The sequence below is a fragment of the Barnesiella sp. WM24 genome, from assembly GCF_004570975.1.
In the GTDB taxonomy this organism is placed as follows: Bacteria; Bacteroidota; Bacteroidia; order Bacteroidales; family Muribaculaceae; genus Muribaculum.
Map to the genome: position 1 here is coordinate 1 of NZ_SPPC01000007.1, position 115,343 is coordinate 115,343.

Annotated in this window: 97 protein-coding genes, 2 tRNA genes and 1 pseudogene (1 of these 100 running past the window's edge); 65 read left to right on the forward strand and 35 right to left on the reverse strand. The window is 51.1% G+C overall.

Annotated elements, in window-relative coordinates:
* The first annotated feature begins 169 nt into the window (after positions 1-169).
* On the forward strand, positions 170-541 hold the full coding sequence (gene crcB / locus E4T81_RS08550; protein ID WP_135043484.1) for a fluoride efflux transporter CrcB: 372 nt from the start codon (positions 170-172) through the stop codon (positions 539-541).
* Here the strand turns inward: crcB and ribF are convergent.
* Together ribF and E4T81_RS08560 are read right to left on the reverse strand one after the other, a co-directional pair.
* On the reverse strand, positions 531-1,454 hold the full coding sequence (gene ribF, locus E4T81_RS08555; protein ID WP_135043487.1) for a riboflavin biosynthesis protein RibF: 924 nt from the start codon (positions 1,452-1,454) through the stop codon (positions 531-533). The genes crcB and ribF overlap by 11 nt on opposite strands.
* Before the next feature lie 180 nt (positions 1,455-1,634).
* Positions 1,635-4,166 carry a glycosyl hydrolase 115 family protein gene (locus E4T81_RS08560; RefSeq protein WP_135043490.1) on the reverse strand — a complete coding sequence of 844 codons (2,532 nt, stop codon included), beginning with the start codon at positions 4,164-4,166 and terminating at the stop codon, positions 1,635-1,637.
* A gap of 219 nt (positions 4,167-4,385) precedes the next feature.
* On the opposite strand from E4T81_RS08560, the gene nhaD reads away from it, so the two are divergent.
* From nhaD to E4T81_RS08575, 3 genes are all read left to right on the forward strand, one after another.
* Complete coding sequence (nhaD, locus tag E4T81_RS08565; RefSeq protein WP_135043493.1) at positions 4,386-5,777, forward strand: sodium:proton antiporter NhaD; 1,392 nt, start codon at positions 4,386-4,388, stop codon at positions 5,775-5,777.
* A 45-nt stretch (positions 5,778-5,822) separates the two neighbouring features.
* Positions 5,823-7,091 (forward strand): peptidase U32 family protein, encoded by a 1,269-nt coding sequence (locus E4T81_RS08570; RefSeq protein ID WP_135043496.1) that lies wholly within the window; start codon positions 5,823-5,825, stop codon positions 7,089-7,091.
* A 110-nt stretch (positions 7,092-7,201) separates the two neighbouring features.
* Positions 7,202-7,789 (forward strand): C40 family peptidase, encoded by a 588-nt coding sequence (locus E4T81_RS08575; protein ID WP_135043499.1) that lies wholly within the window; start codon positions 7,202-7,204, stop codon positions 7,787-7,789.
* On the opposite strand, the gene E4T81_RS08580 is transcribed toward E4T81_RS08575, so the two are convergent.
* On the reverse strand, positions 7,719-8,861 hold the full coding sequence (locus E4T81_RS08580) for a PepSY domain-containing protein (protein ID WP_135043501.1): 1,143 nt from the start codon (positions 8,859-8,861) through the stop codon (positions 7,719-7,721). The two genes, E4T81_RS08575 and E4T81_RS08580, sit on opposite strands and share 71 nt — an antisense overlap.
* Before the next feature lie 349 nt (positions 8,862-9,210).
* Here E4T81_RS08580 and E4T81_RS08585 point away from each other — a divergent pair, with 349 nt between their 5' ends.
* The 18 genes from E4T81_RS08585 (at position 9,211) to E4T81_RS08670 (ending at position 25,182) form a co-directional block, all read left to right on the forward strand.
* Positions 9,211-10,299 carry a hypothetical protein gene (locus E4T81_RS08585; RefSeq protein WP_135043504.1) on the forward strand — a complete coding sequence of 363 codons (1,089 nt, stop codon included), beginning with the start codon at positions 9,211-9,213 and terminating at the stop codon, positions 10,297-10,299.
* A 178-nt stretch (positions 10,300-10,477) separates the two neighbouring features.
* Positions 10,478-10,999, forward strand: a complete 522-nt coding sequence (locus tag E4T81_RS08590; protein WP_135043507.1) for an arginine repressor — start codon at positions 10,478-10,480, stop codon at positions 10,997-10,999.
* Between the two features lie 29 nt (positions 11,000-11,028).
* On the forward strand, positions 11,029-11,595 hold the full coding sequence (locus tag E4T81_RS08595; protein WP_135043510.1) for a GNAT family N-acetyltransferase: 567 nt from the start codon (positions 11,029-11,031) through the stop codon (positions 11,593-11,595).
* A gap of 23 nt (positions 11,596-11,618) precedes the next feature.
* Positions 11,619-12,839, forward strand: a complete 1,221-nt coding sequence (locus E4T81_RS08600) for an argininosuccinate synthase (RefSeq protein WP_135043512.1) — start codon at positions 11,619-11,621, stop codon at positions 12,837-12,839.
* Entirely contained in the window at positions 12,836-13,807 is a 972-nt protein-coding gene (gene argC, locus E4T81_RS08605; protein WP_135043515.1) for an N-acetyl-gamma-glutamyl-phosphate reductase, read from the forward strand. Before E4T81_RS08600 ends, argC begins: the two co-directional genes overlap by 4 nt.
* 17 nt (positions 13,808-13,824) lie before the next feature.
* On the forward strand, positions 13,825-14,952 hold the full coding sequence (locus E4T81_RS08610; RefSeq protein ID WP_135043518.1) for an aspartate aminotransferase family protein: 1,128 nt from the start codon (positions 13,825-13,827) through the stop codon (positions 14,950-14,952).
* Positions 14,953-14,967: 15 nt separating this feature from the next.
* Entirely contained in the window at positions 14,968-15,759 is a 792-nt protein-coding gene (gene proC, locus E4T81_RS08615) for a pyrroline-5-carboxylate reductase (RefSeq protein WP_135043521.1), read from the forward strand.
* Between the two features lie 32 nt (positions 15,760-15,791).
* Positions 15,792-16,148, forward strand: coding sequence for a single-stranded DNA-binding protein (gene ssb, locus E4T81_RS08620; protein WP_135043524.1), 357 nt, complete (start codon positions 15,792-15,794; stop codon positions 16,146-16,148).
* A 56-nt stretch (positions 16,149-16,204) separates the two neighbouring features.
* Positions 16,205-17,335, forward strand: a complete 1,131-nt coding sequence (gene lpxB, locus E4T81_RS08625) for a lipid-A-disaccharide synthase (RefSeq protein ID WP_135043527.1) — start codon at positions 16,205-16,207, stop codon at positions 17,333-17,335.
* 168 nt (positions 17,336-17,503) lie between these two features.
* Positions 17,504-18,424, forward strand: coding sequence for a DNA adenine methylase (locus tag E4T81_RS08630; RefSeq protein ID WP_135043530.1), 921 nt, complete (start codon positions 17,504-17,506; stop codon positions 18,422-18,424).
* A 10-nt stretch (positions 18,425-18,434) separates the two neighbouring features.
* Entirely contained in the window at positions 18,435-19,262 is an 828-nt protein-coding gene (locus E4T81_RS08635) for a type II restriction endonuclease (RefSeq protein ID WP_135043533.1), read from the forward strand.
* Entirely contained in the window at positions 19,255-19,956 is a 702-nt protein-coding gene (locus E4T81_RS08640) for a MutH/Sau3AI family endonuclease (protein ID WP_135043536.1), read from the forward strand. The genes E4T81_RS08635 and E4T81_RS08640 overlap by 8 nt, the downstream gene beginning before the upstream one ends.
* Positions 19,956-20,831, forward strand: a complete 876-nt coding sequence (locus E4T81_RS08645; RefSeq protein ID WP_209308169.1) for a site-specific DNA-methyltransferase — start codon at positions 19,956-19,958, stop codon at positions 20,829-20,831. Before E4T81_RS08640 ends, E4T81_RS08645 begins: the two co-directional genes overlap by 1 nt.
* 118 nt (positions 20,832-20,949) lie before the next feature.
* A complete protein-coding gene (locus E4T81_RS08650) occupies positions 20,950-21,480 on the forward strand; it encodes a low molecular weight protein-tyrosine-phosphatase (RefSeq protein WP_135043539.1) in 531 nt (176 codons plus the stop codon).
* Between the two features lie 2 nt (positions 21,481-21,482).
* The gene (locus E4T81_RS08655; protein WP_135043542.1) at positions 21,483-22,868 is read left to right on the forward strand and encodes an MATE family efflux transporter; all 1,386 of its coding nucleotides are present in this window, start codon (positions 21,483-21,485) and stop codon (positions 22,866-22,868) included.
* A gap of 34 nt (positions 22,869-22,902) precedes the next feature.
* On the forward strand, positions 22,903-24,108 hold the full coding sequence (porV, locus tag E4T81_RS08660; protein ID WP_135043545.1) for a type IX secretion system outer membrane channel protein PorV: 1,206 nt from the start codon (positions 22,903-22,905) through the stop codon (positions 24,106-24,108).
* Positions 24,109-24,124: 16 nt separating this feature from the next.
* Entirely contained in the window at positions 24,125-24,610 is a 486-nt protein-coding gene (ispF, locus tag E4T81_RS08665) for a 2-C-methyl-D-erythritol 2,4-cyclodiphosphate synthase (RefSeq protein ID WP_209308170.1), read from the forward strand.
* 17 nt (positions 24,611-24,627) lie between these two features.
* Complete coding sequence (locus tag E4T81_RS08670; protein WP_135043548.1) at positions 24,628-25,182, forward strand: NUDIX hydrolase; 555 nt, start codon at positions 24,628-24,630, stop codon at positions 25,180-25,182.
* 56 nt (positions 25,183-25,238) lie between these two features.
* On the opposite strand, the gene E4T81_RS08675 is transcribed toward E4T81_RS08670, so the two are convergent.
* Positions 25,239-26,348: a carboxypeptidase regulatory-like domain-containing protein gene (locus E4T81_RS08675; protein WP_135043551.1), complete on the reverse strand. Its 1,110-nt coding sequence runs from the start codon at positions 26,346-26,348 to the stop codon at positions 25,239-25,241.
* Positions 26,349-26,749: 401 nt separating this feature from the next.
* Here E4T81_RS08675 and E4T81_RS08680 point away from each other — a divergent pair, with 401 nt between their 5' ends.
* From E4T81_RS08680 to E4T81_RS08690, 3 genes are read left to right on the forward strand one after another with little or no spacing between them, the layout of a single operon-like run.
* Positions 26,750-27,292, forward strand: coding sequence for a shikimate kinase (locus E4T81_RS08680; protein ID WP_135043554.1), 543 nt, complete (start codon positions 26,750-26,752; stop codon positions 27,290-27,292).
* The gene (locus tag E4T81_RS08685; RefSeq protein ID WP_135043557.1) at positions 27,289-28,464 is read left to right on the forward strand and encodes a hypothetical protein; all 1,176 of its coding nucleotides are present in this window, start codon (positions 27,289-27,291) and stop codon (positions 28,462-28,464) included. Before E4T81_RS08680 ends, E4T81_RS08685 begins: the two co-directional genes overlap by 4 nt.
* Positions 28,465-28,467: 3 nt before the next feature.
* Positions 28,468-29,106, forward strand: a complete 639-nt coding sequence (locus E4T81_RS08690) for a viroplasmin family protein (protein ID WP_135043560.1) — start codon at positions 28,468-28,470, stop codon at positions 29,104-29,106.
* Between the two features lie 755 nt (positions 29,107-29,861).
* Here E4T81_RS08690 and E4T81_RS08695 read toward each other — a convergent pair.
* Positions 29,862-31,907 (reverse strand): M13 family metallopeptidase, encoded by a 2,046-nt coding sequence (locus E4T81_RS08695; RefSeq protein ID WP_135043563.1) that lies wholly within the window; start codon positions 31,905-31,907, stop codon positions 29,862-29,864.
* Positions 31,908-32,115: 208 nt separating this feature from the next.
* On the opposite strand from E4T81_RS08695, the gene E4T81_RS08700 reads away from it, so the two are divergent.
* Positions 32,116-32,499: a DUF488 domain-containing protein gene (locus tag E4T81_RS08700; protein ID WP_135043566.1), complete on the forward strand. Its 384-nt coding sequence runs from the start codon at positions 32,116-32,118 to the stop codon at positions 32,497-32,499.
* Positions 32,500-33,898: 1,399 nt separating this feature from the next.
* Here E4T81_RS08700 and E4T81_RS08705 read toward each other — a convergent pair.
* From E4T81_RS08705 to E4T81_RS08715, 3 genes are all read right to left on the reverse strand, one after another.
* Positions 33,899-34,111 (reverse strand): hypothetical protein, encoded by a 213-nt coding sequence (locus tag E4T81_RS08705; protein WP_135043569.1) that lies wholly within the window; start codon positions 34,109-34,111, stop codon positions 33,899-33,901.
* A 511-nt stretch (positions 34,112-34,622) separates the two neighbouring features.
* Positions 34,623-34,934: a hypothetical protein gene (locus E4T81_RS08710; RefSeq protein ID WP_135043574.1), complete on the reverse strand. Its 312-nt coding sequence runs from the start codon at positions 34,932-34,934 to the stop codon at positions 34,623-34,625.
* Positions 34,935-35,069: 135 nt separating this feature from the next.
* Positions 35,070-35,420, reverse strand: a complete 351-nt coding sequence (locus E4T81_RS08715) for a hypothetical protein (RefSeq protein ID WP_135043577.1) — start codon at positions 35,418-35,420, stop codon at positions 35,070-35,072.
* A 1,102-nt stretch (positions 35,421-36,522) separates the two neighbouring features.
* On the opposite strand from E4T81_RS08715, the gene E4T81_RS08720 reads away from it, so the two are divergent.
* Positions 36,523-37,491 carry a LapA family protein gene (locus tag E4T81_RS08720; protein ID WP_209308171.1) on the forward strand — a complete coding sequence of 323 codons (969 nt, stop codon included), beginning with the start codon at positions 36,523-36,525 and terminating at the stop codon, positions 37,489-37,491.
* 1,422 nt (positions 37,492-38,913) lie between these two features.
* Here E4T81_RS08720 and panB read toward each other — a convergent pair.
* Both panB and galA read right to left on the reverse strand, forming a co-directional pair.
* A complete protein-coding gene (gene panB, locus E4T81_RS08725) occupies positions 38,914-39,732 on the reverse strand; it encodes a 3-methyl-2-oxobutanoate hydroxymethyltransferase (RefSeq protein ID WP_135043583.1) in 819 nt (272 codons plus the stop codon).
* An 81-nt stretch (positions 39,733-39,813) separates the two neighbouring features.
* A complete protein-coding gene (gene galA, locus E4T81_RS08730; RefSeq protein ID WP_371683041.1) occupies positions 39,814-42,228 on the reverse strand; it encodes a beta-galactosidase GalA in 2,415 nt (804 codons plus the stop codon).
* A 410-nt stretch (positions 42,229-42,638) separates the two neighbouring features.
* On the opposite strand from galA, the gene hisG reads away from it, so the two are divergent.
* From hisG to hisB (E4T81_RS08750), 4 genes are read left to right on the forward strand one after another with little or no spacing between them, the layout of a single operon-like run.
* Positions 42,639-43,505 (forward strand): ATP phosphoribosyltransferase, encoded by an 867-nt coding sequence (hisG, locus tag E4T81_RS08735; RefSeq protein WP_135043589.1) that lies wholly within the window; start codon positions 42,639-42,641, stop codon positions 43,503-43,505.
* 4 nt (positions 43,506-43,509) lie between these two features.
* A complete protein-coding gene (hisD, locus tag E4T81_RS08740) occupies positions 43,510-44,799 on the forward strand; it encodes a histidinol dehydrogenase (RefSeq protein ID WP_135043592.1) in 1,290 nt (429 codons plus the stop codon).
* A 10-nt stretch (positions 44,800-44,809) separates the two neighbouring features.
* Positions 44,810-45,850 (forward strand): histidinol-phosphate transaminase, encoded by a 1,041-nt coding sequence (gene hisC, locus E4T81_RS08745; RefSeq protein ID WP_135043595.1) that lies wholly within the window; start codon positions 44,810-44,812, stop codon positions 45,848-45,850.
* The gene (hisB, locus tag E4T81_RS08750; protein ID WP_135043597.1) at positions 45,840-46,982 is read left to right on the forward strand and encodes a bifunctional histidinol-phosphatase/imidazoleglycerol-phosphate dehydratase HisB; all 1,143 of its coding nucleotides are present in this window, start codon (positions 45,840-45,842) and stop codon (positions 46,980-46,982) included. Before hisC ends, hisB (E4T81_RS08750) begins: the two co-directional genes overlap by 11 nt.
* 693 nt (positions 46,983-47,675) lie before the next feature.
* Here the strand turns inward: hisB (E4T81_RS08750) and E4T81_RS08755 are convergent.
* Positions 47,676-48,527: a helix-turn-helix domain-containing protein gene (locus E4T81_RS08755; protein ID WP_135043599.1), complete on the reverse strand. Its 852-nt coding sequence runs from the start codon at positions 48,525-48,527 to the stop codon at positions 47,676-47,678.
* An 87-nt stretch (positions 48,528-48,614) separates the two neighbouring features.
* Between E4T81_RS08755 and E4T81_RS08760 the strand changes: the two genes are divergently transcribed.
* From E4T81_RS08760 to hisB (E4T81_RS08770), 3 genes and pseudogenes are all read left to right on the forward strand, one after another.
* Positions 48,615-50,033, forward strand: a complete 1,419-nt coding sequence (locus E4T81_RS08760; protein ID WP_135043602.1) for a nucleoside hydrolase-like domain-containing protein — start codon at positions 48,615-48,617, stop codon at positions 50,031-50,033.
* A 108-nt stretch (positions 50,034-50,141) separates the two neighbouring features.
* Positions 50,142-50,534, forward strand: a complete 393-nt coding sequence (locus tag E4T81_RS15900) for a nucleoside hydrolase-like domain-containing protein (RefSeq protein WP_371683042.1) — start codon at positions 50,142-50,144, stop codon at positions 50,532-50,534.
* Positions 50,491-51,066: pseudogene (gene hisB / locus E4T81_RS08770) on the forward strand (imidazoleglycerol-phosphate dehydratase HisB); the annotation flags it as partial. The gene E4T81_RS15900 and the pseudogene hisB (E4T81_RS08770), both read left to right, overlap by 44 nt.
* Positions 51,067-51,549: 483 nt before the next feature.
* Here hisB (E4T81_RS08770) and E4T81_RS08775 read toward each other — a convergent pair.
* From E4T81_RS08775 to E4T81_RS08800, 7 genes are all read right to left on the reverse strand, one after another.
* Positions 51,550-52,734, reverse strand: a complete 1,185-nt coding sequence (locus tag E4T81_RS08775) for an ABC transporter permease (protein ID WP_135043611.1) — start codon at positions 52,732-52,734, stop codon at positions 51,550-51,552.
* Between the two features lie 22 nt (positions 52,735-52,756).
* Positions 52,757-53,425, reverse strand: coding sequence for an ATP-binding cassette domain-containing protein (locus tag E4T81_RS08780; RefSeq protein WP_135043614.1), 669 nt, complete (start codon positions 53,423-53,425; stop codon positions 52,757-52,759).
* On the reverse strand, positions 53,422-54,909 hold the full coding sequence (locus E4T81_RS08785) for a hypothetical protein (protein ID WP_135043617.1): 1,488 nt from the start codon (positions 54,907-54,909) through the stop codon (positions 53,422-53,424). Before E4T81_RS08785 ends, E4T81_RS08780 begins: the two co-directional genes overlap by 4 nt.
* Before the next feature lie 196 nt (positions 54,910-55,105).
* Complete coding sequence (locus E4T81_RS15620; RefSeq protein ID WP_167761806.1) at positions 55,106-55,261, reverse strand: hypothetical protein; 156 nt, start codon at positions 55,259-55,261, stop codon at positions 55,106-55,108.
* 135 nt (positions 55,262-55,396) lie between these two features.
* Positions 55,397-55,471 (reverse strand) — tRNA-Glu (locus E4T81_RS08790).
* A 45-nt stretch (positions 55,472-55,516) separates the two neighbouring features.
* Complete coding sequence (gene rpsT, locus E4T81_RS08795) at positions 55,517-55,777, reverse strand: 30S ribosomal protein S20 (protein ID WP_135043620.1); 261 nt, start codon at positions 55,775-55,777, stop codon at positions 55,517-55,519.
* A gap of 41 nt (positions 55,778-55,818) precedes the next feature.
* A tRNA-Glu gene (locus tag E4T81_RS08800) sits at positions 55,819-55,890 on the reverse strand.
* A gap of 214 nt (positions 55,891-56,104) precedes the next feature.
* Between E4T81_RS08800 and E4T81_RS08805 the strand changes: the two genes are divergently transcribed.
* Positions 56,105-56,830 (forward strand): DNA repair protein RecO, encoded by a 726-nt coding sequence (locus tag E4T81_RS08805; protein ID WP_167761808.1) that lies wholly within the window; start codon positions 56,105-56,107, stop codon positions 56,828-56,830.
* Between the two features lie 18 nt (positions 56,831-56,848).
* On the opposite strand, the gene E4T81_RS08810 is transcribed toward E4T81_RS08805, so the two are convergent.
* The 4 genes from E4T81_RS08810 to E4T81_RS08825 all read right to left on the reverse strand — a co-directional run bounded on the left by E4T81_RS08810 (position 56,849) and on the right by E4T81_RS08825 (position 62,797).
* The gene (locus E4T81_RS08810) at positions 56,849-57,721 is read right to left on the reverse strand and encodes a neutral zinc metallopeptidase (RefSeq protein WP_135043626.1); all 873 of its coding nucleotides are present in this window, start codon (positions 57,719-57,721) and stop codon (positions 56,849-56,851) included.
* A 178-nt stretch (positions 57,722-57,899) separates the two neighbouring features.
* Entirely contained in the window at positions 57,900-60,191 is a 2,292-nt protein-coding gene (locus E4T81_RS08815; protein ID WP_135043629.1) for an NADP-dependent malic enzyme, read from the reverse strand.
* Positions 60,192-60,289: 98 nt separating this feature from the next.
* Positions 60,290-61,009 carry a phosphatase PAP2 family protein gene (locus tag E4T81_RS08820; protein ID WP_135043632.1) on the reverse strand — a complete coding sequence of 240 codons (720 nt, stop codon included), beginning with the start codon at positions 61,007-61,009 and terminating at the stop codon, positions 60,290-60,292.
* A 15-nt stretch (positions 61,010-61,024) separates the two neighbouring features.
* Positions 61,025-62,797 carry an LTA synthase family protein gene (locus E4T81_RS08825; protein WP_135043635.1) on the reverse strand — a complete coding sequence of 591 codons (1,773 nt, stop codon included), beginning with the start codon at positions 62,795-62,797 and terminating at the stop codon, positions 61,025-61,027.
* Between the two features lie 595 nt (positions 62,798-63,392).
* On the opposite strand from E4T81_RS08825, the gene ilvD reads away from it, so the two are divergent.
* From ilvD to E4T81_RS08875, 10 genes are all read left to right on the forward strand, one after another.
* A complete protein-coding gene (gene ilvD, locus E4T81_RS08830; protein ID WP_135043638.1) occupies positions 63,393-65,222 on the forward strand; it encodes a dihydroxy-acid dehydratase in 1,830 nt (609 codons plus the stop codon).
* A gap of 33 nt (positions 65,223-65,255) precedes the next feature.
* Complete coding sequence (gene ilvB / locus E4T81_RS08835; protein WP_135043641.1) at positions 65,256-66,971, forward strand: biosynthetic-type acetolactate synthase large subunit; 1,716 nt, start codon at positions 65,256-65,258, stop codon at positions 66,969-66,971.
* Positions 66,972-67,000: 29 nt separating this feature from the next.
* Positions 67,001-67,549: an acetolactate synthase small subunit gene (gene ilvN, locus E4T81_RS08840; RefSeq protein WP_209308172.1), complete on the forward strand. Its 549-nt coding sequence runs from the start codon at positions 67,001-67,003 to the stop codon at positions 67,547-67,549.
* Complete coding sequence (locus E4T81_RS08845; RefSeq protein ID WP_135043647.1) at positions 67,546-68,310, forward strand: acyl-[acyl-carrier-protein] thioesterase; 765 nt, start codon at positions 67,546-67,548, stop codon at positions 68,308-68,310. The genes ilvN and E4T81_RS08845 overlap by 4 nt, the downstream gene beginning before the upstream one ends.
* 34 nt (positions 68,311-68,344) lie before the next feature.
* A complete protein-coding gene (gene ilvC, locus E4T81_RS08850; protein WP_135043650.1) occupies positions 68,345-69,388 on the forward strand; it encodes a ketol-acid reductoisomerase in 1,044 nt (347 codons plus the stop codon).
* Positions 69,389-69,585: 197 nt separating this feature from the next.
* Entirely contained in the window at positions 69,586-70,704 is a 1,119-nt protein-coding gene (locus E4T81_RS08855; protein ID WP_135043653.1) for an MraY family glycosyltransferase, read from the forward strand.
* 43 nt (positions 70,705-70,747) lie between these two features.
* On the forward strand, positions 70,748-73,171 hold the full coding sequence (locus tag E4T81_RS08860) for an SLBB domain-containing protein (RefSeq protein WP_167761810.1): 2,424 nt from the start codon (positions 70,748-70,750) through the stop codon (positions 73,169-73,171).
* A gap of 16 nt (positions 73,172-73,187) precedes the next feature.
* Positions 73,188-74,297, forward strand: a complete 1,110-nt coding sequence (locus E4T81_RS08865; RefSeq protein ID WP_371683038.1) for a Wzz/FepE/Etk N-terminal domain-containing protein — start codon at positions 73,188-73,190, stop codon at positions 74,295-74,297.
* A gap of 26 nt (positions 74,298-74,323) precedes the next feature.
* The gene (locus E4T81_RS08870) at positions 74,324-76,318 is read left to right on the forward strand and encodes an OmpA family protein (protein WP_135043656.1); all 1,995 of its coding nucleotides are present in this window, start codon (positions 74,324-74,326) and stop codon (positions 76,316-76,318) included.
* Positions 76,319-76,320: 2 nt separating this feature from the next.
* Positions 76,321-77,283, forward strand: a complete 963-nt coding sequence (locus E4T81_RS08875; RefSeq protein WP_135043659.1) for a GSCFA domain-containing protein — start codon at positions 76,321-76,323, stop codon at positions 77,281-77,283.
* 8 nt (positions 77,284-77,291) lie between these two features.
* Here the strand turns inward: E4T81_RS08875 and E4T81_RS08880 are convergent, their stop codons facing one another.
* The gene (locus E4T81_RS08880; protein ID WP_135043662.1) at positions 77,292-78,476 is read right to left on the reverse strand and encodes a MalY/PatB family protein; all 1,185 of its coding nucleotides are present in this window, start codon (positions 78,474-78,476) and stop codon (positions 77,292-77,294) included.
* 133 nt (positions 78,477-78,609) lie between these two features.
* Here E4T81_RS08880 and E4T81_RS08885 point away from each other — a divergent pair, with 133 nt between their 5' ends.
* Genes E4T81_RS08885 through E4T81_RS08900 form a run of 4 tightly spaced genes read left to right on the forward strand, consistent with a single transcriptional unit; the run spans position 78,610 to position 84,214 of the window.
* A complete protein-coding gene (locus tag E4T81_RS08885; protein ID WP_135043665.1) occupies positions 78,610-80,838 on the forward strand; it encodes a bifunctional (p)ppGpp synthetase/guanosine-3',5'-bis(diphosphate) 3'-pyrophosphohydrolase in 2,229 nt (742 codons plus the stop codon).
* 9 nt (positions 80,839-80,847) lie between these two features.
* A complete protein-coding gene (locus tag E4T81_RS08890) occupies positions 80,848-82,917 on the forward strand; it encodes an HD family phosphohydrolase (protein WP_135043668.1) in 2,070 nt (689 codons plus the stop codon).
* A gap of 48 nt (positions 82,918-82,965) precedes the next feature.
* Positions 82,966-83,481, forward strand: coding sequence for a DUF456 domain-containing protein (locus E4T81_RS08895; RefSeq protein WP_135043670.1), 516 nt, complete (start codon positions 82,966-82,968; stop codon positions 83,479-83,481).
* A gap of 13 nt (positions 83,482-83,494) precedes the next feature.
* Positions 83,495-84,214: a DUF4919 domain-containing protein gene (locus E4T81_RS08900; protein ID WP_135043673.1), complete on the forward strand. Its 720-nt coding sequence runs from the start codon at positions 83,495-83,497 to the stop codon at positions 84,212-84,214.
* 136 nt (positions 84,215-84,350) lie between these two features.
* Here the strand turns inward: E4T81_RS08900 and E4T81_RS08905 are convergent, their stop codons facing one another.
* The 4 genes from E4T81_RS08905 to E4T81_RS08920 form a co-directional block, all read right to left on the reverse strand.
* On the reverse strand, positions 84,351-85,808 hold the full coding sequence (locus tag E4T81_RS08905; protein WP_135043676.1) for a leucine-rich repeat protein: 1,458 nt from the start codon (positions 85,806-85,808) through the stop codon (positions 84,351-84,353).
* A gap of 278 nt (positions 85,809-86,086) precedes the next feature.
* Complete coding sequence (locus tag E4T81_RS08910) at positions 86,087-87,721, reverse strand: hypothetical protein (protein ID WP_135043679.1); 1,635 nt, start codon at positions 87,719-87,721, stop codon at positions 86,087-86,089.
* 256 nt (positions 87,722-87,977) lie between these two features.
* On the reverse strand, positions 87,978-89,441 hold the full coding sequence (locus E4T81_RS08915) for a DUF5723 family protein (RefSeq protein WP_135043682.1): 1,464 nt from the start codon (positions 89,439-89,441) through the stop codon (positions 87,978-87,980).
* 39 nt (positions 89,442-89,480) lie between these two features.
* Positions 89,481-91,331, reverse strand: coding sequence for a hypothetical protein (locus E4T81_RS08920; protein ID WP_135043685.1), 1,851 nt, complete (start codon positions 91,329-91,331; stop codon positions 89,481-89,483).
* A gap of 242 nt (positions 91,332-91,573) precedes the next feature.
* On the opposite strand from E4T81_RS08920, the gene E4T81_RS08925 reads away from it, so the two are divergent.
* Positions 91,574-92,578, forward strand: a complete 1,005-nt coding sequence (locus E4T81_RS08925; protein WP_135043688.1) for an FAD:protein FMN transferase — start codon at positions 91,574-91,576, stop codon at positions 92,576-92,578.
* 3 nt (positions 92,579-92,581) lie between these two features.
* On the opposite strand, the gene msrB is transcribed toward E4T81_RS08925, so the two are convergent.
* Positions 92,582-93,502, reverse strand: a complete 921-nt coding sequence (gene msrB / locus E4T81_RS08930; protein ID WP_135043691.1) for a peptide-methionine (R)-S-oxide reductase MsrB — start codon at positions 93,500-93,502, stop codon at positions 92,582-92,584.
* Positions 93,503-93,606: 104 nt separating this feature from the next.
* On the opposite strand from msrB, the gene E4T81_RS08935 reads away from it, so the two are divergent.
* The 3 genes from E4T81_RS08935 to E4T81_RS08945 all read left to right on the forward strand — a co-directional run bounded on the left by E4T81_RS08935 (position 93,607) and on the right by E4T81_RS08945 (position 96,738).
* A complete protein-coding gene (locus E4T81_RS08935; RefSeq protein ID WP_135043694.1) occupies positions 93,607-94,251 on the forward strand; it encodes a CatA-like O-acetyltransferase in 645 nt (214 codons plus the stop codon).
* Between the two features lie 130 nt (positions 94,252-94,381).
* On the forward strand, positions 94,382-95,344 hold the full coding sequence (locus tag E4T81_RS08940) for a glycosyltransferase family 8 protein (protein ID WP_135043697.1): 963 nt from the start codon (positions 94,382-94,384) through the stop codon (positions 95,342-95,344).
* 53 nt (positions 95,345-95,397) lie between these two features.
* The gene (locus E4T81_RS08945; RefSeq protein ID WP_135043700.1) at positions 95,398-96,738 is read left to right on the forward strand and encodes an MATE family efflux transporter; all 1,341 of its coding nucleotides are present in this window, start codon (positions 95,398-95,400) and stop codon (positions 96,736-96,738) included.
* Between the two features lie 30 nt (positions 96,739-96,768).
* Here E4T81_RS08945 and E4T81_RS08950 read toward each other — a convergent pair whose 3' ends face one another.
* Both E4T81_RS08950 and E4T81_RS08955 read right to left on the reverse strand, forming a co-directional pair.
* Positions 96,769-97,032 (reverse strand): helix-turn-helix transcriptional regulator, encoded by a 264-nt coding sequence (locus E4T81_RS08950; protein ID WP_135043703.1) that lies wholly within the window; start codon positions 97,030-97,032, stop codon positions 96,769-96,771.
* A complete protein-coding gene (locus tag E4T81_RS08955) occupies positions 97,029-97,499 on the reverse strand; it encodes a hypothetical protein (protein WP_135043706.1) in 471 nt (156 codons plus the stop codon). The genes E4T81_RS08950 and E4T81_RS08955 overlap by 4 nt, the downstream gene beginning before the upstream one ends.
* Positions 97,500-97,695: 196 nt before the next feature.
* On the opposite strand from E4T81_RS08955, the gene E4T81_RS08960 reads away from it, so the two are divergent.
* The 10 genes from E4T81_RS08960 to E4T81_RS09005 all read left to right on the forward strand — a co-directional run bounded on the left by E4T81_RS08960 (position 97,696) and on the right by E4T81_RS09005 (position 109,307).
* On the forward strand, positions 97,696-98,304 hold the full coding sequence (locus E4T81_RS08960; protein WP_135043709.1) for a DUF4254 domain-containing protein: 609 nt from the start codon (positions 97,696-97,698) through the stop codon (positions 98,302-98,304).
* Entirely contained in the window at positions 98,288-99,358 is a 1,071-nt protein-coding gene (locus E4T81_RS08965) for a glycosyltransferase family 9 protein (RefSeq protein WP_135043712.1), read from the forward strand. The genes E4T81_RS08960 and E4T81_RS08965 overlap by 17 nt, the downstream gene beginning before the upstream one ends.
* A gap of 2 nt (positions 99,359-99,360) precedes the next feature.
* Positions 99,361-100,389: a Holliday junction branch migration DNA helicase RuvB gene (ruvB, locus tag E4T81_RS08970; protein WP_135043714.1), complete on the forward strand. Its 1,029-nt coding sequence runs from the start codon at positions 99,361-99,363 to the stop codon at positions 100,387-100,389.
* Positions 100,390-100,406: 17 nt separating this feature from the next.
* Positions 100,407-101,894 carry a lipopolysaccharide biosynthesis protein gene (locus E4T81_RS08975; RefSeq protein ID WP_135043717.1) on the forward strand — a complete coding sequence of 496 codons (1,488 nt, stop codon included), beginning with the start codon at positions 100,407-100,409 and terminating at the stop codon, positions 101,892-101,894.
* Positions 101,891-103,285 (forward strand): DUF389 domain-containing protein, encoded by a 1,395-nt coding sequence (locus tag E4T81_RS08980; RefSeq protein WP_135043720.1) that lies wholly within the window; start codon positions 101,891-101,893, stop codon positions 103,283-103,285. The genes E4T81_RS08975 and E4T81_RS08980 overlap by 4 nt, the downstream gene beginning before the upstream one ends.
* Entirely contained in the window at positions 103,282-104,376 is a 1,095-nt protein-coding gene (locus E4T81_RS08985) for a glycosyltransferase family 1 protein (protein ID WP_135043723.1), read from the forward strand. The genes E4T81_RS08980 and E4T81_RS08985 overlap by 4 nt, the downstream gene beginning before the upstream one ends.
* A 39-nt stretch (positions 104,377-104,415) precedes the next feature.
* On the forward strand, positions 104,416-105,192 hold the full coding sequence (locus E4T81_RS08990; protein ID WP_135043727.1) for a radical SAM protein: 777 nt from the start codon (positions 104,416-104,418) through the stop codon (positions 105,190-105,192).
* Positions 105,192-106,109: an LD-carboxypeptidase gene (locus tag E4T81_RS08995; protein WP_245207045.1), complete on the forward strand. Its 918-nt coding sequence runs from the start codon at positions 105,192-105,194 to the stop codon at positions 106,107-106,109. The genes E4T81_RS08990 and E4T81_RS08995 overlap by 1 nt, the downstream gene beginning before the upstream one ends.
* A gap of 11 nt (positions 106,110-106,120) precedes the next feature.
* Positions 106,121-106,741, forward strand: a complete 621-nt coding sequence (locus E4T81_RS09000; RefSeq protein WP_135043730.1) for a flavodoxin family protein — start codon at positions 106,121-106,123, stop codon at positions 106,739-106,741.
* A 493-nt stretch (positions 106,742-107,234) separates the two neighbouring features.
* Positions 107,235-109,307, forward strand: coding sequence for a SurA N-terminal domain-containing protein (locus tag E4T81_RS09005; protein ID WP_135043733.1), 2,073 nt, complete (start codon positions 107,235-107,237; stop codon positions 109,305-109,307).
* Between the two features lie 88 nt (positions 109,308-109,395).
* Here the strand turns inward: E4T81_RS09005 and E4T81_RS09010 are convergent, their stop codons facing one another.
* Positions 109,396-110,454 carry a YhcG family protein gene (locus tag E4T81_RS09010; RefSeq protein ID WP_135043736.1) on the reverse strand — a complete coding sequence of 353 codons (1,059 nt, stop codon included), beginning with the start codon at positions 110,452-110,454 and terminating at the stop codon, positions 109,396-109,398.
* A 181-nt stretch (positions 110,455-110,635) separates the two neighbouring features.
* Complete coding sequence (locus tag E4T81_RS09015) at positions 110,636-111,802, reverse strand: DUF418 domain-containing protein (protein ID WP_209308178.1); 1,167 nt, start codon at positions 111,800-111,802, stop codon at positions 110,636-110,638.
* A gap of 114 nt (positions 111,803-111,916) precedes the next feature.
* On the opposite strand from E4T81_RS09015, the gene E4T81_RS09020 reads away from it, so the two are divergent.
* A complete protein-coding gene (locus E4T81_RS09020; protein ID WP_135043743.1) occupies positions 111,917-112,519 on the forward strand; it encodes an HAD family phosphatase in 603 nt (200 codons plus the stop codon).
* Between the two features lie 15 nt (positions 112,520-112,534).
* Positions 112,535-113,188 (forward strand): uracil phosphoribosyltransferase, encoded by a 654-nt coding sequence (gene upp, locus E4T81_RS09025; RefSeq protein ID WP_135043746.1) that lies wholly within the window; start codon positions 112,535-112,537, stop codon positions 113,186-113,188.
* A 27-nt stretch (positions 113,189-113,215) separates the two neighbouring features.
* On the opposite strand, the gene E4T81_RS09030 is transcribed toward upp, so the two are convergent.
* The 3 genes in view from E4T81_RS09030 to gldE are tightly spaced (at most 14 nt apart) and all read right to left on the reverse strand, a layout consistent with a single transcriptional unit that may run on beyond the window.
* The gene (locus E4T81_RS09030) at positions 113,216-113,752 is read right to left on the reverse strand and encodes a 4'-phosphopantetheinyl transferase superfamily protein (protein ID WP_135043749.1); all 537 of its coding nucleotides are present in this window, start codon (positions 113,750-113,752) and stop codon (positions 113,216-113,218) included.
* Positions 113,749-114,330, reverse strand: a complete 582-nt coding sequence (locus tag E4T81_RS09035; RefSeq protein WP_135043752.1) for a hypothetical protein — start codon at positions 114,328-114,330, stop codon at positions 113,749-113,751. The genes E4T81_RS09030 and E4T81_RS09035 overlap by 4 nt, the downstream gene beginning before the upstream one ends.
* Before the next feature lie 14 nt (positions 114,331-114,344).
* Positions 114,345-115,343, reverse strand: partial view of a gliding motility-associated protein GldE gene (gene gldE, locus E4T81_RS09040; protein ID WP_135043755.1) — the 3' portion only. The gene runs 321 nt beyond the window's last position; 999 of the gene's 1,320 nt are visible here — the last part of the coding sequence; the start codon falls outside the window, past its right edge; its stop codon occupies positions 114,345-114,347.

Consider the following 115,343-nt stretch of genomic DNA (forward strand, 5'->3'; position numbering starts at 1 on the left):
ATAATTGGACACTATAAATTTACGAATTTTTCGCGATAATACCAAGAAAATCAGCCACTTAGTTTTATACTAAATGGCTGATTGTTTTATTGTTGGACAGCAGAATTATTATATCGAACTCACGTTAGGTTAATAATAAGAATTTATTTTTAACCAAAATTTTATTGTTGTGATTAAAGCGATGTTGTTGGCAGGTTGCGGCGGATTTGTCGGTACCTGCGGCCGATACCTTGTCGGTAAATGGTGTTCCGGAATGTGGCACGGTTCGTTTCCAATGGGCACATTCCTTGTAAACATTATCGGATGTTTTATCATCGGTCTGTTTTTCGGACTCCTTGAGAAAGCCCATGTGATGACACCCGGTGAAAATGTGCTTCTTATAACCGGTTTCTGCGGTGGTTTCACGACATTCTCATCATTTGCCGACGATATGTGGGTGCTCGGTTCTAAAGGTGACTGGGCTACATTTGCTGCATATCTTGTATTGAGCGTGGTGCTTGGAGTACTGCTCGTATGGGGCGGTCGCGCACTTATCCGTTAATCAGGCGACGTGCTTCATCACGGTCATCGGAAAGCTGACGTTTCAGCTCTTCGAGCGACTGAAAAGCTTGCTCGTGGCGCATGAAGGCTATAAAGTCTACCGCCACGGGCTTGTTGTATAAATCAGCGTCGTAGTCAAAGATATTGACTTCTATCGAGGGCGGGGCATAGGGGCTGTCGACCGTAGGGCGGTGTCCTATGTTGAGCATCCCCGGTCGGGTCGAGCCGTCGGGAAGATGCACGATGACGGCATAGACACCGTTGCCGGGTATCACGCTGTCATTGTCGCAGGGCTCGATATTTGCCGTCGGGAAACCTATCGTGCGCCCGAGTTCCTTCCCGTGGGCTACAGTGCCTGAAAGACGGTAGGGATGTCCAAGCAGTGCCGCCGCTTTCTTTACGTCACAGTCGGCAAGCAGTTGCCTCACCGTAGATGAGCTTACTGCCGGAGCCGCCTCGCTGTGATATTCATCGGCTGTGTACAGCTTTATGCCGAGGCTGCCGGCTATGTCCCGGTAGGCGTCGGCGCCTTCCGGACGGTCATGTCCGAAGCGGTTGTTAAATCCCATTACTATGGCGTCGACATTATAGTCGTCATGGAGCATTTTCATGAAGTCGCGGGCCGACATCATGCGTGTGTGCTCGTCAAAGTCAAGCAGGATTATATCCTTGACTCCATATTCCGAAAGTTTCTCGACGCGGTCGGCTACCGACATGAGCATGGCAACGCGGCTGCACGGCTTCACGATGTGGCGCGGATGACTTCGGAAAGTCACTGCCGCGGGGGTGAGCCGGAGGGCGGCGGCATGGTCACAGAGATTGCGCAGCAAGGCACGGTGTCCTTCATGAACACCGTCAAACATTCCCACCGACACTATGCGGCGTGTACTTCTGTCAGGCTTTGTCAACAACATTTCGCTGCAAATTTACGCAAAAAATGTGAGGGCGCGGCAAAACTTCACGTTTAAACCGCGCCCCATATCCGCAATATCAGCTAGGCGATGGCTTGCAGGATGTTACCACCAAAATCCACACTCGCCCGATAAATTGCCTGTATCTGGTGCTGTTGTCGCTTAATTGCCTGATGCCGGCGGTTATCGCGACTTTGGCGATTCGACACCGTGCAGGTAGGCAGGGCTGTAGCCTCCGAAGTCTACAACGATTTTCTCAAACACCACACCCGGGTCAAGCGGCGACAGGGTGAGGGTCGACATTCCGTCGCTGTCGCGGGTCACGTCAAGGCTTATCGTGCTTTCCACGACACGGCGTGCCACGGTCGGGTAAAATACCGTGTAGACATTTTCCGGGTCTTCGTTGAGGTTATGGTTGAAATTGACGGTCTCCGCTGCCGCACCTTCAAATCCGGCAGTGTAGCGGTGTCCGTCGCGGTTCTTGAACGCGAGTGTCGACTTTACCACTACCGTCACCTCGGCTTTCTTCACCGAGTCGGGGAGTGCCATCCTGTAAGAGAGCGATGCCCCTGCCGGGTCGGCTGTATAAGGCATTGCCGCTATTCCGCTCAATGTTCTGCCGAGGTCGGGTATCACGGTCCATCGCGTTCCGGCGGCATCGGTCGAGCGGTTGAAATGTTCCGCCTCGATTGCCACATATCCCTTGCCGTCGTCGGTAAAGGTGTATCCTCCCGTCTTGTCGCTGTCGGCGATGCGTTTTACCTCAGGGAGCATGTCGGCGGGGAAATTATCGTTCCATGATGTGTATCCGATATGTTTCTGGGTCATCATGCCACGCCATTTTCCTCCGGCTATATCTTCGTTATACTGACGGCATAGTTCGGCGTCGCGAGCAAAGCAGCGCTCCACATTGTCGGCATAGCGGTCGGCTTCCGGATCGTCCTGCGCGTAGAGATAGTGGTTCATCGCCTGTGAGTAATACATCTCGTAGAGATTGGACATAGCCTGAACGGGAAACAGCACCAGCTCGCGGTAAGCGTCACGGTGTTCCAGCTCCATTTCGATATACAGGCGCAGCGCCTCAGCCTCGAGTCGCGCGTAGTCGTCGGCAACCTGCTTCCATTCGCCCGTGGCGAGATTGTAGGTGGAGGCGTCGAGCATCTCCGGAGTCACCCTGCCGTTATACTTGCTGTAAAGATTGATGATGCGTGCCGCTTCATCGGCGTGACGTTCGCCGAATATGCTGCGGCAGAAATCGCGCGTGTGCTCCTTTATATTGTCGACGGTAAATGCCTCCGGGTTCCACGCCATGTCAAGAAACAGTGTAATCGGATATTCCATCGGCTTGAGGTCGCCGACATTGAGTATCCACAGGCGGTCTACGCCATAGTCGTAGGTGAGCCTGAGCTGTTCCCACATGTTCTGTACCGGCGTTACGTTGATCCATTTTGTGTTGCGGGGCGCTCCCACATAGTCTACGTGGTAATACATTCCCCAGCCGCCGGGGTGTTTTCTCTCCTTCTCGTCGGGCAGACGGCGCACATTGCCCCAGTTGTCGTCACAGAGAAGCATCGTCACGTCGTCGGGCACCCTCATGCCCTTGTCGTAATAGTCAAGCACCTCTTTGTACAGCGCCCACACCTGCGGGCGTTCATTCGCCTTTTTGCCGGTCTCGCGGGCTATGATTTTACGCTGGTTGGCAACGATACGCTCCATCAGCTGGATGTCGGTGGCATCTCCCATCGCTTCGTCGCCGTCGCCACGCATGCCTATGGTCACTATATCCTCGGTGTCTTTCAGACGTTTCACGCCCTCGGCAAAGAAGCTGTCAAGGTTGTCGCTGTTGGTGTTATAGTTCCATGCGCCATATTTCCCACGGTTGCGGGCATACTCCTGGTGGTTTCTGCCCATAGGTTCATGATGTGACGTGCCCATGATTATGCCCATGCGGTCGGCGGTCGCCGAATTTTCCGGGTCGTCGGCATAGAATGCCCATGACCACATGGCAGGCCACATGAAATTTGCTTTCAGTCGGAGCAGCAGCTCAAACACGTCGGCATAGAAGCGATGGTCGCCGTAAGAGGTCCCGTAATGGTTCTTCACCCAGCTTGTCAGACACGGCGCCTCGTCGTTGAGGAATATTCCGCGGTATCTTACAGCCGGCTCCCCGTCGCTGTACACTCCGGGCATGACATATACATTGTCGCGTGGAGTGACAGCCACATCGGCCCACCAATACCAGGGCGATACGCCCATCTGGCGCGACAGCTCGTAAATGCCGTAGACGGCGCCTCGGCGGTCACTGCCCGCAATCACTACTGCGCGGTCCACTCCCTCGGCGGGATTGTCGACCACCCGTAGGAGATATTTCTCGCGCTTTCCTTTAAGCTCTTTGCCGTCAATCACCTTCTCTTTGATAAGACGGTCAATGACAGGAGTGCCGATGGTCCCCACGATTATACACTCTTTCTGGGGAGTGGCGGCAATCTCGGCATCGGTGCCGGTAACCCTGCCGAAATCTGACGCAAGCGATTTTGCCGCTATTGCCACGGCTTCATCGGCGCCGCGGTCGACATACAAGGGTACAGGCTTGCCGCCCGACACGATTGAAAACGCCTCTCCGGAGTCACCGGGAAGAAATGTGATAAATTGTTCCGCCCCTACCGCCACAAGCGAGCAGATGGCAATAATGATTGATAAAAAATAAAACCTCATTGCAAACATTAGATTGATTACTCCTCCAAATTTAACACTTTTCCTGTAGTTTGCCAAATCAATCGCTTCAGTAGCTGTGTCGGATATATTCGGATATATTTAATGAAGTCGTGCTGATTTTTTTGGTTAATTAATCTCACTTAGCGGAATTCTGCTTAACTTTGCAGCGCAAAAACTATACCTTATTTTTTACTTACCATTAAAAATCACTAAGCTGCAATGATTACAACTTTGCTAATCATCTTCGTGGTCGGATATATAGCTATCGCTCTCGAGCATCCGCTGAAGATTGACAAGACCGCCTCTGCGCTTCTGCTGGGCATGATTCTATGGATTATTTATGCTATCGGTGCCGAATCGATTGTCCCCGAGGTGGCGGGAGAGCATTTCCGTCGTTTTGTAGAGGACCATCCCGCGCTTGCCGGTGAATCTACAGCCCATCAGGCACTCCAGTATGTGCTCAACGTCAATATTATCGAGCATCTCGGCGACATCTGCCAGACACTGCTCTTCCTTATCGGTGCCATGACTATCGTCGAACTTATCGACGTTCACGGAGGATTCCGCGTCATCACCGACCGCATCACCACCCGCGACAAGCGTCGGCTGCTCTGGATTATCGGTTTCTGCACATTCTTCATGTCGGCAATCCTTGACAATCTCACTACCTCCATTGTCATGCTGATGCTTCTCCGCAAGCTTGTCAGCGACCCCAAGGAGCGCTGGCTCTTCGCCGCCTCCATCGTGATTGCCGCCAACAGCGGTGGCGCATGGTCGCCTATCGGCGATGTGACCACCATCATGCTCTGGGTCAAGGGCAATGTCACCTCCGCGGCACTTATCAAGTATATACTCCTGCCGAGCCTCGTGTCCATGATATTGCCGCTTGCCATTGTGGCGTCGCGACTGAAAGGCGAGCTTAAGCCTGTGACAGCCTCCGCTACGGTAAACACCAATATCACTCCCCGCGAGCAGCTCACCATATTCTGTCTTGGTGTAGGCGGTCTTATATTTGTCCCTGTGTTCAAGTCGATAACCCATCTGCCCCCGTTTATCGGAATCCTCTTCGTGCTTGGATTCCTCTGGGTGTTTACCGAGATATTCTACAACGCCAAGATGCTTGAAAAGGCTGAGGAACACCGTATCCCCAAGGTTATAGCGCGTGTCGACATGCCTTCTATCCTCTTCTTCCTCGGCATTCTCATGGCTGTCGCCGTGTTGCAGTCGACCGGCATCCTGTCATGGATTGCCGTTGTGCTTGACGAAAAGATTCACAACATCTACATCATAGACGTGCTGCTTGGCATTCTGTCATCTATTGTCGACAATGTGCCGCTTGTAGCCGGTGTGATGGGCATGTATCCTGTCGCCGACCCGTCGTCAGTGGGCTATGCCGCCAATTTTGTCATCGACGGCACTTTCTGGGAGCTTCTCTCTTACTGTGCCGGAGTGGGCGGCAGCATGCTTATTATCGGTTCGGCTGCCGGTGTCATTGCCATGGGCATCGAGAAAATCAGCTTCGGATGGTATCTGAAAAACTTCACCTGGCTCGCTTTTATCGGCTACATAGCCGGTGTAGGTGTCTACCTGCTTGAAAAGCTGATATTCTGAATCCCTTGATTCCGCGCGTCGGGATTATTTTGTAACTTTGCCGCCATGAAAAGATCAGAGTTTGAGATAATGGCTCCCGTCGGGAGCTACGAGTCGCTTCACGCGGCGATTGAGGCGGGTGCCGATGCCGTCTATTTCGGCATCGAGGGGCTTAACATGAGGTCACGCTCATCCAATAATTTCACCCTCGACGACCTCCACTCGATAGCGGCTACATGCCGTGAACGCGGCGTGAAGACCTATCTTACCGTAAACACGGTGATCTACGATGACGACATAGAGAAGTGTCATGCGATAATCGACGCAGCACGCGAGGCGTCGATTACCGCTATTATAGCGAGCGATGTAGCTGCGATAATGTATGCCCGTCAAGTGGGCGTGGAGGTCCACATATCCACCCAGGTCAACGTCACCAACATAGAGGCAGTAAGGTTTTATGCACAGTATGCCGATGTCGTGGTGCTTGCCCGCGAGGTCGACCTGGAGCGCGTCGCTCTTATCCACCGTCAGATTGAGGAGCAGCAGATACGCGGGCCTCACGGTGAGCTTGTGCGCATCGAGATGTTCTGCCACGGGGCGCTCTGCATGGCGGTGTCGGGAAAGTGCTATCTCAGTCTGCATGAGCTTAACTCAAGCGCCAACCGTGGTGCCTGCACACAGATATGCCGCCGCGGATACACTGTGCGTGACCGCGAGACGGGAGAGGAGCTTGATGTGGAAAATCAATATATAATGTCGCCCAAGGACCTGAAGACCATTCATTTCCTAAACAAGATGATTGATGCCGGAGTGAGGGTGTTCAAGATTGAAGGCAGGGCTCGCGGTCCAGAGTATGTCAAGATTGCCGTGGAATGTTACAACGAGGCTATCAACTCGGTGATCGACGGCACTTACTCGGAAGAGAAGATTGCCGCCTGGGACGAGCGCCTTGACCGAATATTCAACCGTGGATTCTGGAACGGATATTATCTCGGTCAGCGGCTCGGCGAGTGGACTTCAAAATATGGCTCTTCCGCGACACGCACAAAGGTCTATGCGGCAAAGGGTGTCAGATATTTCAGCAATATAGGTGTCGCCGAGTTCCTTATGGAGAGCGGTGAGCTGAATGTGGGCGACGAGATTGTGATTACCGGGCCTACTACCGGAGCGATAATAATGACGCTCGACGAGATTCGCGTCGACCTCAAGCCGGTGGAGCGCACTGTCAAAGGCGAGCGTTTTTCAATAAAAGTTCCTGCCAAGATACGCCCGAGCGACAAATTGTACCGCTGGGAGTCGACCGAAGAGCTGAAGAAACGAAAAACATCGAAATAAATGTGAAATTTATTGAAATGACGTGTGTGCCATTATGAATTGACTTCATAATTTGGTATCTTTGTGAAGGTAGATTACATAACCTTAACCACAAGACACATCATTTATTAATGAAACATCTGATTACCCGCCTGTTGACGGGGGTGATTATGCTGAGTGCCTTTGCTATGCCTCTTAATGCTGTTTCACCGCTTGAGTCAACACAACATATAGCTTCTGTCGACGTGACCTCAGTCAATCGATGGACTCCCGAGCTTCCTGCTGAATTTCGTCTGAAGACAGTGGAGGAAGATGCCTCGCCTGCATTTGTCGAGGATCTTCTTGATTATGCCCGCAGCTTCAAGGGGCTGCGCTATCGCAGGGGTGGAAAGACTCCCAAGGGATTTGACTGTTCAGGTTTTACGGGCTATGTGTTCCGTCAGTTCGGACTGTCGCTCGGCGCCTCTTCACGCGACCAGTACCGTCAAGGCGAGTCGATAGAGCGCGAATCTCTTCAGCCCGGTGACCTTGTCTTTTTCAGCGGACGCCGCGGCGGCACAAAAAGTGTCGGTCATGTAGGCATCGTGACACGCGTGGGCGACGACGGGAAATCGTTTCATTTCATTCACTCCGCGTGCAGCTCCGGCATTACCGAGAGTCACTCTTCCGAGCCTTACTACAGCCGTCGTTACGTCGGTGCGCGTCGTGTCGCCGACTGATGCGCCTCCACCACATTATGTAGCCCCCTGCGGGAAGCAGTGCACCGGTAAGTGCGGCAAGCGCCCAGATTATCCTGGTTGTTATTCCACCAAACGAGCCGGTGTGTATCGACCTTATCCATCCGCGCAGTTTAGTGTCTTTTGCCGCGTCGCGGTAATATTGTGCAGTCTTTATTTCCCCGTTGTTTTCAAATGTGTAGAAGTCATAGGCTCTTGTGTTGCCCTTTGACTTGTAATAGCCGTAAGCCTTGTTGGGAGCTATCGCCACAAGGTCATAGCCGTTTTGGGCGGCTTCGAGATGGTGAAATGCGTTATCCCAGCCTTTTAGCAGCTCTTCGTCAAGGCGTGGGTTGCCGGGGTCTATGTCAAGGCGCGTAGGGCTTTTCTGAACCGGAGCTTCTGCGCCAAACAGATTGTAAAACGCTATCCTGTACCACTCAAATGACCATGTGAGACCTGTGAGCGACATGACCAGCAGAAAGAGGCTTGCCCCGGTTCCTGCAACTCCGTGGAGTGACATGTTCAATTGCGCGATACTCTGCCTGCGCCATCCGCGCAGCGACAGCCGGTGACGGTGTCTGATGCTGATGACGAGTCCGCTTGCCACGATTATCGCCAAAGCCGCCGCCGTCAGTCCGGTGATATATTTCCCGTGAATCCATATCCCCTCTGCAGGGCGCGAGTCGAGCAGGGTGCGGTGAAGGCGTTTCACCGTAGCAAAAAATTTTGTCTCGCCCTTTGTGCCGAGTATTTCACCTGTGTATTGATTGACAAATACTGTCGAGTGGCTGTCATCGGAGGTCTTCACCCCGTAGCTCCTGTCGGGGTCGGCGCTTATCTCCACGCCGGTCACCTTTACCTCGTCGGGCAGCGACATCATCACCTTCCCTACAATCGAGTCGATGCTGCAAGGCTTGTCGCCACGCTTTTCCACATAGTAGTAATCGAGGTTAAGAAACTCGATGATGTCGTCTTGGAGCGCAAGCATCGCTCCTGTCGCGCAGATTATCGTGACCAGCACCCCAAACGGGATGGAAAGATACAGGTGGATTTTGTGGCTTCTCGATTGCATAAGATGATTTAACTATTGATTGATAAACAATAATGGCTGTCATTTCGTTTTATTGGCAAAGACAGGAGACAGGTGACAGGAATCTTAATTCCACTCCACTGCGGATGAAATCGCCGCAATCACCTCTCCGAGATGACAACAATATTTGAGGTGGTGGCGCCAATGGCTATGGCGGTCACCACCTCTTTTTATCGATTCAGGTCCCGCAGTCGACCTCGCGGCTACCCGGCATGTCGGTAGCCGTAATGATTACTATAGGTCATTTGCCTGTTACGAAAATTAAACTTTTTCGTATTTTTGCATCTTATTATATAGATACACTTATTCATAAACTAAATAATGACGGAATATGAATGGATTTATTAAAAAAATAGCGGTGGCTCTGATGAGCCTCGCCCTGATGACTCCTATGGTGGATGCACAAAACCACCGTACATCGGGAAACCGTGGCGGCAATCACGCCACATCTTCTTCGCAGCGTCCGGGCAACAACTCCGGCAATCGTCCGGCTTCATCGCGTCCGTCATCACGCCCTGCGACCGGTAATTCGAGCAGTCACAATAATTCAGGCAGTCATGGCAATTACCGTCCGGGCGGCAACAATAATAACAGCGGTAACAACAACCACCGTCCCGGCAACAGCGGCAACGACAGCCACCGCCCCGGCAACAGTGGCAACGACAATCACCGCCCGGGTAACAGCGGCAACAACAATCACCGTCCCGGCAACAGCGGCAACGACAATCACCGCCCCGGCAACAGTGGCAACAACAATCACCGCCCCGGCAACAGCGGCAACAACAATCACCGTCCCGGTAACAGCGGCAACAACAACCACCGCCCGGGTAACGAATGGCATTTCGGACGTCCGAATGGCGGCAATCACGGACACGTGACTCCTCCGCGTCCCGGACATAACCGTCCGCCAATGATTGCGCCTCCCATGCGCCCTCATCGCCCGGTGGCTCACCGTTGGTCACGTCCTGTGCCTCCTCCTGCATGGCGTCCGCGTCCTCATGCTCCCTCCATCTCGGCGATACTCGGTATCACTTTCGGCACAGCGTTCAATATCTCGCTCGATTATCTTTTCGGCAAGGGATATATAGTTGACGGATATGGCGACAACCGCGTATATCTGCGTGATGTCAATCAGTTCAACTACTATTGGCCTGACGCCACATTATACTACGGCAACAGCGGACTTACGCGCTCGGAGTTTCTGTACTCGACATCTTATCCCGACATGATGCGCTATAACTCGCTCTATAATTCGCTGACAGGCACCTACGGACCTCCTGTCGACTATGTGACAAGCGGAGCGTCGGTTACCGCGACATGGTTTGCCCCAAACCGGGGATATGTGACACTCCAGTATGCCCCGCAATATTCAATCGGTGGCGCGCTGCGTTACTTCACCACTATCTCTTTCGGCTTGTAGACAGCATTTTAAGAATGTACTTCTGATGAGGCAGATGCACGGTGAATTAACCGTTGCTCTGCCTCTGTCGTAAGTTGTTTTGCAAAAATATTGTATAAAAATTCATAATTATTGCGCGAATATGATATTTTGTTAGTAAATTTGCCATCTCAAATAAAATTTTCCAAAAGAAAAAGTTATGAGCAGAAGGCAAACGCGCTTATTGGCGATTGTTGAAATACTCTCAAACAACCGCATAGGTAGTCAGGACGAGCTGTCGCGACTCCTTGCCGCACGCGGTTTCAAAGTGACACAAGCCACTCTGTCACGCGACCTTAAAGCGTTGAAAACAACGAAGGTCGCTGCCGACTGGGGTGGCTACCGCTATATCGTCACACGTCCGGGGGATGTCCCTGAAGACGAGATATACGAGTCTATTCCGTCAACCGCCCAGTCCGACACCCATCCCGCCGTGCAGTCGCTCGACTTCTCCGGAACAATGCTTGTGATCCGCACGCTTGAGGGATATGCAAGCGGACTCGCTTACGACCTTGACCGTCTCGACACCCCATATATACTCGGCACAATCGCCGGCGCCGACACGGTGATCGTGGTGCTTGCCGAAAATGTGTCACACGGGGAGATTCTTGCTTATTTCCAAAACTTTTTCCCGCAGAAAGTAATCGCCGCGGCGCTCGCGGCTTACTGCCCGGAATCGTAAACAATATATTATATTACTAAGAAACAGAAATGATTGATCCGTCAAAAATTGAAGTGGTTGTTGCCTCGGAAGAGCATGTAGGCTATGTCGATGAGATTCTCGACACGATAAACCGTGCGGCGAAGGTTCGCGGCACAGGTATTGCCAAGCGTTCTCCCGACTATGTAAAGCAGAAGATGCTTGAACACAAGGCGGTTGTAGCTCTCTATGAAGGGGAGTTTGCAGGATTCAGCTACATAGAGTGCTGGAGCAACAAGCAGTTTGTGGCAAATTCCGGTCTTATTGTCGCTGACAGGTATCGCGGCATCGGGCTCGCAAAGCGCATCAAGGAGCGCATATTCCGGCTGTCGCGAGAGATGTTTCCCGAAGCAAAGATATTTTCCCTCACTACCGGCGCTGCTGTCATGAAGATGAACTACGAGCTGGGCTACCGTCCGGTGACTTTTGACGAGCTTACTACCGACGCCGCTTTCTGGCGAGGATGTGAGAGCTGCGTCAATTTTGACATCCTGCAGCGCAACGGCGGTCATAAATGCCTGTGTACCGGATTACTTTATGACCCGGCGGAAATCAAATTTCATATAAACGAAAAATAACTCACCTCATTAAACCATCTATTATGAAGGAAGACAAGAAAAAAGTAGTGCTCGCGTTCAGCGGCGGACTTGACACATCTTTTGCCGTTAAATATCTCAGCGAGGATTGCGGCTACGAAGTTTACACTGCAATCGCCAATACGGGCGGATTTTCGCCCGAAGAGCTGAAGGCTATCGAGAAACGCGCCCTTGACCTCGGCGCAAAGGCTCACGCCACTCTTGACATCACTCAGGAGTATTATGAAAAGAGCATCCGCTACATGATATATGGCAATGTGCTTCGCAACGGCACATATCCTATTTCCGTAAGCTCCGAGCGTATATTCCAGGCTATCGCCATCATCCAGTATGCCAAGTCGGTCGGTGCCCGTTATGTCGCCCACGGCAGTACAAGCGCCGGAAATGACCAGGTGCGCTTCGACCTGACATTCCAGATTCTTGCCCCGGAGATTGAAATCATCACGCCGACGCGTGACATGAACCTCACCCGCGAGTATGAAATCGAGTATCTCAAGAAGCACGGCTACGTTGCCGACTTCAAAAAGCTCGAATACTCTATCAACAAGGGTCTTTGGGGAACCTCCGTGGGTGGTAAGGAGACGCTGCACAGCAACCAGACACTTCCGGAGGAGGCTTATCCCACTCAGATGACCGCCACCGCCGACAGCCGTCTTACCATCGACTTCAAGGAGGGTGAGATTGCCGCCGTCAATGGCGAGCCGTTCAGCGACAAGGTGAAGGCGATACAAAAGATAGAGGAGATTGTCGCACCTTATGCCGTAGGTCGTGACATGCATGTCGGCGACACCATCATAGGCATCAAGGGCCGTGTCGGCTTTGAGGCGGGTGCGCCGATGGTGATTCTCGCAGCTCACAAGATGCTTGAGAAGCACACCCTCACCAAGTGGCAGCAGTATTGGAAGGATCAGCTCGGCACATGGTATGGAATGTTCCTCCACGAGGCGCAGTATCTTGAGCCGGTGATGCGCGACATCGAGAGCTTCCTTGAGTCGTCACAACGCAATGTCTCCGGACGCGTGCTCATCGACCTGAAGCCTTACCGCTTCATCACTGTAGGCGTGGAGAGCGACTTCGACCTCATGAAGAGCGCGTTCGGCGAATATGGCGAGGTAAGCAAGGGCTGGAGTGCCGACGACGTGAAAGGATTCACCAGGATTCTCGGCAATCAGATGAAGATATATTACTCCGTGCAGGAGCGTAACGGCAAATCTCCCGAGGCATGATCAAGACAGGAATTATAGGTGGTGCCGGATACACTGCGGGTGAGCTTCTTCGCCTGCTTATCAATCACCCCGACGTGGAGATAAAATGGGTAAACTCGTCGAGCAATGCCGGCAATGCCGTGACCGACGTCCATCAGGGACTTATCGGGGAGACCGACCTGAGATTTACCGACAAGACTCCGCTTGACGAGATTGACGTGCTGTTTTGCTGTACACCCCACGGCGACACGCGCAAGTTCATGGATAGCCACGAGATGCCCGAGGGATTGCGCATAATCGACCTATCCACTGACTACCGTATCGAGGACGGTTCCCATGACTTTGTCTACGGACTTCCCGAGCTTAACCGGAAGCGCATCGTGCGCGGTGCGACGCGAGTGGCAAATCCCGGATGCTTTGCCACGGCTATACAGCTCGCGCTTCTGCCGCTTGCCAAGAATCTTCTGCTCAACAGCGACATTCATGTCACTGCGATCACCGGTTCGACCGGTGCGGGGGTGAAGCCTTCGGCTACCGGACACTTCTCCTGGCGCAACAACAATGTGTCAATCTACAAGCCGTTCACCCATCAGCATCTTGCCGAGATACGCCAGTCGCTGCAGTCGCTGCAGTCGAGTTTCAAGGCCGACATCAATTTTATCCCTGTCAGAGGGTGTTTTGCAAGGGGAATCATGGCGATTGTCTATCTTGACTGCCCTGTGAGCCTTGAGGAGATACGCAAGCTGTATGAGGAGTATTATTCCGACCATAATTTCACCTTTGTCACCGACAAGGCTCCCGACCTGAAAGATGTCGTCAACACCAACAAGTGTATAATACATCTTGACAAGGTGGAAGGAAAGCTTCTTATAACCTCGGTGATCGACAACCTTGTAAAGGGAGCCTCCGGACAGGCTGTCCACAATATGAACCTGCTTTTCGGGCTTCATGAACGTGTAGGGCTGCAGCTCAAGCCGTCGGCATTTTAACCATAAAAATATCAGCTATGAAACTATATGATGTATATCCGCTTTTCGATATTGAGATAACCAGGGGCAAAGGATGCCGCGTCTATGACAATGACGGGGAGGAATATCTCGACCTCTACGGAGGACACGCCGTAATATCGGTAGGCCATTGCCATCCTGTTGTGGTAAAGGCTATTGAAGAGCAGGCGTCAAAGCTTATGTTTTACTCCAATTCCGTAATCAATCCGCTGCAGCAGCGTTTTGCCGACAGGCTCGGCAAGATTTCGGGATATGACGACTATCAGCTGTTTCTCGTCAATTCGGGTGCGGAGGCTAACGAGAATGCGCTGAAGCTTGCGTCGTTTCACACCGGCAAGTCGCGTGTCATCGCGTTTGGCAAGGCTTTCCACGGAAGGACTTCAGGCGCGGTGGAGGTGACTGACAATCCTAAGATTGTTTCGCCTTTCAATGACAACGGTCACGTGACTTTCCTGCCGCTCAACGATATTGACGCGCTTGTCAAGGAGCTTGAAAAGGGCGATGTGAGCGCTGTCATCATCGAGGGTATACAGGGTGTAGGCGGAATACGCCTCCCGTCCGACGATTTCCTGCGTGTAGCCCGTGAGGAGTGTGACCGCTTCGGCGTCGTCCTCATACTCGACGAAATCCAGTCGGGTTACGGACGCTCCGGACGTTTCTTCGCCCATCAGTATTCAGGAATCCGCCCCGACATGATTACTGTCGCCAAGGGCATCGCCAACGGATTCCCTATGGGTGGAGTGCTGATCAGTCCTGAGTTTGTGCCTGTCTACGGTCAGCTCGGCACGACATTCGGTGGCAATCATCTTGCCTGTGCCACGGCTATCGCCGTGCTTGACGTGTTTGAAAACGAAAATCTGGTCGACAACGCCGCCGCGGTCGGACAGTATCTCATCGATAGCCTGCAGGGACTGCCGGGCGTGAAGGAGGTGCGTGGACGCGGCCTGATGATAGGCATAGAGATGGAATATCCTGCAAAGGAACTGCGCTCTCGTCTTATCACCGAGGAAAAGGTGTTTACCGGCGCGGCAGGAACCAATATCATACGCCTGCTTCCCCCGCTGTGTCTTACCCGCGAGGAGGCCGACGAATTTTTAACCCGCTTCAAGCGCCAGCTTGAAGCATAATACCCTCAAGCGACAATGAAGATAGCGATTATCGGAGGTGGCAACATGGGCGGTGCGATTGCCCGCGGACTTGTGGCGAGCGGGACATTTGACCCGTCGGCGATAACTCTTGCCGGTCCTCACCGGGAAGTGCTTGACAGAGTGGCGGCTGATGCGCCCGGCATAGTCACCATGACTGACAATTGCGCGGCAATCAAAGGAGCCGACATCATAATCCTTGCGGTGAAGCCGTGGGTGCTTCCGGGTGTGCTCGATGAGATAGCGCCCCGCATAGCCTTCCGCGAGCAGGCGATAGTGTCGCTTGCCGCCGGGGTGTTGCTTGCCGACATCGGCGGCATGCTGCACCGGTATTCGACTGACCGCACTCTATTCCGCGTGATGCCGAATACGGCTATGTCGGTAGGGTGTAGCATGACATTCATCTGCCATGACAATGCCTCGGAGCAGAGTGTGGATGAGGTGACTGCGATATTTGACCGTCTCGGCTCGACCGCTGTGATAGAGGAGCGTCTTATGGGGGCGGCTACGGCTTTATGTTCATGTGGCATAGCCTATGCGATGCGCTATGTAAGGGCGGCTACGGAGGGAGCCGTGGAGCTCGGGCTTTATCCGGCGAAGTCGCGTGACTATATCCTCGCGACCCTGAAGGGCGCTGTCGCGCTTCTTGAGGCGACAGGCAATAATCCGGAAGTGGAGATTGACAAGGTGACGACTCCGGGCGGCATCACAATCAAGGGTCTCAACACTATGGAGGCAAACGGATTTTCGACAGCTGTAATCGAGGGATTGAAAGCCTCGGCAAAATAAAACGTATAGATTAATCTTAACTGTTAATTACCATGTCAGTCAACAAAGTAATCCTCATAGGCAATGTAGGGCAAGACCCCGAGATACGGTATATAGAGTCCAAGAGACCTGTGGCGTCGTTTTCGCTTGCCACCACTGAGAGAGGCGGGGTGAACGCGGAGGGAGTGCAGATGCCTGACCGCACGGAATGGCACCGCATCGTGATGTGGGACCGTGCCGCGGAGACCGCCGAGAAATATATACGTAAAGGGACAAAGCTGTATATTGAGGGACGTCTGCGTTATCGCACATGGGAGGACAGGAATACAATCAAGCGTACGGTGACGGAGATATATGTCGACACGTTTGACATATTATCTCGCCCTCAGGCTGCTGAAAGGCAGCCGTGACACTCACCGGGCCGACAGAATTTAATTGACGTGCAACACAGGCAAATGACTTTAGGATGAAATACTTTATATCGGCAGGGGAGCCGTCGGGCGACCTGCATGCCTCACAACTTATCAAGGCGCTGAAAGATGTGGACAAGGATGCCCGTTTCGCTTTCCTCGGGGGCGACCTGATGACCCTGGAAGCGGGAGTGAATCCAGTGATTCATTACCGCGACATGGCTTTCATGGGCTTCAGCGAGGTGATACGCCATCTCCCGCAGGTGCTTTCCAATCTGAAAAGGGCAAAGGAGGCGATTACTGCTGAACGCCCCGACGCACTGATTCTTGTCGACTATCCGAGTTTCAACCTGAAGCTTGCCGCCCACGCACGCGCCCTCGGAATAAAGGTCTACTATTACATATCGCCTAAGGTGTGGGCGTGGAAGGAACATCGTGTAAGGCAGATAAAGCGATTTGTCGACGGGATGTTCTGCATATTCCCCTTTGAGGTTGACTTCTACCGTAAGCGTCATGACTATCGTGTAGAATATGTGGGAAATCCTTCGGTTGAGGAAGTGGACGAAAAATTGCGCCACATTTCCTCGCGCGAAGAGTTTCTGCAACGTTACAACCTGCCCGACAAGCCTATAATAGCGATTGTGCCGGGAAGCCGTAAAAGCGAGATCAAGAATAATCTCATGATTATGGAACAGGCAGCCGCGGCTCATCCCGACTACCAGACGGTAATCGCCGGCGCTCCGGGCATAGACCTCAGTTATTACGGTTATTATATCACACCGGGCACTCCTATCGTCACCGGGGCTACATTTGAACTGATGCACCATGCTAAAGCGGCTCTGGTGACATCGGGCACGGCGACACTTGAATGTGCGCTGCTCAACACCCCGCAGGTGGTGTGTTACCGGTCCAACGGCATGAAACTTTCCTATCAGATTATGGAAAAAATACTGAAGGTGCCTTTCGTGTCGCTGCCCAACCTTATTGCCAACCGGCGCATCGTGCCGGAGATGCTGCTCCATAAATGTACACCGGCATTAGTCGGCAGGGAGCTGTCCAACATACTCCCCGGACGCCCCGGCTACGACAATCAGCGCGAAGGCTACAGGCTCATGCGCGAGATTCTCGGCGAATCACGCGCCGCCACCGCCACCGCCGCCGCCATCTTCACCGCCCTCCATCCCTAATCACATGAACCTGTCGGTTTTGATGTCACTGTAGCGCAGTGGATTGAGCCCAGAGTCTTTATTGCATCTTGTTAACTTAAAAAAAAATGGTAAATTTGCAGAAAGACATCTGAAATGTATTTGTAGATTGACGCTCTGTCTTTTTATCCTGATAGATGTATCATAATTATGATAAAAGCAAGACCATTTATTAAATGGGCGGGAGGAAAAACTCAGCTCTTACCAACAATAGATTCCTTTCTTCCGAAAAATTTTCGGAAGGAAAGGAATGTTACTTACATAGAGCCATTTGTAGGTGGTGGTGCGATGTTGTTTTTTATGTTGCAGAAGTATCCGAATATTAGACGTGCTGTTATAAACGACATTAATCCACGTTTGATAAAAACTTATACAGTTATAAGGGATCAGCCCCAAGACCTAATCTTATCTTTACAAGAAATACAGTCAACTTATAGAGCGTTAGAGAGCGACGACAAAAAAAAGGAGTTTTATCTTGATATTAGGCGACGATTTAATTCAAAAACATTGACTGACGTGGAAGAGGCGTCGTTTATGATTTTTATTAACCGTACGTGTTTCAACGGACTATATAGAGAGAATTCAAAAGGGGAATTTAATGTGCCATTTGGACGTTATATCAATCCTACAATATGTGATGATGCACTGATAATGTCAGATAGCGAATTGCTTCAAAAGGTTGAAATAACGCATGGCGATTTTGCTGAAACTGCTACATTTGTAAATGGATATACATTTTTCTATTTCGATCCTCCCTATAGACCATTGGATGCGACTTCAAGTTTTAATTCTTATGTAAAAGAGTCGTTTGACGATAGGGAACAAAAACGGCTTAAAGATTTTTATGCCCTCTTGTCTAAAAACGGGTGTCATGAGATATTAAGCAATTCTGACGGAAGAGGCAGGAATGAAGAAAATGTATTTTTTGACGAACTTTATAAGGATTATATTATTGAGCGAGTTCATGCCCGCCGATTTATCAATGCTAATCCTTCAAAGCGAGGGGTATTAACAGAATTACTTATTAGAAACTATATGAACTATCAGGGAGGATGTGACTCCTTGTTATAAAAAAACTATTATGCATAAGCGCTTTCACGATTTTATGACACCGTTGAAAGAGACTCATTTCTCTTTGCGTGATTATGTGGATTTCCCAAAAGTATCTGCTAATGTAGAATCCATTGCTATTAAACTCAATCAGCTTAATTATCTTATTGGACAAGAAGATATGGCAATGGCGGTAAAGCGTCTGTGGGAGGAGAACCCAAAGGTGTTTTCTGTTCTTGATGTGCTTATAGCCGTACGGACAAAAGACAAGAAGAAAGCAATTGATGACGATGGAAATACGTTGTTAATCAGCGATTATTTTACGTCCCCTGAATCAGTAACAGTATTTTTGAATCAGACAGGATTGACGGAAGTCTTTAGGACCAAACAGATAAAGAATTTGGTTGACTATGTTTTTGGAATTGAGGTTGGTCTTGATTCCAATGCCCGTAAAAACAGAGGTGGTCATATTATGGAAGGGTTGGTGGCTACTATTCTTACCAAACATGGGGTAAAATTTGAGAAGGAAGTATATTGTAGTCGTTTTCCTGATATAGTCAAAGCTCTTGGTGCCGATAATAAAAGATTTGATTTTGTAATTTCAACCCCATTTAAGACATATCTTATCGAAGCAAATTTCTATACTGGCGGAGGCTCAAAATTAAATGAGGTTGCGCGTTCGTATTCTGAACTGGCTCCAAAAATCAATGCAGTTCCAGGCTTCGAATTTGTCTGGATAACAGACGGCATCGGTTGGGAGTCTGCGCGCAATAAACTTGAAGAAGCCTTTGCTCATATTAGCAGTGTGTATAATCTCACAAACATTCAAGAATTTATATCCAGGGTAAAATATGATTAGTAGTAAAGTCATAGAGGTTCTTAATCCTCTTTTTAATATCATCACCAACGCAAAAGGGAAAACCATAGGACAGATAAAAGAATCTCTATTTATTGGTGATAAATGCAGAATGAAAAAGGGCGCATCCGGATTAATTATCGAAAACTTACTTGGCATAGAAAACAATAATAGAGATGAAGCAGACCTACCCCAAATTGGCTGTGAAATTAAGATCTTACCGCTACAAAAGAATAAGGATGGCTCTATTAAAGCGAAAGAACCGACAGCAATCCAAATGATTAATTATTGTGAAGTAGCCAAAGAGACATGGGAAACAGCCAAAATTAGAAGTAAAATTAATTTAACATTTTGGGTGGTTTATCTTGCAAAGGTTAATGGCGCTCCTAAGCGGCAAGATGATTATGTAATTGTTGATTATTTTTTGGATCATCCGTCCGACTTACAAAATGAAGTTTTCAAAAAAGATTGGGAAGAGATTCAGTCATATATCAAACGCGGTGATGCGGACAATCTTTCATGTAGTATGGGTGTCTTCCTTGAACCAAAGACAAAAGGTGCAAACAACCAGGATAAAACGGATGCTCCTGATGGAAAGGGCGGATTAACACGTGTGCGCAGAAGGGCTTTCTACTATAAAAAGAATTATACAAATACACAAATAATTCCAAATCTGGATTTATCTGCGATCAAGTAATGATAGAGTCATTCTATAAATCAAATAATCGAGACTTCACCATTGTCCATGGCGATTGTTTTGACGTGCTTTCTCAGTTTGATTTTAAGTTTGATATGGTCTTTGCAGACCCGCCTTATTTTCTTTCCAATGGAGGGATTAGTTATCAGGCGGGAAAAGTAGTGTGTGTCGATAAAGGAGATTGGGATAAAGGTGGTACAGCTGAATCTATCATGGAGTTTAACCGTAATTGGTTGACTCTATGTCGTGAAAAACTAAAAGATAACGGAACTATATGGATTTCCGGCACTCATCATAATATTTTTTCCATAGCGAATCTATTGACAGAACTTGGGTACAAGATTCTTAATGTTATCACATGGGCAAAGACCAATCCGCCGCCAAATATTTCATGCCGGTTCTTCACCTACTCTACGGAATTTATCCTTTGGGCACGGAAGTCTCCCAAAGTACCTCATAAGTATAATTACGAACTGATGAAAGCCATTAATGATGGTAAGCAGATGACGGATGTATGGCGCTTGTCTGCAATTTTGCGTTGGGAAAAGTCTTGTGGCAAACATCCTACTCAAAAGCCATTAGCATTATTATCCCGTATAATTCTGGCTAGTACTAATCATAATGACTGGATTCTCGACCCTTTTGCCGGATCTTCTACGACAGGTATAGCTGCTAATCTTTGTAACAGGCGGTTCCTTGGAATTGAGAAGGAGATTGAATATGTAGAATTAAGCAAAAGAAGAAGGATGGAAATTGATAATGAGGAAGTCCGGTGCAATTATATAAAAAAGCTCAAAGACTTGAGCTTTATTGATGATAGATTGGTAATAAAAGAGCCTCCTATGGAATACGGTATCAACGAGTTGCCGTTTTAGTTGGTTTGATTGTTATAGGATGAGAAAGGAAAACGACAACTTTAAACTTGATGATTTGAGATTCAGCAGTGTCGTGAATTTTGTGTAACTTTGTGAGGCAATCGGAAACAGAAGTATTATGGCAGACTATGGCGTTAACCGCAAGGCGGAAGAGGTAATAAACTCATTGAAAGGCAAGAAACCGTTGAAGGTATTGTTTGTGTGCCTCGGCAATATCTGCCGATCTCCGGCGGCTGAGGGTGTGCTGAGGGCCATCGTCGGCAGCCACGGCGATGAGGCGTCGTGGGTGATTGACTCTGCCGGCACTTACGGCGGTCATGCCGGCGACCTGCCTGACAGGCGCATGAGGGTACATGCTCAGCGTAGGGGCTATGATCTTGTTCACCGCTCGCGCAAGTTCAGGGAGTCGGACTTTGACGAATTTGACCTTATTATCCCGATGGATGCCTCTAATGAGAGTAATCTCCGCGATCTCGCCCCTACTGTCGAGGCTGAAGCCAAGATTGTGCCGATGATGCGGTTTGTCACCCGCGCCACACGCTACGACTATGTGCCTGACCCTTACTATGAGGGTGCCGAGGGTTTCGAGCTTGTGCTTGACCTGCTTGAAGACGGTTGCGATAATCTGTACACTATTTTCAGCCGCTGACGATGGAGAAGGTAGGCGGTGACTTGTCGGCTCTTGCGACGCGCCCGATAGGGCGTCTGCTCTGGGAATATAGCCTTCCGGCTGTCGTCGGGATGGTCGTCATGTCGTTATACAATGTCATTGACCGCATATTCATTGGGCGTGGGGTAGGTGCCGATGCGATAGCCGGACTTGCAGTCACCTTCCCGGTCATGAATGTCAGTGCGGCGATAGGAGTGCTAATAGGAGCCGGCGCAGCCGCGAGGGTGTCGATAATGCTCGGACAGGGCAATCATCGCGGGGCTGAGCTGGTGCTCGGCAATGCGCTGGTGCTCATAATTCTTAACGCGTTTATCTACCTTACCATATTCTCCATATTCATCGATGAGATACTGATGGCATTCGGGGCATCGGAGGTGACTATCCCCTATGCGCGCGATTTCATATCCTATCTTATCCCGGGCATGTTTGTGATGAACATCATGTATAGCCTCAATAATGTCATGAGGGCCTCGGGCTATCCCCGCCAGGCTATGGTGACGATGTTTATAGGCGCGGGATGTAATCTCGTGCTTGCCCCGGTGTTTATATTTGTCCTTGACATGGGCATAAAAGGCGCCGCTATCGCTACCGATATATCGATGACCATAGGCGCGGCATTTGTCATCGCACATTTCTGCCGCAAGACATCCACCGTGCATTTCACGCGTGGAATCTATCGGCTTAAATGGCACATAATATGGGCGATTGTAAGCATAGGCGCCGCCCCGAGCATAGTCAACTTCACCTCGTCGGCAATCAATGTCATAATAAACCGCTCGCTGTATCAGTATGGCGGCGACATCGCGGTGGGTGCTGTGGGAATTTTCAATACTTATACCTCGCTGCTCTGCATGATTGTGGTGGGCATAAGCATGGGCATACAGCCGATATTGGGTTACAACTACGGCGCGGGCAACATCGCGAGGGTGAAAAAGACATTCTGGACAGCCGCTGTCGCCGGCACTGTCTTCACCTCTGCCGGTGCATTTCTTTCCGTGTTTTTCCCGGAACTTATAGCACAGGCGTTTACTGTGGACGCCGAGCTGATTGCCGCGACCGCAAACGGCTTGCACATATCGACAATGATATTCTGGTTTGTCGGCTTCCAGATTGTGTCGACCGCGCTTTTCCAGTCAATAGGCATGGCAGGCAAGTCAATATTTCTCAGTCTTATACGCCAGGTGATATTCCTGATACCGCTGCTTCTGCTGTTGCCGCGTGTTTTCGGGCTTGACGGGGTGTGGGCATCGTTCCCGACCTCCGACCTTGCCGCCACGATTGTGACGCTCCTTATGGTGTGGTATCAGCTGCGACGCCTTGACCGAAGCGATAAAACTCATGCCGGTCCACACAATAAAAACGTGTAATCATAGTTAATTAAAGTGTAATATCAGCTTAAAAATGAAAGCACGTTATTTTAAACCCATATTATCACTTATCGCTGCGGTAATGCTGCTGCCGGCCTACGCCTCGGCACAAAATAAGGACGAGTTCAACCCGATAGAGACCGGTGTGACGTCACTCTCTATCGCCCCCGACGCGCGTGGCGCCTCTATGGGCGACCTCGGCGCCGCCACCGACCCTGATGTCAACTCTCAGTTCTGGAATCCTTCCAAGTATGCGTTTGCCTACAGTCAGGCGGGTGTGTCGCTCAGCTATACCCCCTGGTTGCGCAAGATTGTCAACGACATCTTCCTCGCCAATCTTTCAGGCTACTGGAAGCTCGGCGGCTATGACAACCAGGCTATAAGCGCGTCGCTCCGTTACTTCTCCCTCGGTGAGGTCAATACCGGCACCGGTGAAGGCTACAGCGGTCAGTCGCTTAACCCCTACGAACTGTCGTTTGACATCGGCTACTCGCGCAAGCTGTCAGAGAAGTTCTCCATGGGAGTTGTGATGCGCTATATCTATTCCGACCTCGGTTTTTCAAGTTCCTATGCCGGAGACCAGTCGACCGGAGCGTCGGCGTTTTCGGTGGATGTGTCAGGATATTATACCACTTATCCCATAATCGGGCGCAACGAGTGTCAGTGGTCGTGGGGATGGGACATCTCCAATGTCGGCTCTAAGGTGAGCTTCAACAATGGCGAGAATCCCGCGTTTCTGCCTACCAATCTGCGCCTCGGAACATCTTTCATGTTTCCGCTCGCCGACTACCACACTCTTGCCCTGTCGCTTGACCTGAACAAGCTTCTTGTGCCGGCAAAACCGCGTAAAAACGATTATCCCGATACTCCCGAGGGTCAGCAGCAATTTCTTGACGCCACGGAAGAATGGGAAAACATGTCGCCTATCACCGGAATATTCAAGTCGTTTACCGACGCTCCCGGAGGTGCTAAAGAGGAATTCCGCGAAATCACGATGTCAATCGGCGCCGAATACAGCTATAACCAGCAGTTTTTCCTGCGTGCCGGATATTATTACGAGAATGAGTTCAAGGGCGGACGAAAGTATTTCGGCATGGGAGCCGGATTCTCCCTCAATGTGCTTCGTCTTGATGCCTCCTATATGCTCGCCACCGCGCAGACTTCGCCGCTTGACCAGACTCTCAGGTTTACTCTGACATTTGACATGGACGGGCTGAAAGACATGTTTGGCCGCCGATAAAAGAAAATATTACTCAATGGAACTGACTTCAATACGTGTAGGCAACGGATTTGACGTGCATCGTCTTGTCGAGGGGCGTGAGCTTTGGCTCTGCGGGGTGAAGGTGCCTTATCATCTCGGGCTTCTCGGACACAGCGACGCCGACGTGGCGCTCCACGCCCTGAGCGACGCCCTTCTTGGCGCCGCCGCTCTGCGTGACATAGGCTATCACTTTCCTGACACTGACCCTGCCTACAAGGGCGCCGATTCGAGGGTGCTTCTGCGCAAGGTCAAGGAACTGCTTGCCGGCAAAGGTTACAAAATCAGCAATGTCGACGTGACAATCATGGCGCAGGCTCCTAAATTGTTGCCCTACATCACGGAGATGGCAGGACACATTGCCGACGACCTCGATTTGCCTGCCGATGCCGTGTCGGTCAAGGCTACTACCACTGAAAAGCTTGGATTTACCGGACGTGGGGAGGGTATAGCCGCATCTGCCACCGCACTTATATATAAATAATCCCATTTTTCATCGCGATGAAACCTCAAAACAGTGATGACCGCACGTGGGAGCTGCTTCATAGCGAGTATATCGTGAAGCGCCCCTGGCTGCATGCGCGCCGCGACCATGTAAAGCTTCCGACCGGTGAGGAGCATGACGAATATTATGTGCTTGAATATCCGGAGTGGATTAATGTCATCGCACTGACGCCCGACGGCATGATGGTCATGGAGCGTCAGTATCGCCACGGATTGCGGCGCACCGACTATGAGATATGTGCCGGTGTGGTCGAGCCCGGAGAGGCTCCCATTGATGCTGCCCGACGTGAATTACTTGAAGAGACAGGATATGCCGGAGGTAATTGGCGCGAATTCATGACGATAGCCCCCAATCCCGCCAATATGACCAACTATAGCCACACGTTCATCGCCGAGGGTGTGACGCAGTGTTCCTCGCAGCATCTTGACCGCACGGAAGATATCGAGGTGCTGCTGATGTCGCCCGATGAGGTTTACAATCTCTTGCGCGACGGAGGCATCATCCAGGCGCTGATGGCTGCGCCGTTATGGCGCTATTTCCACGAAAAGTGAAATAAAGCTAATGGACTGATGAGTTCGTTGCGTATAATGCGTATAGAATGTCGTGGTTATTTGCCACCAAATAATTCTGAAATAATTATATCAGCAATTTCTCGGAATCCTTTGTCATTAGGATGTGTTGCCACTCCGGCAGAATCTATTATCATGAAATTGCTCGAATAGTTTAATGTCTTGTTGTCAATTGAGTAAGAGTTTACTGTCAGTGTGGATTGATATTCTGTTTCCCCAACGGAAAAAGTCACAGTAATATCTTTAGGAAAATTCCCGTCTGATTCAGTTACGGACACGATGTTTTCACATTTCCGTGAACCGGATACGCCCAAATCCACAACCTGTCCTACTTTAGCCTGATTCTCTGTTGTATTAGTCTGGTTTATGGATATTAATTTGCAACCTGTTGCCTCACATGCTTCCGTAATAACATTGAACTGTTTTGTCCGGTAATACCAGAGTCCAACCCATGCTACAGTTGCGTCGGGACATTTCTCTTTTATCGATTTGCATAATGCAAAGCACGACTCTGAAAATATGCTGAGACGCTCATCTGAATATACATTGTCGCCTAATTGTACCACTACCAAATCTTCTTGTCCGGTAAGTCGATCAAGAAAAATTTTGTGTATTTCCGAGTCAATTTCCAATTTATTTAATACCCCTTCAAATGTATGTGCGGCATACTTCTCAGACTCGAAATCCGGATTTTTGCTTTTAATAAAATCCGTAACGATAGAATAGTAATCTTTCCCAGGCGATGATGCCGCCATTCCAAAACCAAATCCTGTTAGAAGAGAATTACCGAAAAATACTGCTTTATTTGGCATTTTTGCCAACGATGGAGTCATTTTTATGTTTACTATTGTTGTTTCGCCTGCAATAACCTTTATAGTTTGTGTTGCATCTGTATAGCCGTCTTTGTTAAAGTTCAATAGCATTTCTCCCGGTTCGATATTGATAAATCGGAACTGTCCATCAGATTCTGTAACTTCCGTTTTGTTATCACCTAAAGTTACAAGGCATCCATCAACAGGTTCTCCGCTGACTGAATTTGTTACGTAACCTGAAATGCCACCATAGGCGGGATAATCTTTTTTATCCTCTTTACATGAATAAAGTCCGCAAAGTAGCGCGATGATAAACAAAAAATGTCCGATTTTCATAAGAATAGTAATTTTTATGTGTTGGTTTATTACGAATTTATATGTCAAGTATATTGACAATATATAACAAAGTTATAAATTATAGAATTATTATGCAAATTTTAAATTAATGATGCCGACAGTTAGGAGGACAGTATGTTAAGACAATATGTGGCAATATGTCAAAAAAGTAGATGCTAATCCTATGCGTCGCTGTATGTGTGATTATTGATAGCTCACGAGATACCACTGCAATATTCCACATCGTAGCTGTAGGGATAATTATTGATGGCGCTGTGTAGATTACAGCAATGCTCCGCTCGCCTCGGGATTGCTTGTATATTGCCCTTACTGCTGCGCGCATGGTTTGCGTAGGTCATAAAAATTAGTTATTTTTGCGTAAACTGAAAATGCCACTATTTATGCAACCTGTTTTTCTTATCGGCTATATGGGCTGTGGTAAATCGACATTGGGACGTGTAGCCTCGTCGATGAGCGGTCGTAGCTTTATTGACCTTGACTCTTATATCGAAGGGCGTTTTCACGCTACGGTTAAAGAGATTTTTGCCGAGCGCGGCGAGGATGGATTCCGGCAGCTTGAACGCTCGATGTTGCATGAGGTGGGTCAGTTTGAAGATGTGATAGTGGCTTGCGGCGGCGGCACACCATGCTTTTACGACAATATGGAGTGGATGAATGACCACGGTGTCACGGTATACCTCGACACATCGGTAGGGAAGCTTTTTGAGAGGCTGAAGCGCGGTCGACACAAGCGCCCGCTTATAGCTGACAAGAGCGACGATGAGCTGCGCGACTTCATAACGGAGGCGCTTGCCGGGCGTATGGTTCATTATTCCAAGGCAAAGGTGGTGTTTAAAAGCGATCTTCTTGACTCGGAGAGCGAGAAGACCGATACTGCGCGGCGATTTCTTGACCAACTTAACATAGGGTGCGGCGAAATATGATTGACAAAGATTTACACGGAGTGGTGCAGCCTCAGGAGACTTTGACCGCCGACGCGCGCCGAAGGCTCACAATCGGGTTGCCGGCAAGTGACTCGGTCATGGAACGGCGTTTCCCGCTTACCCCCGAGGGGGCGGCGCTGCTTGTTGACGCAGGTTTCGCGGTGAGAATCGAAGAGGGAGCCTCGGAGCCTATTCATTACAGCGACATGCAGTATATGCGTGCCGGAGCCGAGGTTGTCTCGCGTGAGTCGGCGCTTGCCTGCGACATAGTGATTTATCTTCCTCCTGTCGGGAGTGCCGACGCGAGGCGTATGAAGCGCGGTGCGTTGCTGCTTACACTGCTCAACGACACCTGTCAGGAAGAAGCCGCAATAAAGGAGATGCTGCGACGTCACGTAACGGCAATAGCCATCGACAGGATCACGGACAAGTCGGGTCATACCCCCTTTGCCGACATACTTGCTGAAATCGACGGTCGAGCCGCGATAGCGCTCTGTTCATCGCTGCTTGCGCAGCCCGCTCACGGCAAGGGCATCCTGCTTGGCGGAGTCGCCGGCATCATCCCCTGCGAGGTCACCATCATCGGGTCGGGCATTGCCGCTCGTGCGGCGGCTATGTCGGCTTCCGGGCTTGGCGCGACGGTGAGGATGCTTGACAATGACATCTATCGCCTGCGTGAGGCGGGGCAGCACGCTTGTCCCGGAACAGTCACTTCAGCCATACACCCCCACGTGCTTGAAAACGCCCTGCGTAGCGCCGACATAGTGATTGCAACCGAAGTAGCTCCGCGCTATACGATAGGCAGCGAGCTTGTCGACGTCATGAAAAAGGGGGTCATAGTAATGGACTTGAATTATGATTCGGCACCTATGTTTCCGTCGCTGGAGATTGTCGATGTGGCTGACGCGGCTTCCCGCACTATGCAGTCGCGGGTGTGCTATACGGGGATAGGCAACTCTGTGCCCCGCACCGCTGCAATGGCGCTCAGCAATACCCTTCTGCCGCTTATGAGGCGCATTGCCGACTGCGAGTCGGCTACCGATTCCGTGAGGCTGATTCCTGAGGTGAGAAACGCTGTCATTACTTTCATGGGCAAAGCGGTCAACCGCCGCATCGCCAAGCTTGCCGGTCTGCGTCACATGGACATAAACCTGTTGTTAAACTGTTGCTGACCTATGGGGACAAGAAAATTTTATGTGGTGTGGGTGGGTCATGCTCCCGGCATCTATGATTCCTGGGAGGAGTGTGAGGACCAGATAAAGAATTATCCCGGCGCACGATTTAAGTCGTTTCCTACGCAGGAAGAGGCTACGAGAGCTTTCCGCGGCGATGACAAGGAGGAGATGTATGCGCTCCGGGCAATCGCGCGCCACGCTGCGCCTGTGGTCAATTATGATGCGTTTCCTGAGATATGCAAGGATGCGATCGCCGTTGACGCCGCCTGTGCGGGCAATCCCGGAAGGATGGAATACAGGGGTGTGGATGTGGCGACAGGTGCGGAGCTTTTTCATTTCGGACCTGTTGAACATGGCACCAACAATATAGGTGAATTTCTCGCGCTTGTACACGCTCTCGCGCTCTGCAAGCAGCAGGGGTGGACAATGCCCATATACAGCGATTCGGTGACGGCACAAGCATGGGTGCGCAACCGTAAGGCGAAAACAACGCTTGCGCCTACACCCGAAAATCAGAAACTGTTGTCGCTCGTGAAACGCGCCGAGGCGTGGCTCAATAATAATAGCTATGCCAACCGCATAATAAAATGGAAAACAGAGCAATGGGGAGAAATCCCCGCCGATTTCGGCAGAAAATAACCATCGTAGTATAAATCACCGCGATGCTCCACCGCGTAGCTGTAGGGGCGACTGGAAGGTCGCCCGCAATACACGCATCGCGGACATGGCGGACGTAACGCGGGCGAGCTTCCACTCGCCCCTACACTGCATGTGTGGGTGTCTGTTGATAATTTGTTGTAAACATCATAATACCCTGTAAACCTCAGTAATGCTCCACCGCGTAGCTGTAGGGGCGACTGGAAGGTCGCCCGCAATACATGCATTGCAGACACGGCGGACGTAACGCGGGCGAGCTTCCACTCGCCCCTACATTGCCTGTGTGTGTCTGTTGATAATTTGTTGTAAACATCACAACGCCCTATACATCCCCGCAACGCTCCACCGCGTAGCTGTAGGGGCGACTGGAAGGTCGCCCGCAATACACGCATTGCAGACACGGCGGACGTAACGCGGGCGAGCTTCCACTCGCCCCTACACTGCCTGTGTGGGCGTCTGTTGTTAATTTGCTGTAAACCATCACAATACCCTGTAAACCTCAGCAATGCTCCACCGCGTAGCTGTAGGGGCGACCGGGAGGGCGCCCGAAACACACACATTGCGGACACGGCGGATGTAACGCGGGCGAGCTTCCACTCGCCCCTACACTGCTTGTATCAACAATGTCATGTAAATTGCTGCGCATCAGCATTGCCTGCATGCGTCGTTATTTTACTGAAACGAAAGAGGGGCTGCGCTATTGCGCAACCCCTCGTGATGTATACGGGTGCCGGATGTTACCAGATTACTACCTGCTCAGAGGCGGGGCGGTACATCTTGTCGCCTTCCTTGATGCCGAATGCCTCGAAGAAGGGGGTGATGTTGCGCAAGGTCACGTTTACGCGGTTTTCACCGAGAGAGTGAACGTCGCCTGTGGTGAGAGAGCGTATTTCCTCGGGGCGGATGTTGCCTGCCCAGATATTGGCGTAGTTGAGGTAGAACACCTGCATCGGGTCAAATCCGTCAATCTTTGCCGAGTCGGCTGTGATGTCGACGCCTTTCTTCTTCTGTGAGTCGAGGAATGCAGTGCGTGACACGCGTAGACCGCCCTGGTCGGCGATGTTTTCACCGAGGGTGTACTGACCGTTGGCGTGAAGTCCCGGGAGCACTTCCACTTCGTCAAACTGAGCGACGAGACCCTTAGCCATCTTGTCGAAGGCTTCCTTGTCTTCGGGAGTCCACCAGTTTACCATATTGCCGTCGGCATCGAAGTTACATCCCTGGTCGTCAAATCCGTGGGTCATCTCATGACCGATTACCACGCCGATACCGCCGTAGTTTTCAGCATCGCTTGCCTCTGCATCGTAGAACGGAGCCTGAAGGATGCCTGCGGGGAACACGATTTCATTGGCGAGGGGATTGTAGTAAGCGTTGACGGTCTGCGGAGTCATGCCCCATTCCGTGCGGTCAACGGGCTTGCCCCATTTTGCATATTCTTCCGCCTGATGCCACATAGAGACATTGTGCATGTTCTCGTAGTAGGAGAGGGCGGGGTCTATGTTCATTGAAGAGTAGTCTTTCCACTTGTCAGGATAACCGATTTTCACGGTAAATGCGTTGAGCTTCTTGATGGCGTTAAGCTTTGTGTCGTCGCTCATCCAGGGGAGGTTGATGATGTGCTTGCCGAGCGCGGTGCGGAGGTTTTCAACCAGTCCTATCATGTATTGCTTTGACGACTCGGGGAAATACTCCTCGACATAGAGCTGACCGACAGCCTCGCCGAGGGCGCCTTCGGTAGCTCCGAGAGCGCGTTTCCAGCGCGGGCGCTGCTGCTGCACTCCGCTCATCACCTTGCTGAATTCAAATGAAGCGTCGGTGAACTTGTCGGAAAGCTTTGATGCGGCCTGAGCCACATATTTCCAGAGGTAGTAATCCTTGATCTCGCGGTCGGTGAGCGAGCCCATGAGATTGTTTGCCTGAGCCACAGAGCTGAGTTCGGTGACGATTACCGACTCGGGCGACTCTATGCCCATGGTCTCGATGAAGAAGCGGTCCCAGTTCACGTTGGGATACATCTCCTTGAGCTGGGCGAAAGAGCGGGGATTATACATAGCCGGGATGTTGCGGCTCTGCTCGCGTGTCCATGCCGAGTCAGCAAGTGCGGTCTCGATTTTCATTACGTTTTTCATTATGCGCGACGCGTCTTTCTTGGAGTAGCCGGCGTTTTGCATCTGCTTTACGATAAGCTTCTGATAAGCCTCGCGCACTTCCTTGTTGCGCTTGTCGTTGAGAAGATAGTAGTCGCGGTCACCGAGTCCCATGCCGCCGCCGCTGACATACATCGCGTAGACAGTGCTGTTGGCGAGGTCTTCCATCGGGCCTGCTCCGAAAAACGGGCTTGCATAGTTGCCGTGCATCCAGAGGAAAAGGTCTTCCATTCCTTCGTGGGGAGTGGTCTCGATTTTCTTCAGGTCGGCAAGAATCGGTTTTGCTCCCTCTGCGTTGCGGCGCACAGAGTCCATAGCCTGAGAGTAGACGGTCCACACCTTAAACGCTACCGACCCGGGTTCGGGATTGGTCTTTCCGAGGTTGAGGACGATGTTTTTCACCCTTACTTCCGAAGAGTCGTTGAGGGTGTCAAAGTTGCCGTAGCGGGCGTGTTCGGCAGTGAGCGGGTGAGCTTCCTGCCACCCCTTGTTGACATGCTTGTAGAAGTCGGTCGCCGCAGGGGTAGTGTTGTCGAAATAGGCGGGGTTGAGGCTCTTGAGATGCTCCTCGGCTGAAGCCGAAATGGAGATGCCGCAAGCAACACCCAGCGCAAGAATGAATTTTGCTGATTTCATAATTATGAAATATAATAAAATTGGTGTCTAAAAATACTTTCTTATAGCTTCTGGTGTAAGCGACTGCAAAAGTAGTCAAAGTTTTGCAAACAACCGCTAATATGCCTGATATTAAATGGTGAATAACCTTAATAAAATGTCATCGGGCGGGAAATGATGAAACTTTAGTCGCGCCGGTATGTTGTAGCTTGAAATAACATGAACGATTATGACAGAGATAGTATTGAAACGCGCCTATGAGCCTGCGTCGCCAACCGACGGCTACCGTGTGCTCGTCGACCGGCTATGGCCCCGCGGCATGAGCCACGCCACTCTCCATTACGACCTGTGGGAAAAAGAGCTTGCCCCGTCAACGGAGCTACGCGAGTGGTATCATCAGGATCCCGATCGCCGATGGGATGAATTTGTGACACGCTACTCGGCAGAACTGCATGCCAATCCCGACTTCACCAATTTTGTACACACGCTTTCCGGACACAGTAAAGTCACTCTGCTCTATGGCTCCCACGACCCCGTCCATAACAATGCCGCCGTGCTCCGCAATGCGGTCGCCGCAGCCCTTGTCCCCGTCACCCCGCCCTCCACATGGTGATTTATCGATACAGGTAGTGTAGGGACATTACAGTGTGTTGCCGATACAGGCAGTGCAGGGATATTGAGATGATTTGCAGTGCGTTATCGGTGCAGGCAGTGTAGGGGCGAGTGGAAGCTCGCCCGCGTTACGCACGCCGTGTCCGCGATGTGTGTATTTCGGGCGACCTTCCAGTCGCCCCTACAGCTACGCGGTGAAGCGTTGTGGTGATTGCCAGGGTGTTATCGGTACATGCAGTGTAGGGGCGAGCGGAAGCTCGCCCGCGTTGCGTTCGCCGTGTCTGCAGTGCGTGTGTGCAGATCATGGCGTGCATCCCAGGAAGGGATTATCTTACTTGTAGCCGTGGGTTGAACGCAGTGATACCCACGGAAAAATATGCACCGTGCGCGTGGTTTCCGTAAGGAATCCTCATATGGATGGCGAGGAGATTATTCCTGCGGAAACAATATTTTGGGGTTGTGGCTACCGTGGGTATCGCTACGCTCAACCCACGGCTAAACACGGATTATCCCTTATCGGGATAGATTGCATATCCGCAATGCGTGTGTTTCGGGCGACCTTCCAGTCGCCCCTACAGCTACGCGGTGGAGTATCGCGGTTGTTTACAGGGTGTTATTGGTGGTATATACAGAGCTACGCGGTGGAGCGTTGTGGTGATTGCCAGGGTGTTGTTGGTGGTATATACAAGCAGTGTAGGGGCGAGTGGAAACTCGCCCGCGTTACGTCCGGCGTGTCCGCGATGCATGTATTTCGGGCGACCTTCCAGTCGCCCCTACAGCTACGCGATGGAGCATTGCGGGGATGTGTAGGGCGTTGTCGATGATGGTATATCCAGCTGTGCGGTGGCCGTTGCGGTGATTACAGGATGTTGTCGGTGATGGTATATACATGCAGTGTAGGGGCGAGTGGAAGCTCGCCCGCGTTACGTCCGGCGTGTCTGCAATGCGTGTATTTCGGGCGACCTTCCAGTCGCCCCTACAGCTACGCGGTGAAGCGTTGTGGTGATTACAGGGTGTTATTGGTGGTATATACAGCTACGCGGTGGGGCGTTGCGGTGATATATAGGGCGTTGTCGGTGATGGTATATACATGCAGTGTAGGGGCGAGTGGAAGCCTCTCACTTACGCCCGTGTCTTGCCTTTTTATGTCGCGAGAAGCGACGATACAGCTTATCTATCCCCAAAAAGAAGAAAAATAGCGCCACACCATTCAGAAAAAGTAAGAATGGAGGCTTGGTGACATGTAATATTCTTTCGGAAAGGAAATTATACACTACCATGTAAAATGCGCTGCATAATATACACTCAATGGCGACAATCGCAGCTTTCTTTAGCCGTCGGTCAATAGTCATAGCAATATTGGATATTTGAAGCGTTAACTTTTGTGAAGATAATGATTTTTATGATAAATCCTCGTGATTCTGTGTCCCTCGGGCGTTGTCGATACAGGCTACGCGGTGGGGCATTGCGGTGATGTATAGGTTGTTATCGGTGATGGTATATACCGGCATTGTAGGGGCGAGTGGAAGCTTGCCCGCGTTACTTCCGGCGAGTTCGCAGTGCGTGTGTTTCGGGCGACCTTCCAGTCGCCCTACAGCTACGCGGCGGAGCATTGCGGTGGTTTACAGGGCGATATATCCCTGTGGCTATGCGACGTATTTGAAATAAATGGCTAACAATACATTTATTACCGCAATTATTGAAATAACAGTCACCTGCAGTCTCACCGTTTTTCTTGCTTCTTCACCGGGATGAAATGAAAAACTAAACAAGGCTATCAATATCGCCATCGTCATTGAAACTGAATAAACCACATTGCACGCCGATTCATTAAATAATCGATTTGCCGCGATTAAAATAACCGGAATGATTCCTTCTACCCAACAATATAAACTTAAAGTCTTCATTAATTCATAAGCTATAAATTAAAATCATTTATGTAAGCAAGCCGTATTTGACAAAGTTACAATAAAATTTGGAATATTGCTTATTGTCGCGGCAAAATCAACAAATCGTTTCCTGCACTTAATAGCAGCAGGACGGCTGCGCGGGTCACGAAAAGGCTCAATCTTATTTAAATTATGACCCGGCGCCTCCATCCTGCTGAATGTCAGGTTGTACTCATTAATAAATCTTATTTCTCCATAGATAGCTAAGACCATCATCGAAGCCTGATGTGCTGTATATTCGGTACATGTCAAGTATTATGCCAAGCATAATCGCGCTAACCGATAATGTCACTGTAAAATCATTATAGATGACTATAGTGCAGGCACTGCCTATGGTAATGGCGATGTCAATGACATAACCGAACCAAAAACCGACATTGGAAGCACGTAATATCAGTGCAAAACCTGTCACATAAATGATGAAATCAAGAATCCATGCTGCCACTAAGGTAACTTCATCATTATAAACGGTCTTCTCAAAAGACATATTTGCCCATTCTATGCCGATTGCTCCAAATAAATACTTTATACCGATTAAAATAATAATCCCTTCAATCAGACATAAAATTTTTTGATTCCTGGATATTTCCATGTCTAAATCTTATTAAATGGTGAATATTGGTTAATAATTGGTTTCGGAGATATAAAATGAGGAGTCGGTCACGTTGCCGGAATTATCGATAAGGAGCACATCGTAATCACCTTCTCCACTGCCACTGAGATTTATATTAACGGTAGTGTTACTATTGCCGTTGATGTCGTCATTAAAAATGACGCCCTTGGGTCCGGAAATAATTGTCCTTACTTCGATACTTTTATTAAATACAAGTGACAGTTCCTTTGATGGCTCGTCGACATGAATATCAATCGGCTTTTCAGAGGTGTCCTTTGGTAATTCGGTAGATCCCTTCTTGTATATTACGATGTCTTCTGCTTTACTATTCAGAACAATCAAACTTACAATTGCCGTCATTAAAATGTTTTTAACCATAAAATATTCTGTGATTTTCGTTAAACTTACGAATGCAAAATTACTTTGAGAATACTCCCTGCACAAGAAAACATGGGGGACAAAAGGTGGACAAGGGAATAAGATTAGATGTAGGTAAGTTGTTGGAATATAGATGTTTGTTGGAGGTGGATTTTTTGACACCGGGGACAAATGGTTTTTTATAGTAATAGATGCGTTTGGAAAACGCCATAATATGTCGTAACTTTATAAAAAATCTAATATTTCTACCGGAATAATGACACGTACGATATTTATACTAATTTTCCCACTTTTGATAATCTCTATTTTGAGCTGTAACAGGCAATCATGCGATAGTAAATTAGCCGCTGCAGATAGTTTGATGTTTATATCACCTGAAAAATCGCTATCAATACTTGAATCTATTTCTGAGATTGAAAAATATGGTAAAAAAGAACGTGCCTACTACGCATTATTATTGTCTCAGGCAAAATCACGTAATCATATAACTCCGGAAAATGATTCGTTAATTAGAATCGCGATTAACTATTATTCAAAAAATGACGATTCTTATAAACGGGCTTGGTGCTATGTAGTGGCAAGTGATATATATGATGTATTGGGCAATGATTCTCTTGCTATAATGTATGCTCGTGAGGCAGAAAGAGAGTCTAAAAGTATTGATGATTTAAGATTGAAGTATTACTCAAATTATTTTTTAGGATACATGCTTCATCATAAAAAGCCTTATAATGAAAGTAATTTGTATCTTAATGAAGCGATTAAATATGCAAATGAACTCGGTGATACTTTGCATATAATTTCTTCTCTGGATAATTTAGGGACAAATGCTTTATACGAGAGCAGATATGAGGTCGCTTTAGCATATTATCAGCAAGCATTATCATATTGTATATCTAAAAAATGGAATAAATATTTAGCTCATTTTTATTCTTGTATAGCAATCGCTGCACAACAAAAAAACGATTATGGCTACGCATTAAACAATATAAACAAGTCAATAGATGCTTGCCATTTATTTGATTCTCATATTGACTCATGTTCTCTGTATCAGTTTAAAAGCAATATACTTGCCGGATTGGGGATGTGGGATTCTATACCGTATTATGCAAAGAAAGGATTGAGCGATAGCTCGTTTGTTACGCGGGGAATGTATGATGCCACCATGATAAAATGGGCGGAGGGTAAAAAAGATTATAAAAGGGCTATTGACTATTACAGGCATTACGCCGCGATGCTTGACTCCATCCACAAGGAGGAGATGGAGGATAATGTGATGAAGATGCAGAAAAAATATGACCTCACGCAGGCTATCATCGAGCGCGACAGGCTATATATGAAAAATCAGCGCCTTGTGTTGATTGTGCTCGGGCTTTTTGTGATATGTTTCGGAGCTTTGATAGTGGTGCTGCTCTATCGCCGGAGGATAAAGGAGCTGCAGAGGCAGCGCGAAGAGGCTAAGGCGGAGCTTACTCACAATACCTTAAAGATGATGAACGAGCGCAACCGCCGTCTCATCGCCGATGAACGTCGCCGTCACCGGTTGCTTGCCCTGACCGATGTAATAGCCAAGGTGATGTCGACAGGTCGTCACGACGATGCCGAGCAACTTAAAAGGCATAAAGACATGGCGCTTACCAACGACGAGACCGCACGCCTCATCGAGGCGGTCGATGTGTGTTACGAAGGATATCTTACGCGGTTGCAGGATGAACACCCGGCACTGGGGCAAAATGATCTTGCGCTGTGTTGCATGATATTGCTGAAGGTGACTAACCGTGACATCGCGATATTGTTTGGACTGTCGTCTGACACATTGAAAAAGCGCAAGCTGCGACTGCGCACCGAAAAGCTTTGTATAACCGATGTGCTTGAGGAATGGCTTGAGCGCGACAGCCGCACCTATGTCGATGAAATTGACGCGGAATATGCCACGCCTGAAGATACCCCCGATGATAAGGAGACGCCCGATATCGCGACTGTCACCGTGTCAGATGCCGCCGCGGATGCCGGCGCATCGCCTGATAGCGATACCCCGCCATCCGCGCAGTAATTTGCATGGCGTTGCCCCGACACAGGCTGTGCGGTAGGCATCCCGGTTGTTTACAGGGTGTTATTGGTGGTATATACAGCTACGCGGTGGGGCGTTGCGGTGATGTATAGGGCGTTGTCGGTGCATGCAGTGTAGGGGCGAGTGGAAGCTCGCCCGCGTTTCGTCCGGCGTGTCCGCAATGCGCGTGTGTTTCGGGCGACCTCCCAGTCGCCCCTACAGCTACGCGGCGGGGCGTTGTGGTGATTACGGGGTGTTATTGGTGGTGGTATATACATGCGGTGTAGGGGCGAGTGGAAGCTCGCCCGCGTTGCGTCCGCCGTGTCTGCGATGCGTGTGTTTCGGGCGACCTTCCAGTCGCCCCTACAGCTACGCGGTGAAGCGTTGCGATTGTTTACAGGGTGTTATGGTGGTATATACAGCTACGCGGTGAAGCGTTGTGGTGGTTTATAGGGTGTTATGGTGGTGGTATATACATGCAGTGTAGGGGCGAGTGGAAGCTCGCCCGCGTTGTGTCCGGCGTGTCCGCAGTGCGTGTGTGCAGATCATGGTGTGCATCCCTGGAAGGGATGATCTTACTTGTAGCCGTGGGTTGAACGCAGTGATACCCACGGAAAAATATGCACCGTGCGCGTGGTTTCCGTAAGGAATCCTCATATGGATGGCGCGGTGATGATTCCTGCGGAAACAATATTTTGGGGGTTACGGCTACCGTGGGTATCGCTACGCTCAACCCACGGCTAAACATGGATTATCCCTTATCGGGATAGATTGCATATATGCAATGCGTGTATTTCGGGCGACCTTCCAGTCGCCCCTACAGCTACGCGGTGAGGCGTTGCGGTGATGTATAGGGTGTTGTCGGTGATGGTATATACATGCAGTGTAGGGGCGAGTGGAAGCTCGCCCGCGTTACGTCCGGCGTGTCCGCGATGCGTGTATTTCGGGCGACCTTCCAGTCGCCCCTACAGCTACGCGATGGGGCGTTGCGGTGATGTATAGGGTGTTGTCGGTGATGGTATATACGGGCTGTGTAGGGGCGAGTGGAAGCTCGCCTGCGTTATGTCCGGTGTGTCTGCGATGCGTGTATTTCGGGCGACCTTCCAGTCGCCCCTACAGCTACGCGGTGGGGCATTGCGGTTGTTTACAGGGTGTTATTGGTGATGATATATACAGCTACGTGGTGGGGTGTTGCGGTTGTTTACCAGGGTGTTCTTGGTGGTATATACAGCTACGCGGTAGATCGTTGCGGTTGTTTATAGGGTGTTATTGGTGGTATATACAGCTACGCGGTGGACGTTGCGGTGATTACCGGGGTGTTATTGGCGGTATATACAGCTGCGCGGTGGGCGTTGTGGTGGTGTATATAAACGGGATAGGGGCGAGTTGATGCTCGCCCCTATGCTCTGCGGTATGTGTATGTGGTTAATATTGTTCTTTCTCGTTGGGGAAGTCGCAGGTCTTCACGTCGTCGATATAGTGGGCTACTGCATCGTTGATAACGGTGGAGAGGTCGGCGTAGCGACGCAGGAACCTTGGGGAGAAGCCTTTGTTTATGCCGAGCATGTCGTGCATTACGAGCACCTGACCGTCGACACCGCCACCGGCACCGATGCCGATTACGGGAATGCTGACCTGTGAGGCGACTTCGGCAGCAAGTTTTGCGGGTATTTTTTCAAGCACGAGCGCAAAACAGCCTATCTCTTCGAGCATTTTGGCGTCTTCAATCAGTTTCCGGGCTTCGGCTTCTTCCTTGGCGCGGACGGCATATGTGCCAAACTTGTTGATTGACTGCGGTGTCAGTCCGAGGTGTCCCATGACAGGTATTCCTGCACAGAGCACACGCTCAATCGACTCGCGGATTTCGGAACCGCCTTCCATCTTTACCGCCTCGGCATGGCTCTCTTTCATTATGCGCACAGCTGAAGCGAGAGCTTCCTTGCTGTTGCCCTGGTAGCTGCCAAAGGGGAGGTCGACCACGACAAGGGCGCGTTTAACGCCTTTCACCACTGACTTGGCGTGGTATATCATCTGGTCAAGAGTCATCGGCAGAGTGGTGATGTTTCCCGCCATCACATTGGAGGCGGAATCGCCCACGAGTATCACATCCATTCCTGCTTCGTCGATAAGCTTAGCCATCGAATAGTCGTAGGCTGTAAGCATCGCGATTTTCTCGCCGCGCTGTTTCATCTCGATAAGGCGGTGAGTGGTCACTTTACGTTGGTCTTCTGTATAGGTAGACATTTTATTTATGTGTTAAAATAAACCGAGGCAAAGTTACGATATAATTATCTGACATGCAAGAAAAGAAAAAGATGCGGGCTGTCAGCGCACATCGACGCTGACAGTCGCGGGCTGAAGCCCCTCGGAGCTAACGGCGAGGGTGGCTGTCGCCGCCTCGTTGCCGGCCGCCTGGAGTATCACCTGCGCCATGCCGTTGAATGTCTTTACCTTGAAGGTGCGCGACATCGGGTCGGCGGGACGTTCGGCATCCTGCCATGCGGGGTCGCCGTTGCCGACACCGAGTATTCTTACCGGGCCGTCGACTGTAAGGTCGAGAGTGACGCAACCGTCGGGGACAAATCGCTTTTTGCTGTCGGAAAGAGTGATGTTGACCACAGCCACGTCATGATTGTCAGCCTTGATCAGCTGTCGGTCGGCGGCGGCATTGATTTTAGCCGGGGCGCCGGAGGTCTCGACCTTTGCCGTCATCGCCTTTTTGCCGTTTTTGTAGCCTGTCGCCGTTACTTTTCCGGGCTGATACACGGCGTCCCATGCAAGATGACCGTTGCGTGGCATTGTCTTGCGCCCGAGGCTCTTGCCGTTGACTGCAAGCTCAACCTCGTCCATATTGCTGTAGACCCATATCTGCACCGGCTCTCCTTCATGACCGTGGAGATTCCAGTGGGGGAGGATGTGCAGCACCGGCTCGTCGGTCCACCACGACTTCAGGTAGAATGCTTCGTCTTTGGGAAATCCGCAATAGTCGAGGATGCCAAATTCGGAGCCTGTAGCCGGAAACTTGAGCGGGTTGGGCTCTCCGCGATAGTCAAAGCCGGTCCAGTAAAACAGCCCGGCAAGCCAGGGGCGGTCGGCGTAGAAGCGCCATCCGCGACCTATACAGTTGAGTATGCTGTCGCTGCCGTTGGGGCTGCGGTTGAGCGACGCCATGCGGCCGTTGTCGCGGTCATCGAAATATATGCCGCGAGTGCCGCAGCCGGTGGTCTCCTCCGAGCCGAGCGCAATGCGCGACGGGTAGTCGCGGCGATGTTGCTCGACAGGATTCTGCATGATGTAGTTGTAGCCGGCCACATCGGCGGGGACAACCACTGTCGGGCCGCCGCTTGTCGCGAAACACATAGGTCTCGTCGGGTCAAAGCGATGGCAATACTCGCGCATTGACTCCGAGATGCGGTTGCCAAACTCGTTCCATTCGATTCCCCACTCCTCGTTGCCGACGCTCCACACAATTATTGACGGGTGGTTGCGGTCGCGCTCGATCATGCGCTTCAGCAACCTGACATGCTCGTCGTTAATGCCTGAAAGACGGTTTTCTTCAAGCACAAGAATGCCGAGGCTGTCGCAGGCGTCAAGCATTTCGGGTGTCATCGGATTATGGCTTGAACGATAGGCATTGACACCGAATTTTTTCAGTTCGCGCAGTCGATATGCCTGCAGAGCGTCAGGGATAGCCGCGCCCACTCCGGCATGGTCCTGGTGCATGTTTACACCTTTCAGCTTCAACGGGCGGTTGTTGAGGAGAAATCCTTTGTCGGGGTCAAACCGCGCATCACGGATTCCGGTGACTACTGTGTCGCAGTCAACGACCGAGCCATCCTTCACCACTTCCGTGACAAGCTTGTAGAGATGAGGCGAGTCGACGTCCCAAAGCATCGGCTTCGATACTGTCACGCCGCTTATTGAGCGACGGCTCTCCTTTGCAAGCAGCCCTGTCTCCGATGCCGATGCCGTAGCCGCTACCGAGCCGTCGGGGGCGATGAGCCTGTGGCGCAGTTCATAGGATGCGGGGGTGTTTCCCTTGTTGTCGACCGTGGTCTCGATAGTCACCTCGGCGGTGTCATAGGGATAGGCGAGCGACGAATGGACAAATGTCCCGAAAGGCGCCACATGTAGCGGGTCGGTCTTTTCGAGCCACACGTGCCTGTATATGCCGGCGCCTTCGTAAAACCAGCCTTCTTCAAGAGAAGCGTCGGCGCGGACGGCGATCACATTGTCGCCGCCATAGTTGAGGTATTCCGATATGTCATAGACCTGAGAGGCATATCCGCTTGGCTCGGAGCCGAGGTAGAATCCGTTGACCCATACACGCGCGTCGCGGAATATGCCGTCGAAACGGAGCGACAGATGCCGGCCGAGGTCATCGGCGGGTAGGGAAAATACCTTGCGGTACCACCCGACGCTTGTCTCCGGGTATTTGTAGCCTACGGTCTTGTAGCCGTGGCTGTGGCTTGCGTCGGGGCTGAAAGGGAGGTCTACCACCCAGTCGTGGGGCAGGTTGACTTCTTTCCACTCATTGTCCCATTTTGCCGGGTCAAATTTAGGGGAGTAGGGACCTTCGTTGTGGATTGACGCGGCTTTGGTGAGATAATTGAAATATTCTGTGCCGCATCCGAAATCTTTTGCCGGGTCGGCCGCGTTGCCGAAAGCAAATTTCCAGTTTTCGTCAAAATTAATGGTTTCCGCACCGTGAGCCATGACTGTGGTGCATAGTGACAGCATAGACGCCATCAGTAATGTGAGTCGGTTCATTAAGTCAGGATTATCAGTTAAATGATGATTAGGTTGATTTACTGTTACAAATATAACGCTTTTTTGTGTATAATCAAAATCGCTGACGGCGGCAGGGGTGTTTGAGAAGAAAGAGTAAGCAACTGAACATATTTTCCTGCGAAATGTTAGGAATTATGGAAAATTTGGATTAATTTTGTCGGTATAATCAATTTTGGTAAACAAAATGTCAAGAATCAGTGTCTACAAGCATCATCATCACCACCACTTTCTCTGCAATTGAGGAAGCCTGATGTCGTGCCTGTCCATAACTTGACAATCCACCGATAGATGCCGGCTTCCCCTAATAGAGGAATCCGGCAATTTTTTTTAAGAAACAATAACTAAATGCACTTACTGATATGGATAACAAATTGAGAATCGCGGTCCAGTCCAAGGGACGTCTGTATGACGAGACAATGGAGCTTCTTTCCGAGTCGGGAATCAAGCTTACAGCCGTGAAGCGCACACTGCTTGTGCCCGCGCGAAATTTTCCGGTCGAACTTCTGTTTCTAAGAGATGACGACATCCCGGAATCAGTGGCAAACGGTACTGCCGACATAGGTATCGTAGGGCTCAACGAGGTTATGGAGAAGGAGAAACCCGTCGAGGTAGTCAGGGAACTCGGATTCAGCCGCTGCCATCTCTCGCTTGCCATCCCGCAGCATATCGACTATAATGGTCTGAGCTGGTTTAACGGGAAAAAAATCGCGACATCCTATCCGGTGATCCTCTCCCGCTTTCTTAAAGAAAACGCCATCAAAGCCGACATTCACGTCATAACCGGCTCGGTGGAGATAGCTCCGGGTATCGGGCTTGCCGATGCGATATTTGACATCGTCTCTTCCGGGTCGACTCTTGTCAGCAACAACCTCGCGGAGGTTGAGAATGTGGTCGAGTCGCAGGCTGTGTTGATAAAGGCTGCCGACAGGTCCCTTTCCAATGCCAAGCAGGCTACGCTCGACGAGCTGCTCTTCCGGTTCAACGCGGTCAAGGCGGCGGAAGGAAAGAAATATATACTGATGAATGTGCCGAAAGAGAAGCTTGACGAGATAATAGGTATACTTCCCGGCATGAAAAGCCCTACAGTGTTGCCGCTTGCCAATGCCGACTGGTGTTCGGTTCACTCCGTGCTTGAGGAAAAGCGGCTGTGGGAAATCGTCGGGAAGCTGAAAGCGGCGGGCGCAGAAGGCATCCTTGCCCTTGACATCGAAAAAATGATACTCTGAGCCTATGGATATCATCAATTATCCCTCGCCCGAAGAGTGGGCGCAGCTCTCGGTAAGGGCACTTGCCGAAGAGGCTTCGGAGGTGACGGCCGCCGTGGCCAAAATAATTGCCGATGTCGCCTCCCGGGGTGACGATGCCCTCCGTGACTATGAACTGCGGTTTACCGGAGCTGAGATAGGCGCTATTGAAGTCACTCCGCAAGAGCTTGACGCAGCCGAGGCAGCCGTAGGGGCGGAACTGAAAGAGGCTATAGGCATCGCTGCGGCTAATATCGCCGCATTTCATGAGGCGCAGAAGCCCGGAAGCATAAAGGTGGAGACAGCGCCCGGAGTAGTGTGTGAGCAGCGTCCCGTGGCGATTTCGCGTGCGGGTCTTTATATACCCGGCGGCAACTCGCCGCTCTTCTCGACAGTGTTGATGCTTGCCATCCCCGCGCGGATTGCGGGGTGTGGAGAGGTGATATTATGCACTCCGCCACGCCGTGACGGCACCGTGCATCCCGCCATCCTGTATGCCGCACGCCTTGCCGGAGTCGACCGGATATTCAAGACCGGAGGCGCGCAGGCTATAGCCGCGATGACATGCGGGTCGTCGACTGTGCCGCGTGTCGACAAGATATTCGGTCCGGGCAACCGCTATGTCACTGAGGCGAAGCAGCAGGCGACGAGGCGCGGGGTCGCCATCGATATGCCCGCGGGACCGTCGGAGGTGCTTGTCATAGCCGACGGCAACGCCGACGCGAGGTTTGTCGCCGCCGATTTTCTGTCGCAGGCGGAGCATGGTCCCGACAGCCAGTCAATACTGCTTACCACCTCTCCGGAACTTGCCCGTGAGCTTCCCGACGTGATTGACGGGATGCTCGGCCGGCTTCCCCGACGCGAGATGATGGAGCGTTCGCTATCCCACAGCCGCATAATACTCATGCATGACGATGACGAGATGATTGCGTTCAGCAACACCTATGCCCCGGAGCATCTCATCATAAACCATGCAGCCGCCGACGAGCTTGCGTCTAAGGTGGTCAATGCCGGGTCGGTGTTTCTCGGGGAATACTCTCCGGAGAGTGCGGGCGATTATGCGTCGGGCACCAACCATACCCTCCCCACATCGGGCTATGCACGGGCTTACAGCGGGGTCAACGTCGAGAGCTTCATAAAGCGCATCACCTTTCAGCGGCTGTCGCCTGAAGGCATCGCGTCGATAGGAAGGGCGGTCGAGGTAATGGCGGAAAATGAAGACCTGCTTGCCCACAAGCTTGCAATGACCCTGCGCATGGAAAAATTAAAAAACTGATTGATAAGTAATGGACCGGACTATTGAAAGGCTTGTACGCCCCAATATATTGAATCTCGCGCCATATACATGTGCCCGCAACGAGTACACGGGTGAGGCGCGCGCATGGCTTGACGCCAATGAAAACTCACTGATTGACGGACTCAACCGCTATCCCGACCCCCTGCAGCTTGAAGTAAAGGCAAGACTGTCGGAACTGCGCGGTGTTCCCTCCGACATGATATTTCTCGGTGTGGGCAGTGACGAGTGTATCGACCTGTGTTACCGCGTGTTTTGCCGTCCCGGCATTGACAACGTGGTTGCGATTGACCCTACCTACGGCATGTACAAGGTGTGTGCCGACATAAATGATGTCGAGTATCGCCCTGTCGACCTCAATCCCGATTATTCACTTGACGTGGACCGGCTGCTTGCCGCGACCGACAAGTCGACGAAAGTGATATGGATATGCTCGCCCAACAACCCTACCGGCAACGCATTTCCGCCAGAAAAGCTCGAAGAGGTGGCGCGCCGGTTTGACGGTATTACCGTGATTGACGAGGCTTATGTCGACTTCTCGCCTCTCGGCTCTATGGCAGGAAGGCTTGCGGCATATCCGCGCATGATTGTCATGCAGACATTCTCCAAGGCGTGGGCGGCAGCCGCGATGCGCCTCGGCATAGCATATGCGTCGCGCGACATAATCGACCTGTTTAACAAGGTGAAATATCCCTACAATATCAATATTCTCACGCAGCGCGAGGCATTGCGGGTGCTTGAAGGTGCCTATGATGTCAGGATTACTGCATCGCGTCTTGTCGAGCTGCGCAAAGCCCTTTCCGCAGAGCTTTTGAAACTGAATGTCGTGAAGGAGGTGTGTCCTTCCGATGCCAATTTTCTGCTTGTCAAGGTTGATGACGCCGACCGCCTTTATGATTACCTGAAGAAGGAAGGCGTGATTGTGCGCAATCGCTCGCGTGTCAATCTATGTGGCGGCTCGCTCCGCATCACGGTGGGCAATCCTGATGAAAACTCTCTTTTACTTGAAAAAATAAAGCAATATGGAGGCTGACAGACTACGCACACTCTTCATCGACCGCGACGGCACCCTTATCGTGGAGCCGCCTGTTGACTATCAGGTCGACTCGCTTGAAAAACTTGAACTGATGCCGGGCGCGCTGCGTGCCATGCACTTTATCGCCACACGCCTTCCTTATGAGCTTGTGATGGTGACCAATCAGGACGGACTCGGGACGGAGAGTTTTCCGGAGGAGACATTTCTGCCGGCCCATGAAAAGATGCTGAAGGCATTTTCCAACGAGGGGGTGCATTTTGACGACATCATCATCGACCGTACATTTCCCGAGGAAAACGCGCCTACTCGCAAGCCGGGAACCGCGCTGCTCGGGAAATATCTTGACGGCAGCCGCGACCTCGCCGGCAGCTATGTGATAGGCGACCGTCTTACCGACGCCATGCTTGCCCGCAATCTCGGCGCCAAGGCAATTTTGCTCCGTGAACCCGACGCGGCGCTGCTTGAGGAGATAAAGGCTGAGGGGCTTGAGGATGTAGTGGAGATTGTGACCCCTTCCTGGGACGAGATTGTGCCGGTGCTTCAAGGCGGCTCGCGGCGTGCTTCTGTCCACCGCCACACATCGGAGACCTCGATTGACATTGAGGTCAATCTTGACGGCAGCGGCAAGGGTGACATAGCCACGGGAATCGGCTTTTTTGACCATATGCTTGACCAGATAGCGCGCCATTCGGGTATGGACATGTCGATAAAAGTGAAAGGCGACCTGCACGTTGATGAACACCACACTATCGAGGACACCGCCATCGCGCTCGGCGAGGCTCTTAACAAGGCGCTCGGCGACAAGCGTGGGATTGAACGCTACGGATTTGTCCTGCCGATGGACGATTGCCTGTGTACCGTGGCTATAGATTTCGGCGGTCGGCCGTGGCTTGTGTGGGATGCTGAGTTTCGCCGTGAAAAAATCGGCGACATGCCTACAGAAATGTTTCTCCACTTCTTCAAGTCGCTTTCCGACAATGCGCGCATGAACCTCTTTATACGTGCCGAGGGGGAGAATGAACATCACAAGATAGAAGGCATATTCAAGGCACTCGCGAGAGCCATACGTCAGGCAGTGAAGCGCGACCCGCTCCATTTCACGCTCCCCTCCACCAAAGGCACCCTCTGACGCGGAGGATTGCGTGTCCGCAAAGCGTGTATTTCGGGCGAGCTTCCACTCGCCCCTACAGCTACGCGATATGTTCTATTGCGGTGATTTGTAGCCTGTTGTGCAATGATTACCCATGCATCTACGCGATGTGCGTCATTGCGGTGATTTGCAGTCTGTTGCGTAATGATTGCCCATGCAGCTACGCGATGATTGCCAATACAAGCAATGTAGGGGCGAGTGGAAGCTCGCCCGCGTTCAGTCCGCCGTGTCCGTGTTGCGTGTGTGGTTTGGATTATTATGTGACATCCTTTTGGTGGATAGATTGCGTGTCCGCAATGTGTGTATTTCGGGCGAGCTTTCACTCGCCCCTACAGCTACGCGATGTGCGTCATTGCGGTGATTTACAGTCTGTTGAACAATGGCTGTCCATGCAAGCAATGTAGGGGCGAGTGGAAGCTCGCCCGCGTTCCGTCCGCGCGTGTCTGCGTTGCGTGTGTTTTGGATTATGATGTGACATCCCTTTGAGGATAGATTGCGTGTCCGCAATGCGTGTGTTTCGGGCGAGCTTCCACTCGCCCCTACAGCTACGCGATGTGCGCCATTACGGTGATTTATAGTCTGTTGCGCAATGATTGCCCATGTAGCTACGCGATGATTACCAATGCAGGCAATGTAGGGGCGAGTGGAAGCTCGCCCGCTTGTGGGGGCAGGCTATTTTGTTGACTTTAGTCTGCGGTATTCGCGTGGGGTGCATCCGTTGATGCGCTTGAACGCGATATTAAAACTGCTTACCGAGTTAAATCCGCAGTCATAGGAAATCTGCAGGATGGGGTCGGAGGACACAAGCAACTGTCTTTGGGCGTGAGTGATGCGCTCCATTATTATATGCTCTTTGATTGTGTGCCCGAAAGCTTTTTTAAAGATGTTTCCGGCATAGTCGGGGTTAAGGCCGACTATGCTCCCGATATCCTCAACTTTCAGAGGCAAAGCATAGCTTTGAGCGATAAACAGAGCCATCTGTTCAATCTTTCCAGTCATTGCTCCACAGAGTTGTTGCTCTTTCTTTGTATAATTGCCTGAAAATCTCAATAGCCGGCTTTTCATTTCCAGCATGACAATCCTGGAGGCGCCAATGTCTGACAGGTCATTTATCCAGTTTTTGAAGTAGGTCATGTCAAGAGATGAAAGACCTGTGTCTTCCTCAATCAGTACTCCTCCATTAAGAATGTCGTTTACAAAGCATTTAGGCAATTCCCATCCAAGGAATGTTGAGAAAGGTATAGTGGCGACATAATATTCCGATGCCGATCCGGTGGCGTCTACGCGATGAGGCATCAGCCCCCAGAATATAGAAAGCCTGCCCTTGGGAATGACTATCCGGCGGTCAAGAAAACTATATGACAAATCACCCTCCGGCACAAAATTCATCTCGATTTCGTTGTGGCGGTCAAACTGTCGCATAGGTCGTAGTGCCCATTTCTCACATGTGAGTCCGTAAGGCTTGAAATTGTCGCGACTTTCGTCAAATGTCACCAAAATCTCGGAATTCGCTATGTCTTTCATGAATTTCGGGTTGTTTATTTGTGATTTCTTGCTCAAATTTGCAAAATAATATTTAAATAAGCAATACCAAATCAAAAAACACTAAGTATGAAACCGGTCGCTATCTATTTCCGGGCTTTGGTTATGAGCCTGCTTGTTTTTTCTTGTACAGTTGGTGGAGTGGCGGCAGAAAAGCCACGAGTGGTAATCCTTACAGACATAGCGCCTGCTGATGTCGAACCTGATGACAAAGAGTCTATGGTAAGGCTCTTGTCTCATTCCGACCTCTTTGAAATAGAGGCGATTATAACATGCTCAGGCTGGAACAGCAGCGGAGGCGCTTATCCCGATGAATGGCGACAGCATCTTTTTGAAGTCATTGACGCATACGAAAAGGATCTGCCTAATCTTATGAAGCGTTCCGGACAGACCGGTTTTAAATCAGTTGACAAAGAGGGCGGAAAACAGGAGATAGGATATTGGCAGAGTGCCGACTATCTGCGAAGCCGCGTATTTCAGGGGAGCCGGCATCTTGGCGTTGCTCATCTTGGAGCTGACAACAATACACCCGGAAGTGACTTTATAATCAATCTCGTTAAAGAGCGTGACAGTCGTCCTGTCTGGATTCTGATATGGGGCGGTGGTAATACTGTAGCCCAGTCGTTGTGGAAACTTAAAAATAGCGAAGATGAAAAGACTCTTGCCCTGGCGCTTGAAAAGTTGCGACTATATACAATCACCGATCAAGATGTAGACTGGGGAAACCGTACCAAATATGAGCTGAGTTCCCACAAATGGATGAGAGAGACATTCGGCAAGAGTCTCTTCTTTATATGGGATGAAAGCGCATGGCTGTCACAAAATTCGCTTGGTGCCTCCAATTGGGACAAATATGCCTCACTGATTCAAGGAAAGGGACACATGGGCAAAACATATCCTAAAAACAAGTATGGTGTTGAAGGAGATACGCCTTCGTTTCTATATGTGATTCCTAACGGTTTGAATAATCCGGAACAACCAAGTCAAGTCGGGTGGGGCGGATATTTCAAAATGATGCAGAGCGATGATAAGACAACTTGCTGCTATAACAATTCATCGCATGAAATAAAATCCATATCAGGAAAATATGAGAAATATTTTTACGATGCGACATTCGACAACTTCGCCGCAAGAATGGAGTGGGCGGAGACAGGGGAAGGAAACCGTAATCCGGTGGTTGTAATAAACGGAGACCGAAGTCTGAAGGCTGTTGATGTAAAGTGCCGCAAGGGAAAGTCGGTCACACTTGATGCGCGACAGTCCTATGACCCCGATGGCGACAAGCTTTCCATAAAGTGGTGGATTCTGCCTGAGGCAGGCGATGTCAATAGTGGCGTAGCACTTGCCGACAACGGCGACGGTACCGCCACAATAACTGTCGCCGACAACTGTAATCCCGGAAATATCCATATAATATGCGAGGTGACTGACGACGGTAAATTCTGTCTTAAAGGTTACCGGCGAATCATTTTATCGGTAAAACAGTAACATTAAAAGACTTGAGATATGAATAAGATACACACTCTGATTCTCATGATTCTGCTGCCGGCATGTTTCGCTTTCGCCGGCAGTGGCGACAAGTCAAGACTTATTGTCATGACTGATCTCGGAGGATTTGACCCCGACGACAAGCAGTCGCTGATACATCTCCTTGTGTGTAGCGACAGGATAGACATAGAGGGTGTTATAAGCACTAACGCATGGCTTGATGACCCTGACCGCAGAGACAGCATAAGGGCTGTCGCTGATAATTACCGCGAGGTGTACAATAATCTCAGCCGTCACTCTTCCGGCGTGATTACACCTGACAGGCTTGACTCGATTATTATGCGTGGGCAGGAGACGGCTCACATTTCCGGCACAGGAGAGGGGATGGATTCGGAGGGATCGGAATGGATAATCAGAAGGGTAAGTGACGAGAGTGACGGACGCCCGGTGTGGATAGCGGCGCGCTTCTGTACACCGCCACACATCGGAGACCTCGATTGACATTGAGGTCAACCTTGACGGCAGCGGCAAGGGTGACATAGCCACGGGAATCGGCTTTTTTGACCATATGCTTGACCAGATAGCGCGCCATTCGGGCATGGACATGTCGATAAAAGTGAAAGGCGACCTGCACGTCGATGAACACCACACTATCGAGGACACCGCCATAGCGCTCGGCGAGGCTCTTAACAAGGCGCTCGGCGACAAGCGCGGGATTGAACGCTACGGATTTGTCCTGCCGATGGACGATTGCCTGTGTACCGTGGCGATAGATTTTGGCGGTCGGCCGTGGCTTGTGTGGGATGCTGAGTTTCGCCGTGAAAAAATCGGCGACATGCCTACAGAGATGTTTCTCCACTTCTTCAAGTCGCTTTCCGACAATGCGCGCATGAACCTCTTTATACGTGCCGAGGGGGAGAATGAACACCACAAGATAGAAGGCATATTCAAGGCGCTCGCGAGAGCCATACGTCAGGCAGTGAAGCGCGACCCGCTCCATTTCACGCTCCCCTCCACCAAAGGCACCCTCTGACGCGGAGCATTGCGTGTCCGCAATGCGTGTGTTTCGGGCGAGCTTCCACTCGCCCCTACAGCTACGCGATGTGTGTCATTGCGGTGATTTACAGTCTGTTGCGGAATGATTGCCCATGCAGCTACGCGATGTGTGTCATTGCGGTGATTTATATTCTGTTGCGCAATGATTGCCCATGCATCTACGCGATGTGTGTTATTGCGGTGATTTACAGTTTGTTGTGTAATGATTGCCCATGCAGCTACGCGATGTGTATCATTGCGGTGATTTGTAACCTGTTGCGCGATGATTGCCCATACAGCTACGCGATGTGTGTTATTGCGGTGATTTACAGCCCGTTGCGCGATGATTGCCCATGCAGCTACGCGATGTGCGTCATTACGGTAATTTACAGCCTGTTGAGCGATGATTGCCAATACAAGCAATGTAGGGGCGAGTGGAAGCTCGCCCGCGTTCCGTCCGCCATGTCTGCGTTGCGTGGTGTCAGAAGTAGCGGCGCATGGCGCGGCGTATCGCGATAAGGTTGAGGGCTGTGATGAGGGCGATGATTGCTGTCCCGATGATTATTGTGGTCCAAGGTGATGTAGGGTCTATGCCGAGATGTGACAGTGGGGTTTGCCATATTGCCCTGCCTGTTAGCATTGCCGCTATGGCAAGCAGCAGCACAGCCACGTTGAGCGACACCACAATTATGGTGTAATAGCGTGACACCGCCGCAGGGGAGTAGCCGAGCAGCATGAGGTCGTGCAGCTTATCGCGGTTTTTCTGAAGAAGCAGGAATATGCTCAGCATCAGGATGAAAAATGACAACAGGCTTATGATGCCTCCTACCGCGACGACCACTCCTGTCACTATAGTGAGGAAATAAGATGCTTTCCCGCTGTCGGCATTGTCGCCCGACATCTCATAGCCACACGTGTCAAGATACTCTTTTATGGCGGGGTCGCCGGGGCGGCTCAGTTCGACTATAAGCCGAGAGGGCGCTTTTTGGACATCTTCACCGAAACGGGCGTTGGCCCATTCCATAAAATCCTGTGGCACGGCGATGGTATTGAGCCGTGAGGAGAAGCCTACTATGCGCGCGGGAAACCATTGCTGGCGTCCGTTGCCGCTGATTGAAACGCGCAGCGGCACCATCCCTATCATCGCCTCGCTCAGTTGAGGCAGTCCGCGCGACGAGGCAAATCCGAAATTGTAAAGCGACAGGTAGTCTTTGCTGAGAATAACTGGAATCTCAGGGTTTTCCGGGTCAAAATGCCAGTCGGACGGGCGCACATCAAAGAACTCGTCGGGAATCGACTCGAAGAATAGAGCCGTGGACATCCCTCTGCCTCCCATGTCGACGGAAGCCGAAACATTGTAGGCTGAGGCGGTGAACTCTCCGACCCTCCTCACCCATGGCTGTGAGCGCAGCATGTCAATCTCTTTGTCGGAAAATCCTTCTCCGGCGCCGCCGGTAAGTGTGCCGAGCCCTGTGACCTTGTGGGACAGGACCGTGTAGTCGCGTGACATGAATGAGTCATCCTGCTCCCATACCGAGGTTACATCGCGATAAAACTGTAGTGCGGTCAAGACTATAGCCAGCCCGGTGAAATTGGCGAGAGCATATCCGGCAAGCTGTCCGGTGCTGATGTTGTGGCGGAGCAGTCGCCACACTATATTTTTCATAATCGGAAGCGATTTTTTTTCGTTATAATGAGAATTTTTCAGTCACGTCAAGGTTGATGGCATATCCTACCGAGGTGGCTATCACTGCGGCACCGCGCTCTGCAGCCTCTGCCGCGACAAGGGAGGCCACCATGGCATTGTTGCGAGAATCAAGATGGCTCACCGGCTCGTCAAGTAAGATAAAGTCAAATGGCTGGCATAACGCCCTGACTACCGCCACTCTCTGCTGCTGCCCGATAGAAAGCCGCGACGCCGCGACATCGGCCTTATGGGCTATCTCAAGGCGTTCAAGCATAGCCATGATCGCCTCGCGGCTTTTGCATCTGGTAAGGCGGTTCTTAATCTCGATATTTTCCATTGCCGTCAGTTCGGGAAAGAGACGCATCTCCTGGGGGAGAAGCGCGAGGTGCCGACACCGGAGGTCACACCAGTCGTTGACCGAAAAGGAGCGTATGTCTTTCCCGTTAAAGCGTATCACACCCGAGTAGTCTGACCGGTTGCCGTAAATGTAGCTGCATAGCGATGATTTTCCTGTACCTGATTCAGCCTCCACCATGTAGGCGGCGCCTCTGTACAGGGTGATATCGCGGAGCCATATCTCCGAACCGCTTACCGGCGGCTCGTTTTCAGAGCCACGGAACACATCGGGCAGCACTCCGCACAGCTCTATGGAGTCGAGCGTCTTTGTCATCTTATCGTGTCAAGCGGAGTGAAACCAAGAGTATTGTCGGCGTCATTCATTTCGACCGGACGCTCGTCGGTATTGTCAGATATTGATGTGGCAAGCTGCTCCAGAAGGGGAGCCGAAGAGCCGTTGAACGAGAATGTCGACTGAAAGTTGCCGTCAAGTGTCATCGTGAGCTTGAATCCGCGTCCGCCATACATGGTCTCGGCTGTCTCTTCGGGAATATTGGTCCAGAGAGCAAATGAATTGCCCTTCATGACCTTGGCGGCGGAGTCATTGCCGAGCTGCTCAAGGCTGCGGTTGGCGATGACCACGGTGGAGCCGTCGACAATCTTCATGGTGACGGGCGACATGCCCCTTGCCTGCAGGATGTATGTGCCGTCTTTCTCAATCATCGGGATGCCGGTGAGCGATGCCACTCCGGCAAAATCTTTCAGCGTGGTCTTCGCCTGATTTTTCGCCACTTTTACCGCAACGACAAAGTTCAGGTCGCTGGAGAAGTTACTGCGCGAAAGGCGGTTGTCGGCAGTGGCTCCCGCTGCTATCAGGAGAGTGCCGTCGATGCGTTTCAGATAGGGCAGCGCCAGAGCCAGGGCGCCCCTCTTGCGGGCGTCAAGCGGATAGATTGCGCTGATATAGTTGAAGAGTCCTTCCCAGTCGGTGTCCTGCTTGATGCCTATAGCCATCACAAACATGTCGGAGGGGGTGGTGAACGACAGCATGTCGGTGTCGATGTCTTTCAGATATTTATCCATCTGTGCCTTTTTGCCTGAGCGGTCAAGGTAGTCGGCGTTGACAAGGAGCTGCTTGCCCGCGTCGTCAATATCGGCGGTCGTGCATATCCAGCCTGGTTCGCCTGTAAGCTCCATTGACATGGCGCTTAGCAGGACTCCGTTGCCGGAATAGAGAAACCGGCTTATGCCGTCGACTGACGATATCGCCGTGTTGGAGGCGATGTCAATCTGTGAATCGAGCTTGCGTGCGGCGACAGCCGGGTCGCCCCAGGCAATCCATCCTTGCTTGTCTTTTATAAATAGCGTGGCTCCTTCAAGCTGATAAGCGTCATATCCGTCGATAGATGTAGGTGAGCCTGCATCAAGGTCGGCGGTGAGCCGGACTGCGTCCTTTATGTCAAATGTATAGAAAAAGTCACCCTTTTCAATCGAGGCGACCACCGAATGACTGTCGCCTTTTGCGCTGAAGCCTACGATTGAGTGCCTGTCGATTGCGTCAGACGTGAGCAAGGTCTTTATTTCATTGCGGCTTCTTGCTGTGGCCTTGACAAGAAATCGGTCGATAACCTGGTCGGCATTGAGTTGGCCACCATAGGCCTTCCCGTTCATGTAGCCGGTAAGTCTCTCGGCGTCAAGAACCATTACCATCGCCGCGTCGGCGGGTACTGTGTCAAGCAACTGCCTGTCTCTGTTGCATGAAGCAAGCCCGATTGTCAGGATTGACAGGAGTGCGGCTGTAAGATTTCGTAGTTTCATATGTGACTGTTGATTCATTTGGCAAATATATCTTTTTTTGAGCTAAATTACTCTTAAAAATTGATTTAATTGCGCGGTGAAGGATTATATCGGGTTAATGTAAGCGGTAGCGGGCATGGTGTTGTGTCATGATTGCATATACAAGCAATGTAGCGGGCGAGTGGTGGCTCGCCCGCTATTCAATCCGTCGCCGGAATTAGTATTGCTTACCCGGCGCGCCTAAGTTGTTAAGTTCCTTGACTTCCTGTTCAACCTGTTTTGCATCGGGGGTGCCTTCATATTTGCCATCCTGTATGCCCGGTTTTGAACTTTGGTTCTTTACCTCATCTTTGGGTTTCTTGCAGTCGTTCATATTAATAGCGTTTTTTAAGAGTTGTGGTAATGTAACATGTATGTATATAACAACCTGTGTAATTTAGGGTTCACCCACAACGAGAAAGCCACCGTCCCTAAGGGAACGGTGGCTTTCATCAGCAAAGTTGAGATTTGGTAGCCCATAGGAGAATCGAACTCCTCTTTCAAGAATGAAAATCTTGCGTCCTAACCGATAGACGAATGGGCCGTTGAGCAGTCGCCCGCATTACGGGTGACCAATTGCGCCTTTCTATTAAGCGTTAGCGAGCTTGTTGATGTGAAGGGCGAGCTTGCTCTTGAGGTTAGATGCCTTGTTCTTGGAGATGGTGCCATTGCTTGCAAGGCGATCAAGGAGCGAGCTAACCTTCTTGTAAGATTCGGCAGCCTCGTTCTTGTCAGTCATTGCGCGAAGACGACGCACAGCGTTACGTGCAGTCTTTGCATAATAACGGTTACGGAGTCTACGTGACTCAATCTGACGGATTCTCTTAATAGATGACTTATGATTTGCCATTACAAAAACTTCTTTTGTTTGTTGTTATGATTCTTAATTAGTAGCCCATAGGAGAATCGAACTCCTCTTTCAAGAATGAAAATCTTGCGTCCTAACCGATAGACGAATGGGCCATGCTCACGCACTAAGCGCAAAAGCGAGTGCAAATATACGCACTATTTTTAATTCTCGCAAATATTTTTGAAAAAAATGATGCTGAAAAGCAGAAATAGAGGATTTTGCATGATTTTTATGCCCGTTTTGGAGCTTTGCAAGAGTGAACCGGAGGATATTTTGACGATAAAAAAATTTGGAGTGTAGATGAAGAGGGTGTAAATTTGCATGACGATGAAACACCTTCATTGCATAGCCCTGCACACGGTCAGATATAATGACCGCAACAATATACTTACCGCCTTCTCGCTTGAGGAGGGGAGGGTGTCGCTGCTTGTCTCGGCGTCGGCTTCGCGGGAGGCGCGCAGGCGCAGGGCGATTACGATGCCGCTTTCATTTTTTGAGTGTGTGGCGGATCTTCGCCACGGTCACACAATAGCCAATATCTCGGATGTCAGACCGTCGCTTGCCCTGCCGGAGCTTACATCCAATCCGATTAAGATTACCGTGGCGCTTTTTGTCGCCGAGCTGCTCGGGATAGTGCTCAGGGAGACCCCCGAAGACCCGTTGCTGTTCAGGTATCTCTCTTATTCCGCTGCCGCGCTTGACTCAGCCGACAGCCGGGAGACAGCCAACTTCCCGATACATTTCCTTTACCGTCTCGGCACATTTCTCGGCATAGAGCCTGACACATCGACCTATCGGAAGGGACGCGTGTTTGACATGATTGACGGAACATTCCGTGACAGTGCGCCGCTTCACCGGCGGTTTCTTGACGGAGCCGACGCTGAGGCTGTGTATATGCTTTCGCGAATGAACTGGGACAATTACGGCATGTTCCGGTTCAACCGGGAGCAACGCCGCAGGGTGATAAGCGTAATTATCGAGTATTACACGGTTCATTACACATCGCTCAGCCGTCTGAACTCGCTTGATGTCATGCGCGAGGTGTTTGATTGACCGGGGAGGCGCTGCGGGTCACAGTGAGGAATAGGATGGAGTGAACGTGTCGCCGTCGGCGAGGTCACCGCTCTGCAGCCCTTTTTTAAGCCACCTCATGCGTTGGTCGGAACGGCCGTGGTTGAACGCGTCGGGCACGACATATCCCTGAGCCTTTTTTTGCAGGTAGTCGTCACCGATGACCGACGCCGTGCTGATAGCCTCTTCCAGGTCGCCTTCCTCAAGCGAATTGAACATGCGGTTTTCGTGGTGCCCCCATACTCCGGCAAGGAAATCGGCCTGAAGCTCTATGCGCACACTTTCCTTGTTGGCATCGGTCTCGCTCATACGCGACATCTGCGAGTGGGCCTTGTCGAGAGTCCCGAGAAGATGCTGCACATGATGCCCTACCTCATGGGCTATGACGTAGGCATAGGCGAAGTCACCGTCGGAGCCGAGATTCTGCCGCATCTGGCTGAAAAATGACAGGTCTATGTAAAGACACTCGTCGGCGGAGCAGTAAAACGGTCCCGTGGAAGCAGTGGCGTTGCCACATCCGCTCTGTACGGCGTCGTTAAACAGCACGAGGGTAGGCGGCTCGTAGGTGAGCCCCATTTTGTTAAATTCCTCGGTCCATACATCTTCGGTAGAGGCGAGAATCTGCCGGGAGAATTGGGCGAGTTCCTCTTCCTGGGCGGTGGGGACATACTCTTCGGTAGTGCCGGAGCCGCCGAGGGCAGAGCTCACGCTGCCGTTAAGCACGTCAAGAGGGTTGCCGCCCGTCAGCCATGTGATTATTCCAACGATAATTAGTCCGCCTATTCCGAGTCCTCCGGCTTTAGCCGAAAACCCTGAACGCTGTCCGCGCCTGTCGTCGATATTGGAGCTTTGCCGCCTTCCGTTAAGTCGCATAGGTCATGTATTAAAATGAGTAATCATGTGACGATAAACTCCGGTTAATCGTTCACCTTATTTATAATAACGCAAATATAAGGAAAAAGGTCGAGTCATCGATGACCTGCGGCGGCATATAAAAATGAGGGACACGCCGCCGGCGTGTCCCTCGCAGGTATAGGGTCAGTATTTTTGATTATTTGTCATGGTCGTTGCCCACTTTCTCCACTACCGCTGCGTCGATGACCGCGATTGTGGTGAGATTCACGATGTCGCGCACGGCGGCGTCGACGCTGATGAAGTGGATAGGCTTGTTTAGACCCATCTGAATCGGTCCGATTACCTCTCCGACACCCATTGAAAGAAGCATCTTCCAGGCGGTATTGGCGGAGCTGAGGTTGGGGAATATCAATGTGTTGACATCCTTTCCTTTCAGGCGGTTGAAGGGATAGTTGGTGTCGCGCACCTTGTTATTGAGGGCGAAGTCAATCTGCATTTCACCGTCAATGGGGAGGTCGGGATAAGCTTCCTGCATGCGCTCTGCGACATTGTGTACAATGCGTGAGCCGTGGAGCTTGCTTGCGCCGAAGTTGGAGTAGGATATCAGCGCCATGACCGGGTCGTGGGCGAAGTATTCGACAGAGTTGCGCGCCAGACGTGCGATGTCAAAGAGGGCGTCTTCATCGGGATGGCTGTTGATTGTGGTGTCGGCGATGAAGTAGACGCCACGCTGTGTCTGGAGTATGTGCATTGTGGCGAAGTGGTTGTAGGTCGGGCGTATGCCGATAACCTCCTTGGCGATTTCAGCCGGGGTGAGGTTGCCGGAATATGTGCCGGCAAGCATTGCGTCGGCGTCGCCACACTCTACCATCATCATGCCGAAGTAGTTGCGGTCAAACATAAGCTCAAGTGCCTGGCGGAAGGTCATGCCGTCGCGCTGATGCTTTTCGGTGAGCTTGGTTGCATATCGGTCGCGGCGGTCAGCCTCGCGGTCGTGGCGCAGGTTTACGATTTCTATACCCTCGATGTTGAGAGCAAGGCGGGCGGCGCGCTTTTCGATCATCTCTTCGTTGCCGAGCAGCACGGGGATGCAGATACCTTCCTGATATGCGCTGACAGCCGCGCGAAGCATGTTGTCGGTGTTTGCCTCGGCAAATACGACGCGCTTCGGGTTGCGCTGTGCGGTCTCGGTGAATCCGCGCATGAGCTGGTTGTCGTAGCCCATTCGGCGGCGGAGCTGGTGGTTATAAGCTTCCCAGTCGGTGATGGGGCGTGTCGCCACTCCCGACTCCATTGCACCGCGTGCAACGGCGGGAGCCACGGCTGTAAGAAGGCGCGGGTCAAGAGGCTTGGGAAGGATGTAGTCTCTTCCGAAGTGGAGGTTGGACATGCCGTAGGCTGCGTTGACCACCGAGGGCACAGGCTCTTTGGTGAGCTCGGCGATAGCCTTTACTGCGGCGAGCTTCATCTCCTCGTTTATGACTGTCGCGCCTGAGTCGAGCGCTCCGCGGAATATATAGGGGAATCCGAGCACATTGTTAATCTGGTTGGGGTAGTCTGACCTTCCTGTTGCAAAAATGAGGTCGGGACGCGACTCGATAGCGACATCATAGGCGATTTCGGGGTCGGGGTTGGCAAGGGCAAATACGATAGGCTTCGGAGCCATTGACTTCACCATCTCCGGTGTCACCACGTCTTTTACCGAAAGACCGAGGAACACGTCGGCACCTACCATAGCCTCGGCTAGAGTCTCTATGTCGCGGTCAGTGGCAAATTCGAGTTTCTGGGCGTTGAGGTTGGTGCGCTTTTTATTGATTACACCTTTTGAGTCACACATTACGACGTTTTCGGGACGCACACCGAGGGCGATGTAGAGCTTTGTGCAACTTACGGCAGCCGCGCCCGCACCGTTGACCACGAGCTTGACGTCAGCTATATTCTTGCCTTGAATCTCAAGCGCGTTGAGCAGTCCGGCGCCGGAGATAATGGCGGTTCCGTGCTGGTCGTCATGCATGACGGGGATGTCACATTCTTCCTTGAGACGACGCTCGATTTCAAAACATTCCGGAGCCTTGATGTCCTCAAGGTTTATGCCGCCGAATGTAGGCGATATGGCTTTTACTACCTGGATGAACTTGTCGGGGTCTTTCTCATTGACTTCAATGTCAAAGCAGTCGAGACCTGCGAAAATCTTGAAAAGCAGTGCCTTTCCTTCCATCACCGGCTTTCCCGCGAGTGCGCCTATGTCGCCGAGGCCAAGCACTGCTGTGCCGTTGCTTATCACGGCTACAAGGTTGCCCTTGTTGGTGTACTCGTAAGCGTCCTGCGGACGTTGCTGGATTTCAAGGCAGGGAAATGCCACGCCGGGAGAATAGGCGAGTGCGAGATCCTGTTGGGAAGAATAAGGTACGGTGGGCACGACTTCAATCTTGCCCGGCTTACCCTCGCGATGATATTCGAGGGCCATCTCTTTTGTTACTTTTGACATGTTTATCTCGTTCTTGTGATATATTTCTGCAAAAGTAACAAAAATAACCCTAAGTTGTAATCTTAAAAGGAAAATTTAAGAGAACTGTCTATATTATTTCAGTTGAGGTTTGCCAATGAAGAGGCGATGATGGCGAAGAGGGTCATCGTGCCGGTGAAAATCATGATGTCGCCTACGGTTATTCCGATTGCCTGCTGGTCGGGCATAAGATTTATCTTGAAGAGCGGAGTGCGGTAATGATGGGTCACGATGCCGCCTGACTCGGTGTTGAACCGGCATGTGGCGCGATAACACAGATAGCCGAACGCCGAGCCGATAACCGCGCCCACAAGGAGGTCGCCGGGATAGTGTACGCCGAGATACAGCCGGGAGTAGGAGTTGAGGGTCGCCCAGCTGAAAATGAAGATGGCGAGTCGCCAGCGGCGCACAAGACATACGATAAATACAGCGAGGGCAAACGAGTTGGCCGCATGGCATGACGGGAATCCGTATTGACCGCCCCTGTAGCCGTCGACGAGATGGAGTGACTGAGAGAGGGGGTTGTCGATGTTGGACGGGCGCATGCGCTCGAAAAAGGGGCGTATGATTGAGGCACATGTCTGGTCGGTCAGTGCGATGGCGAGCGCAATCGCAACGGCGTAGACCAGCACGAGCCTGGGCTTGAATGACTTGAGCAGGATGAAGAGTATTGTCACATACATCGGTATCCAGATGAATCGGCCCGTGCACAGCATCATGAACTTGTCAAAAAATGGCGAGTGCATGCTGTTGAAGAAAAGAAGCACTGATGCGTCAAGCTGATTAAGGTATTCTATCATTGCTGTAGTTCAGTATTAAAGGTTTTCAATCAGGTCATAAAGTCTCTGTACAAAAGCCTCTGCCCGGAGGCGGAGGGTGTCGGTGTCGCCGCCTCCCGATGATATAATCTGCGACGCGTCGCAGTTGTACACGATTGTATCGGAGGGCGTCACAAGCGTTATTATCGACGGGTCTGCCATTACGGCGAAGTGAGGCCCGTCGGCAAGCAGGTCCTTGCTATAGGGGAGCGCCGACGAGTCGAGTCCCATAGCGTCAAGCAGTGTCGCCGCGAGGTCAATCTGCGAGCCTGTGACGGTGTCGGTCATCGCCTTGCGGTTAAGTGCGCCTCCGGTCATTACGAGCGGAATGTGGTGGCGGCTTACCACGTCGTCAAGGCTGTGGGGATAGCATCCCTGATGGTCGGGCACCATGACCACAAGCGTCCGGTCAAAGCGGGGCGACACCCGAAGGCTGTCGACAAAGGCAAACAGGCAACTGTCTGTAAACGCGAAGGCGTTTTTTTCAGGCTCGGCGGCAAACACGGGGTTGCTGTAAGGCACGTCAAACGGTTCGTGGCTGCTCGATGTCTGGATAACACGCAGTTGTGGTGGAGCGTCGGCGGCTGTGCTCCTGACGTCGGCGATAACTTTGTCAAAAAGCAGATTGTCGTGGGCGCCCCATTTGCTTGCCTTTTCTTTTAACGCGAAATCCTTGTCAGATATTATATGTTCAAAGCCGGCATTTACCAGATAAGCCTGCATATTGGTGAAATTGGCGTCGCCGCCATAGAAATAGGTGAGGTCATAGCCGGCATTTTTCAGCTCTCCCGGAAGAGACGGGAGTCCCTCTGTCTTTTCCACATATTTCATTATGCTCATCGACGGCTGCCCCGGAAATGCGCTAAGTATTGCGGGGATGCCGCGGTCGGTACGGAAGCTGTTGGCATATATGCCGGTGAAACTCAACCCTTCTCTTGCGAGAGAGTCAAGCCGCATGGCAATCGGCTCGCCGCCGAGCGACGGCATGAGATGGGCTGAGAAGCTTTCGAGTATCACGATATAAATGTCGGGTCTTAGGTTGTTAAGCAGCGGCACTGAATCGGCTGCAAGCGTCGCCGGGGCTGTCGCCGACCTGTACAGGTCGCAGAGGACGCTGTCGGCCTCCTCTGCGGTCATGAACCGGTATTGCTCCCCGAAGTTATGCTGGTGGGTGGCCGAATACATGAGGCTGAACGCCGGATTGACCGCCGCATGGTTAAGACGTTGGTTCTGGCTGAAATATGCCCTGCTGAGATTCATGGATGACACGGTGAACCCTCCGCGTATGGGGATGAAGAGCGCTGCTGTGAGCAAGACCATTACCACAGTCGCCGGGACTTTTTTGACAGGTGATACTTTTATCTTTCTGATAATTAGTGCGAAAATCAGATATATCAGGCTCGTCGCCACCACGATTGCCACTATGCCCGTCACGGCGTCAAGCCAGGTTGCGCTTGCCAGTGCCGCCTTGGGCGACGACGTGAAGTAAAATACCGGAGTCATGTCGAGGCGGAATCCCCAATAGGAGTAGAGTTTCAGGTCAAGGCAGAATATGACAGCGAGGAGAAGTGAGATTATGCCATAATAAATCTTCTCGACAATAACGAGCCAATGGCGCGCGGTCCAGAGCTGCCCGATTATGATAAACGCCGGCAGGGCTGTAAGATAACCGGCTATCGAGCAATCCATAGGCAAGCCTTTTAACATGGCTTCAAGGCATGACAAAAGGCTTGCCTGCCCCTGGCTTATAAGGTCGTGATATGTAAGCATAAAACATGCCCTCTGCAACGCTGACAGCGCTACAAAGCATGTAAAGACGGCTAAAAATTTCAGTATTGCTCTGCTCAAAATGTCGATAAATGGTCAAACAGACTGCAAAGTTACATTAAAATCCTGTAAAATCCTGCCGGTTAATGATTATTATATATAGGTAAGTATTCTTATCCGGATAATCTGTTGTGCTTAAATTCCTTATGCAGTCAACTGGCTATATGGAGCCATTCATTGATATATCCTGTATTATCAACGGCAATCACTCCGCGACGCAGTGTCCCGGTCAGGGTGGTAGGGTTCAAACCGCTCACAGTTTAATTCATCGAGCTATAAAAAGAGTGTTGTGGCGATATATTTTTGATGAAATATTTGTTTTTTATTGCAAAGTGTCATAAATTTGCATTTCAAACTTGCATTTGATTATAGATATGAGCAGTTGCGTGAACATAGTAAACCGCCTGTCGGTGGTCGTCATTACCGTCCTTGAGCACATGGAGGGGTGATTTCACGTATATCTGACGAAAAGAAATTATGATGCCTCTCCAACGCAACGAGCGAAAGGGAGGCATTTCAGTTAAAGAAAGAGACGCATATGAGCAGACAGTTAAGAAGCGCGGCAAGCACTCAGGGCAGACGCATGGCAGGGGCAAGGGCTCTCTGGCGTGCCAACGGCATGAAGGAAGACCAGATAGGTAAGCCTATAATAGCGGTGGTCAACTCGTTTACACAGTTTGTGCCGGGTCACACTCATCTTCACGAAATAGGACAGATCGTTAAGGAGGAGATAGAAAAGCAGGGCTGTTTCGCCGCCGAGTTCAACACAATAGCCATCGACGACGGTATCGCGATGGGACATGACGGAATGCTCTATTCGCTTCCGTCACGCGACCTTATCGCCGACTCGGTGGAGTATATGGTCAATGCCCACAAGGCCGATGCAATGGTGTGTATCTCCAACTGTGACAAGGTTACCCCGGGAATGTTGATAGCCGCGATGAGGCTCAATATCCCTACGATTTTTGTGTCGGGAGGGCCGATGGAGGCAGGTGACCTTGACGGGCGCCCTCTTGACCTTATCGACATAATGATTGACGCCGCCGACGAGACTGTCAATGACGACACCGTGAAGCTTCTTGAACAGAAGGGATGTCCTACATGCGGCTCATGTTCCGGCATGTTTACCGCCAACTCGATGAACTCGCTCAACGAGGCTATAGGTCTCGCACTTCCGGGCAACGGCACCATACTCGCCACCCATGCCAACCGCGAGACACTCTTCCGCAAGGCGGCGCGCCGTATTGTCGAAAATGCCCGCGCCTACTATGAGAATGACGATGAAAGCGTGTTGCCGCGCAATATAGCCACCCGTCAGGCGATGCTTAACGCAATGGCTCTCGACATAGCGATGGGAGGCTCTACCAATACTGTGCTCCACCTTCTTGCCATAGCCAACGAGGCTGAAGCCGACTTCACGATGGCTGATATTGACAAGCTGTCGCGTGTCACCCCGGTATTGTGCAAGGTCGCGCCTAATTCCCACTACCACATCCAGGATGTCAACCGCGCCGGCGGCATCCTCTCCATAATGAAGCAGCTTGCCGACAAGGGACTCGTGGACACCTCCGTAAAGCGTGTCGACGGATTGACTCTCGGACAGGCAATAGAGCGGTTTGCCCCGGAGGGAAGCGAGTTTTGTGAAGAGGCGGCAGCGCTGTGGCACAGTGCGCCGGGCGGAGGCAGAAACCTGCGACTCGGCTCCCAGTCAGCTGTCTATGACTCTCTTGACACAGACCGGGAGAAGGGCTGTATAAGGGACTTCGACCATGCCTATGTGAAAGATGGCGGACTTGCAGTGCTGAAAGGAAACATTGCCGCCGACGGATGTGTTGTAAAGACAGCCGGCGTGGATGAAAGCATATTCCATTTCCGCGGTCCGGCGAAAGTGTTCACCTCCCAGGAGGAGGCTGTCGACGGAATACTCCGCGACAAGGTGAAGAGCGGCGACGTGGTTGTAATCACCCATGAGGGGCCCAAGGGCGGCCCCGGCATGCAGGAGATGCTTTACCCTACGAGCTACATCAAGTCGAAGCATCTCGGAAAAGAGTGTGCGCTCATTACCGACGGACGCTTTTCAGGCGGAACGTCAGGACTGTCGATCGGGCATATATCTCCCGAGGCTGCCGCAGGCGGCAACATCGGTCTTGTGCGCGACGGCGACATCATTGACATCGACATTCCCGGACGCACGATTAACGTCGAGCTGACCGACATGGAGCTGGCTGCCCGTCGCGAGGAAGAGCTTGCCTATGGACGCGAGGCGTTCACCCCCAGGGGCAGGGCGCGCGAGGTGTCGAAAGCGCTCAAGGCATATGCCGCCATGGTGACATCGGCCGACAAGGGCGGAGTGAGAGAGTTGAAATGACAGGTAAGCTATCTAAAGAAAACATATATATAGATGAAAGAAAAGATTTCAGGAGCCGACGCGTTGATGCGCTCGTTGATATCGGAGGGTGTCGACCTTGTGTTCGGTTATCCGGGCGGATCCATTATCCCCGTATATGACAAGCTTTACGATTATCAGGACAAGCTGAAGCATATACTTGTGCGTCACGAGCAGGGCGCTACCCATGCAGCCCAAGGCTACGCGAGGGTGAGCGGGCGTCCCGGTGTCGTCATCGTCACCTCGGGCCCGGCTGCCACCAATATCATCACCGGAGTGGGCGACGCCTTGATGGACAGCACTCCTCTGGTAGTGATAACGGGTCAGGTAGCCACTCCGTTTCTGGGATTTGACGCATTCCAGGAGACTGATGTCGTAGGCATCACCCAGCCTCTGTCAAAGTGGAGCTGCCAGGTAAGGCGCGCCGAAGACATCCCGCGTGCTGTGGCGAGGGCGTTTTATATCGCTTCCACCGGGCGTCCCGGTCCGGTTGTGATTGACCTGACGAAAGACGCTCAGACGGGCATGATGGAGTTTGACTATGAAAAATGTGATTTCATCCGCTCTTACAATCCGTCGCCCGACATTGATGCCGCCGATGTGGCGCGTGTCGCCGACCTTATCAACTCATCGGAGCGCCCGATGATTCTTTCCGGTCACGGAGTCATGATTTCTGGGGCTGAGAAGGGGCTTGCCGCCCTTGCGGAGAAAGCCGACATCCCTGTTGCCGCAACGCTTCTCGGACTGTCGACCATGCCGTCGGATCATCCGCTGTATAAGGGAATGCTCGGAATGCACGGCAATATCGGACCTAATATAAATACTAACCGCGCCGACCTGCTGATTGCCGTCGGCATGAGATTTGATGACCGAATCACGGGTAATGTGAAGACTTATGCACCTCAGGCAAAGATTGTGCATATCGATATAGACGCCTCGGAATTTGACAAGAACATAGCCACCACCGCTACCATCCATGGTGACGCCCGAAAGGTGCTGGAGGCGCTTATTCCCCATATCAAGGAGCGTAAACATGCCGAATGGCTCGCCACATTTGACGAGCCGGAACGCGTCGAGCGCGAAAAGGTGGTGATGCGCGAGGTATATCCCTCCGGAGGAAGGATGACAATGGGTGAGGTGGTCAACAAAGTGTCGGAGGCGACCGGCAACCGTGCCATCGTTGTGACCGACGTAGGTCAGAACCAGATGTTTTCCGCACGCTATTCGCGCTTTACCGAGCCGCGTTCGATGGTGACATCGGGAGGACTGGGCACTATGGGCTTCGGACTTCCCGCCGCGATAGGGGCAAAGATGGGCGCGCCGGAACGAACGGTGTGTTTCTTCACCGGCGACGGCGGACTACAGATGACAATACAGGAGCTTGGCACGATACTCGAATATCAGACCGATGTCAAGATAATCCTTCTCAACAATAACTTCCTCGGCAATGTAAGGCAATGGCAGTCGCTGTTTTTCAATGACCGCTTCTCCCAGACTCCCCTTGTGAACCCCGACTTCGTGATGATAGCCAACGCCTACGGCATCAGCGCTGAAAACGTCGAGACCCGCGACGAGCTTGACGCCGCCATCGACCGCATGGTCAAGCATGACGGTGCCTATCTGCTCAATGTCAATATCGACGAGACCGACATGATATTCCCGATGACACCCGCCGGTGCCAATGTCGACCATATCATGCTGACGCCCACGGAATGTTACCCGATTGACTAACCCCGCCTCATTTCGACATAATGACAGTTATGGAAAATCAGCTATTTACATTTACAGTCTTTTCTGAAAACCAGGTGGGACTGCTCAATCAGATTTCAATCATATTTACCCGCCGCTGCCTCAATATCGAGAGCCTGTCGGTGAGCCCTTCCTCTATAAAGGGGGTGTCAAAGTTCACAATCACCTGTTTCGGCGACCGCCCTATGATGGAGCGTGTGGTGAAGCAGATCGAGAAGCGTATCGACGTGATAAAGGCTTATCTGTACACCGACGACGAGATTGTATATCAGGAGATAGCGCTTTACAAGGTGCCTACGGAGGCTCTCCTTGACGACAGTGCGGTAGAGGAGATAATACGCCGTCACAACGCGCGCATCCTTGAGATAACAAGGGAATATGTAATCCTTGAAAAGACAGGTCATCAGGAAGAGACCGAGGCTCTTTTCATCGAGCTTGAGAAGTATGACATAAGCCAGTTTGTGCGTTCCGGAAGGGTTGCCGTAACCAAGTCGCCGCGCGAGCTGCTGAGCATGTATCTCGAAGAACAGGAACTACGTAAATCACGCAGCAGGCAATGACTTTAGTGTCGAAGGAATACAGCCACACCTACACTCTCACCGCGGGCGAGTGCAATCCGCAGGCAATGATGCCTGTGACACTCTTTGCCGCGCGAGCCATAGAGGTGGCGACATTTCATGCCAACTCTCTCGGCGCAGGCTATGACCGACTCATATCCGACGGTCTCGCGTGGGTGCTTTCGCGCCTGTCGATTGAGATGTATCGGTCGCCTGAGGTTAACTCGCAATATACCTTGCACACCTGGATCGAGGGTTTCAACCGTCATTTTTCGGAACGAAATTTCGAGATGACCGACTCTCGCGGCGAGGTGATAGGTCATGCGCGTTCGGTGTGGATGGCTATAAACATAAAGGAGCGCCGTGCCGCCGACCTTGCCATGCTTGAGTCGCTGCGCGACAGCGTGTCGGAAAAAGTGTGTCCGATGGATAGGATGACCCGTTTTGTGCCTGTAGGCGCTGCCGAAGGCGTGGAGGAGTCGCGCTACCGTTTCCGCTACTGTGACTGTGACTTCAACCGTCATGTCAACACCATGCGCTATATGGAGCTGTTGCTCAACTGCCGTGACATGGATTTTTATGACAGCCACAGGGTAGGGCGTTTTGACATCGCGTTCATGCATGAGGCGAAGTTTGGCGAGGAAGCGACAGTGCGTCTCGCCGATGCCGGCGACGGGTCGTTTAATGCCGAGATAAGCGGCGGTGATGTGTGTTATTCACGGAGCCGCCTGCGGTTTGTCGATTTAAAATATCGTAAGAAATAAGTATATCTATTAGAAAACTAAAAAAAGAACAATTATGGCAAAAATGAATTTTGGCGGAGTTGAGGAAAATGTCATCATCCGCGAAGAGTTCCCCTTGGAGAAGGCGAGAGAAGTCCTCAAGGACGAGACCATCGCAGTCATCGGTTATGGCGTGCAGGGTCCCGGACAGAGCATGAACCTGCGTGACAACGGCTTTAATGTAATCGTCGGTCAGCGCGCGGGCAAGACCTATGACAAGGCGGTAGCCGACGGCTGGGTGCCCGGAGAGACCCTGTTCAGCATAGAAGAGGCTTGTCAGCGAGGCACAATCATCATGTGTCTTCTCTCTGACGCCGCGGTGATGTCAGTGTGGCCTACAATCAAGCAGTATCTTACCCCCGGAAAGGCGCTTTATTTCTCTCACGGATTTGCAATCACCTGGAGCGACCGTACCGGTGTCGTGCCTCCCAAGGATGTCGATGTGATACTTGTGGCTCCCAAAGGCTCGGGTACTTCGCTCCGCACCATGTTCCTTGAAGGCCGTGGACTTAATTCATCTTATGCCATTGAACAGGATTATACCGGACGTGCCCTCGACCGCACCATCGCCCTCGGTATCGGTATCGGTTCAGGCTACCTGTTTGAGACCACATTCAAGCGCGAGGCTACTTCCGACCTTACCGGTGAGCGCGGTTCGCTGATGGGTGCTATCCAGGGATTGCTCCTCGCCCAGTATGAGGTGCTTCGTGAAAACGGTCACACACCCTCCGAGGCGTTCAACGAGACGGTGGAAGAGCTTACCCAGTCGCTGATGCCGCTTTTTGCAAAGAACGGTATGGACTGGATGTATGCCAACTGCTCTACCACCGCACAGCGTGGAGCGCTTGACTGGATGGGTCCGTTCCATGATGCCATCAAGCCTGTCGTAGAGCGTCTTTATGACAGTGTTAAGACCGGTAACGAGGCTCAGATTTCAATCGACAGCAATTCCAAGCCCGACTACCGTGAGAAGCTTGAGGAAGAGCTCAAGGCACTCCGCGAGAGCGAAATGTGGCAGACTGCCGTGACTGTGCGCAAGCTCCGTCCCGAAAACAACTGATATAGTGAAAAAATAATAAAGTAGGGAGTGTCCCGTGCCTGTTTCGGTGCGGGACGCTTTTTTCTTACCCGTATAATTTGACGTTGTTTTTACGCTGCGTTGCATTTTGTTACGATAATTTTTGCAAGGAGTATTAAAAATGTATAATTTTGCAGTTCATAATAGTGTGAATAGCATACACATTCATCATAAAGAATATGGATTATTGGCTGATAAACTCCTTCTGTGCTTTTCTGCTCTGTGTACTCTTTGCCGGTATACTTATCCCGCAGATACTTTTAGTCGCGTTTCGTCGCAACCTGTTTGATGAACCTGATCCCAGAAAAATCCATAAGGGAGCTGTGCCCCGTCTCGGCGGTATCGCATTTACGCCCGTGGTGTGTTTTTCTGTAGCTCTTCTTCTCGGCATCAACTCACTGCTTGGCTTTGCAGGGGTTGAGGAGTCGTTGATTATTGATTCGACATCCATTACATTTGGCTTCTGCTCTCTATTCACGCTCTATCTTGTCGGCATGGCCGACGACCTTGTGGGTGTGCGTTACCGTGCCAAATTTGTGGTTCAGATATTTTGTGCCGTCCTCCTTATCGCAGGCGGTCTGTGGCTTCACGGGCTCTGCGGCGTGCTGTTTATCGACAACCTCGTGTGGTGGATAGGTATTCCGTTGACTATTATAGTGATAGTCTATGTCGTCAACTCAATCAACCTTATCGACGGTATCGACGGACTTGCGTCGGGTCTGTCAAGCGCTGCGCTTATAATCTATGGCATCGGATTCTTCATGTACGGTCAATATCTGTTTGCGATGATTTCTTTTGCCACTCTCGGAGTGCTTGTCCCGTTTTTCTATTATAACGTATTCGGCGACGTCAACAAGCGCAAGAAGATATTCATGGGTGACACCGGCTCGCTTACAATCGGTCTTATCCTGTCGTTCCTGAGCCTTGAGCTTTACAACGTGGCATCGTTGGGATGCGTGGTGTATGGCACCAACGCGTTTATACTTGCGTTTTCTCCGCTCTTGATTCCGTGTCTTGACGTAGTGAGGGTGTTCCTTCACCGCATACGCCGTCACCGCAATCCGTTCCTCCCCGACAAGACTCATATACATCATAAATTGCTTGCACTCGGGTTGAAGCCGCGTGTGTGCATGGTGACAATCGTGCTGATTGCACTTGCGATTAGTGTAATAAGTATCGTGCTTTCACGTTATATTGAGGTAAACATCCTGCTCATCATCATCATTGGCTTCTGGACAGGAGTTAATGTGTGGCTTTCCAACAGGATTGCCAAAAAGGGCGGTGATGCAAAAAAGTAATATTATTCAACCAAAGCCATATTTTATAAAAGAATTCAAAATTATGCGAAATAGCTTACGGACTGCGTTTCTTGCTCTTGCGATACTCTTTGCAGGAGCATCTGCGTCGGCGCGCATGACCGACGACCAGGTGGTCGCTTATGTAAAGGAGGGTGTAGCCCAGGGCAAGTCACAGCAACAGATCGGCAAGGAGCTGATAGCTCGCGGAGTGACTCCGGAGCAGGTGGAACGCCTGAAAGTGCGTTACGAGGACTCTCAGGGCAGCGAGACGGTTGCCACCACCCAAAGCGTGGGCGCGGCGCGTGCGGAACGCAAACGTTCCAGCGCTGATGAGGTCGCCCCCGGAACCCTTGACGACGTGCAGCGTGAAGTCGAGCAGGGCAATAACGCCACTGTGTCGGCACGTCGCGTTTATGGACATAACGTGTTCCGCAATCAGGCACTCTCTTTCGAGCCAAATGAAAATGCGGCGACTCCCCAGAACTACCGTCTCGGCCCCGGTGACGAGGTGGTGATTGACATATGGGGCGCGAGTGAGGATCACATACGCCAGACAATCAGCCCTGAAGGCAGTATCATGGTGTCGCAGATAGGTCCCATCTATCTTAACGGAATGACCATCCAGGAGGCAAATAATCACATTAAAGGCCGTTTTGCCAGCAAATATGCCGGTGTAGGCGGCTCAGAGCCGGAATCGGAGGTCAATGTCACTCTCGGACAGGTGCGTACCATTCAGGTCGACCTTATGGGCGAGGTGGCAGTGCCGGGCACATATCGCCTGTCGCCGTTCTCGACAGTGTTCCACGCTCTTTACAAGTCGGGCGGAATCAACGACATCGGTTCGATGCGTAACATAGAGGTACTTCGCAACGGCAAGAAGATTGTCGGTGTCGATGTGTACGAATTCCTGTTTGACGGCAAGCAGACCGGCAACATCCGCTTGCAGGAAGGTGACGTGATTATCGTGCCCCCCTATGAGAATCTTGTCAATGTATCGGGAAATGTAAAGCGCCCGATGTATTATGAAATAAAGGACGGCGAGACGCTTTCCGACCTTGTTGCCTATGCCGGAGGATTCACCGGCGACGCCTATACCGAGCAGGTAAGGCTTGCGCGCCAGTCGGGAAGAGAAAATGAGCTGTTCAACATTGTGAGCGGTGACTTTGACACTTATAAGCTTCTTGACGGTGACGTGGTGACCGTAGGTACTATCCTTGACCGTTATGCCAACCGTGTCGAGCTGAAAGGTTCGGTGTTCCGTCCCGGAATGTATGCCCTTGCTACCGACCTGCGCACAGTGGGCGACCTTATCAAGAAGGCTGAGGGTCTTACAGAGGATGCCTACACTACACGCGTGATTCTTTATCGCGAGGGTGCCGACCTGTCGCTTGAAATCATACCGGTCGACCTCGGCGGAATCCTTGCCGGCCGACGTCCTGACGTGACCTTGAAGCGTAACGATGTGCTTGTCGTGCCGAGCGTTCATGAGCTGACCGACCGCGGCGAGCTTTCAATCTACGGTCTTGTCGCCCATCCCGGACAATATCCTTTTGCCGATAACACCACAATCGAAGACCTTGTAATCCAGGCAGGCGGACTGCTCAACGGAGCGTCTACCGCAAAGGTTGACGTGTCGCGCCGTCTTGTCGACCCGACAAGCCTGCAGCCCACCGATGAAATCTCGAAGACCTTCACTTTCTCCCTTAAAGACGGCATGCTTGTCGACGGAGATCCGGGATTCATCCTTGAACCTTATGATATTGTGGAGGTGCGCCGCAGCCCGGGCTATCAGACCCAGCGCCGCATCAACGTCGTGGGCGAAGTGGCTTTTGACGGCGGGTATACACTTGAAACCAAAAACGAGCGCGTCAGCGACATCATACGCCGTGCGGGCGGACTCACCTCGTCGGCTTATGCCAAGGGTGCGCATGTCATGCGCCAGATGACGCCGGAAGAGGTGGCCTTGCGTGCCGAGACGCTTCGTCTTGCCACAGGAATGCAGACCGACGGCGACTCTATCTCTATTCAGAAACTACAGTTGCCCACCACCTATACCGTGGCACTCGAGCTTGACAAGGCTCTTGCGATGCCCGGTTCGGAGGCTGACCTTGTGATGAAAGAGGGTGATGTCCTGAATATCCCCGAGTACACCAACACCGTGAGAATCTCCGGCGACGTGATGTTCCCCAACACGGTTACCTATAAAAAGGGCAAGAAGCTCAAGTATTATGTAGAGCAGGCAGGCGGCTACGGCGAGTATGCGAAGAAAAGCAAGGCGTTTATTATCTATATGAACGGAGAGGTGGCTGTCGCCAAGAATAGCGCGCCTATCGAGCCGGGCTGTCAGATAGTCGTGCCGGCGAAGCATAAGGGTCAGGGTGTGAACTGGACCGCAATCCTGTCATCGGTATCGGCGCTCGGTTCTGTGGCTACAATGACTGCCGCGCTTGCCAACCTGTTTAAATAATAATCTCCCCAAAGCAATGACTATGCAGGAAGAAAATCATAACATCGAGAACGAGGAGCAGGAAATAGACCTTCTTGAGCTCGCGTCAAAGATATGGGATGCCCGTAAGACCATTTTCAAGTGGGGTGCGATAGGAGCTGTCGTAGGTCTTGTCATCGCGTTCAGTATCCCTAAGGAATACACGACTACCATAAAGCTTGCCCCGGAGACCGGAACTGACGGCAAGGCATCGGGCATGTCGGGGCTTGCCGCAATGGCAGGTATAAGCCTTGGTAACGCGTCGGGTGCCGACGCTGTGTATCCCCAGCTTTATCCCGACGTGGTAGCCTCCGTCCCGTTTGCAATAAGCCTCTTTGACGTGCCTGTCGTGGCTGATGACGGAGAAAAAAACACTACTGTCAGGAAATTTCTGGAAGAGGACACCTCAGCTCCCTGGTGGAGTGCTGTCATGGCATTGCCCGGAAAGGCTATAGGCGGCATATTGTCTCTCTTTAAGGACGAGGAGGAAGAGGCTGCAGGCGATGGCGTCAACCCTTTCCGTCTGACAAAGGATGAGCAGGCGATAGTCGAGGCTCTTAACGCCCGCATCGGCGCTGATGTCGATACAAAGACATCGGTAATCACGCTTTCCGCGACTATGCAGGACCCTGTGGTGTCGGCGTTGCTTGCCGACACGGTGGCGTTGCGCCTTCAGGAATATGTGACAGAATACCGCACTGAAAAAGCGCGTCAGGACCTTGCCTATGCGCAGAAACTCAATGACGAGGCTAAGGCGGAGTATTACAAGGTGCAGAAGCAGCTTGCCGATTATCTTGACCGCAATCAGGGAATCGTGCTGAAGTCGGGACAGACCGAGCGCGACCGTCTGCAAAACGAGGTGTCGCTTGCGTTCAGCCTTTATAACCAGACATCAACCCAGCTTCAGGCTGCAAAAGCGAAAGTGCAGCAGACCACCCCTGTATATACCGTCGTGCAACCTGCTACCGTGCCCCTTCTCGCATCCAAGCCCTCGAAGATGCTTATACTTGTGGGCTGCGTGTTTTTAGCTGTGGTCGCAGCTTCGGCATGGGTGCTTTTCCTGAAAGATTTCCGCTTGCCCAAAAAGGAAGATAACGGCGTAAAATAATGTGGCTTTAGCTGCGTTATTTAGTTATGAAACCGTTATTATCGCATTATAAAAGATATTTCTACTTGATATTGCCGCTGCTGTGCCTTGTCGTTTCGGGGTGCGGGGCGGCAAAATTGTCGGTTGCCGACGAGCAGATGGAGCGAGGCGAGTATTATGAGGCGTCGCGGACTTACCGTAAGGTCTATAACAAGCTGACAAAGCGCGAGGAGCGTCCGCAGCGAGGGGTCATTGCCTATAAGATGGGTGAGTGTTACCGTAAACTCAACATGAACGCTCGCGCTTCGGCTGCATATCAGAACGCTGTCAGATACGGCTATCCCGACTCGACCGCGCTGCTTTACATGGGGCAGGCGCTCCAGGCCGAGGGCAAGTATCAGGCAGCCATAAATGCCTATGACGACTATCTCGCCACTTCTCCAAAGGATGCGGAAGTGGCAAGGACCGGCATAGCCGGATGTCGCATGGGTCTTGACGTGAAGAAAAACCCGACGCGATATGTCGTGAAAAACGCCAAACTGTTTAATTCACGCCGTGCCGACTTTGCCCCGATGTTTCTTGACAAGTCGGCCGACGCACTCTATTTCACCACCACCAACGAGAAGGTGACCGGCTCTCACAGAAGCGAAATCACCGGCATGAAAAAGAGCGATATATGGGTCGCCCGGAAAAATGAGCGCGGAGAGTGGCAGCGCCCCGAGGCGGTGGAGGGAGAGCTTAACTCGGAGCATGACGAGGGAATAGTGTCGTTCACCCCCGACGGACAGACGATGTATCTTACACGCGCCCGTCGTGAGCCTAACTCCCACACATCGGTCGAGATTTTCACATCGCAGCGCAGCGATGCCCGGTGGAGCGCTCCTGTAAAATTTGAGATTACCGCCGACACCCTGTCGGCATATGGGCATCCTGCCGTGTCGCCCGACGGCAATTGGCTCTATTTTTCCTCCGATATGCCCGGCGGCTACGGAGGCAAGGATATATGGCGCATAAACCTTAAAGAGCGTGCAGGCTCGCTTGAAAACCTCGGCGAGTTTATAAACACTCCCGGCGACGAGGTGTTTCCCTACATGCGCGCCGACAGCCTGCTGTATTTTGCCAGCGACGGTCATGCCGGACTTGGGGGACTTGACATTTTCAAGGCGACACTGCGCCCCTCTGGAGGCTGGAGCGTGGAGAATATGGGTTCGCCTGTCAATTCTTCAGCCGATGATTTCGGCATCACCTTCGGCGTAGGCGAGAGCGGCTACTTCAGCTCCAACCGTGGCGACGGGCGCGGTTATGACCATCTGTACTCATTTGTGTTGCCCGACTTGAAGATAACCATCAGCGGAATGGTGCTTGACCGCGATGAAGAGCCGGTGGCAAACGCTGTTATCCGCATTATCGGTGATGACGGGTCCAACCAGAAGGCTATGGGCAAGGTCGACGGCTCCTTCTCGTTTCCGCTTCAGCGCGGAGTCCGCTATGTCATGCTCGCCGGTGCAAAAGGCTACCTGAACGCGCGTCAGGAGTTCACGTCCGACACTGCCGAGGAAGATGCCGACTACAACGTGGATTTTATCCTCGCCTCCGTGACGAAACCTAATGTGGTCGACAATATATTCTATGACTTTGACAAGGCTACACTGCGTCCTGAATCGTGTGTGGCGCTTGACTCTATAGTGCAGGTGCTTCACGACAATCCTAACGTGACTATAGAGATGGCTTCTCACACTGACCGCTGGGGCTCGGAAGAGTATAACATGAACCTTTCTCAGCGACGGGCGAAATCGGTAATCGACTACCTCGTCGCCGCCGGAATAAAGCCTGACCGCCTGCAGCCGCAGGGCTACGGAAAGTCACGCCCTAAGGTAATCACCAAAAAGCTTGCGCGAGAGTTTCCGCAATATAAGGAGGGCGACGTGCTGACTGAGGAATATATCCTTGCCCTCCCCGAAGAGGTCGACCGGGAGATTGCCGACCAGATTAACCGCCGCACGGAGTTTCAGGTGCTTTCGATTGACTATAAAATGTATTGAAAATGGAGTTTCGCACAGTAGTAAAGCCCCTTGAGGGGATGACCGGACTTATAAGCCACCGCTCGCCTGTCGTCATGACCGGCTCATGTTTTACCGACAATATAGGGGCGCGTCTCAAGGGAGAACTGTATGACTGCATTGTCAACCCGTGTGGCACTCTATACAATCCCGCAAGCATAGCCGCCTCAATGCTCGACCTGCTCTATGAGCGTGAATTTACCACCGATGAACTATTCCTCCACGAGGGAGTGTGGAAGAGCTATTCCCATCATTCGCGTTTCTCCGGGAGCGACCGTGACGCGGTGTTGAAGATGATGAATGACGCCGCTTCCGAGGCGCGTGACGCGCTTAAAAGCGCCTCTGCGCTCATCGTGACGTTTGGCACGGCGTGGATATTCAGGCTTAAAGAGGGCAACCGCGTGGTGGCAAACTGCCATAAGCAGCCCGCATCGCTCTTTAACCGAGAAATGCTCAACGCGACACAGATTATAGGGCTTTGGAAAAAGATTTTACGTGAGATTGCCGCGCGTTACCCCGACCTGAAAGTAATATTCACTGTCAGCCCTATAAGGCATCTTGCCGACGGTGCCCACGGCAATCAGGTGAGTAAGTCGACGCTTCTCCTTGCCGTGGACAGGCTTGTGGCTGAAAATCCTGATATGGCGCTGTATTTCCCTTCCTACGAGATTATGCTTGACGACCTGCGCGACTACCGCTTCTACGCATCTGACATGGTACACCCGTCGGATGTAGCCGTCGACTATATCTACGACCTGTTCCGTCAGTCGTTTATCGATGAATCCGACCGCAGCCTCGGTATGGAGTGCGGGCGTCTTGTCAGGAGGCTTAACCACCGCAGTCTCAGTGGTTTGCATGATGAAGCGTTTACGGCTGCTACCGCTGAAATGCGCGATTCGCTTCTTGCCCGCCATCCTTATCTGTCGCGGGCAATGTCGCGTCTATGATGATGCCGTCACGCCTCGACAAGCGGCAGGGCATTGGCGAGCGACTGCACGGCGTGGCGCAGCAGTGAGCGCGGACAGCCGATATTCATGCGCATGAATCCTTCGCCTTCAGCTCCAAACATCGCTCCGTCGTTAAGCGCGAGGTGAGCCTTGTCGACAAACATGTCAATCAGTCTGTTATGGTCAAGGCCGAGCCCGCGGCAGTCAAGCCACACGAGGAATGACGCCTCAGGTGTAACCATCTTTATCTCCGGCGCAAGCTCCTGAAGCAGGCTGCGCGTCTCTTCGATGTTTCCCTCGATGTATTCAAGCATTTCGTCAAGCCAGTCTTCGCAGTGGTTGTAAGCCGCCATCGTGCCTATTATCGCCGTGAATGTAGGAGCGTTAAATTCGTTGGTCTCGAGCCAGTTGAAAAATTCCTTGCGAAGTCTCTCGTCTTTAATCACACACCATGAGCTTACAAGTCCGGCGATATTGAATGTCTTTGACGGTGCGCCGAGGGTTATCGCTACCGAAGCGGCTTCGTCGCTGACCGAGGCGAAGGGTATGTGGGGACGGCGGTCAAGCATAAGGTCGCCGTGAATCTCGTCGCTGACGACAATCACGCCGTAACGCGCCGCAAGTGCGGCTACCTGCTGCAAGGTCTCCCGGCTCCACTGGATGCCGACCGGGTTATGGGGGTTGCAGAGAATCATCATGCGCGGATGTTCTTCGGCAAATATACGTTCCAGTCCTTCGAGGTCCATGTGGTAGCTGTCGCCGTCGTGGATGAGGGGATTGTTGACTACAGTGCGGTGGTTTCCCTCCACGACCATCTTGAACGGGTGGTAGACGGGGGGCTGTATCACCACCTTGTCGCCTTTGGCGGTAAAATAATTTATGGCAAAGGCGATGCCTTTCACGACTCCGGGAATGAATGTGATTTCTTCACGCTTTACCTCCCATCCGTGGCGTCGGCTCAGCCAGCCGGTTACAGAATCCCAGTATTCGGCGGGAATCACGTTGTAGCCATAGATAGGATGTGCCATTCTGTCGGCGAGCGCCTTGGCTATCGGAGGAGCCACGGCAAAGTCCATGTCGGCAATCCACATGCCTTCAAGGTCGTTACGCCCAAATATGTCGACAAGTCCGTCAACTTTCATCGCGCCTGAGCCTTTGCGCTCTATTATGCGGTCAAAATCATATTTTCCCATTGCAAAGCTAATTTTCTGCAAATATACTACTTTTAGTAATGACCAATTCAATCTTTTTTGTTAAGTTTGTAGATTATACGGCTACTTTTGAGCCGAAACGCTACAATCAACAGAAAATTAACCGACCCTATCGATGGAAGAACGCAATAAACTCACACCTGAAGAGGAAGACCGTCTTGTCGAAGACGAGTTCCGCGACGTGCTTAACGGCTATCTGGCGAGTAACCACCGTAAGAAGGTGGAGATTATTGAACGCGCCTATCGGTTTGCCAAGGAGGCGCACAAAGGCATAAGGCGCCGTTCGGGCGAGCCGTATATCCTGCATCCTATCGCAGTCGCCAAGATTGCCAGCCAGGAGATGGGTCTCGGCTCCACTTCGATATGTGCGGCGTTTCTGCATGATGTCGTGGAGGATACGGAATACACCGTCCAGGACATAGAGCAGCATTTCGGAAAGAAAATAGCGCAGCTTGTCGCGGGGCTGACAAAGATTTCGGGAGGTATATTCGGCGACAAGGCTTCGGCTCAGGCTGAAAATTTCCGCAAGCTCTTGCTGACGATGAGCGAGGATATACGCGTGGTGTTGCTGAAGATGGCTGACCGCCTCCACAACATGCGCACCCTTGGCTCCATGTCGCCCAACAAGCAGTATAAGATAGCCGGAGAGACGCTTTATATCTATGCACCGCTCGCCCATCGCCTGGGGCTCTTCGCGATAAAGACCGAGCTTGAGGACCTGAGTTTCAAGTATGAGCATCCGGTTGCCTATGAGCGCATCAGCGAGCAGATACGCGCCTCAGAGGCACGCAGGGCGTCGGTCTACAACGATTTCTCTTATCCTATCAAAGAGAAACTTAACGAGATGGACCTCAAATATGAGGCTAAGGCGCGACTGAAATCGGTCTACTCGATATGGCGCAAGATGGAGAACAAGCACATACCCTTTGAGGAAGTGTATGACCTCTACGCGATGCGTATAATATTTGACTGCGACGACATCAGCAAGGAGAAGGCTATATGCTGGCAGATATACTCCGCTATCACTGACCTCTATAAACTGCATCCCGAGCGCACCCGCGACTGGATAAGCGTGCCGAAAGCCAATGGCTACCAGGCGCTTCACCTTACGGTGATGGGGCCTGACGGCAACTGGGTGGAGGTGCAGATACGCTCGCGCCGCATGGACGAGATTGCCGAGCTCGGATTTGCCGCCCACTGGAAATACAAGATAGGCGAGGGTGAGGAAGAGAGCGAGCTGAACGCCTGGCTCGCGACAATCAAGGACATTCTTGACAATCCCGAACCTGACGCCATTGACTTCCTCGACACTCTGAAACTTAACCTGTTTTCGTCGGAGATTGTGGTGTTTACCCCCAAGGGCGAGCTGCTTACGCTGCCCAATAATTCCACGGTGCTTGATGTCGCCTTCGGGCTTCACTCCCAGATCGGGCTTCACTGTATCGCGGGAAAGGTCAACCATAAGCTTGTCCCTCTCAGCCACAGGCTTCAGTCGGGCGACCAGGTAGAGGTGCTTACATCCCAGTCACAGACCCCTAAAAAGGAGTGGATAAATTTCCTCGCCACGGCAAAGGGCAAGACCCGCCTCCGCGCCGCATTGAGAAAGGAGCTGCAGCCGGTGATAGAGAAGGGCAGGGGCATCTACGAGGCGTTTCTTAAAGACAATGCGATAACGGAGACCAATGAAGTGGTGACCAAGATTCTTGGTGCTACCCATTTCCAAAACAAGGATGAGCTGTTTGCCGCCCTCGGAGGTGACGAGGCTGTGATACCCGACTATCTTGTCAAGTCGCTGCGTCCGGCGTCAAGCTCGCTCTTCTCCAAGATACTCCGTCCGCTCAAGGGTAAAAAGACCCCTGATTCACAGCCCGTAAAGGAAAAACAAGCGATAAACTTCAAAGAGACCTATATACTCCATGCCGATGACAAAGACTCCAACTTCATCATGGCCGACTGTTGCAGCCCGCTTCCGGGCGATGATGTGATGGGTTGGGTCAACGACGACGGCGAGGTGGAGCTCCACTCGCTTACGTGTCCGCGCGCCCAGGTGCTGAAGGCGAGCTATGGCAGGCGCATACTTAACACGGCGTGGGCGGCACATACCGGCAAGTTTCTCGCCAATGTAAGGATTGAGGGAGTCGACCGCTTCGGCATACTCCAGGAGATTATACAGATGATTTCGATGCATCTCGCCATAAATATACGTAAACTTGACATCGAGGCAGAGAAAGAAGTGTTTCATTGCGACCTCTCGGTGCTGGTAAATGACACTAAAGTGGTTACCGACCTCTGTTCAAAGCTTATGAGAATCAAGGGTGTGCAACGGGCGAGCCGGGTCAATTAGCGACAATATATGGAAAAGATAATTTCAAAAGATTCACTATTGAGGACACTGCTCTTTATCGGGGCAGTCGCGATTATCATCGGGCTTATGCCCCGCAAGGACAGTCATTCCTATCAGTATGAGATGGGCAAGCCGTGGGCTTACTCGCTGCTTACCGCTCCGAGTGACATGCCTATTTATCTTGACTCGATAAGCATGGAGCGGGTGCGCGACAGCATCTCAAGATCATTTATCCCTGTATATCAGCGCGACATAAACGGAGAGAAGACGACCCTTGCCGCCTATGCTACACGCGTCAACCACACCCCCGGGCTGCATCTGACTCCGGGCGAGCGTAACAAACTTATAAACGCGCTGAAAAAACTGCTTGAAAACGGTATTGTCGACCAGTACACTTACCAGCAGGTAAAGTCGGGGAAACTGAAGGATGTAAGGTTTATACACGATAATACGGCAATCACGCTTCCCGCCGATGATTTCCTGTCGGCACGTGCCGCCTATGCGAGTCTTGACAGCATGTTCAGCGACTCCGATTTCAGGGCGGCGATCGAGCAGACCTCGATGTCGCAGTTTCTTGTGCCCAATGTGGTCCTCGACTCGGTTGCCACTAAGCGCCTTCTCAGCGAGGTGATGCAGAAAGCAATGGCGCCGGTGGGAGTCATCCAGCAGGGCGAGCGCATAATCGACAAGGGCGATATAGTGACCCCGGAGCTTTACACGCTGCTGAAGACCTATGACCGCATAGCCGGCTCGCGCTCTACAAGCAAGGTCGACCGCCATTACTACCCGATATTAGGGCAGTTGCTCTACGTGGTGGTGATTCTTACGTCGCTCTACCTTTTCCTTTATTATTTCAGATGGCGCACTTTCGGCAACAACCGCGCCATGGTGTTTATCATGACCCTCGTGACGGCATTTGTACTGTTTTCCTATGGTATGTCGGAGACATTCCGCGGCGGACTGTACATGGTGCCCTTTACCGTGGTTGCTATACTCATGGTGGTGTTTTTTGACGGCAGGACAGCCTACTTTGTCTTTATAACAGAGATAATGCTCTGTACGATTATCGCCACTTTCCCCCTTGAATTTATCTTTGTGCAGCTTGTCGCCGGCATAGTTGCCATAACATCATTGAAAGAGCTTAACCGCAGGTCACAGCTCGTAAGGGCGGCTATGTTTGTGTTTATCGCCTATTGTATCGCCTATGTCGCGGTCGAGGTGATGCAGACCGGCTCGGCCGACAAGCTCAGTACACGCATGTTTGGCTTCTTCGCCATCAATGCTGTATTGATCTCATTTACTTATGTGCTTGTGTTTGTGCTTGAAAAGATATTCGGATTTGTATCGTCGGTGACTCTTGTCGAGTTGAGCGACGTCAACAACCCCGTGTTGCGCGAGCTTTCGGAAGAGTGTCCGGGCACATTCCAACATTCGATGCAGGTGAGCAACCTTGCTTCCGACGCCGCCCACAGGATAGGCGCCAACGTGCAGCTTGTGCGTACGGGCGCCCTGTATCATGACATAGGCAAGATAAATAATCCGGCTTTCTTTACCGAAAATCAGCATGGCGTGAACCCCCATGACACTCTCAGCCCGATACAGAGCGCGCGCATCGTCATCAATCACGTGTTTGACGGGCTGAAAAGGGCTGAAAAGGCTAAGCTGCCCGACGTGATTACCGACTTTATACGCCAGCATCACGGTAACGGCAGAGCCAAATATTTCTACAACACCTATTGCAACGCCCATCCGGGAGAGGAGGTGGATGCCGCCCCGTTTACATATCCCGGACCTAATCCGCAGACAAAGGAGACCTCGATACTGATGATGGCTGACGCTGTCGAGGCGGCGTCAAGGTCGCTGAAGGAGCACACCGTGCCTGCCATAACGGAGCTCGTCAACCGCATCATAGACGGTCAGATTCATGACGGCCTGCACGACGAGTCGCCGATATCGTTCCGCGACGTGAATGTGATTAAAAATGCGTTTATCGAGCGACTGCGCACAATGTATCATGCCCGTGTGAGCTATCCTGACCTGAAGAAAGATGAGCAGCCTGCGGAAAATCCTGAGAAATAACTTTTAAGAGGGCTTCATTGTTATATTAAGAAGGAAAATTCAGGATTCATGTCGGTCATTCTTTTAATATCGGGCATTGTCGCGCTTGTCGCCGGATTTGTGGCGATACTGCGCCCCTATATACCGGGGGCGGTGCTTGCCTACGCCGGGCTGTGGCTGCTCAAATGGAGCGGGGAGCTGCATCCCTCGGTCGAGCTGCTTGCGTCGTGGGGAGCCATCGTTGCGGTGGTCGTGGTGATTGACATCATGCTTCCGTCGGGGGTGACACGCGCCACCAACGGCATGACTTATATGGGCGTCGGAGGGCTTGTCGGACTTTTTGTCGGCATGACCGGATTCTCGCTTGCATGGGTGGTCATCGGTGCGGCGGCAGGTGTGTTTCTCGGCTCGGTGGCTTATGCTCGCACTCCGGGAGGAAGGGCGCTTGATTTTCCGTCGTCAAGATTTTTTCAGTATCTTTGTGCAAAAGGGCTGCCCGCGGTGGTCACTCTCGGCATAACAGGCATAGCGATATTGCTTGCAGTTATGGAGCATTATCCGGGGTTTGCCCTCAGCCAACTATAAATTGATAAGTAAGATGAAACGAATTTTATTACTGCTCATAGCAGCTGTGGTTGCCTGCGGAGCCTTTACTGTAGAGGCAAAAAGAGGCGACAAGAAGCTCAAGCCCGAGAAGCCTGACATGGAGAAGATAAAGAAAGAGGTCAACGACCCCTCGTCAAAGTATTACTATCCCAAGCTGATGAAGCAGTTTGAGTCCAACGACACATCCATGACCCTTGACCAGTTTCGTCATCTCTATCTCGGATATGTGTTTCAGGAAGACTACAATCCTTACAGGCGCAGCAGCTATTCATCCAAGATGGATAATCTTTATTATAAAGAGAAGCACACACTTGCCGAGTGTGACACGATAATAAAATATGCGGAGCTATCGCTGAAGGATGACCCCTTTGACCTGCGTCAGATGTCGTTTCTGATATATGCCTATAGGGAGAAAAAGAAAAATAATCTTGCCAATATCCTCCAGTATAAGCTTAATCATATACTTGAGGCGATTGTGTCGACTGGTACCGGTCTTGACCAGGACAACGCCTGGGTCATCATTAATCCGCAGCATGAATATAACCTACTGAATTTTCAGAATTATGTGGTGGAAGGACAGGAGGACCGTCCGCCCCACTTCGATTATATCACCGTCAAGCCGAAAGATGGGAAGGATGACCCTAAAGGGTTTTACTTCAATGTGCTCTATATCCTGCAGGAGTATTACCGCAAATTCCCCGACGAAGAGTAGCTCTCCGCCGGGGAGACATGCTGTTGCACCGGCAATTATTTATAACGCCATATGTGTAGCATCGCACAGGAGTGTTCATGATGCCCTGTGTCATCGCGTAGCTGCAGGGGCGACCGGTGCAGGGTAACCGGTAGGATTACATTTTTATCTTGACAGCCTTGCCGGCTACGCTGACGATGTAGTAGCCCGTGCCGACGGCTACGCCACACTCTGCGTCGTTGACTGTCCCCGAGGCGATGATTCTGCCGTCAATCGAGTGTATAGTGTAAATATCCCCGGCTTTGGCGTTGATAATTATCTTGCCGCCGTTGCAGGTCACGGTCGCGTCTGCGCCGTCAGTCACTGTCTCGAGTGCCGTAAGCTCCTCTGACTCTATGTAGTTGAAAAATATATTCCATCCCTCGGCTTTGCGGTAGCGTTCAATCGCCCCGACCGGGATGTAGACCGGAATATTGGGGAGTACGCCTCCGTTTACGCTTGTGTCAGGATTTCCGAAAGGACCTGTCAAGCCTCTCATCTTACACTCGGCGGGGATTGTTCCGCGGCAATACATTTTCTTTAAGCCCGACCATCCCGAGCAGCTCTCTTCCCCGAGAGTCAGCAGAGTGGAAGGGAAAGAGACTTCCGTCAGTCCATAGCTCAGATAAAATGCGCGGTCTCCGATGTCAGTCAGTCCTTCCGGTAGCGTAAGCACTCCGCTCAGTGGACACATGTAAAACGCCCGGTTGCCTATGGTAAGGGCTTTTGAAGGGATATTGACCTCAAGCAGTTTTTCACATTCTAAAGCTATGCCCGAAGGCACGGCGGTAAGTCCGTCAGGCAGCAATAGTTTTTTTAGGTTTCGGTTAAATGCAAATTGATCCTCTCCTTCAAGGCGTGTGCATGATTCAGGAAGTATCGCTTCGCCAAGGTCGGCACCGTAAAAAGCCATTTCGCCAATCATCTCAAGCCCTTCCGGGAAATTAATTTTTGTGACTCCTGTGCTGAGGAAGGCTGCTTCATCAATGCTTTTTATAGTTGAAGGAAGCACTACTTCCGACAGCGACTCGCAATTCATGAAGCATCGGAATGGAATCTCCTCCAAGCCTTCCGGGATTACGAGCGGAGAGGTGCGCAGTTTGGGGCAATCCGCGAAGCATACTCTGCCCATACGACGTAATGTCGATGGGAGTGTCACCTCTTGCAGACGGCCGGAGTAAGTAAAAGCGCTTTCTCCGATTTCTTCTATCCCTTCGCCCAGGATTATGTTGCGAAGGTTGGTCATGTAAAGCGTCAGTTTGTTATCCGGATCAAACTGTTCGCTTCGGTAGAAGGCGCGTGGAGGCACCCGGTTGCCCTCTGCCTGAGCTTTTTCAAGATTGATAGCCGAGAGCTTTCCATAGAAAGTGGCGCTCCACATCGTATAGAAATCTACGTCGTTTATCGGTCCTTCCACCACAAGCGAGTCTATCGTGTTGGCACGCTCGCCAAGAGCTTCCGCAAGTGTGCCCGGCTCACTTAGCTCAACTTTAATGTAACTTTTGTCGTCAGCCTCCTGCGCATACGCCGAAACGCAGGCTGTCAAAAACGAAATTAACAGAATAGTAACCTTCATAATTTATAATTTAAATGATTAGATATAGTAAAAGTGTAGTTTTGATGCAAAAATATTAAAAATTCTCAAAAATGAATCCTGATCGGGACATTAATCGTTTGTTTTTTTAGATTAATATAGGATTGTAGTGGGGTGAATATCAGAATGTTATCAATAAAACAAATGTGAGAGATTTGTTTTATTGATAATGAACTTATAATGAATTGATTTAAAGTCTATTTTGATTGGGTGTGATTGCAGCCAAAAACGAATTATAATATTGCAATTAATGTAGGTGATTAGTGGGACAAATGTCTTAGGTACTTTTCTTGTTGAGCGGAATTGAGCTTTTTTATCTTGGTCTTTAAACGGGCTTTCCTGTTGTATATTGATTCAATCTTATCTTCTTTTAAAAATAGAGCAATCGCACTATTGGAAAATCCAAAAGCGGAATATATGAATAATTTATAGTCCAGTTCCTTTAATTGGGGGAGATCTTCTCTTAATGAAGCAACGATGTTAGAGTCGTTGAGATTTAGAGAGTTTTCAAGTTCGGTCAATCGTTCTTCTGACATTAAATCTTGAATTATACTTTCAACTTCATCAGAAATTTTGCGTTTGATGCTCTTTGTTGCTGAGCTTTCATAATATGATGAACAAAGGGAGTCAATCATCTTAAACTTAGAGGTCAGTAAGTCTAATATTTTTTCTTGATCTTGTTTTGATTTGGCTTCTTTGGAGATTAAAATTTCATTAAAATTCTGTGCGATATTTACATTTCGTTCAATAATCCTGTTTTTGCGAATCAGCATTTTTATGACGATAAAACCTATGCACGAAATTGCTATTACAATCAGTGATATAGTTATACCATATGTCATTTTTAGGTTGGCAAATTCAAGTTCCTTGATTTTGTCCTCATATTCATAATAGTCAGATAATTCTGAACTGAATCCTTGATTTAGATAGCTTATAAGTGTACTGTCATTTTTTAACATTATATTTTCAATCAGAGACAATGCGCTTTTAAAATCATTACGAGATTTATAAATGGATGATTTAAAGGTCACCAAATTAGGCGTTAAAGCTGTTATAGTGTCTAAAGTCATTTCGTACGCTTTATTGGGATTATCGCTTTTTAGATAAGTGAGACCAATTAATCCAATTAAATCAGGGTCATATTCATGAGTTAGTAATTCGCTATAGCCTTTAATTGCAGAATCTGGGAGATTGAGAAAATAGTAACATTCAGAACTGATCTTTTTAGCTGACAAATACATGGATCTATCATCATACTTTTTTGCGGAGTCAGCTGCGCCAAGTGCCAGAATTAATGCTTCATCATATTTGTCAGAATTATAATAGGCACGCGCCAGCCCAAGAACTGCGTAGCTATTGAATATTGTTTGTTTCTCTGATTTATTAAAATAATCAAAAGCGAGTTTTGCATAATTGAGGGCATCACTACAATGATAGAACATTTCATATATACCAAAAATTTGGTCAGCGTTTCTACCACACCAGAAATAATTACCGAGTTGTTCGGCGTATCTTAGGCTTTTGTGGTGTACAAGAAGGCTTCGTGGGAACGATTCTTTATTGTAAAGCACCCTTGCATGATAGTAGTGGCTGAGCATCAGGCGGTAAATGTCGCCTGATTTTTCGTAGTGGTTTACTGCGATGAGTATTAGCGAATCGTCGGCAATGTCAATATAGTTTTTGTCAAGAGCCTGGGAGTAGAGGAGTGCGTAGCGGGCATTTTCTTCTGCCGATGTCGGTGGCTGCAATGTGTCGAGCATGGCGAGGGCTGAGTCGGGGTGTTCCTCCATGAGTGTTTCGGCACGGTCGAGCGTAGCCGTTGCCGGGTCAATGGCGCATCCGGTCAGAAGCAGCAATGTAAATAATGCAGATATGAGGTAATGAGTGATATTCATTGGCTGTCGGGTGATAATTTTTGCTTCGAGCTTTGGGGAAGTTAAACAATCTATTACAAATATAAGTTAAATATTTGGAATCTGTATTTTTTGCCCCGAATTTCTGCTGTTGTCGTGGAGGCGGGCGAGCTTTCACTCGCCCCTACATTGGATGCACAGGCGGTTGTTGATGACGCCTTGTGGGTTTTGTGATGGGGGATATGAAAAAAGGGCTGCGCGAGGCAGCCCTTTGGGTATTGTTGGTGTTGACGGATTGTTACCAAGAGGGGAGGAGGGGCTTGAGCACTTCTTTCTTGGGCTTTGAACCGAAGGTGAAGTTGATACCAAGCTGAAGGTTGGCGTTGATGTTGCCTACCGGGATATACTGCGGGGTCACCTTGAAAATCTGGAAGTCGGAACCGAGGAAGAGGTTGAAGCCTTTGGGGTGGATGTTGATAATCCATCCGAAAGAAGATCCGAATGTCGAGATTGCGTAGTTGATTGACGCGTCAAAGAATTTTACCGGGGTTACGTTTGCCGAGATGCGTCCTTCAGTCCAAGAGTGTACGCCGTTGATGCGCTGGGTGAAGAGCACACCACCTTTAAGACCGCGGTAGAAGGGTGCAGTGTAAGCGGCACCGAGGGTGATTGTCGCACCGATGCCGGTTGTGCGGCTGCCTCCGTCGGAGAGACGGTGAAATTCTACTGCGTCCTCAAGGTCGTTGCCGAGGTTTTCAAGCTGCTGGTCAAAATTATTGGTGTCGTAGTTGGGAGAGTTCTTGTCGATTGCCACTTTGTCAAAACCGTCGAATTCCCAAGAGGTTGTGCCGGTTTTGCCGTGGACGGCATTGTTCCATGACACAAATCCGAGGTCGAGCACAGAAGCGGAGATCTCGAGGTCGGGGTGAAGCTGATAGGTGGCACCGAGGTCGATGGCCGCACCAAATCCGCCGAGTCCGAAGCTGTCGTAGTCCAGGTTGTCCCAGTCGATGAGATTGGCGTCGTCAGGGTTGTCGTAGTGCTTTCCCGATTCGGCATAGGTAGGCACCTTCAGTCCGTTTCCGGCTGCGATGTTTACCTCTCCGTCGGCACGGACGCTCCACTTTTCGTCACCGAGAGTGACATCCATATTGCTGATGCGCGCGTTGAAGTCGGCGACACCGACAAGGAATTTCAGTTTTGCACCTACGCGCAACTGGGGAAGAATCTGGCGAGAGTGACCGAGAGCCACTTCAGCCATTGCGTTGGCGTTGACGCCGATGTTTTTGAAATTGTAGTGGGATGTCGGGCCGTCCTGTCCGAGCTTCATGAAGGTGAAGAGGTCCTTGGGAAGAGAGAATGAGGCGGTTTCGCGCACACCGAGTGAGAAGGTGTTGTAGCCGCCGAACCCGCGGAATCCGAATGATAGGATTGTAAGGTCGAGCTCTTCCTTGATGTGGTTGACGTTGCGCAGTTTGCCGAGAAACTCGTTTGCGCTCACGTCGGGGTGCATGAATGTGGCGAGCTCGCCGTTTATCGGATATACGAATGTGCTGAGTCCTACATTTGAGTTAAGACCTACTCCGAAGTTGCCGAGTATGGGGAATGACACGTAGTTGCGTTCCGGAGCAAATGCCGGGTTCAGCTCATGTCGGTAGTTGTATCCTTCAAGGAAATATGCGGAGCGCAGGGCCTCCTGGGCGCTTGCGGTGCATGCCGAAGCGAGCAAAATAGCTGCGAAATATGATTTGAGATGTCTCATAGTTGGTTTATCTTCTTAGGGTTTTGTTGAAAATAAGGTTTACATGTCGTCAAGGTCGAGAGTGACACCACCGATTATGCGGGCGCGGATTTCAGAGAATTTCATGCCCTGACCCTCGTTGATGGGTATTCCGGCTACATTCTCGTTGTTGTCGGTGACGAGCTTGTACTCGATACCGTCGAGTCCTCTCAGGCTGCTTATTGAATTGCCTGAGGTGAAGTTGTTGCCGTTGCCCTTGATTTTAATCACTACGTCAGACTCCGACTTGTTGGCGATTGTTCCGGCAAGTATATCGCCTTTCTCGATTTCAACCTGCACGCCGCGGCTGTTGTTGTCGACAAATACCGGAGTGACTTCAAGATGGAAATTGAGCGGGGCGGAGTTCTCCACCTTCATTTCGATGCGCACTTCGTTGAAGTCATACTTTCCGAGGTCGCTGTCCCAGCCGTCTTCAGTGTCGCTGTAGGTGAAGCTGAGGTTGTTGCCGAAAGCGAGCGGTGCGACAACCTTGTTGTCGGCGGTGAAGTGATAGTCTCTGCCAAGTTCAAATGTTACAGGCTCCTGAACCACGCTTGCGTTTATGTCGACAGCAATGCTGTTGGGGATGCGGCTGATGAGGTCGCCGATGGCGCTGTTGACATAAGGCGTATATTCTGTATCCACGCCCTCGCTCTTGCGGCAGATGCAGATTTTGTTAGTGCCCGGCTTGATTGTGAGATGCTGTGTCACGACAGGCTCCTGACCGGGAGCATATGTGCCGGGGTTCCAGTTGCCGTTAAGCACGATGTCGATATCGACAGATGCGGCCGAAGTGTTGTCGATAGTGAGGTATATCTGCGGGTTTTCGATGTCAAGATTGCTGTCTTCCTTGAGGAATTCGGGGATGTCGTTGATGTCGAAGGTTACAGGGTCGATGTTGATGTCGGGATCTACGATACCGGTCACGGAGGTGATTTCACCGTGGATGGGGCTGCCTGAGACATTGCCGATTACCACATCGATGTCCATGTCGACAGCCTCGCCCGGCTGCGGCTCGTCGATATAAATCTCGCCGGTAGTGGTGATTGCCGAGGAGAAGTTGAAGTTGTGGGTCGCGGGGTCAAGCGCATTGCCGCAGTTGATTGCGCCCACGTGAATCGGGAGCCGGAGTCCTGCCGCCGGGACAGCGTAATCCTGAGTGAACTCGATTATGTGTCCGTCAGTGACTTTGCATCCGGGCACATTGCCGTTAAGCGAGATTTCAAATTCAGGCTTGCCGTCTACGACGTTGCCAAACTGAATCTTGAAGCCGGGGGCTATGTGGACGTTGCCTGAATAGTTGCGGATGTCAAAGTTTACCTGAGCCGTGATGTTTATGTCAGTAGCCACACGCGAGATTGACACGATGTCATGATTGACATTGCTTTCGCGGACGTTGATGTTGTTTTGATAAGCAGGGATTCCTTGCTTCCACTCGTTGTCGCCCTGCTCGCCTATGAGAATCGACAGCTTGCCGATAAGTCCCTGGGCTGCTGCCGGGAACGGCGGGAACGCCACATGCTGAGTCTCTTTTGTGCCGTTTACGTCAAGATTAACCTTGTCGATAGTGAAATTGCCTTCGGAGGGGTCGCCGCTCTGGATGAGCACATAGTCACCTACCGACAGGGCGTATTGGGCTGCAATAGCCTGGTCGGCCGCCTTGATTGAAGACTCAGGGTCAAGGTCAAGTAATTTTTCCAAAGAAAACAGCTCGGTGCTGCTGCCGGGAACTGACAGTTGCCCGCCTCCTACGTTAACTACAAGGTTCCAGTCCTTGTCCAGGTCATAGTCATTATCTACACAGCTCTGAAACGAGCCGAGCGCTATAATAGATGTGCCTATCATAGTACTGATGCGTGATAATTTGTTCATAGAATATAGTTTTTGATTAAAATAAAAAAAAATGATTCAGCAACTTTTAAACATTTATGCGCTAAGCGACTGTGCCTTTTTGTTTGTAATGGCATTATTTGCAAAGGCTTACAACTACAAAGTTACTAAATCTTGTGACATAAGAATATATTTGATAATCTTTTTTAACTCTTTTTAAGTGTAAATCCGTGAACAAAAATTATTTCAGCGTGTATATTTGACTGCTTTTTTAAGTTAATGACATGAAAAAATTATCATTTGCAATCGTTGCTGCCATGATAGCCTGCATGATGCACTCGTGTGACACCCGGAAGCCCTTCCGCTCTGCAGAGGGCATGGTGTGGAACACACTGTATCATATCACCTATGCCTCCAATGTGTCGCTCGACGACTCTATTCACGCTGTCATGAAGCGTGTAGAGATGTCGCTGTCAGCGTTTAACGACTCGTCGGTCGTGAGCCGCGTTAACCGCAATGAGAGTGTCGTTGTCGACTCGATGTTTCGCAAGGTGTTTCTGGAGTCGCAGCGAGTTAGCCGCGTCAGTGGCGGAGCTTTTGACCCGACAGTCGGAGCGTTGATTAACCTATGGGGCTTCGGGACGAAGGGTCATGACACGACCCCGCCTACAGAGGCGCAGGTCGACAGTGCGATGCAGCTTGTGGGCATCGTGGACTGCCGTATCGACTCGGCAGGATGTGTTGTGAAGAAATCACCGTTGACAATGATTAATTTCAGCGCCATCGCAAAGGGGTATGGCGCCGACGAGATAGGGCGTATGATGAGGCGGAACGGTGTCGATGACTATATGATAGAAATCGGGGGCGAGATTGCAACCGGAGGCAAGAGTCCGCGCGGCACACTGTGGCGCGTGAGGATTGACGCGCCGGTGGAGTCGGCTGACTCTATAATCCATGACAACATGGGGGTGGTCGAGGTGACCGACTGCGGGATTGCCACCTCAGGCAACTACCGTAATTTCAGGGTGATCGACGGAAAGTCGATGGGACACACCATAAATCCTTTCACCGGCGAGCCTGCTGTCAACGGCATCCTGTCGGCTACGGTGATAGCTCCGGAGTGCATGACTGCCGACGCACTTGCCACGGCATGCATGATTATGCCTCTTGACAGCGCCGTGGCGATGATTGAGTCGCAGAAAGGGGTGTCGGCGATGTTTGTCACTGCCGGCGACACGACGAAATGGGCGGTGCATCACACCGCCGGATTCCCCGCAGTCGAATATTAGACCTTAGTCCAGCAGGCTGATGTAGCTGCCGTAGCCCTCCTTTTCCATCTCTTCGAGGGGAATGAAGCGCAGTGCCGCGCTATTGATGCAGTAGCGGAGTCCGCCGCGTTCCCGCGGTCCGTCGTTGAACAGATGTCCGAGATGAGCGTCGCCGATTGTGCTTCTTACCTCGGTGCGTGTCATCCCGTGGCTTGTGTCGGGAATTTCAGAAAGTGATTTTGCCGATATGGGGCGTGTAAAGCTCGGCCATCCGCATCCGGAGTTAAACTTGTCGGTTGACAGGAAGAGCGGCTCACCTGTGGTGACGTCGACATAGATTCCGTCACGGTCCTCATCCCAGTAGGCGTTGTGAAATGGCGGCTCTGTTGCGCTATGGCGCGTGACCGCCTCCTGCTCCGGGGTGAGCCTACCGATATTCCTTGCCCGGGCAAATAGTTCGGGGTTGATGTGGCAGTATCCGCCGGGAGTCTTTTCGAGATAATCCTGATGATACTCCTCGGCAGGGTAGAAATTCAGCAGCGGCATCACTTCTACCGCTACTTGCTGTCGCAGGCTGTCGGAAAGCGATTTCACGGCATCTTCCGCGACATGCCGCTGTCGCTCGTCGGTGTAATAGATTCCTGTCCTGTATTGGGTGCCTATGTCGTTGCCCTGACGGTTGACCGACAGCGGGTCAATCGTAAGAAAATACATTGCTATGAGTGTTCTGAGACCGACCCTTGACGGGTCATATCTTACCTCTACCGCTTCTGCCGCCATGGTAGTGCCTGTACACACATCCTTGTAGGAGGGGTCGGGGACACGGCTGTTGGCATATCCGGCTGTCGTCGCCACGACTCCGCTTATCTGCTTGAAAAAGTGTTCAGTGCCCCAGAAGCAGCCGCCGGCAAAATAGATTGTCTTTATTCCGTCCATCATGTCCATTCATTATTCCGTTATAGTAGGCAAACAAATGACGTCGGCAGGTGGTTTAATCCTTTTTCGACGGTATTTGTTATCTTTGCGGATATAAATAGACAATTATAAAAATGAAGCATGTTATAGACGTGGCGACATGGAGTCGCCGGGGCAACTATGAGTTTTTCCGTGATTTTGACAATTCGTGGTATTCGGTTACGACTGAAATCGGCTGCGGAAGAGCATTTGACGAGTGCCGCAATGGTGGCGGCTCGTTTTTTCTCCGCTATCTCTATGCCGTAGTCAGGGCTGCCAACGAGGTAGAGGCTATGCGCTACCGCAAGACCCCGACCGGTGAAATCGTGCTTTATGACAGGCTTGACATAATCACCCCGATAGCCTCGGGCGACAATTTTGTCACGGTCAGGATTCCCTATATCGAGGATTACGACGAGTTCAGCCGCGAGGCTGCGCGAATAATCTCCGGGATAAAACCGGGCGACAACCCTTATCGCGTGGAGGAAAATATGACGGCGACAGGCGACCATGATGTCGTGCATCTCAGCGCGGTGCCGAAAATTTACTTCACGGCAATGTCATTTACAGCCTATAAGGCAGGCAACGCATGTGAGCATCCGCTGAGCGTGATGGGCAAGGCGCGCCGTTCAGCCGACGGACGGATGACGATGCCCTATGCCGTGTATGTCGACCATATGTTTGTCGACGGGGCTCATCTTTCCGATTTTTTCAGCCGTATCGAGGAGCTGCTTGACTGACGCTGTTGATTCCGTGATAATACAATTTGGTTAAAGTTTCCGTGAAAAGTGTGCTTTTGCTTAAGATGTGTGTAATTTTGAAAATATATATTTCATATTACCTGACGTATATAAAAGCACATTTAATCTCATGAGAAATGTTTATGACCCTATAGAAGTCGTATGCAATGTTGACGACAAGTATGCCCGTCAATGCGCTGTGATGTTTACATCGTTGCTGGAGAATAATCCCGACGATATGATTATCGTGCATGTGCTGTCGACTTATCTTCTGCCGGCCAACAGGCATCTGCTTTCAAATATCGTAGAACGAAAATATGGATGTCGCCTTGTCTATCACAAGGTTGACGACGAGATATTGAAGTCGTGTCCGACGCGTCGCGGCGATTATGTGAGTGTCACCGCTTATCTGCGGTGTTTCCTTCCGGCGGTATTGCCGATGTCAATCCATAAGGTGCTCTATCTTGATTCCGACTTGCTTGTTCTCGGCAGGATACGTCCGCTCTGGGATGTCGACCTTACCGACAAGTCGCTTGCCGCGGTGGAGGACAGCGGCAGCGGTAATCCGGAGCCCATAGTAAGGTTGCGCCTTCCCGACAACTATACCTATTTCAACTCGGGAGTGATGGTGATTAATCTTGACTACTGGCGGGAGAATAATGTGTTGAGGAAGCTGATGCAGTATCTTGACGGGTTTCACGAGCGAATCAGGGAAAACGACCAGGACCTGCTCAATGTGTGTCTCTGGAAGAGCCGCGTGCTTCTGCCGTTGCGGTGGAACATGCAGAGCGGCTTTCTGAAGCGTCGTCCGCGATGCAGGCGTTATGCGCTTGCGAAGTCGAAAGAGGAGATACGCCACACAGTGATAGCTCATTTTGTCGGCAAGAAAAAGCCGTGGCACAAGAATTGTGCCAATCCGTTTGCGAGCGAATATAACCGGTATCTCGAGATGACTGAATTTGAGGACCCCCGTCCCGTCAAGGCGAAGGTGAATCCTTTTTACCGTCTGTATCATTCACTGATGTCGACATTGCACTTCAAGGGCTTCTACCGCCACAGCTCCATAGAGGACTACGGATTTGAGCCGGGATAGCGCTTTGTCAGGGCGCGGTTGGTTATGTGGCGCATTATGTGTAATTTTGCGGAATGAATTCTGTATGGAGTAAATATCGCGAAAACTATGCCGCCATCATAAAGCTCGGGTTGCCCATTCTTGTAGGGCAGCTCGGTATGATAGTCGTGGCATTTGCCGACAATATAATGGTAGGGCGTTACTCGACTGCTGCGCTTGCATCGGCATCGTTTGTAAACAATGTGTTCAATGTCGCCACTTTTGCGGTGCTTGGCTTTACCTACGGACTTACTCCGCTCATCGGCGCGATGTTCAGCCAGAAACGCAGCGACTCCATCGGTGCGATGATACGCAACGGCTTGCTTGTCAACGTGCTGTTTTCACTGCTTGTCACAGCGGTGATGTGGGTGCTTTGGCTCAATATCGACCGTCTCGGTCAGCCTGAGGAACTGTTGCCTCTTATAAAGCCCTATTATCTGATAGTGCTTGCCGGCATGGTGCCGGTGGCGGTGTTCAACGTCTTTGCCCAATGGCTTTTTGCGATTAACCGCACGGCGCTCCCCATGTGGATAATCCTGTCGGCAAATGTGTTGAACATATTGGGCAATTATCTTCTTATATATGGCAATTTCGGGTGTCCGGAGCTCGGGCTTATCGGAGCCGGCTACAGCACCCTTATCGCAAGGATATTCTGCCCTGTCGTGGTGATAGTGATTTTTGCCGTCGCCAAGCGGTTTGCCGCCTATCGGGACGGCTTCCGATATTCACGCATTACGTTGCGTACGCTTGGTCAGATTAACCGCACGTCATGGCCTGTCTCCTTGCAGATGACATTTGAGTCGGGCTCATTTACCGTCGCCGCTGTCATGGCGGGCTGGCTCGGGGCTATAAGCCTTGCCTCCTTTCAGATAATAGTGATTACGGGTACACTCGGATTCTGTATATATTACAGCATGGGGTCGGCTGTGTCGGTGCTGGTTGCAAATGCTGCAGGACTCAATGACCACACCGGGATGAGGCGAATGGCATTTGCCGGTTATCATATAATCCTTACCCTCGCTACGATATCGTCACTTATATTTGTGTTCTTTGAAGAGCAGATGATATACGCCTTTACCGAGGACACCGAGGTAATAGCCGCTACCGTGGCGCTTATCGTGCCGCTTGTGCTCTATCAGCTCGGCGACGCCACGCAGATTAATTTTGCCAACGCCTTGCGAGGCACGTCGCAGGTTATGCCGATGATATGGATAGCCTTTGTCAGCTATATCGTGATCGGCACGCCGTCGACCTATCTGCTTGCTTTCCCGCTCGGGCTCGGCACTTATGGTATAATCCTCAGCTTTTCAGTGAGCCTCTTTATCGCCGCCGGGCTATTCCTTTACTTTTTCCTGCGCGCCACCCGTAAACGATGACGCGGTTGGCAGGGATTCGTTTGCCGTGATTCAAACGGATATTATTGATTTGCCAAAAAAAGCCGACAGCATGGCAAGAGTGGAAACTGTAAAATTATGCTGCCCGCTCAGCCATCGTGTTATCTCGCTTGGGCGTTTCCCTATCTGGTCCGCGAACTGCTTCTTTGATAGTCCGCGTTCCTGCATAAGGGCTTCTATCTTATTGGATATTGCGAAAGACAGGTTAATCTCTTCCTTTATCTCCGGAGGCACCTGACTGACCATTTCCCGGTATTTGCTTCTAATATCCTTCATAACTTAAAAGTTTTGTCAGTTTCTATTGTCTTGGAAGTTATGGTTACTGTTCCGTCGCGTTGCCCCTCTTTCAACAATTCTTCAAATTTCTGTAACGTCAGGACATACCCACGCAACGAGTCATCCTCTTCGTAGGTACGCGAATTTTTAACCCCACCGTTACCGAGTATTAGAATCTTGTCAGAAAGTCGGAGACAATATAGACGGAGTTTTGAGCGAAGCACAGGTAGTGCAACCACAGAGTCCCGCATCTTGCCCTCGGGACGGAAAAAGCGTTCCAACGCCCCTTCATCGGCAATCTTGTCTACCAGTTGCACTATGCGCAATAAATCTTGATTCAGTTGAGCGTCTTCGATGAATTTGGAATAAAAACGCTCATACTCAGTCTCTGCTTCTTCCGCAAACAGGATAGTGTAAATGGTACATTTATCGGTATCATTGACTATGACAAGTTCTACTTCGCTCATATATATAGTCTTTTGTTATTATAACGCAAATGTACGATAATTATTTCACATAAATGTAAAATTACTTGGTTTTCTTGTCTGAGTTCGTAGCTCCTCCTTAAATCGGGCGTGACAGGTTATTATTTGTCATTTCATGTGCGTGGCACGAAAATATTCATTATCTTTGTCAAATTAGCAACAACTAAAATCAATGACAATGGACTTTGCCAAAAACTCATTCAGGATTTTCGAGAACACAACCCGTGAATATCACCGTTACGACGATGTTGACGCCAAGGTTGAAAACCCTTACGAAGCAGGAACAATCGAGCATACTCTATTTGCAAAGAACTGGATTGATGCCGTGCAGTGGCATCTTGAAGATATAATCCGCGACCCGGAAATCGACCCGGTTGAGGCTCTTGCACTCAAGCGTCGAATCGACAAGTCAAATCAGGACCGTACCGACATGGTTGAGGAACTTGACACATATTTCCGTGAAAAGTACAAGGATGTGGCGGTTGACAGCGATGCCACAATCAATACCGAGAGCCCGGCATGGGCGCTTGACCGCCTTTCAATCCTCGCCCTGAAAATATACCACATGCAGGCTGAGGTGGACCGCACCGATGCGTCGGAGGAGCATCTTGCAAAGTGTCGCGGCAAGCTTGCCGTGCTGCTTGAACAGCGTGGCGACCTTACCACCGCCATCGACCAGCTTCTCGATGACATAGCCGCCGGTAAAAAGTACATGAAGGTCTACCGACAGATGAAAATGTACAACGACCCGGCAACCAATCCCGTGCTTTATGGCAATAAACAGTAAATTGCCAAAGAATTTACTGGTAGCCCGCTTTTCGGCTCTCGGCGACGTGGCGATGACGATTCCCGTCGTCTATTCTGCCTGTCGCTGTAATCCTGCGACGCGGTTTATCTTCATTACGAAGCCGGGACAGACAGGCCTGTTTGTGAATCCGCCCGAAAATCTGGTGGTGCTCGGTATAGATGTCAATGAGAAATACCGCAGCGGGGCTGACCTTTTCCGCCTGTTCGGGGAGCTGCGTAGCCAATATAACATAGACGGCTTCGCCGACCTGCACGGGGTGCTCCGCACATTCATGCTCGGAATCGCATGCTCGCTTCACGGAGTCAAATGGCGCACGATACGCAAGGGACGCATGAACAAGCGTGCGCTCACCCGTCCGCGCAACAAGATAATGCTGCCACTGCTTTCGTCGCGTGCCCGTTACCGTGAGGTCTTTTACGGCTTCGGCTATGTGCTTGAAGAGAAGTTCAAGAGCATATATGGCGACGGGAAGGGCGACCCGGCGTTATTTGCCCCGGTCACCGCTCCCAAGGGAAGTGCCGAAAAATGGATAGGCATAGCGCCTTTTGCCAAGCACAAGGGAAAGATATATCCCGTGGAGCTTATGGAGAAGGTCGTTGAGGAACTTTCATCGCAGCCCGACACGAAGATATTTCTTTTCGGCGGGGGCGAGCATGAGCGGAAAGTGCTTGACCGGTGGGCGTCAAGCTATCCGTCGGTAGTCAGTCTTGCCGGCAGAAAGCTCGGCTTTGCGGTGGAGCTCGCGTTGCTGAGTCATCTTGACACAGTGGTGTCGATGGACTCGGCAAACATGCACCTCGCATCGCTTGTCAACGTCAGGGTCGTCAGCATATGGGGCGCCACTCATCCTTATTGCGGCTTCAAGGGGTTCCGCCAGCGCGAGAGAGACATCGTGCAGCTGCCTATGACCTGCCGTCCGTGTTCCGTATTTGGCAACAAGCCGTGTAGCCGTGGCGACTACCATTGTCTCGCAGGCATACCTCCGCATATAATAGTAAACAAGGTCAATTCCATAGTCAGCAAGAACAGATAGTGATGGAAGAGGATTTTGACATAAGAGAGTCGCGTCAGGGCACAGAGCGCGACCGTGACTTCGAGAAGGCGCTGCGCCCCGCTGAATTTGACTCATTCAGCGGTCAGGAAAAGATTATAGAGAACCTGAGAGTATTTGTCACGGCGGCAAAGATGCGTGGCGAGTCGCTTGACCACGTGCTGCTCCACGGGCCTCCCGGACTCGGCAAGACTACATTGTCGCAGATTGTCGCTAATGAGCTTGGCGTAGGGATTAAGATAACATCGGGCCCGGTACTGGACAAGCCCGGTGACCTTGCCGGCATACTCACGTCGCTTGAAGAAAACGATGTGCTTTTTATCGATGAGATTCACCGTCTTAGCCCCGTGGTGGAGGAGTATCTTTACTCGGCGATGGAGGATTTCCGCATCGACATAATGATTGACAAAGGCCCCGGAGCGCGGTCGGTGCAGCTTTCGCTGTCACCGTTCACCCTTATCGGCGCCACTACGCGAAGCGGCCTGCTGACATCGCCGCTGAGGGCGCGTTTCGGCATAAATTTCCATCTCGAATATTATGACCATGAAGTGCTTGAGCGCATTGTGCTGCGGTCGGCGCGTCTGCTTGACGTGAAGTGTACGGGCGAGGCGGCGCGTGAGATTGCATTGCGCAGCCGAGGGACTCCGCGTATAGCCAATGCCCTGTTGCGTCGCGTGAGAGACTTCGCTATGGTCAAGGGGTCGGGAGTGATTGACCCTGAGATAGCACGCTACGCGCTTGAGGCGCTGAACATAGACCGCTATGGTCTTGACGAGATAGACAATAAGATACTTACAACTATTATAACTAAATTCAAGGGCGGACCGGTCGGGCTTACCACCATTGCTACCGCGCTCGGAGAGGATCCCGGCACGATAGAAGAGGTGTATGAACCGTTTCTTATCAAGGAGGGATTTCTCAAGCGCACGCCCCGTGGACGTGAGGTGACGGAGCTTGCCTATATCCACCTCGGGCACAACAGCGACCCGACTACCGGCTCACTCTTTGCATAAATGCTTGAATATTAACAATGGCGGGTATAAAAAGTCTGGCTAAAGACACTGCGATATATGGTGTCAGCAGTATCATAGGACGCTTTCTCAACTGGTGTCTTGTGCCGCTCTACACTATCAAGTTTCCGGCCGACGAGTATGGCGTAGTCACCTATATCTACGCCATAGTCGCTCTCGCGCTTATCATTCTCACTTACGGCATGGAGACCGGATTTTTCCGTTTTGCCAATCATGAGAGCTATTCCGACCCCGATGAGGTCTACTCGACGTCGCTGGTGTCGCTCGGGGTGTCATCGACGCTTTTCTTCGCGGTGGTGATGTTGTTTCTGTCGCCTATATCCGACGCGCTGAACTGTGGAGGGCATCAGTCTTTTGTGTGGATGATGGCGCTTGCAGTCGCCATTGATGCCTATACCTCCATCCCGTTTGCCTATCTTCGCTATAAGAAGCGCCCCATGCGCTTCGCGATGCTTAAACTCATCAATATCGGGCTCAATATCGGGCTTAACCTGTTTTTTATACTTCTCTGCCCGTGGCTCATGACGACAGCGCCCGGTTCGGTTTCGTGGTTTTATCGCCCCGATTTCGGTATCGGCTACATATTTCTCGCCAATCTTATCTCATCGGGGGTGATGCTGCTACTGCTATTGCCCGATATAATGTCGGTGAAGGTGTCGTTCAACGGCAGGCTGCTCCGCGAGATGCTTGGCTATTCCTATCCGCTGCTTATACTCGGCATTGCCGGAATAATGAACCAGACCATAGGCACAATACTCTATCCCCATCTTGTGGCTGATTCAGCCGAGGCTATGTACGGGCTCGGCATATATGGCGCCAACTATAAGATAGCCATCGTCATGGTGATGTTTATCCAGGCGTTCCGCTTTGCCTATGAACCGTTTATCTTCGCTCAGAACCGTGAACGTGGAGGCGATAAGACCAAGGCTTACAGCGATGCGATGAAATATTTTGTGATTTTCGCATTGTTTATTTTTCTTGGTGTGATGTATTATCTCGACATATTGAAATACTTTATCTCGCCCAAGTATTTTTCCGGGCTGAAAGTTGTGCCCGTGCTTATGCTTGCCGAACTCTTTTTCGGGGTATTCTTCAACCTGTCGTTGTGGTATAAGCTGACTGACAAGACGATATGGGGCATGTGGTTTTCGCTGCTCGGACTTGCAGTGACCCTGGCCCTCAACATAATCCTTGTGCCGTGCATCGGCTATATGGGCTGTGCGTGGGCAGCGCTCGCCTGCTATGGCGTGATGATGGTGACAAGTTATTTTATAGGGCGTGGCAGGTATCCGATAGATTACGATGTGCCGCGTCTGATGTTCTACTTTGTAGTCGCCGGATTGCTTTACGGAGTGTCGTGTCTTATCGTCCTGCCGGTGGAGTGGGTCAACCTGCTCTTCCGCACATTGCTTCTCGCCCTGTATGTCGGCATAGTGTGCCGCCATGAACATATAAGACTGAGTGATATAATAAAGCGTAAGATATGAAGAAGATAGACTTTGCCGCGCTGAAGGCTCACCTTTTCGGCTATTTTGACCTCACCGGCTTCCTTATTCCGCAGGAAGAGGCTGAAGAGGTGATAAGGGAAGGGGTGTCGTTCAAGGGTATAAACATATTGATTCTTATCGTGGCGATTTTCATTGCCTCGCTCGGACTGAATGTAAACTCCACGGCGGTGATTATAGGCGCGATGCTTATCTCGCCTCTCATGGGTCCTATCATCGGATTGGGGCTTGCTGTCGGCATTCATGATTTTGACCTGATGAAGAGATCGTTTCGCAATCTTTTCATGGCTACGGTGTTCAGTGTCGCCACTTCATGTCTGTTTTTTATCGTGTCGCCGGTCAACGAGGCTCACAGTGAGTTGCTTGCGCGCACGTCGCCGACCATCTACGATGTGTTTATCGGCTTTTTCGGAGGCGCGGCGGGGATTCTTGCCATCGGCAGCAAGGTCAAGGGCAATGTGATTCCGGGCGTTGCGATAGCTACCGCGCTTATGCCCCCTCTCTGCACTGTCGGCTACGGTCTTGCCACGCTTCAGCCCGTCTACTTCCTCGGCGCGTTGTATCTTTTCTTCATAAATTCAGTGTTCATTGCGTGTGCCACGACTGTTGGAGTGAAGCTGATGAAATATCATGTCAAGGATTTCTCCAATCCCGGGCGTGCTAAAAAAGTAAGGGACCTGGTATATACAATCGCCGTGTTGACCATGATACCTGCGGCTTACATGACTTACACGATGTATCGTGAAAGCACCTTTGTGGCAAATTGCAATAAGTTTGTCGACAAGGAGTTTGAATTTGACGGCACTCAGGTGCTGAATTACAAGCCTGTCATGAATAAGGGCGTAGGCACTCTTACCGTGACCCTTGTCGGTAAGATGATACCTCAGGACTCGTTGCTGATAGCGATGACCGACAAGCTGCCCGACTATCATCTCGGCGGCACCCGGCTCCGTATAGTCCAGGGCGATACGGGCAATGGCAATTTTGACGTTAAGCAAGCCACATCCTCGATGCTGCGCGACATGTATCAGGTGACACAGGCGACGATATCGCGCCAGCAGGCTATAATTGACTCTCTTAAACTGCGTAATGCGCAGATTTCGCGCAATGACTCGATGGGGGCTATTATATCGCCTGAGATAAAGGTGCTCTTCCCTCAGGTCAAGGATATTGCCGTGACACGCGGTATAGTGAGCGACATAGACACTCACCGCCTCGACACGCTTAACCTCGTGTTGGTAAACTATAGCGGGGTGATGGGCGCCGCGCAGTCAAAGAAGTTCAAGGAATATCTTGAGGCGCGTCTTGACACCCGCCCGATAACTATCGTGGCAAGCAGCGCTGTCCACCATGAACCGGAAAAGGAGAAATGAAGATATTTTACGACCATCAGGTGTTTTCGTGGCAGAAAATCGGCGGCGTGTCACGATATTTCATAGAACTTGTCAGGCATCTGCCCGATGATATAGGATATGTCATGCCGCCTATGTTTTCGGAAAATGTATATCTCGACACTCTCGGCGACAGCATCCCTGCGGTAAAAAGCCTGTCGTTTGCAAACTACCGTGTGAGGAAAAAAATATATGAGGCTGTCAATCAGTTGCGGTCAGCGTCATCGCTCTCTCGCGGAGGCTACGATGTGGTGCATCCGACTTACTATTCGCCTTATTTTCTGAAGCGGCTGAAGGCTCCCTATGTTATAACTGTTCATGACTTCATACATGAGAAATATCCTCAATACTTCTCTGACGCCTCGAAGGTGATACGCGAAAAGAAGGAAGTGGTGACCCGTGCCGACAGGATTATAGCCATCAGTGAGCATACACGTCGCGACCTGACGGATATATATGGATTGCCTGCCGAGAGGGTGGACGTGATTTATCACGGAGCGTCGCCTCTTTCTTCAGTGCATGAGCCTGTAGGGGGAGTGGGGGAGCGCTTTGTGCTTTTTGTCGGCGACCGCACGAAATATAAGAATTTCATGAACCTTACGGAGGCGTTTGCCATTATGTCAAAGGCTGATCCGGAGTTGCAGCTCGTGTGTGCCGGCAAGCCTTTCTCCGAGGCCGAGCGGGCTCATCTTGCGTATCTTGGCATAGGCGGACGCTCGATTGCCTGTTTCGCGACCGACAGTCAGCTCGCATGGCTATATGCCAACACGTCGTGCTTTGTGTTTCCGTCGGAATATGAGGGCTTCGGGCTGCCTATCCTTGAGGCGTGGAGTGCCGGCGCGCCTGTGGCTCTTAGCCGGGCAAGCTGCTTCCCCGAGATAGCCGGCGACGCGGCGTTGTGGTTTGATGCCGCCGACCCTGCGATGATGGCGCGCGCTGTAAGCGAGGCGGTCTATGACGCCGATACCCGCCGGCGATTGCGTAATCTCTCTTCGGAGAGGTTGAAAATGTTTACCTGGGAAAAGACGGCAGAGCTTACAGCCGGAATTTATCGCTCCCTGTCCGCACAATGACGGGAATAAATTTGTATAATTGTCAAAAATGAAATAAAAATGGTGACGATATTGTTTCATTCGACCATATTCGGTCCCGTTCACAGCCGTCGGTTAGGCACATCTCTCGGGGTCAATCTGTCGCCGGTCGACGGCAAGGTGTGCTCGTTTGACTGCGTGTACTGTGAGGCGGGATATAACTCGCAAGGCACGGGAAAGAGCGGATTGCCGTCGCGCGAAGATGTGGCGCGTCAGCTTGAATCCAAGCTGAAAGAGATGAGTGCGGCGGGCGAGCCGCTTGACGTAATCACTTTTTCGGGCAATGGCGAGCCTACGATGCATCCCGATTTCGAGGGGGTGATTGATGACACGCTCGCGCTGCGTGACAGGTATTATCCGGGAGCAAAGGTGAGCGTATTGTGCAATTCCACCCGTCTTGACCGCGAGGGGGTGGTCAACGGACTGCGGAAAGTCGACAATTGCATACTGAAGCTTGACTCTGCGCTTACACCTACTATGAGGCTTATCGACCAGCCTGTGTCAAAGACGTTTACATGTGAATATGTGATTCCGCAGCTTGAGGCGTTTGGCGACAAGTGTATTATTCAGACCATGATGCTGCGTGGCAATCATGACGGAAAGCATATCGACAATACTACCCCCGGGGAGGTCGATGCCCTTATCGAGGCATATAAGCGCATCAAGCCGCGTGAGGTGATGCTCTATTCGATTGACCGCGCCACTCCGGAAAGCGACCTTCAGAAGGTGGAGCGTGAAGAACTTGAATCAATTGCCTGCCGCATGCGCGACGCGGGCATAACGGTGCAGGTGAGCTGATGGAGGGGTGCAACGTGATATATCCGCGCTCTTTGCGCGAGGGCGACAGGATTGCTATCGTGTCGCCGGCGAGCCGCATAGATCCTGCGCTTGTCGAGGGTGCCTTGCCTGTGCTGAGGAAGATGGGCTGGGAGCCTTATGTCGCCGCTTCCGCGCTTGGAGAATCGGGGACCTACAGCGGGTCGGCTGACGCGCGTCTTGCCGATATTGCAGAAGCCGTGCTTGACCCGTCGGTCAGGGCGATTCTTTGCAGCAGGGGAGGATACGGCGCCGTGCATCTGCTTGAGCGGTTTCCTGTCGAGGAGTTTGTCGTCGACCCTAAATGGATAATCGGTTTCAGCGACATCTCTGCGCTTCATGCCCTTGCCTCTAAACTCGGTGTGGCGAGTGTCCATAGCTCCATGTGTAAGAATCTTGCCGTCAACAAGGGTTGTGACGCGAGTGCGCTGAGCCTGTTTGACATCCTCTGCGGTGGTGATGTCTGCTATGAGGCAGCTCCGCATCCCTATAATCATCGCGGTATCGCTGAAGGCACTCTTGTAGGAGGCAACATGGCTGTGCTCGGGGGATTGGTAGGTACACCTTATGACATATTCAATTGTCTTGACCCCGTGATTTTTATAGAAGATATAGCCGAACCTATTTATAAGGTCGAGCGTTTGCTTTATCAGCTGAAGCTTAACGGGACTCTCGGGCGCGCTCGCGGACTGATTGTCGGACAGTTTACCGAATATCGTCCTGACCGGAACCACTCCTGCATGTATGACATGATACGTGACATGGTTTCGGGGCTGGATATACCTGTGGCGTTTGATTTCCCGATAGGTCATGTTGACGGCAATCTGCCTGTTGTCGAGTCGGCTCCTTGTCGTCTTGCTGTAGGCAGTGATGTAGTGACATTTTCTCAAACAAGGTAAATATTGAAGCAATGAAAGTACTGACAGTTAACGGAAGCCCTCACTTGCATGGATGCACTGACCGTGCGCTCCGCGAGGTTGAGGCTACTCTCAACGGGCTCGGCATAGACACCGTGCGCGTGAATGTGGGAAATAAGGAGATAAGAGGTTGCATAGCGTGCAATTACTGTCGAGAACATGGCAAGTGTGTGTTCAACGATATTGTAAATGATACAGCCCCTGTTTTTGCCGAGGTCGACGGTGTGGTGTTTGGCTCTCCGGTGTATTATGCCAATGCGAGCGGTCAGCTCAGGTCATTTCTTGACCGACTGTTTTATAGCACCATGTCCACTGTCAACAAGACAATGAAGGTGGGCGCGGCTGTGGTGTCGTCGCGCAGGGCAGGGTCTACGACTGCATTTGACGAGATAAACAAGTATTTCACTATAAGCGCGATGCCTGTCGTGTCAAGCACTTACTGGAATGAGGTTCACGGATTTGTTGCTGAAGATGTAGAGAAAGACCTTGAAGGATTGCAGACAATGCGCAATCTCGGACGTAACATGGCATTTCTTATTAAGGCAATCAACGCCATAAAGGCAGACATTCCTACCCAGGAGCGCGGATCGTTTACCAGTTTCCACACTGAGTAGCGGTAGGTGCAAAAAAAAATTACCCGTCGTCTCGACGAATAATCTTCTTAACCTTAAATCTAATACCATGAAAAACACGTTGCAAAGGTAGTGGATTTTGTGTTATAAAACATAATTTTGCGCCATAAAAATGTGTTCTGTTAACTAAATTTAACTAAATGCGCATTTCTTTAAGATTGCATTAAATGGCTATATAGTTGCTGTTCAATGATTTATGTGAAAGTGCGGCAACTTGGGGCGATTTGGCTTAAAGGCATGTTGACTGCGGCAAAAAAAGACAATTCCCCGATTCATTACCTGTGTAAAATCTTTTTTCCTCCCGCCAGGCATCGTCATAGGCAACCAAGTGACACTAAAAAATCAAAATTGTATTGATTGGGTTGTGATATAACGCTGAAAATGCTTATCTTTGTGCGATTTTACCCCTCGACATGCCATCGCAGGGGGAATAATCCTGTCATTATCAACGAAATTTAAAAACACTAATCAATAAATGGCAACACTTGAAAAAATCCGCAAGAGATCAACTCTGCTACTGATCGTCGTTGGTGCAGCCCTATTGGCGTTTATCATCGGTGACTTCTTCACCTCGGGCCGTACATTGTTCGGCACAGGTACTACCATCGCCAAGGTTGGCGACGAGAAAATCGATATCCAGGACTTCCAGCGCCGCTATGAAGAGGCTAACCAGATGTACCAGCAACAGGGTGCAAAGATGGATCCCGCAGCTTTACAGCAGCGAGTGCTTTATGGCATGGTTCAGGAAAAGCTCCTTGACAAGGAAATCAACGATCTCGGTATCGTGGTGACTGACAACGAACTTACTCAGGCTATGCTTGGTCCCAATGCTCATTATGCGATGATACAGTTTGCTCAGAACATGGGCTTTGAGTCGCCTCAGCAGCTTTATGACCTGGCTTTCAATCCCGGTAAATACGGAGTTCCCGAGGATCAGGCTCAGCAGGTACAGCAGATGTGGCTCAAGCAGGAGCAGCAGATGGAGCAGATGCTCAAGCAGCAGAAGTTCCAGAACATGCTTGTGGGCTCACTTGTGGCAAACGAACTTGACGCTAAGGCTTACTATGACGGCAACGCCGCAACAAGCCATATCGCATATGTCAAGAAAAATCTTGCCGACCTTCCCAATGACCAGTATCCCGTGACCGACGCGGAGATAAAGGCTGAATACAACAAGCAGAAAAATGTCTATAAGGTAGACGAGGAGATGCGTCGTGTCAACTATATCGCGGTAAATGTAGAGCCTTCTTCTGCCGATGTCGCTGAAGCACGCAAGCTTGTTGACGCAACCGTGGCAAAACTTGCTTCTACAAGTGACCTTGATGCCGTAAACGGTGACAGCAACTTTGGCGTTGACCGTCGTTCGACCACTGCTTCGGCAATCACCAATCCCCAGCTCAAGAGCTTCGTGACCGACAGTGTTGCCGGTTCAGTTAAGATGCTCTCATTTATCAATGACGAGTTTACTATCGCCAAGGTGCTCGGCAAGAAGGTCGCTGTCGACTCTATCAATGTCGACCTTGTGGCTTATCAGGGTGATGCAGCCGGTCGTGACTCTCTCCTTGCAGCGCTGAACTCAGGCACTCCCTTTGAGGAAGCCCTGAAGATGCCCGGTGTGGTAGGCGGTCAGGCTGACATCTGGAACACCATCGCTTCAACCCCCGACAATGAGCTTAAAGAGAAGTTGCTCAATGCCGGAAGCGGATATTTCATCTCTGACAGCACTGCGACTGACGCTCGCATCGTGCGTGTGAACAGCAAGAAAGCTCCCGTGGCAATCTACGATTACGCAACTGTAACATATAAGGTATATCCTTCCGATGCCACTGTAGCCAAGCTTAATGACGACCTGAGCGATTTTGTCGCCGGCATCACAAAGGCTGACTCGCTTACAGTGAGCAAGGCTCTCACTGCCGGCTATTCACTCCAGCCCGCAATGATTACCGCCAACAGCGCTACTCTTGGCAATGTGCCTTACACTCGTAATGCCGTTAAGTGGGCGATGGATGCCAAGCGCGGAGAAGTGTCGCCTATCCTTGAGGACGGACAGAACGACCGCCTCATTGTAGTCGCTCTCAATGACATCATCAAGCCCGGTTTCATGCCTGTAAACGATGATGACATCAAGACTGCTCTCACTGAGAAAGTGCGCAACGACAAGAAGGCTGCCGACCTTATCTCGCAGTATAAGGGCAAGGCTTCCGACATTGCAGGATATGCCGGTCTTATGAAGGCTAATGTAGACTCTACCGAGGTAACTTTTGGTCAGATGTTCATTGCCGGTATCGGTGCTATGGAGTCAAATCTTCTCGGTCAGGTACCCGTCACCCCCAAAGGCGTTGTGTCAGGTCCTGTTCAGGGCAGCAATGCGGTATATGTTTACCAGGTGTATGAGGTAGACAGCCAGTCGCGTCCTTACAACTATCAGGAGAATGCAGCTCGCTACAACCAGCAGTTTGGCGGTCAGGCTGTGCTCCAGAACTTCTTCGACATCATGATGGAGGACAACAAGGTTGTAAATAATACACTGAAGTTTTATAACGACTGATAACGTCCACGTTTAGACGCAAAATTATAGCGGATGTGCCATACAAGGCGCATCCGCTTTTTGTTGGTTGTTATGTCGATGCTTGGTCTTATCCTTTTGATTGCTCTGCTGATTTATCGGCGACTTCCTGGTTGAAGGTTTTTATCTCGTCGGTGATTAGCTGTTTCAGCTCCTTTTGAGGGACTATAAGTTTGTATTCCGCGACACCGATTGGCTTGGTAAAACCATCAAGCGTAAGCTCTACTTCCACATTGTCTTTCTCGGCGCATAAGATTATGCCGATTGAGGGATTTTCATCTTTTCCACGTTCCAGCCTGTCCAGCAACGACAGATAGAGGTTCATCTTGCCGACATATTCGGGCATGAACTCGGAGATTTTCAAATCGATAGCGACGAGCGACCTTAGTCCGCGGTGAAAGAAAAGCATGTCTACCTTGTAATCCTTGCCGTTATAAGACAAAACATGCTGATTGCCTATATATGTAAACCCCTGACCGAGCTCTAGAAGAAACTGCTTTACTTTTTCCACCAATCTCCGTTCAAGCTCCAGTTCAAGAAGTGGCTCTGTGACGCCAAGAAACCCCATGCAATAGGAATCCTTGAAGATTTCGTTGGCGCATGCTGCCTGAATCTCCGGGAGAGCGACTGCAAAATTATTTGAAATGTTGGCTTCCGGCTGATGCTTGTGCATCTCCAACTTGATGGCATTGACCAACAATGCACGGCTCCAACCTTTATGAGCCGTCTCCTTAGCGTAATAAAGAATCGCATTGTCGTCATCTCCAAATTTAGTGATGAGATGATTAATATGCCCCCACGGCAAAACTACAACAGCTTGTTGGAGTTTTGGATCCGAATTGTGGAAGCGTACATACAAGCGCTTCATATTCCATAAGTTACTAACCGACATACCCATCTTGGGATAGGCAGCCTTGAGGTCTGATGAGAGCCTCGTCACAACACCGGCTCCATGTGAGCTGTCTAATTTACGCTCATATAGTAACTGTCCGATGCGCCAGTGCATTTCGTTTGACGTGCTGACAATAGCACGTGCGGCATTTCCTCTCGCGGTTTCGATAACTGCAACAGCCTGCTGCAATATTTCATTATATTCCGATTCTTTATGAATACGAACAACTGTTTCCATGCCCAAAGTTAATACTTTATTTTGATTTTCAACGATATGCCTACACTTTGTAGCCTGTAATAATTTCCAGGTATTATCCGAACTGCTGTGGCTTTGAGGGAGAGGTCTATTGTACTGTCTTTTGTCTCGGTTAAGTGTGGACAAGCCCCGGCATATTCCGTAATTGTGCATGGCGGGAGGGTTAGAGCCAGGTGAGGCGTTTCCAAAGCCATTCGAGCGGGCCCTGCCTGTGGGATGCGAGCCAGCGGCGGCTGAATGTAAGCTGCAGAGCGAATATGGCGAATCCTATAAGCAGACAGGCTGTGGCTCCCGTTGTGCGGTATAAGCCCAGTCCGCAGTTATAGTATATGGCGACTCCTATGATGGACTGGCTGATGTAGTTGGTGAGGCTCATCCTGCCGTAGGGGGTCAGGCATTGTTGCCATCTGTAGCCTTTTCCGGCGCGGAACCAGCAAAGCACAAATACCGAAACGAGTATTGTCATGCTCGCCACGTTGAATATGCGTCCTGCCGCGACATTATAAAATGCTTTGACCGTGACATTGTGGATGTGGGGAGGAACAAGCTCGCGAAGCAGATACAGGGGTATCGCCGCCAAGATTGCTGTCAACAGGGCTTTGCGCCAGAACATGGTGCTGCTTTGAGAGCAAATGAAGAGGTTTTTCCGACCGATAACCATCCCGATCATGAACAGAGCCGGGGTAAGAGACAGCCTTCCTGCCTCTACCTGCCATATGTTGCTGTAAAGTATTCCGTCACGAAGGTTGCTCCAGAGGGTGTCGGCGAGGTTGCCGTGCATCCCGGCGTTGGTCGCCGCAATCGCATAGGGCATGAACATGTTGTTGGTGTCGATATATTCAGGATTGCAAAGGGCATAAATTATTTTCCCCCACGCGTAGGGCTGCGCCATGAGCAGGGCTGACAATATGACAAGTGTGCGGTTGCTCCAGCTGCTTGCCGGGATAAGCAGCAGTCCGCAAGCGGCATATAGTAAGAGTATGTCGCCATTATAGAATAACGAATGAAGCATGGCAAAGCCTGCGAGTAGAAACATTCGCCACGCAAATCTCATGCGGAAGTCACATCCACGTGCCCGCGCGTTGCGCAATTGAACGAAAAAACTGAATCCGAACAGCAGCGAGAATGTAGCGTAGGCATTTCCCGACAGGGTAAGGAAAGTGGCGTCCCATGCGATATGGTCAAGCCATTTCAGCCATTCCGGCAGATTCTCCGGAAGGAAGTAGAGATTGTAATGCTCGATGTTGTGCAGCAGGACTATAGCGAGCAATGCGAATCCGCGCAGTGAGTCCACGACATTCAGGCGCGATGTCAAGGCGGTAGATGATATTTTTTCCATATGCATTTTGCAAATATATATAATTCCCGGAATAAAGAGGCGGGTAGTGTGGTAAAATGCCGGGAGGCAGGTTGATATTAGCGGATTTTTTATTAAGTTTGTGTCATGGTAAAGAATCTATTGTTTGATCTGGGCGGTGTGATTATGGATATACGCCGCGAAAATTGTGAGCAGGCGTTCCGTGAGCTCGGGATGGACAGTATCGGTGACTATCTGGGCGACTACGGACAGAAAGGCCCTTTTGCCGCGCTTGAGGAAGGAAAGATTACAGAGCGCGAGTTTCACGACGAGGTAAGAGCTCTGATAGCCCGCGATGTTACCGACGAGGAGATTGACCTTGCGTTCAATCGCTTTCTTACCGGAATACCTGTAAGACGCCTTGAGGAGCTGCGTCGGCTGAGGAAGGAATATAAGATTTATCTGCTGTCCAATACCAACTCCATAATGTGGCGTCAGGACATCGCGCGCTATTTCCGTCAGGAAGGCATGGAGCTGGATGATTACTTTGACGGCACGGTCACTTCCTTTGAGGCAAAGTGCTGCAAGCCTGAGGAGGCTATATTCCGTCTCGTGGTCGAGAAGTTTGGCATAGAGCCGGGTGAGACTGTCTTTTTTGACGACTCGAAGGCAAATGTCGAAGCGGCAGGGAAGCTTGGCTTCGGAACGCGTCATGTCGCTCCCGGAATGGAATTTTATGAAATATTGTGATAACACTGACTTATAATGAAAATAGTTAATTTTGACGAGCATCCTTCCATCATCAGCCAGTACATGATGGAGCTGCGAAATGTCGACATACAGCATGACATGCTGCGTTTCCGCCGTAATCTGGAGCGTATCGGCGAGCTTATGGCTTATGAGATAAGCAAGACGTTTGAATATAAGAAAGTAGACATAGTGACCCCGCTTGCACCGGCGACGTGTGATGTGGTTGCCGATGATGTGGTGCTTGGCACGATTTTCCGCGCGGGAGTGCCTTTTCATCTCGGTTTTCTCAATGTGCTCGACAAGAGCGAGAATGCGTTTGTCTCCGCCTACAGAAAGTATAAGGAGAAGGAAAATTTTGATGTATTCATCGAGTATATCGCTTCTCCGAGGCTTGATGGCAAGACTCTTGTCCTCGTTGACCCGATGCTTGCCACGGGCGCCTCGATGGAGCTTAGCTACAAGGCATTGCTGACAAAGGGTGAGCCGGCAAAGATACATGTTGCCTCTGTCATAGCGTCGCAGGCGGCTATAGACTACGTTAAGTCTACCTTCCCTGACGACAAGACGACTGTATGGGTAGGTGCCGTTGACCCGGAAATCAACTCTCACAGCTATATAGTGCCGGGCCTTGGCGATGCCGGGGATCTCGCTTACGGCATCAAGGATTAGGCGATGCCGGGGATCTCGCTTACGACATCAAGGATTAGGCGAGGCGGCGGTAAGGCGGGCGTTGCCTGTCGTTACCGACTCGACCCGATAGGTTGTGCCTGCGATTGTGGTTGTGTCGGAGCCGAGGGCTGGTAGTGTCACTCCATTGGCGAAGTCTATGCCGGCTATGCCTACCGCTTTGTACAAAGCTTCTTTCATGGTCCAGGCAGTCAACAGGTCGTCGTCGGTAGTAAACCGCCGGCTCTCTTCCTCAGAAAGAAATTTGCGCGTCACTCTGCGAAGGGTGGCGCGTGGTGTTTCTATATCTATGCCTATGCGGCTGTCACCGCCTACGCCGACCGCCGCCATGCCCTTGCAGTGGGAAATCGAAATCTCGCGTTTAAATCCCTCGATATAGGGCGAACCGTCGTCGTGATGACATAACTTACAGTCGGCACCGGCAATCTCGGTCAGGATGCGGTTTACGGCGCTTTTCTGACCGATGAGCTGACCGGCTGCGCTCTCTTCATCCGTGAACCGGGTCACATACACGTCAATCCCGGCAATCTGCACTCTTTCGGTCATTGTCTTGCTATATGTTTTGCCGTATACAGTAAATCTTCTTTGACCGCCGCCACTACAGGCATTATCTCTTCGCGGGTAGCTGTCGGCGATGCTATTTCCAGCACGCCCGACATGGTGAATGTGGCGCTGTCGGTCGACAGTATCTGCAGTGGTGTAACAGTCGCCCCGGGCGTGACAAATATTGTCGACGCTATCCCCTCCGGTGTCCGGAGTTCGATTATCTCAGTTGTGTTTCCGCCTGAATTAAGCGACATTCTTGTAAGGCGGTTGTCGACCGACTCCTTTACGTCACGGGCGCTGCCGGAGGTTATCGTGTAGCGCAGGGTGGCGCGGTATCTCGGATAAGAGAGATTTATCCATTGGCTGTTGCCGCTGTTGCGGGTCACTTCGCTTATAGCACCCTTGTTTACGGGGACTACCAATCCACCGGCGGCGGTTATCGAGTCATATGCCGCCTCATAGGTCTCTATGCGCGGATAGGCTTCCGGCCGCGGCACAGGGTTGTCGGTCGGCTTGCGGCATGCCGCCGTGGTCAACATGATTGCCATCGCCATCAGTAGGGTGATGCGGCTTGTCATTGCTTCAGTGGGGTTTATTTTTCAGTGACTTCCTCTTCGGTCATTACCTTCACTCTCACGCTTGCTATGCGGTGGCGTTCGATTGACAATATCAGGAAGCGGCATTTGCCATAGACTATCGACTCCTTTGACTTGGGGAAGTCGCCTTTTATGGCGAGAAGCATTCCGGCAAGGGTGTCGCAGTCTTCCGTCACGTCGGAGTAGTCCTCTTCGTTAAGTCCGGTTACGCGGAAGAAGTCGGTGAGCAGTGTCTTGCCCTCAAAGACATAGGTGTCATCGGGAAGGCGTTTATAGGTCACTTCCTCTTCGTCATACTCGTCGTTAATGTCGCCGACTATTTCCTCCAGCACATCCTCAAGTGTCACAAGACCCTGGGTGCCGCCATACTCGTCGACCACTATCGCCATGTGGATGCGGCGGCGGCGGAAGTCTTCAAGCAGGTCGTCAATCATGCGCGATTCGGGCACAAAGTAAGGCTCGCGGACAAGCTTCTGCCATTCAAAGCTTTCATCGGTCTTGCCTATGTAGGGGAGCAGGTCGCGGCTGTATAGCACCCCCTTTATGTTGTCATCAGTGTCTTCGTAGACAGGCAGTCGGGAAAATCCACTTGACAGCACGATTTCCATTACCTCGTCAAACGTCGACTTGATGTTTATGTCGGTCATGTCTATGCGGGGCGTCATGATTTCCGATGCCGTGGTGTCGCCAAATTCAAGTATGCCCTCAAGCATCTCTTTCTCTTCCGAAGCCTTGACATCGGTTATCTCAAGAGCCTGGGAAAGGTCGTCGACCGAAATGTTTTCGGCTTTCTTTGTGACGACGCGGTTGACGAGCGACGAGCTTTTGACAAGCATCGAGGATATGGGCGAGAACAACCGGATAGCGAGACCTATGCCGCCAGTCGCCATTTTTGCCCATTTGACAGTGTAGGTGTTGGCATAGAGCTTGGGGAGTATCTCTCCGAAAAGCAATATAAGGAATGTCAGCAGGACACTCTGGAAAATAAAACTGAG

What these genes read in the sequence shown, in the direction of transcription:
- E4T81_RS09030 (WP_135043749.1), bottom strand. Translation starts at nt 113,752, where the DNA reads ATGACCGAAAGAGTGCAGATTGCCGGGATTGACGTGTATGTGACCCGG.
- E4T81_RS08960 (WP_135043709.1), top strand. Translation starts at nt 97,696, where the DNA reads ATGGACTTTGCCAAAAACTCATTCAGGATTTTCGAGAACACAACCCGT.
- E4T81_RS09010 (WP_135043736.1), bottom strand. Translation starts at nt 110,454, where the DNA reads ATGGAAACAGTTGTTCGTATTCATAAAGAATCGGAATATAATGAAATA.
- E4T81_RS08675 (WP_135043551.1), bottom strand. Translation starts at nt 26,348, where the DNA reads ATGAAAATCGGACATTTTTTGTTTATCATCGCGCTACTTTGCGGACTT.
- E4T81_RS08590 (WP_135043507.1), top strand. Translation starts at nt 10,478, where the DNA reads ATGAGCAGAAGGCAAACGCGCTTATTGGCGATTGTTGAAATACTCTCA.
- E4T81_RS08705 (WP_135043569.1), bottom strand. Translation starts at nt 34,111, where the DNA reads ATGCTCCGCCGCGTAGCTGTAGGGCGACTGGAAGGTCGCCCGAAACAC.
- E4T81_RS08710 (WP_135043574.1), bottom strand. Translation starts at nt 34,934, where the DNA reads ATGTCTTTTGAGAAGACCGTTTATAATGATGAAGTTACCTTAGTGGCA.
- E4T81_RS15620 (WP_167761806.1), bottom strand. Translation starts at nt 55,261, where the DNA reads ATGAACGACTGCAAGAAACCCAAAGATGAGGTAAAGAACCAAAGTTCA.
- E4T81_RS08635 (WP_135043533.1), top strand. Translation starts at nt 18,435, where the DNA reads ATGCATAAGCGCTTTCACGATTTTATGACACCGTTGAAAGAGACTCAT.
- rpsT (WP_135043620.1), bottom strand. Translation starts at nt 55,777, where the DNA reads ATGGCAAATCATAAGTCATCTATTAAGAGAATCCGTCAGATTGAGTCA.
- porV (WP_135043545.1), top strand. Translation starts at nt 22,903, where the DNA reads ATGAAAGCACGTTATTTTAAACCCATATTATCACTTATCGCTGCGGTA.
- E4T81_RS08695 (WP_135043563.1), bottom strand. Translation starts at nt 31,907, where the DNA reads ATGAAATCAGCAAAATTCATTCTTGCGCTGGGTGTTGCTTGCGGCATC.
- hisC (WP_135043595.1), top strand. Translation starts at nt 44,810, where the DNA reads ATGGACCGGACTATTGAAAGGCTTGTACGCCCCAATATATTGAATCTC.
- E4T81_RS09000 (WP_135043730.1), top strand. Translation starts at nt 106,121, where the DNA reads ATGAAAGTACTGACAGTTAACGGAAGCCCTCACTTGCATGGATGCACT.
- E4T81_RS08955 (WP_135043706.1), bottom strand. Translation starts at nt 97,499, where the DNA reads ATGAGCGAAGTAGAACTTGTCATAGTCAATGATACCGATAAATGTACC.
- E4T81_RS08760 (WP_135043602.1), top strand. Translation starts at nt 48,615, where the DNA reads ATGAAACCGGTCGCTATCTATTTCCGGGCTTTGGTTATGAGCCTGCTT.
- E4T81_RS08630 (WP_135043530.1), top strand. Translation starts at nt 17,504, where the DNA reads ATGATAAAAGCAAGACCATTTATTAAATGGGCGGGAGGAAAAACTCAG.
- E4T81_RS08815 (WP_135043629.1), bottom strand. Translation starts at nt 60,191, where the DNA reads ATGTCAAAAGTAACAAAAGAGATGGCCCTCGAATATCATCGCGAGGGT.
- E4T81_RS08895 (WP_135043670.1), top strand. Translation starts at nt 82,966, where the DNA reads ATGTCGGTCATTCTTTTAATATCGGGCATTGTCGCGCTTGTCGCCGGA.
- E4T81_RS08600 (WP_135043512.1), top strand. Translation starts at nt 11,619, where the DNA reads ATGAAGGAAGACAAGAAAAAAGTAGTGCTCGCGTTCAGCGGCGGACTT.
- ilvD (WP_135043638.1), top strand. Translation starts at nt 63,393, where the DNA reads ATGAGCAGACAGTTAAGAAGCGCGGCAAGCACTCAGGGCAGACGCATG.
- E4T81_RS08925 (WP_135043688.1), top strand. Translation starts at nt 91,574, where the DNA reads ATGAAAAAATTATCATTTGCAATCGTTGCTGCCATGATAGCCTGCATG.
- E4T81_RS08785 (WP_135043617.1), bottom strand. Translation starts at nt 54,909, where the DNA reads ATGAAACTACGAAATCTTACAGCCGCACTCCTGTCAATCCTGACAATC.
- E4T81_RS15900 (WP_371683042.1), top strand. Translation starts at nt 50,142, where the DNA reads ATGACTGATCTCGGAGGATTTGACCCCGACGACAAGCAGTCGCTGATA.
- E4T81_RS08700 (WP_135043566.1), top strand. Translation starts at nt 32,116, where the DNA reads ATGACAGAGATAGTATTGAAACGCGCCTATGAGCCTGCGTCGCCAACC.
- E4T81_RS08900 (WP_135043673.1), top strand. Translation starts at nt 83,495, where the DNA reads ATGAAACGAATTTTATTACTGCTCATAGCAGCTGTGGTTGCCTGCGGA.
- E4T81_RS08690 (WP_135043560.1), top strand. Translation starts at nt 28,468, where the DNA reads ATGGGGACAAGAAAATTTTATGTGGTGTGGGTGGGTCATGCTCCCGGC.
- E4T81_RS08935 (WP_135043694.1), top strand. Translation starts at nt 93,607, where the DNA reads ATGAAGCATGTTATAGACGTGGCGACATGGAGTCGCCGGGGCAACTAT.
- E4T81_RS08945 (WP_135043700.1), top strand. Translation starts at nt 95,398, where the DNA reads ATGAATTCTGTATGGAGTAAATATCGCGAAAACTATGCCGCCATCATA.
- E4T81_RS08980 (WP_135043720.1), top strand. Translation starts at nt 101,891, where the DNA reads ATGAAGAAGATAGACTTTGCCGCGCTGAAGGCTCACCTTTTCGGCTAT.
- ilvN (WP_209308172.1), top strand. Translation starts at nt 67,001, where the DNA reads ATGGAAAATCAGCTATTTACATTTACAGTCTTTTCTGAAAACCAGGTG.
- argC (WP_135043515.1), top strand. Translation starts at nt 12,836, where the DNA reads ATGATCAAGACAGGAATTATAGGTGGTGCCGGATACACTGCGGGTGAG.
- E4T81_RS08775 (WP_135043611.1), bottom strand. Translation starts at nt 52,734, where the DNA reads ATGAAAAATATAGTGTGGCGACTGCTCCGCCACAACATCAGCACCGGA.
- E4T81_RS08755 (WP_135043599.1), bottom strand. Translation starts at nt 48,527, where the DNA reads ATGAAAGACATAGCGAATTCCGAGATTTTGGTGACATTTGACGAAAGT.
- ispF (WP_209308170.1), top strand. Translation starts at nt 24,125, where the DNA reads ATGGAACTGACTTCAATACGTGTAGGCAACGGATTTGACGTGCATCGT.
- E4T81_RS08685 (WP_135043557.1), top strand. Translation starts at nt 27,289, where the DNA reads ATGATTGACAAAGATTTACACGGAGTGGTGCAGCCTCAGGAGACTTTG.
- E4T81_RS08990 (WP_135043727.1), top strand. Translation starts at nt 104,416, where the DNA reads ATGGTGACGATATTGTTTCATTCGACCATATTCGGTCCCGTTCACAGC.
- E4T81_RS08595 (WP_135043510.1), top strand. Translation starts at nt 11,029, where the DNA reads ATGATTGATCCGTCAAAAATTGAAGTGGTTGTTGCCTCGGAAGAGCAT.
- E4T81_RS08670 (WP_135043548.1), top strand. Translation starts at nt 24,628, where the DNA reads ATGAAACCTCAAAACAGTGATGACCGCACGTGGGAGCTGCTTCATAGC.
- E4T81_RS08845 (WP_135043647.1), top strand. Translation starts at nt 67,546, where the DNA reads ATGACTTTAGTGTCGAAGGAATACAGCCACACCTACACTCTCACCGCG.
- hisD (WP_135043592.1), top strand. Translation starts at nt 43,510, where the DNA reads ATGGATATCATCAATTATCCCTCGCCCGAAGAGTGGGCGCAGCTCTCG.
- E4T81_RS08650 (WP_135043539.1), top strand. Translation starts at nt 20,950, where the DNA reads ATGGCAGACTATGGCGTTAACCGCAAGGCGGAAGAGGTAATAAACTCA.
- E4T81_RS08875 (WP_135043659.1), top strand. Translation starts at nt 76,321, where the DNA reads ATGGAGTTTCGCACAGTAGTAAAGCCCCTTGAGGGGATGACCGGACTT.
- E4T81_RS08855 (WP_135043653.1), top strand. Translation starts at nt 69,586, where the DNA reads ATGGATTATTGGCTGATAAACTCCTTCTGTGCTTTTCTGCTCTGTGTA.
- E4T81_RS08805 (WP_167761808.1), top strand. Translation starts at nt 56,105, where the DNA reads ATGAAACACCTTCATTGCATAGCCCTGCACACGGTCAGATATAATGAC.
- upp (WP_135043746.1), top strand. Translation starts at nt 112,535, where the DNA reads ATGAAAATAGTTAATTTTGACGAGCATCCTTCCATCATCAGCCAGTAC.
- E4T81_RS08985 (WP_135043723.1), top strand. Translation starts at nt 103,282, where the DNA reads ATGAAGATATTTTACGACCATCAGGTGTTTTCGTGGCAGAAAATCGGC.
- E4T81_RS08905 (WP_135043676.1), bottom strand. Translation starts at nt 85,808, where the DNA reads ATGAAGGTTACTATTCTGTTAATTTCGTTTTTGACAGCCTGCGTTTCG.
- lpxB (WP_135043527.1), top strand. Translation starts at nt 16,205, where the DNA reads ATGAAATACTTTATATCGGCAGGGGAGCCGTCGGGCGACCTGCATGCC.
- ilvC (WP_135043650.1), top strand. Translation starts at nt 68,345, where the DNA reads ATGGCAAAAATGAATTTTGGCGGAGTTGAGGAAAATGTCATCATCCGC.
- galA (WP_371683041.1), bottom strand. Translation starts at nt 42,228, where the DNA reads ATGCTGTCACTATGCACCACAGTCATGGCTCACGGTGCGGAAACCATT.
- E4T81_RS08780 (WP_135043614.1), bottom strand. Translation starts at nt 53,425, where the DNA reads ATGACAAAGACGCTCGACTCCATAGAGCTGTGCGGAGTGCTGCCCGAT.
- E4T81_RS08570 (WP_135043496.1), top strand. Translation starts at nt 5,823, where the DNA reads ATGAAAAGATCAGAGTTTGAGATAATGGCTCCCGTCGGGAGCTACGAG.
- panB (WP_135043583.1), bottom strand. Translation starts at nt 39,732, where the DNA reads ATGTCTACCTATACAGAAGACCAACGTAAAGTGACCACTCACCGCCTT.
- hisB (WP_135043597.1), top strand. Translation starts at nt 45,840, where the DNA reads ATGGAGGCTGACAGACTACGCACACTCTTCATCGACCGCGACGGCACC.
- msrB (WP_135043691.1), bottom strand. Translation starts at nt 93,502, where the DNA reads ATGGACATGATGGACGGAATAAAGACAATCTATTTTGCCGGCGGCTGC.
- E4T81_RS08825 (WP_135043635.1), bottom strand. Translation starts at nt 62,797, where the DNA reads ATGCTTACATATCACGACCTTATAAGCCAGGGGCAGGCAAGCCTTTTG.
- E4T81_RS08860 (WP_167761810.1), top strand. Translation starts at nt 70,748, where the DNA reads ATGCGAAATAGCTTACGGACTGCGTTTCTTGCTCTTGCGATACTCTTT.
- ribF (WP_135043487.1), bottom strand. Translation starts at nt 1,454, where the DNA reads ATGTTGTTGACAAAGCCTGACAGAAGTACACGCCGCATAGTGTCGGTG.
- hisG (WP_135043589.1), top strand. Translation starts at nt 42,639, where the DNA reads ATGGATAACAAATTGAGAATCGCGGTCCAGTCCAAGGGACGTCTGTAT.
- ilvB (WP_135043641.1), top strand. Translation starts at nt 65,256, where the DNA reads ATGAAAGAAAAGATTTCAGGAGCCGACGCGTTGATGCGCTCGTTGATA.
- E4T81_RS08580 (WP_135043501.1), bottom strand. Translation starts at nt 8,861, where the DNA reads ATGCAATCGAGAAGCCACAAAATCCACCTGTATCTTTCCATCCCGTTT.
- E4T81_RS08560 (WP_135043490.1), bottom strand. Translation starts at nt 4,166, where the DNA reads ATGAGGTTTTATTTTTTATCAATCATTATTGCCATCTGCTCGCTTGTG.
- E4T81_RS08975 (WP_135043717.1), top strand. Translation starts at nt 100,407, where the DNA reads ATGGCGGGTATAAAAAGTCTGGCTAAAGACACTGCGATATATGGTGTC.
- E4T81_RS08995 (WP_245207045.1), top strand. Translation starts at nt 105,192, where the DNA reads ATGGAGGGGTGCAACGTGATATATCCGCGCTCTTTGCGCGAGGGCGAC.
- E4T81_RS08585 (WP_135043504.1), top strand. Translation starts at nt 9,211, where the DNA reads ATGAATGGATTTATTAAAAAAATAGCGGTGGCTCTGATGAGCCTCGCC.
- ssb (WP_135043524.1), top strand. Translation starts at nt 15,792, where the DNA reads ATGTCAGTCAACAAAGTAATCCTCATAGGCAATGTAGGGCAAGACCCC.
- E4T81_RS08645 (WP_209308169.1), top strand. Translation starts at nt 19,956, where the DNA reads ATGATAGAGTCATTCTATAAATCAAATAATCGAGACTTCACCATTGTC.
- E4T81_RS08885 (WP_135043665.1), top strand. Translation starts at nt 78,610, where the DNA reads ATGGAAGAACGCAATAAACTCACACCTGAAGAGGAAGACCGTCTTGTC.
- E4T81_RS08810 (WP_135043626.1), bottom strand. Translation starts at nt 57,721, where the DNA reads ATGCGACTTAACGGAAGGCGGCAAAGCTCCAATATCGACGACAGGCGC.
- E4T81_RS09035 (WP_135043752.1), bottom strand. Translation starts at nt 114,330, where the DNA reads ATGACAAGCCGCATCACCCTACTGATGGCGATGGCAATCATGTTGACC.
- E4T81_RS08880 (WP_135043662.1), bottom strand. Translation starts at nt 78,476, where the DNA reads ATGGGAAAATATGATTTTGACCGCATAATAGAGCGCAAAGGCTCAGGC.
- E4T81_RS08910 (WP_135043679.1), bottom strand. Translation starts at nt 87,721, where the DNA reads ATGAATATCACTCATTACCTCATATCTGCATTATTTACATTGCTGCTT.
- E4T81_RS08950 (WP_135043703.1), bottom strand. Translation starts at nt 97,032, where the DNA reads ATGAAGGATATTAGAAGCAAATACCGGGAAATGGTCAGTCAGGTGCCT.
- E4T81_RS08865 (WP_371683038.1), top strand. Translation starts at nt 73,188, where the DNA reads ATGACTATGCAGGAAGAAAATCATAACATCGAGAACGAGGAGCAGGAA.
- proC (WP_135043521.1), top strand. Translation starts at nt 14,968, where the DNA reads ATGAAGATAGCGATTATCGGAGGTGGCAACATGGGCGGTGCGATTGCC.
- E4T81_RS08680 (WP_135043554.1), top strand. Translation starts at nt 26,750, where the DNA reads ATGCAACCTGTTTTTCTTATCGGCTATATGGGCTGTGGTAAATCGACA.
- E4T81_RS08575 (WP_135043499.1), top strand. Translation starts at nt 7,202, where the DNA reads ATGAAACATCTGATTACCCGCCTGTTGACGGGGGTGATTATGCTGAGT.
- E4T81_RS08610 (WP_135043518.1), top strand. Translation starts at nt 13,825, where the DNA reads ATGAAACTATATGATGTATATCCGCTTTTCGATATTGAGATAACCAGG.
- E4T81_RS08920 (WP_135043685.1), bottom strand. Translation starts at nt 91,331, where the DNA reads ATGAACAAATTATCACGCATCAGTACTATGATAGGCACATCTATTATA.
- E4T81_RS08915 (WP_135043682.1), bottom strand. Translation starts at nt 89,441, where the DNA reads ATGAGACATCTCAAATCATATTTCGCAGCTATTTTGCTCGCTTCGGCA.
- ruvB (WP_135043714.1), top strand. Translation starts at nt 99,361, where the DNA reads ATGGAAGAGGATTTTGACATAAGAGAGTCGCGTCAGGGCACAGAGCGC.
- E4T81_RS09020 (WP_135043743.1), top strand. Translation starts at nt 111,917, where the DNA reads ATGGTAAAGAATCTATTGTTTGATCTGGGCGGTGTGATTATGGATATA.
- E4T81_RS08870 (WP_135043656.1), top strand. Translation starts at nt 74,324, where the DNA reads ATGAAACCGTTATTATCGCATTATAAAAGATATTTCTACTTGATATTG.
- nhaD (WP_135043493.1), top strand. Translation starts at nt 4,386, where the DNA reads ATGATTACAACTTTGCTAATCATCTTCGTGGTCGGATATATAGCTATC.
- E4T81_RS09005 (WP_135043733.1), top strand. Translation starts at nt 107,235, where the DNA reads ATGGCAACACTTGAAAAAATCCGCAAGAGATCAACTCTGCTACTGATC.
- E4T81_RS08820 (WP_135043632.1), bottom strand. Translation starts at nt 61,009, where the DNA reads ATGATAGAATACCTTAATCAGCTTGACGCATCAGTGCTTCTTTTCTTC.
- E4T81_RS08890 (WP_135043668.1), top strand. Translation starts at nt 80,848, where the DNA reads ATGGAAAAGATAATTTCAAAAGATTCACTATTGAGGACACTGCTCTTT.
- E4T81_RS08720 (WP_209308171.1), top strand. Translation starts at nt 36,523, where the DNA reads ATGTGGGATTCTATACCGTATTATGCAAAGAAAGGATTGAGCGATAGC.
- E4T81_RS08640 (WP_135043536.1), top strand. Translation starts at nt 19,255, where the DNA reads ATGATTAGTAGTAAAGTCATAGAGGTTCTTAATCCTCTTTTTAATATC.
- E4T81_RS08965 (WP_135043712.1), top strand. Translation starts at nt 98,288, where the DNA reads ATGGCAATAAACAGTAAATTGCCAAAGAATTTACTGGTAGCCCGCTTT.
- E4T81_RS08940 (WP_135043697.1), top strand. Translation starts at nt 94,382, where the DNA reads ATGAGAAATGTTTATGACCCTATAGAAGTCGTATGCAATGTTGACGAC.
- E4T81_RS08715 (WP_135043577.1), bottom strand. Translation starts at nt 35,420, where the DNA reads ATGACGGCAATTGTAAGTTTGATTGTTCTGAATAGTAAAGCAGAAGAC.
- E4T81_RS08655 (WP_135043542.1), top strand. Translation starts at nt 21,483, where the DNA reads ATGGAGAAGGTAGGCGGTGACTTGTCGGCTCTTGCGACGCGCCCGATA.